Genomic DNA, 115,343 nt, shown 5'->3' with positions numbered 1-115,343 from the left:
GTTAATCACGATTTTTTAGGCACTTGGGTAACTTATTTGGGCTATTTATTAATGGGAATAGGGATGTTTTTTACTTTTTTTGGAAAGGCTTCACGTTTTCAACTTATAAATAAAAAATTAAAGAAATTGAAAACTAAAGCTACAGTTATAGCGCTTCTTTTAATTACATTTAATTCAACATTTGCTATAACTAAACAAGATTCTATTCCTAAAGAAATAGCTATTGAAAGATTAGTTTCTTCCTTAGAAATAGATAAACAGCAGTCAGAAATATTTGGACGTTTGTTAGTTCAAGATTTAGACGGTCGTATTAAACCAATTAATACATTGGCATCTGAATGTATTCGAAAAATTTCTCGAAAATCAAATTTTAAATACCCAATTGCTACTAGAACAATAAAATTGGATGTAAATCAAGTTTTTTTAGGAATGCACATGGTGCCACAATTATGGCAAAGAATTCCAATTATTAAAGCAGATATTGATAAAACAGGAGATTTATTAAAAGATGTAATTCAAGGTAAGAATGGTTTATACTCATTTATTAGTTTTTTAGATAAAGAAGGAAATTACTTATTGTCAAATGAAGTAGAAGAAGCCAATAAAAAGAAACCTGCCGAACGTAATGAGTTTGATAAAGAGGTTTTAAAGATTGATGAGCGTTTTAATATTTTGTATAACTTATTTACTGGAAACTATTTAAAAATATTTCCTAAAAAAGGAGATGAGAATAATACATGGTATAGTTATAATCATCATTTTAATGATTTTACTGAAGAAGATGCACGTTTTACTAAAACAATTTTACCAAGCTATTTTAAAGATTTAGAGCAAGGAAAATATAAAGAAGCTTATCAAAAAATGCTTTATATTAAAAAGTATCAGGAAGTGTTAAGTGCTGATATTATTCCAACAGAAGAAAGAGTAGAAGCAGAGCTATGGTATAACAAAGCGAATATAAATTTTTGGTTGTTCCAAGTATTTTTCACTGTAGGATTTTTACTTCTAATCTTAGCCGTAGTAAAGATGTTTGCTGAAAAGAGATGGATTAATTTTTTATGGAATGGATTAATTTTAATCACATTAGTATCTTTCTTATTCTTTACATTTAATATTATTTTAAGATGGTATATAGCTCAACACGCACCATGGAGTAATGGATATGAAATGCTCATTTTTGTAGCTTGGTGCTTACTTTTAAGTGGTTTGATAACTTTTAGAAAGTCAGATTTTTCATTACCATTAGCTACTTTGTTTACTGGAGCTTTATTATTTGTAAGTTATTTGGATTGGTTAAATCCAGAGATAACTAACTTAATGCCTGTATTAAAATCGTATTGGTTAAAAATACACGTAGCTACAATTGTAAGTAGTTATGCACCATTAGCTTTATCGGCAGTTTTAGGAATTATGGCGTTGTTTTTAATGTTATTCAAAACAAAAAAGAACAAAACTATTATAGAGTTAAAAATTAAAGAACTTAGCTATATAAATGAACTTTCTATGACTATAGGATTGTTTACTTTATCTATAGGAACGTTTTTAGGAGGAGTATGGGCAAATGAAAGTTGGGGACGCTATTGGGCATGGGATCCAAAAGAAACCTGGGCATTAATTAGTATAATAGTTTATGCAATTGTTTTACACTTACGTTTTGTACCAAAGTTGAATAATTTCTTTGTTATCAATACAGCAAGTATGTTTGCTTTTTGGTCAATTATAATGACTTCTTTTGGTGTGAATTATTATTTATCAGGTTTACATAGTTATGCTTCAGGAGATCCTGTACCAATACCAAGTTTTGTGTATGTAATTCTATTTAGTATGATTTTATTAACTGTTTTAGTAGTATACAAACGAAAACAATCGATAAAATAACATTATGAATTTCGAATTTTGTTAGAAAAATATAATAGAAAACTCCATAGTCAATAAAGATTATGGAGTTTTTAATTATAAGGGGAGGGGAAAAATGAAAAGTTTTATAACGAAAATCTTTTGGCAGCTTCTCGTTCTAATTCTTCTCTAAAATTTGGATGAGCAATAGAAATTAAAGCTTTTGCTCGTTGCTTTAAACTTTTACCAAATAAATTAACTACTCCATATTCTGTTGCTACATAATGAACATGGGCTCTTGTTGTAGTAACACCAGCTCCTTCTTTTAAGAAAGGTGTAATTTTTGAAATTCCTTTAGGTGTCATTGATGGCATAGCAATAATAGCTTTTCCTTCTTTAGATAAAGATGCTCCACGGATAAAATCCATTTGACCACCTACACCAGAATACTGGTATTTACCAATAGTATCGGCACAAACTTGCCCTGTTAAATCAATTTCAATAGCACTATTAATAGCTGTTACTTTTGGATTTAATTTAATAAGAGAGGTATCGTTTGTATAACCAGCTTCTTTAAAGTGTACTAAAGGATTATCGTCAATAAAATCATATAGTTTTTGAGAACCTACAGCAAAACAAGTAACAATTTTACCTGTTTTAATTTCTTTCTCTTCACCTGTAATAATACCTTTTTCTACTAAGGGAAGAATACCATCAGAAAACATTTCGGTATGAATTCCTAATCGTTTATGATTGGTTAGGTTATGAAGCACAGCATTTGGAATATTTCCAATACCCATCTGTAAAGTAGCACCATCATCAATTAATCCAGCAACGTGTTTTCCTATTTGAGATTCAATTTCTGAAGGACTTCCAGTAATAGATTCGTGTATTGGTGAATTTACTTCAACAGCATAATCAATGTTTTTAATATGGATTATTCCATCACCATGTGTTCTAGGTACATTTGGATTTATTTGAGCAATAACTACTTTGGCCGTTTGAATAGCTGGTAAGGTAATATCTACAGATACTCCTAAAGAACAATATCCATGCTTATCTGGAGGAGAAACTTGAATAAAAGCTACATCTAAAGGATAAATACCTCTTCTAAATAACCAGTGAATTTCACTCAAGAAAATAGGCACATAATCACCATTATTTGTGTTAACTCCTTTTCTAACATTGTTTCCTACAAAACAACTAATCAACTTAAAAGAATTAGAATATGGTTCTTCTAAGTATTTAGCTTCACCATGTGTATGAATTTGAATAATTTCTACATTAGATAGCTCTTTATAACGCTCACATAAATTATCTATTAATACATTAGGAGTCATTGCTGCTCCTTGAAAAAATATTTTATCGTTAGATTTTACAATTGAAACTGCTTCTTCAGCGGTTACAATTTTCATCATATCTCTACTCATCATTTTGTTTTATTTATTGCAAAGTTCCGCCGAAAGCTGATGGTATAAAATGATAAAAATCATATTAGTTTTAAGATTATTTTTATCTCATATTCCGTATTTTTACAAGTATGCTATCATCAAATAATTTCTTGCAAAAACATAGTAAAATAGCTTTAGGTTATTTTTTTATCATAGCTTTTTTAGGCGTTTTATTGCGTTTGTTTTCTGTTTATGATTTATCGTTTACTTATCGGTTTGTAGTGCATACACACTCACATATTGCCTTATTAGGGTGGGTATATACAGCTATAACAACACTCATTTTTAAGATGTATTTGAGTGAATTAAATATAAAAAGTAAATATCAGAAAATATTTTGGGCAACTCAAGTAACTATCATAGGAATGTTAGTTACATTTCCATTTACTGGATATGCTTTATTTTCTATTATTTTTTCTACACTATTTTTAATTGTTTCATATGTATATGCATACATACTGTTTAAGTATACTCCTGTAGAACAGAAAAAAACACATTCTTATCAATGTGTTCGTATAGCTTTATGGTATATGATTATCTCTAGTATTGGTCCATGGGCTTTGGGAGTAATTATGAAAACAGCAGGAAGTGGTTCCGATTTATATAAGAACGCAATTTATTTTTACCTTCATTTTCAATACAATGGATGGTTTATTTTAGCATTGTTTGGTATTGGATTCTATATTTTAGAAAAACAAAATATTCGAATTTCTAAGAGCGTTTTTAATATATTCTTTTGGTTAATGAATCTTGGAGTTATTTTAACTTTTGGTATTTCATTATTATGGATGAAACCTCATCTTGGAGTTTATTTAGTTTCAGGGTTAGGTGCTGTTTTTCAATTAATATCATTCGTTTATTTAATATATAAACTAAGAGATTTTAAAGAAAGAATTAAAAAGTCATATTCAAGCTTTTTCCTTAAAACATTAAAAGTAGTAGTTCTTTTATTTTTCTTAAAACTAGTGTTTCAATTATTAGGAACAATTCCAGAAATAGCAAATAGAACTGCTTCGAATATAGATTTAGTTATAGGCTATTTGCATTGGATTTTTTTAGGAGTAGTTAGTATTTGTTTACTACTGTTTTTGTATAGTTTTAAGCTTGTAACTTTGTCAAAAAGAAGTATTGCTTTTTATGTAACTGGATTTCTTTTAACCGAAGTGCTAATTTTTTATAAGGCGCTAACTTCTTGGTTTAATCTATTACTAATTAATTTTTATTTCGAAGCTTTAGTTATTGTTAGTTTTATATTTTTTATAGAGATAACTTACATTTTTATGAGTCAGTTTAAACGAAAATAATAAAGACTAAAACATCTTTTTTATTACTTTTATATAAAAAACGTGAATGTTATCAAATGCTTGTAAATATGCTATTCGATCAGTACTTTATTTAGCTATTCATAATGAAGAAAATAGTAGAGTAGGAGTTAAAAAAATTGCTGAAGAGTTAAGTGTACCTCAACCTTTCTTAGCAAAATTATTACAACAGCTTACAAAAAGTAAATTAGTTTCTTCTTCAAAAGGTCCAACAGGAGGTTTTTATTTGAATGAACTCAACTTTAAGAATACTGTTTGGGATATTATAAAAAGTATAGACGGAACCGATAAGTTTGATCAATGCTTTATGGGATTGTCTTCTTGTGACGATAAAAATCCTTGTCCCGTTCATTTTACAGTTGCTCCATTTAAAAAGAAATTAATGGACGATTTTAAAGACAAAACCATTAGAGAGTTTACAAAAGAGATAAAAATTAAAGGGAGACATATTTCTTTAAAACAATTAGATGTAAACTAATTCAAGTTAAAAGTCTTTCTTTTTTGATTTTAAAACAATTTTCCAAGTAGGTAAAACTACCCATAATATTAAAACAATACTTGAGAGTAACATTCCAAAGTTAGTTCCAAAGAACTTTTGAAACACAGCTCCTGTATAGCCTAATAAGGCTGAAATATCTAGTTTTAATAGAATTAATATTCTCGATAGGTCTACAGGATTAAAAAGTGTAGAGAATAGAGAAAATTGATCTAAAGGATACTCTTGAAAAACAATTAAAGAAATTAGAAATAAGCCGTCATAAATAACTGCTAAAAACAACCATAATAAAATGGCATAACCAAATCCTTTTATTTTGTTTTCATTAGCTAAACCAATATTAAATGCTAAAGCCACGAAAATAAAGGTTAAAAAAGCACCAATAGCTAATAAAGAAATAAAGTTAAAAATAGCAGAAGATTGTATTACTCCATAGGCTAAAAAAGGTATGCCTAAACCTAATACTAAACTTAGAGAAAGAGATAGAGAAACTCCAATATATTGTCCTAAAAATATGGTGCTTCTTTTTAAAGGTTGTGCTAATAAAAGTTCTGTAAATTCCCTTGAATTATAATAGTACATAATTCCGAAAATGGTTCCTATTAGAGGTGTTAATACCACTATAATATTCATTAAGGTAATCACAGCTTTAGAGGTGTCATTATTTAGAAATAATAAAACAAAACCAATAACTAAATAAAAGAAGAAATATACATAACTCCATCTACTTCGTAGTAAATCCGAAAAACTATATTTTAATATTTTAAACATGTTCTTTAGTTAAAATGTTAGCAATTGCATGTTCTAAATCAGTTTGATTGGTTTGCTCTTTTAGTTGCTCAATTTTTCCTTTAAAGTGAATTTTTCCATCTAAAAGAAACACAATTTCATCAGACATTTCTTCAACAAAACTCATAATATGAGAAGTAATTAAAATGGTTTTTCCTTTTTCTTTTTCCCATTTAATCAATTCTTTTAAATGCAGTAATGAAATAGGGTCTAAACCAGTTGTAGGTTCATCTAATATTATTAAATCGCTATTAAACATAAAGGTTAACACCAAGTTGACTTTTTGTTTGGTACCTCCAGATAAATTCCCAAGTTTTTGTTTCAAAAAAGGTTGCAACCCAAAGAGTTCTATCAACCCTGAATCTACTGCTTCTTTTGTACGAACATCTTTTATCATTTGAATTAGTTCTGATACGGTAAGGTTCTCAGGGAAATTAGCAATTTGTGGTAGGTAATTTATGTTATTACGATAGGTGTGCTTTTTTAAAATATCCTTGTCGTTTATTTTAATAGTTCCCTTATCAGGAATTACCATTCCTAAAATACTTTTTATAAGCGTAGTTTTTCCAGAACCATTTGGACCTAGTATTGCAAAAATTCCTTTAGACTGAATATCTAAATCCAATTCTTTCAATACAGTAATTTTACCAAAAGTTTTATGTAAGTTTTTAATGTGTATCATTGTATCTTGTTCATTGATGGTTCTTTATCTACTAAATTATCTGGAGTAAATGCTGGTGATATCTTTTCAGAAAAATTGATAATATCTACAAACAAACTTCTTAACAATACTATTGCTTCTGGAGTCTTATTTACTACATAAGAAAAGAGTTTTACAGGTCTGTATGGTACATCTCCAATTCCGTTTTTATCTAAATCATAACCTGTATAAGAGCTCCAGTAATTGTTATTAAAACTATTGTCATTTAGTTTACTATTGTATGATAAATCGAAAGAATTGTTTAAAAAATTGTTTCTATAAAATTTATTAGCATAGCAAGCTCCGGCTATTTTTAAAGCCCATCCGTTACTAGTAAAAGTATTTTTAGAATAGTTAATTCTTGTAGATCCTTCAATATTAATTGCTGTAGTGTTTTCTTGAAAGGTATTGTTATTGATTTCAGCATCATAAATCTCTTTTAATAACAATCCATAGGAAGCTGTTCCCCAATTTTTTAAAAAGGTATTGTTGGTCATTGTTATAAACTTTGAAAACATTACAGCTACACCTGAACCGTTATTTTCAAAAGTATTATGATGATATTCATCGTTGTTAGAGAACATAAAATGTAACCCATATCGTAAGTTTTTAAAACTTGAGTTATTAAGAACCTTACTATGGGTTACAAATTCAAAATAGATACCGTCTCTTAAATTATGAACTTTATTCTCTTCTATAAGGACATTAGAACTATGCCATAAGTGAATACCATTTCCCGATCCTGCTTCATCTTTAGCTTCACTAGAAATATGGTTATTTTTGATAAGTCCATGGTGAGATTTTTCAATTAAAATCCCGAAAAACACAGTTTTTAAACGAACATTTTCAACCTTAAAATGCTTGCTTTTAGAAATATAGATAGCAGCAAAATCTTTGGTGTAACTTTTGCCTACATTTTCTAAAGTAATTCCATTAATAGCAACACTATCTGAAGCTATTTTAAGAATGTATCCTTTTTTATTTCCATTAATAATGGCTTCTTTATTGCCTATAATGGTTAAAGGTTTATTTATAAGTATATCATGTTCGTTATATACACCTTTTCCTAAATAAATGGAATCGTGTTTAGAAGCTATTTTAATCGCTTCTTTTATTGTTTTAATTTTACAATTAGAACAAACACGTAACTGTTGCGCATTCACAAACATTCCAGTAAATAGGAAGATACAAGTGATTATATGATATGTAACTTTTAGTTTCATTTAAAATAGTAAACCAGTTCTAAAACTAACTCCAACCAATACAAATAGAATACTTACAAGAGTAACTAGAATAATATGAGCAGCTAATGGTTTTAGTTTTCTTTTTGGGATTAAAAAAAAACGTGCATGAATGGCTAATGCTAATGTGGTTGCTAATAAGACTAGTTTTAGTATTATATGTTTAGAAAAATAAGACTTTAATGTAAACCAATTAGCTAGCTCAGGTACTCGAATTAAAGCCAATGATATACCACTAATAACCAGTACTAATAAAGCAGGTAAACCTATAGGTTCATAAGCCTTTTCAAAATTTTCAACTATTGAAAAATCATTCTTTTTTAAGGCTTTGGGAGAAAACGAATAGCCAGAATTAAATGGCCTCCAACCCAAATTGAGGCAGCAATAATATGTACTAAAATTAATAGTGAATACATTTTTAATGTGTTAAATAGCGTATTTAATACCTAACTGAAAAGATAAATCTTCGTCCATTTGAATACCATTGTAGTTTTCATAAATAGGAGCACCAGCTTCAATACCAATTCTAAAATTTTTAAGACTCGAGTTTTGATTAAACATAAGATTAAAACCTAGAAATGTTTTTATTTTTTCGCCACCATAGTTATTGGTGTTTGCAGTAGGAACCATCATAGGATTAAGCTCAGTATCTCTTCCTGATATTTTACCTTGAGAAATACCTAAAACTCTTCCGGAAATGCTAATCCAATTGGCAACTTTGTAAGCTCCCCAAATATTAATCTGTTGTGTGTTTCCTAATCTGTAATCTTGACTATTGGTTCCTGTTCTGAAGGTAAATAAAGGTTGTACTCCCCAAGAAATGTATTCGGTATTTCCTTTATAAGTTGCACCCAGGGTAATATCAAAAGTACCAGAACCTAGCTGCATAGCATAAGGAAGTTTGGCATTTTGCATCATAGGAGTATCATCTTTCTGTTTAATGTTACCAATTGGGATGTTTAATGTACCATTTAAGTGGATAGAAGTATTCATTTTATTATAAATGCTATACAATGCACCTAATTTTAAATCCCCAAATCCAGAAGAACTTGTAGAAAAATCTCTAAACATGGTATTACCGCCCATCATCATACGAGCTTTTAAATTCATCTTATTTCTAACAAAATTTTGCATTAGCATAAGAGTTAACTTATCAGAAGGGGCATACATGACTCCTAACATATACATATCCATAGTCATATTTTGTGGAGCAACCATGTATGTATTAAAAATAGAAGTGTTATTTATAGTAGAAGTTCCAGAACGATTCCCGTCCATTTCCATATTCATATAACGAAATGAAACCATAAACCCATTTTTTGAGTGTAAATGATCTCCCATTACACCAATTGGTGCATGTGCATCAGGTCTATTATGGTGCTCATGATGATGTTCTGTATGTCCAATTTTATTAGTATTAAAAGTATTTCTAATTTCTTGCCATGTATATAGTTTTCCTTTCTTAGTTTTTAGGATTAACTCAGCTTCTTTTTTAGTTTTAAAAGCAGATAAGTTAGCGCCCATAGGACTTTTAATAGCATTACTGATTAGATAAGTAGCTGTTATAGCATTAATTTGTTTACCACTGTTATAATCGGCAACTGTTAGGTTAGAAATAGAAGTTGTTTTTTGCTCTTTTAAATAATTAGCAAGGCATTCAATAGCATCAAAGTTTAGAACTTTATTAGTGTTTGTTGTTGCTTGAGCATTATGTAATTTATCTTTAATAAGCATATTACATTGAATACACTGATTATAAGAATCTTGGTTTTGAGAAATAGCTGTTTTATTTAGAAATAGAACAACAATTAGGCAAAACAAATAATATTTTGCTTTCATTTTTTTGATTGATTTTATTGTTGAATTCTAGTTATATTGTATTAATTGAAGTGCTCTTTGATAGCTTCCCAATTAAATGTGTTATCTCCATTAAGTTTAGCCTCGCTTTCAGTAGCGTAAGCTGATAAATATGCGCCCATAGGGCTTTTAATTTGTTTATTTATTAGATAAGTAGCCTCAGTAGCATTAATTAATTTTTCAGGCTTTGTATAGTCTGTTACTAAGATATGTGCTAAAGAGTTTTCTTTCTTGTTTTTAATATCGTTTAGCATACATTCCGTAGCATCGTATTTAGATGCTCTCCCTTTTTTAGTAACAATTTGTGCAGCAAATTTCTTCTCTACAATTGTCATCTTACAAAAGCTACAAGCGTCGGTACCATAATCAATTTTTTGAGGTTCCACTGTACAACTAGTTAATAGGAGTAAGGCAAATAAAAAGATAAAAGGTTTTATATAATTCATACTAATTCTTTTTTGTTTGTTTTTTCCTATGAAATAAGAAGAAAGTGTTAATATCATACCTATAAACATAAAGTAAGCTCCTAATCTAGGATAAGAATGTGCTGTAAAGTTTAAGATTTCTTTAGTTCCCAATAAAGGAGGTTGAAATCCCATAACAGAGCCATCAGGGTTGGTAAACTTCATAATTGCTTTTGGATCTAAATTATGTCCGTAGTCATATTCCCATAAGTAGAAATCGTACATACCCGCAATACCTAAAATAGTCATCACTATAAACCAACCTAAATACCATTTGTAGTTTGCTTTTAATCCTATAAGTACTCCTAAAGCTACCATAATTCCAATTACTACAGGAAAAACTTTAAATTCAGGAATAGTTTTAGGTATGTATTGCATTCCTACATAATGATTCATTAAATTGATATTTTTAATATCAAACTCATTAGTATCAGAAAACTTATTGATATAAATATCCATTCCAAGCGGAGTAGGGTATTGTGGAGCTTCTAAGGTAATATTCCATAAAGGGAATATAAAGAGACCTAATAATAATAAAGCACCAGCTATCATTGTAATTTTAGGCTGTTTCATCTTTTGCTTATTTAATTTTTGATGAAAGGCTGCTTGAAAACATATTCAATCTCAAAACTCAAGCAGCCAGTCAATCAAAAAAAATTAATTACTCACCATCTAAAGACCAGGATAGTTCTATGTTAGAGCTTTTAGGGGATACTCTAACATATCCTTGCATCTCTTGATGCAGCGCCGAACAAAAATCAGTACAATAGAATGGCCAAACACCTACTTGTTTTGGTTCCCATAAAAATGTTTCAGTTTGTCCAGGCATAATTAATAATTCAGAAGTATTTGCACCAATCATGCTTACTCCATGGGGAACATCGTAATCTTGTTCTAAGTTGGTAATATGAAAGTATACTTTATCGCCTACTTTAATTCCTTCAATGTTGTCAGGGGCAAAGTGACTACGAATCATGGTCATGTATACATGTACAGTATTACCATCTCTAACTACTTTTGCATCTGCTTCACTTTTAGTTACAAAAGGATGTTTATTATCTTCTAATTTGAAAAACTTTTTAGAACGAGGTTTTACTAAATCAGCAGGAATACCAGCAGCATAATGAGGCTCTCCAACAGTAGGGAAATCTAGTAATAGCTCCATTTTTTCTCCAGAAATATCATATAACTGTGCCGACTGTGTTACTTCTGGACCTGTAGGTAAATAACGGTCTTTTGTTATTTTATTCATAACCAATACGTATTTACCAAATGGTTTACGAGAGTTTCCTCCAGGAACCATTAAGTGTCCAGGTGAATAATAAGTAGGCTTTCTATCGATTACTTCCCATGAACCTAATTTCCATTTTACAACTTCAGAAGAAATAAAGAACGTAGTATAAGCATTTCCTTCATTATCAAATTCTGTATGTAAAGGTCCTAAACCTGCTTGCTTTACACTACCAGCATTAATAGCTTCAAAATTCAAAATTGGAATTCCGTATGCGTCGCCATCAAAAGATTTATCTTCAATAGCTTTGATCATCTTACTGTAAGAGTGTACCGTTAAATCTGCTGATAATTTTCCACTACCTACAATGTATTCACCATCAGGACTCACATCACAACCGTGAGGAGATTTAGGAGTAGGTAAGAAATAGATTGCTCCAGGCACTTCAGAAGGATCAATAACTAAAACTTCTTTTTTCATGGTAGATGTTGCTGAATGTGTATGCTCATCATATACATTATGGGCATAGTTAGCAGGCATCTTTTTTCCTCCTCCGTTTTTTACATAATCAGCTACTTTTTTCCAGTTAATAGCCGTAATAAAGTCTTTATCATTTTGTGAAGCATTTACTTCTAATAATGTATTTGCTTCTTCAGTATTATAAGTGGTAAAGAAAAACCAATCTTTAGAATCTCCTCGTCCAGGATGTGCTTTGTCATAATCGAATCCAGGCATCAAAATTTGAAACTCTAAATCCATTCCTCCATCTTCTGGATTTACTTTAATGAATGATAAGGCTCCTTTAAAATTTCCTTTGTATTCTTTAATCGGCATATCTCTTTGAGGGACTGGTATAGCAAAACGAGTTCCTGCTACTACATATTCTGTATTTTCTGTTACATATGACGAACTGTGGTTCCCTGCTGTATTAGGAATCTCAATGATTTCAGTAGTTTCAAAAGTAGACAAGTCTATCTTAGCAATACGAGGTGTATTGTTACCATTGATAAATACAAATCGACCATCTAAAACACCATTGGTTTGAGAGATATCAGGGTGATGGGCATCATCCCAAGGAATAAAACCATGAGAAGTATTTAGCATTGGTTTGGTTTCTTCGTTAAATCCCCAAGCTTTTTCAGCATCTACTGAAAATACAGGAATAACTTTAAATAATCTTCCAGATGGTAATCCATATACAGATAATTGTCCGCTGAATCCACCAGATACGAAGGCATAGAATTCATCGTGTTCTCCAGGAGCTACGTATACTTTATCGGCATTATTTCCTGATAATACACCGTTGGTGGTTCCTTTTTTATTATTGTTCCCGCAGCTAATCAAAAACAGTGATGATGAGATTATTGCAAGAAATATTTTAATTGTAGTTTTCATAAATTCTTGTTTTTGGTTGTTATAAGGTTCTGAAATATTCTAATACAGCTCTTGATTCTTTTTCAGTTAAATTCTGATTTGCCATTGGAGAACCATTGAACTTGATTAGTAATTCTTTAGCTATAGGATCTTTTTTTACCATTTCTTCTGGGTTTAAAATCATATTCATAACCCATTCTGGAGAACGTCTTTCTAAGATACCTGTAGGGTTTGGTCCTATAAATTTTCTATTTACTCTATGACATGATGAACACTTATTTTTAAATAATAGTTTACCTTCTTCAGCCATTGCTGTATTAATTGTAGGATCTAATTTTAAAGATTTAACAGGACCTATTCCTTTGTTGTTTAAATCAATTGTTCCGCTTTCAGTAGCTTTTTTTACTACTTTTTTAGCAGGCGTTTTCTTTACTGCTTCTTTAGATACTGTTGAAGAATTATAAGAAGGTCTTTTTTTATCATTACCACCACAGTTTATGAAAATTATGATTAGAAGCGTTGTTAGTAGGTTTTGTAATTTCATATGCTAAATTGATTTAAGGATTAGTTATCTTTAGGTACTAAGACATCTCCAATAACATGGACCCATCCGTTACTTACTTTTACCGATTTTAAAATTTTTGTATTTCCCACATACAAATCGTTACCTTGTTTTGTAACATCTAAATATTTACCAGATGCCATATATAGCTTTCTGTTTTTTCTAACATTTTTCTCCAAAGTTTTTATTGGGTAATTAGCTGGAGCTACATGGTTTTTGAGTACAAAAGCTAACTGTGATTTGTTTTCTGGTTTCAACAATGTTTCTACGGTTCCTTCTGGAAGTTTATCAAAAGCTGTATTGATGGGAGCGAATACAGTTAATGGACCAGCATTTACAAGTGCATCTTCTACACCTGCAGCTTTTACAGCTACGACCAATGTTTTAAAATCATCTAAAGATTTTGCTACTTGTAAAGCATTAGCTTCAGAATCTTTATCAACTACTGCTGCTTGTCCTTTATGTACTGTTGTAGTAGCTTTTGTATCATTATAAGAAGCTTCATTTTTAGTCTCTTTACATGAGATAAAAAAGACCAAAAGTATAAACGATAGTAAGGGAATTTTTATTTTCATCTGTGTAAGATTTATAATTCTTGTACAAATTTATAGAGCAGTTTCAAGTTAAAATATGATTAATATCATATTAAAAGACTTTTTTATCTTTTATTAATTTGTAATTAATCTATTTCGTGTAATTTTTTTAATTGTTTGTCTAAATACTTCCAACAATTCATATTAATTGTATCGAAAATATCAATCATCTTTTTTCCATAGGGGGTAAGTTTAGTTCCACCACCTTTTGAGCCTCCAGTACTTTTTATAACAATAGGTTTGTGGTTTGACTTATTAACAGAGTCAATTAAATTCCAAGCCTTTTTATAAGACATTCCTAGTTCTTTAGCCGATTTTGATATAGAGTTAGTCCTATGAATAGATTTTAATAATTTTATTCTTCCTTCTCCTAAAAACATCTTGTTATCAGCCTCAATCCATATCCTACTTTTTATTTTATATATCATAATCAAATGTTTAATAGCTCAAAACTATTTTAAATAGTAAAAGCTAACTATGATATATATCACTCTTGCTTATTCTTATTTATACTAAAAATAAATTAATAAAATATTAAAGGTTTTACGCTTTACTAAGTGATTGAAATCTAAGATTCTGTAAGGGTTTCGTTATATTTATGGAGATATAACGTTTTGATAAACTGTTAGTTATGATAAATGTCATATGATTCCTATTGAGTATTTCTGTAATTTGTTAAACAATTAAATATCAATTTTCTATGCCTATTAAAAGTTATTTAGCACATCCACACGAAGGAAAAAAAGAAGAGCTTCAACAAGCAATTTCTGTTTTAAATGGCTGTGAAATTATACCTGCTGAAAATCAAAATGTTCTTGTAGTTGTTACAGAGACTAAAGATGATGCAGAAGATAAAAAGTTAAAAGAAGTTATAGAAACCATAAAGAGTTTAAAATTACTAGCCTTGGTTTCAGGATTTAATACACCAATAAAATAGATACCATATGAGCGCCTCATTATCAAGTAGACGAAGTTTTATAAAAAAAATGGCTGCTACTGCAGCAATGACAGCTGCAGCAGCTATGTTCCCTGGAATTATTTTTGCTAACGAGCAATTAGAAGGAGTAGAGGGAAGAAGTTTAGATTGGAAAAAAGGACCATGTCGTTTTTGCGGTGTAGGTTGTGGAATTCTAGTCGGAGTAGAAAATGGAAAAGCAGTTGCCGTTAAAGGTGATCCAAATTCTACAGTAAATAAAGGATTACTATGTGTAAAAGGATACCATCAAATAATGTGTATTCAAGCAAAAGATAGATTAGAGCATGCTTTAGTTAAGAAGAATGGAACCTATGTAAAAACACCACTTAATGAAGCTTTAGATATAGTAGCGAATAAGATGAAAGAAACCATTGAAAAACATGGTAAAGATTCTGTTGCAATGTATACTTCTGGGCAATCTACAATACCCGAAGGCTATGTAGCTTCTAAATTCATGAAAGGAGCTATTGGTACTAATAATTTAGATTGTAATGCTCGTTTATGTATGGCAAGTGCTGTTGCTGGTTTCTTAACCACGTTTGGTGCAGATGAGCCTATGGGATGTTATGAAGATTTCGATTACGCAGATTACTACATAACTTGGGGTAATAATATGGCTGAAATGCATCCAGTTTTATTTTCTAGAATGTTAGAGCAAAAAAATATTAGAGGTGCTAAGATTATCGATTTTGCTACTAGAACAACACGTTCTAGTATGGCAGCGGATAGATCTATATTGTTTCAACCTCAAACAGATTTAGCAGTTGGTAATGCTATTTGTTATGAGATTATAAATAATGGTTGGGTAAATAAATCTTTTGTAGAGAAGTACTGTAATTTTAGTAAAGGACTTACTAAGATGGGGTATGGATTAGAAGATAAATATAAGTTTAAAGACAAACCCACAAAAATAAACTTCGAAGAGTACAAGGCTTTTTTAGAAGACTATTCTCCAGAGAAAGTATCAAAACTAACGAAAGTTTCTGTAAAAGATATTAAGTATTTAGCTTCAATATATGGTGATCCAAACAAAAAAGTAATGTCATTATGGTGTATGGGAGTTAATCAACATACCAGAGGTACATGGATGAATAATATTATTTATAATATTCATTTATTAACTGGTAAAATTTCACAACCAGGTAATGGTCCTTTCTCTTTAACAGGTCAGCCTTCAGCTTGTGGTACTGCACGTGAGGTAGGAACATTTACACACAAGTTGCCTAAAGGAGTTGTAATGAATCCTAAGCATAGAGCTAAAGCAGCTAAAATATGGAAAGTTCCAGTGGAAAAAATCCCTGCTAAACCTACATATCATGCTACAGAGATGTTTAGAGCAGTAGATAGAGGTGACATTAAATTTATATGGACACAAGCAGTAAACCCACTAGTGTCTTTACCAAGAACAAGTAGATTCCGTCCAGGGATGGAGAAAAAGTCTTGTTTCGTAGTTGTATCAGATGTATTTCCAACTCCAACTTCTGATGTTGCAGATGTTATTTTACCAGCATCTTGGCATATAGAAAAATCTGGATTATATGGAAATTCAGAACGAAGAACTCAACACTGGTATAAAATGGTAGAAGGACCTGGAGAAACAACTCCAGATGCTTGGATGTTTATAGAAGTAGCGAAACGTATGGGATATGGTGATTTGTTCCCGTACTCAAGAGAAAACCATGTTGAAGAAATTTATAATGAATATCGCCAATTTCATGCAGGTAAAAAGCATAACATGGCTCCAATTGAAGTTCTTAAAAAAGAATCGGGTGCAATATGGCCTTATGTAAATGGAAAATCGACACAATGGCGTTTTAATTCTAAATATGATCCAGCTTGTAGCAATGGAGAAGAGTTTCATTTTTATGGAAAACCAGATGGTAAAGCTGTAATATGGCAACGTCCTTATGAACCAGCACCAGAAGTGCCAGATAATGAATATCCGTTTTGGTTAAACACAGGTCGTGTAATTGAACATTGGCATACAGGCTCTATGACACGTAGAATCCCTGTTTTACATAAAGCAATGCCAAATGCCTATGTTGAGTTTCATCCAGAAGATGCAAATGCCTTAGGAATTAGAAATGGAGAAAAAGTTAAAGTTTCTTCTCGTAGAGGATCTTGTGTATTACCTGCATCAATAAACGAAAGAGGTTTACCAACTAAAGGACAGGTTTTTGTTCCCTTCTTTGATGAAAACATGTTAATCAACGACGTTACTTTAGATGCTTTTTGTCCTATTTCTAAAGAGCCAGATTACAAAAAGTGTGCAGTTAAAGTAGAAAAAGTATAAGGTTATGAGAAAACGATTAGGTATTATATCTTTATTTGTAATTCTTTTTATTGCTTTTATTGCAATATGGAATTATAGCTATCAGACTGGAAGAGAGGATACATATGTTCTCATAAAAGAAAGCGGACTTGCTCCAATTATTCCATTAGAAAAAGGTGTTTTTAAACGTTCAGAGCATGCTTTAGATTATGTTGAAATGCCTGTAGATGAAACACATCAACGAAGCATGAAAAACTATTATAATAATAGAGCCTTCTATAGTGCGCCACCAAGTATTCCTCATGATGTAAATAGTGAGAGAAACATGGGAGATAATAGTTGTTTAAAGTGTCACGAAAATGGAGGATATGTAGAGAAATTTAAAGCATACACACCTGTTACTCCTCATCCCGAGCTAGTAAATTGTCGTCAATGTCATGTTCCGCAGAAAAGTAATTCATTATTTGTAGCAAATAACTTTAAAAAAGGCACTATTCCTACAGTAGGTAATAATAATGCTTTGTTGGGTAGTCCACCAGCAATTCCACATCAATTACAATTAAGAGAAAATTGTTTAGCATGTCATGCAGGACCTAGTGCACCTAAAGAAATTAGAGTATCGCACCCAGAAAGAATTAATTGTCGTCAGTGTCACGTACCCAATAATAAAGTAACAGAAGATATAGGAAACTTTATCAGAAAAATGGAAAACTAATGAAGAAAAATAAATACATAAAATTAGTTAGTTACTTATTTGTCATTGCTTTTTTAATGATTTCATGTAAACACAAAGAACACGAGTATCATAGTATTACAGATAAGATAGAGGCAGAGAGTAAGCATTATAAAGGAGTGTCGGTTTCATCAGAAAATTTTATTGATGGTTTAAACATGATTGAAGTAACAGAAAACGAAATCACGTTTAAAATACCTACAAGAAAAGATAAAATTAAATCTTTTAAATGCACAGAATGTCATACACAACCTTTGGCTAAGATGAAATCTGGAGATATCAAAAAGGCGCATTGGAATATTAAACTAAATCATGCAAACTCTAATACAATGAATTGCATTACATGTCATAATAGCGATAATATGGATGAGTTAAGAAGTATTACTGGACATGGAATAGATTTTAATAAAAGCTACAAACTATGTAGTCAATGCCATCAAAAGCAATATAAAGATTGGACTGGCGGAGCACATGGAAAAATAATTAATAGTTGGGCACCACCTAGAGCATCAATGACATGTGTAAACTGTCATAATCCGCACTCGCCAAGTTTTCATACTAAGTGGCCTGCACGATTTAATACACAAAAAGTTAAAGAACGTAAATAATTTAGGCATGAGCAATAACAATAAAAAATGGTTTACTCTAAACCTAAATAGCAGACATAAACAAAAATCAAATTCTTGCGGATGTGGTAAGACAGAAGGAGGATGTAATTCTAATTCTTCAAAGAAAGAACTTAGCAAAGAAGAATTCTTTGAAGCTGCTGTAGATGCATCTATTGGTGAAGAACGTCATAGAGATGGTTTTGAACAAGTTTTTGATGTGAAAATGGATAGGCGAAGTGCTTTTAAAAAGCTAACAGCAAGTTTATTAATAGGAGCTGGAGCGGTAACAACTTCTTGTAGTGTAACAACAAGTAGTGATACTAAAGAGAAAGCTCAAATAGACTGGGAAGAGCAATTTAAAGGAAACTATAAATTGATGACGGATGAAGAGAAGGAAGCAACAGTGAATAGATTGGTTCGTTCATATCAATTACGTACAGGAAAAACAATAAACATGTCTTCTAAAAATGCAGAAGAAGATGTGTTATTTGGATATGCATTTAATATATCAAAATGTCAGGGATATATGGATTGTGTTAGCGCCTGTGTTGAAGAAAATAATCAAGATAGAAATTCTCAAATGCAGTACATCCGAATTCATGAAATGAAGGATGGAAAAGGCTTTAATTTTAATGAAGCTGATGATAATTATTATCATGAAGTACCAGCAGAAGGACATTTCTATATGGGAACTCAGTGTTTTCATTGTGATAACCCACCATGTGTTGAGGTTTGTCCAGTACAAGCAACTTGGAGAGAAAAAGATGGTTTGGTAGTGGTCGATTATGATTGGTGTGTAGGATGTAGATACTGTATGGCAGCTTGTCCATATGACGGACGTAGATTCAATTGGAGTAAGCCTGAAGTTCCTGAAGAAGAGATTAATAAAAATCAACATTACTTAGGAAATAGAATGCGTAAAAAAGGAGTCATGGAAAAATGTACTTTCTGTGTACAGCGTTCTAGAGCTGGTAAAAATCCAGCTTGTGTAGAGGCATGTCCTACGGGAGCTAGAATTTTTGGAAACCTATTAGATCCAAATAGTTCTATACGTTGGGTGCTAGAAAATAAAAAAGTATTCAGATTAAAAGAAGATTTAGGTACAGAACCAAAGTTCTGGTACTTCATGGACTAAAATATATAGTATGAGAAGACTTAAAGTTTTTACAAGTTTAGTAAAAGACAGTTTAAATATAATTACACAAGGTTCTAAAAAGTACCATTTATGGATGGCTTTTTTAACTTTAGTAATGCTTGTTGGAATGTATTGTTATTCAATTCAACTAGAACATGGACTTAGTGTAACTGGAATGACAGATAGAGTTAGTTGGGGATTGTATATTTCTAACTTTACATTCTTAGTAGGAGTAGCGGCTGCGGCAGTTATGCTGGTAATGCCAACCTATGTATTAAAGGATATTGATTTTAAACAAGCGGTATTAATAGGTGAGGGGCTTGCAGTAGCAGCTCTTATTATGTGTTTAGCTTTTGTTGTAGCAGACATGGGAGGACCTTCTGTATTATGGCATATGATACCAGGTATTGGGGTTTTTAATTTTCCAAATTCAATGTTAACTTGGGATGTAATTGTTTTAAATGGATACTTATTTTTAAATATTACAATTCCATTTTATATATTATTTAGACACTATCAAGGAAAAGAATCTAAAAAGAGTGTTTATGTACCAGGAGCAATATTATCGGTTTTTTGGGCAGTAGGAATACACTTAGTAACAGCATTTTTATATCAAGGATTACAAGCACGACCATTTTGGAATAATGCCTTGTTAGGACCTCGCTTTTTAGCTTCTGCATTTGCAGCTGGACCAGCTTTAATTATTATAGTGTTAGCTATTATAAGATCGTTTACAGCATTTAAAATAGAAGACAAAACTTTGAAGAAGTTAGCAATGGTAGTTACTGTTGCTGCTCAGATTAATATTATTATGTTAATTTCTGAATTGTTTAAAGAGTTTTATGCACCTACGCATCACAGTGAAAGTGCCTATTATCTGTTTTTTGGTTTGGATGGAAAAACAGCTTTGTTACCTTGGATATGGACAGCTATTTCTTTAAATGTATTAGCAACGGTTATACTAACGTTTCATAAGCTACGTAACAATCTAAAAGTATTATACTTTGCTTGTTTTATTCTTTTTATAGCAATTTGGATAGAAAAAGGTTTTGGCTTAATAGTACCAGGTTTTATTCCAGGACCTTATGGTAAAATAGCAGAGTATACACCAACAGCAATAGAAATAGGTGTTACGCTAGGTATTTGGGCAATGGGAGCTTTAATTTTTACAGTTTTAGCCAAAACTGCAATAGGTATAGAAACTGGAAAGTTGAGGTATAAGAAATAGAAAAAAATAATTGGAAATAATTTATTTGTAGAAGAGTGATTTTTTAAGGGAAATCACTCTTTTTTATACAGTGATTTTTTTGTTCTATTAATTTTGTCTATCGAAATAAACTTGTTATTTTCGTTCTCGAAATGTCAAAATTTAAAGCCGGGGGGCTTTTGTTAAGACTAACTTCGAAAAGGAACTGAAAGTGTTCCTTTTTTTTTGCCTATTTCTAGCAAAATTATATCCAAGTAATTCAGAAAAAAAATGTAGCATAAAACTACCTATTAAGTTTATTGCTACATGTTAGTGTAATTTGCTTTTTTTAAGCCTTTTAAGGATAAGTTTTAATTTAAGAAATAAGTATTAAACAAGTAAAAGTGAATAATAAAAGAAGGAACAATAAAAAGGATTTAATTTTTCTCATAATGGCATTCGTTTTAAATAATAACGGCTTAAAAGAAGAAAACCCTACCTAATTTATTAAGAAATTTTATAAGAAGTCATAAAAAAAACGAACCGAAGTTCGCTTAAATCTTATCCTGGAAGACATCTTCCTCTGTGACAAATAGCATAAGGATCGTTCCAAGCTAAAACACATTGTTTATCTGTACTACATGAAAGACTTCCACCATTAATAAATTTTTGTTCTTTTCTATTTAAAATAGAACCTAAGTTTGATACACTTTTAATCATAGTAATAAATTTTGATTTGTTTCAAATTTAAATATTGAAGGAGAATAAACTTTAAGAAAAACCATAAAATAAGTAAGGGGTTTCCTTGTAATTTTCTGTTATTTAGGTTTTTAAAATATGATTTGAATCGTTGCTTAAAAAAGAAGATAATTTATGAATAATAAAAAAGAAGAAGTTATCACCTCCAGACACTTCTTCTTTTAAAACTAACTAATCTATCAAACTGTAAAATGAAAAAATCAAATTTTTAAATTATATTTCAAAGATAGTTTAGAGAAGTACTTATTTTTTGAAAAATTAGATGAAGAGAAATAAAGTATCGATGAGTGACCTTTTTTTATAAGCTAATTGAATTTTTGTCTATTAGTGATAAAATCAAGAAGAAAGTAAACTGAGAAAAAATTGGTTTTTTAAATTTTTAATGTTATATTGTACTTATCTTATTGAGACGTCAATAAGATTTCTTTTTCATAGCAATTTTCCCACTCAATTTTTTGAGTGGGTTTTTTATTAAATGAAATAATTTTTGCAGTTTGATTCAATATCTTTAAAGAGCATTAACCAAATAGGCAGTTTCATGACCAATTTTTAAGATATCCAACTTTTCCATTCATTTGAATTTTGTCCGTCGTTTCATTACCTAATACACAGTTACCTGTTAACATAGTATACATATATGCTCCTGCAACTTTACCTAAGTTTACATGCATATGCTGGTTATCATTATAAGCAGATTGTGAAGGAATAGTTTGGTTTTAAATTTTTGACAAATTTAAAAGCTATTTTCAAATTTATAAATAAGATAAAATCTTAAATACCTGTAAATATTAAAACAAGAGTTCTTATAATAAAAGTAAATACAAATGTATAATAAAGGTAAGTATTAAAAGATAAAAGAATATTTTTCTTATCGTAATACATTATACGTATACCAGTAGAGATAAACATCAATAAGATTGAAAGATAAAATATAATATTATGAAAATATTTAGCTGTATTAATTAATAGTATTGTATAACCAATGGCAATTGTAATACAAATAAGAATATCTAAAATATTACAAACTTTTTGACTAAAATTAATTTTATTAGTTTTTAATCTTTCAGAATCATTTTTGTTTTTTGATAATGCAAGGAAGGGGGATAAATTAATCATTGAACAAAAAATTGAACTTAACTCATATAATGAGAAGCTTCTATGAAGCTGGATTTAAACTATTAAATATATCCTTAGCACCATTTCCAATAGTAGAAAATATTTTTTGATTTTTAATAGCTACGGCTCTTAATTTTTTGATAGCTTTTAATCCATCAGAATCAATCTCCTTTATTTTATCTAAATTAATTACTGTTTTCTTATTTTTTGAAATATAGTGCTCAAAATAAGTAATGAAAGATTTAACAGTTGTACAGTTAATTTTACCTTTTAAATAAAAAATTCCTTTTTTTTCTGAGATTTGTAAAGCCATGGTTGTAGTTTTTAGTGTTTATACATGTAAATATCAGGTATAGATATCTAATAAGTTTGTTTCTTTCGGTAAAATGCAATTTACTATCGATTAAAAGATGAAAAATAATAGATAAAATAAATACTGTTAATTGTTTGTATATTAAATGGTTAGTTTCTTTTATTAACTAATTTATAATGTTTTGAATAAAATTTAAATAGTTAATTACCTGATAAATAAAAGGGGAAAACACTGGTTTAATAAAAAAGCTCCCGAAGGAGCTAAGAAAAAAGGGAATTAAATTGTATAAATCTAAGATCTCTCTGTTGTAATTTTTTCAAATAAAAATATGAGGCCGCAAAAATATGTGCATGCAAACTATTTTTTAGAAAAAAAACCGGAAAAAAAGTAAGGGAAATCCGTAATATTTATAGAAGCAAAAATTAAAAATGAAATAAGTTTAGAATGTACCTATTAAAATCTTTTAAAAAGAAAAGAAATACTATTATATAAATAACAAGAATAATTATTCTATGAAGTTTTAGGTTATTTTCAATACTAAATACTTTTACATACAAATAAGTAATTATCCTAGGAGGGAAGTACATTAAAGAAAAAAATATTATACAATAAAGAATAGCAAACATTTGATTAACAATTTTTTATTTCAAAAATAATTAAAAATTATAACAAATAATATTGCAAAAAAAAAAAAGAAGCGTCCCCCCGGATAACTTCTTTTTTAACTAATTAAACTATAAAATGAAAAACATAATCTTTAATTATACTCCAAAGATAATAGAGGGTTTTAAGCTATTTTTTGTTTTTTAGATTAAGAGAGGTAAAGTATCGTTAAATAGTAATTATTTACAAGTAAAAGGAAAACAATATAATTCAAGGAATGAAAAAATTAATAAGAATATTAATTGTGAATAATAATCTGTCTACTTTAGCTAAAAAAATAAAAAAGAGATTAATATTCATGGGAATTTTATCATTCTTTGGTTTGGGATCAAAAAGTCTAACACCAAAAGAAACAGAATTAGTTAATAAGCTAGATTTTAATGTCGAGCTAATGAAAGAGTTAAAAAATGAAGTAAAAAGTGAGTTAATTCAATTACCATCAATTGATGAAGAAACTGCTGATATTGTAGATAAACTTTATAACGGAATTTGCACTAGTATTTCAGAAGATAGAATAAATTTTATTGTCAAAAAATTTAAGAAAGTATTTAGAGCAAAAGGGTATTTAATATTTGCTTTTACTGGTGAGAATGATATTAAAAGTATCGGAGTAATAAAAGGGACTAATGATCTTGAAATTTTAAGATATAGAAAAACAAACGGAATAAATCACGATTATAAAAATGAAGATATAATAGCGAAAATATCAGAATGGAATGAAAAATATGGATTGATAATAATTGGCTGTGGGCAAGATTGGGTTGAATTGGAGTTTAAAAAATTACCTTCTGATTTAAGTTCATTTTCAGAAGAAGTTTATGAGTTTTGTCCAGATTCCGTAGACCAAGGAGTTGGTGAAGTAGAAAATTTGAAAGAGTTAATAAAAGAAATGAATGGAATATGGTTGTGGTGGGATTAAAAAATTTTGTAATAAAATAAAAAAGAAGCGTCCCCCGGATAACTTCTTTTTTAATTAAACTATAAAATGAAAAAACAAAATCTTAATTTATACTTCAAAGATAGAGTAGTGGTTGGGTTGAATTTTGTCTTTTTAGATTAAGCGATATAAAGTATCGTTGAATTGTATTTTTCTATAAGTAAATAGAATATTGAGTGTGATTTATAAAAGGAACTAGTTAAAGGAATTAAAGCTTTCGGAAATAAAAAATCTGTGTTAAAAATAATTGATATTAAAACTTTTGTAATGATGGGTATTAGAAAAGCACAATCTTTTAAATGGTTGCCAATGTAATTATAATTATTAAATAAATTAAGAAGAAGTATAGACGAGATAGATATCCTGTTCATTTAAACAAAATATTAATAAACTGTAGGTTTTCATATCCTAAAAACTGAAAAGTTCATTGACATACTAGTGGGAAATAAAATAGTGTTATACGGAAAGATTAACTTGATAAATAATATATTTGTTTGAATATAACCAATTGTACAACACCAGTTATAGTAAAAAGGGCAGTTAGATTTTATTCAATAGTTTTGGTTAGCTTGTTTTTTAGCTCGAAAGTAAGAGTATAGAAGTACCTTTCTTACCATAATCCAACCCATAGCATAAATTGCAAAATGAAAAAACTATTTATACTATTAATTTTTATAATATTCTTTTCTTGTATTAGAGTTGAACAAAAAACATCTAACAATGATCTAGAAGAGGTTTTTCAAGTTTCTCACCTATTTTCAGAAAAGAAAATAAAAACTTATTTATCAGAACCTGAAACAGATTTAAAAAAATTCAAAGATGATAATGGAATAATTTCATTTAAATACCAGCAAGAATTTTTATCTGATAAAAGTATGAAACGAGGAGGGTTTTATTCTACAACTCATATATTCCCCAATAATGTTGAAGAAAACCAATTTATAGAGTTTATTTCAAACCAGACAATAAACTTTTTAAATTCTAAAGAATTGAGTTTTAGAAAAACAGACAAAGTAAAATTAAACTTAATAAATTTTCAAGTTTATGAAGTGTTTACAGAGAATGAACTATTGTTTGGATACTTTATTCTAATTCATAAGAATAATAAAATGTTTTCAATAAACTTCTATTTTTATCCGTTTCTGAAACCGGACTTTGAGATATTAAATAAAAAAATTGAAAAGATGTAAAACATCTTATGCTAAGATAGGCTTTAATTAATTCGTATTTTAGTATTAAATCCAAAGTTTAGTATAGTTTTATAAGGTTGAAAAATCATTTTTAATTGAACTTTTGAATAAGAAAAATTAAAAGCAAACAAACTAATTCTTCTAATCACTTTATAAGGAACTATATATGTACTAATTAGTTGGGCATTGTACACAAACACCTAAAAATAACTTAGGTAATTACGTTAAAATTACAATATTACTTACTGCAGATCAGCACCTAACAAGTGTTGATTTTTTTTATGTCAAAATTAAAGTAAATGAATATTAATAAAACAGTAGATTTTTCAGTTCCTTTAAACTGAAAAGTTCTTTGATATAATTGTAGTAAATAATAATTTTTCTAATTTAGCTAGAAAAATAATGAAATATAAATACGTCAATTTTTGTGCTAAATACAGAGTAAAACGTCTTGTTTTATTCATATGCAAACGGAGTTGGCAATAATTTAAACCAAATTTTACGCAATGAAAAAACTGAATTTTATTTTAATCCTATCATTAGTATTAATCTTATCTGGATGCAGTTCTGATGATGACAAAGGAGATGAAAATAATCAAAGAAATGGAACACTTATTTTTGGTTGGTTTGCAGATTCAACCTGTTCAGGTGCTTGTTCAACAATATACAAAATAGACACTAAAAATATTTATAGAGACGTAAATTTTAATTATCCTGAAAACACATTTTTTGAAGGTGATTTTCAGCTTATGAGTACCGCAAATTTCCAAGATTTTGAATCATTGATAACTGAATTGCCAAATGAAATATTTGATGAACCAAATGGATATTTAGACTGCATCGATTGTACAAACGAAAAAGGAGGTTTCTATTTAGAATATCAAGATGACGATGGTTTTCATAAATCTTGGCGTTTTAGAAATGTTAAATATCCAGATTACATAGAAAGTTATAGAAGTTTATTACTCGATAAGTTAGCGGAATTAAATAGTCTTTAGAAACTTTAAACTGAATAAAAAACTATTATTTGGGGAACAGCGGATAACCAAACGATTAATATTATTTACTACAAACACCTTAGTTAAGGTGTTTTTTTATGTCAAAATTTAAGTAAACAAATAATAAGAGTAATTTTTTTAAACTAACTATGTAGTAGCTAAAGTGATTTAAGTTGTAAGTTTTCAAAAGTCAAACTAGCAATACAAGTGTGTTTTTTAGAATTGGTGTAGAAACATATTATAAGAGAGTATAGAAGTTTGAAAATTGTAGGAACTTTTTTATCAAAAATTTAAGTAAAAAGGGCTTGTTGTGTGTTTGTGTTTATTTATCTAATTGACATAAGAATAAGTGTTTTTGGGTAAGAATATAGTTTCTTTTTATACTTTTTCTCAGTAAGGCTAGGAGTGAGGTATAAAAAAACACTTATAAACATGTTTATAAGTGTTTGATAATTAGATTCTTTTATTTCTGTGCACATAGCGGGAGTCGAACCCGCACGTCCTTACGAACACAAGCCCCTCAAGCCTGCGCGTCTACCAATTCCGCCATACGTGCATAAACTAAAAAAGTTAAGCAAATGCTTAACTTTTTGGTGACCGGGCTGGGGCTCGAACCCAGGACCCTCTCCTTAAAAGGGAGATGCTCTACCAACTGAGCTACCCGGTCATTGCTTCCTTGCAAAAGCGGTTGCAAATATACAACTGTTCTTTAACCTAAAAAAGCTTTTTTGTAATAATTTTTACTCATATTTGTAACTGCTTAATTATTAGTTTATGAAAATTGTTTTATTAGGGTACATGGCAAGTGGAAAATCTACAATTGGTAGGTTATATGCTAAAAAAATGGGAGTTTCTTTTATTGATTTGGACGATTATATTGAAGAAAAAGAACAAAAATCTATTTCAGAAATTTTTGAAACTAAAGGAGAAATATATTTTAGAAAACAAGAACACTTCTATTTAAAAGAACTATTAGCTCTTGATGCAAGTTTTATTTTGGCTTTAGGTGGTGGAACTCCTTGTTATGCTGGTAATATGGATTTGTTATTAGCTGATGCAGCTGTAAAAACCATATATATGCAAACAAGCATTAATACAATAGTAGAAAGGCTAAAAAATGAAAGAAACAAGCGTCCTTTAGTGGCAAGACTTAGTGAAGAAGAATTACCAGAATATATAGCTAAGCATTTATTTGAAAGAAGTTATTTTTATAACAAAGCAACTATTAAACTTAAAATAGATAATAAAAAAGACGAAACACTTCTTACTGAATTAGAGGAATACGTTAATCCAAATAAGCAATAGTTTCGTTTTCTTTAAACTCAACAGTTACATGTTCTTTAATAGAAGTAGAAAGAGAAATTCCTTTAAAATCAGCTTTTACAGGATATTTTTTATGATTTCTATTTACTAATACAGCTGTTTTAAAACGTTTTAAAGGTACGTCTAAAAAATGCTTTACACCATATATAAGAGTCGTACCTGAGTTTAAAACATCGTCTACTAAAACTAATGATTTGTTTTCATACTCATTTACTTTTAAAGAAGTTGTAATAGGAGAAATCGGATTCTTCTTATCAATAGAAACTTTACACAACACAGGCTTCAAAGTAGAAATATTAGATAATACTTCCACGATTTTTTCAGCAAATAAATAACCATTATTAGCAATGCCAGCTATAATAATCTCAGTTTCATTACTATTACTCTCATAAATTTGAAAAGCAATTCTACGAATTTTTTGTTCTATTTGAGTATTGGTTAAAATAATAGTCTCAGCTGATGTCATGTTTGTTGTAATTTTTTGTAAAGTTATTATAAATTAAACTCTTTTTCACTAGAATCTTCATAATAATCGTCAATGTCACGTCGATCTTTTTTAGTTGGTCTTCCTGTACCTTTTTTTCTATAATAATCTTTAGAATATTTTAATAGCTCAGTCTTATCAAACTCTTCTTTAGGAGTTAAGTCTTTTCTGTATAAATCAACCAACTTTGCACCAACCCTATTAGGAGGGATATCTAAAACTTTAATTTTATAATTAATTTGATTTTTTCTGATAGTTATTTCTTCGTTTCCAAAGATATCTTTAGATGGTTTTAAATTAGTTCCATCTATCTTTACATGCCCTTTTTTACAAGCTTCTGTAGCTATACTACGTGTTTTAAATAAGCGAATACACCACAAATATTTATCAATTCTCATATAAAAAGGTTAAAATTTAAAATACATTTTTTACAAAGGTATAAAAATGGTAAATTGCGCGTTAAAATTTCAAAACTAAATGATAAAATTTAAACATTTATTTTACACCGCTATAGTTAGTATTGTATTATATTCTTGTGGAGGATCTAATTCTGTTGTTAATTTTGACCATGAAGCTCAAGCTGTAATAGATAAAGATTCATTAATTACTTTTTTAAAGAATAACTATTATAATGCAACTTTAGATTCAGTTAAAGTAATTGATAATGGGCAAACTTCATTATTTGATGATCCTAACTTAAAAACAAAAGATGTAAAAGAAAATGATATAGATTATAAATTATATTACTACGTAAATAGAGTTGGTACTCCTGTACCTACAAAAGGTTTTCCTACTGTAATGGATTCTGTTTATTCTAAATATAGAGGTCAAAGAATTATTAGAAAAGATAGTTTAAGTCCTGATTTTGATAAAAATACAAGTTGGTTTTCACTTAACCAAGTAATAAGAGGTTGGACTTACAGTTTTGTTCATTTTAAAGGAGGTGAAAATGTTACTAATAATGGGCCTATAACATATATAAACGGGGGGAAAGGTATTTTATTTATTCCTTCTGGATTAGCTTATAGAAATGTTGGTCAAGGTGCTATTCGTCCAAATGAAAATTTAGTTTTTTACATAGAATTATGGGATATAGTAGAAAATACTGATGATGATTTAGATGGTGTACCATCTATAGCGGAGGATGTTGATGGAAATGGAGATCCAAGGAATGATGATACTGATGGTGATAATGTTCCAAACTATGCAGATAGAGATGATGACGGTGATGGTAAATTAACTAAAGATGAAGACGCTAATGGAGATGGAGATCCAAGAAATGATTTTAGTGATCCAAATAAACCAACAGTTCCAGATTATTTAAATAGAGATATTTAATAGATATAAAAAAAACCGAAGTTTCAACTTCGGTTTTTTTATGTGTTATATTTAAATTCTTTTTAGAATCTATATGATAAACCTACAATAATTTGATTTACTCTTGTGTCAAAATTAACAGTATTCGTGTTTAATAAACTACTTTCTGTATCAGAAAAAGCTCTTTCCCAACGTACATCTAAACCTAATTTACCTAAGTCAATTCCAGCTCCTAGTTGCATTCCAACAGAAAAACCATCAGCTTTTACATTCGTTATATCACTTATACTGAAATCTCCATCAAGAACATATTGAAAAGAAGGTCCAGCAAAAATACGTCCAATACCAAAAACCTTTTTTCCTAATAATACAGGGATATCAATTTTTCTAAACTCGTAGCTAGTAGTACTTGGATTTGCAGATTTAGGTAAATAAACCACTTCATTACTTAATTGTGTGTACACTAATTCTGGTTGAATAAATAAACCTAAAATAGGAATTTTTCCACGTAACCAAATACCAGCGTGAAATCCTGTTTTACTTTTTGCTCCACTAAGAATATCACTACTTACATTTGAAATAGATTTAGAATTGTAGTTAACTCCACCTTTAATTCCAAAATGTATTTGACTTTGTGCAAACTGAATACTTCCTATAAAAAGAAGCGCGATTAAAATTACTTTTTTCATCTTTTTTTGATTTGAATGTATGTATAAAACTTATTTTTAATTAATATATTGGATATGTATAAATAAAGAAGCATCATTTTAACACTAAAATGATGCTTCTAATTTTATGTTTTAAAAGTTTATTTTCTAGAAATTACTTTTTCAACAGCCTTAATGATTGCTTTATCGTTTATTTCGTATTTCTCCATTAATTCAGCAGGAGTAGCAGATTCACCAAAAGTATCATTTACAGCAACAAACTCTTGTGGAGTAGGGGCGTTAGTAGCTAAACAACGAGCAACGCTTTCTCCTAGACCTCCATATTTATTATGTTCTTCAGCAGTAACAATACAACCCGTTTTAGCAACAGATTTTAAAATAATCTCTTCATCTAAAGGCTTAATTGTATGTATGTTGATTACTTCAGCAGAGATTCCTTTTTCTTCTAATTGCTCAGCTGCTTGTAAAGCTTCCCAAACTAAGTGTCCAGTAGCTACAATAGTAACATCATTTCCTTCAGTTAATTTAATTCCTTTACCAATTTCAAAAGGTTCGTCAGTCATAAATACTGGTACTTTTGGTCTACCGAAACGTAAGTAAACTGGTCCGTCAAAATCAGCAATAGCAATAGTAGCTGCTTTTGTTTGACTGTAATCACAAGTATTAATAACTGTCATACCAGGTAACATTTTCATCAAACCTATGTCTTCTAAAATTTGGTGTGTTGCTCCATCTTCACCTAAAGTTAATCCGGCATGAGAAGCACAAATTTTTACATTTTTATCTGAATAAGCAATTGATTGACGGATTTGATCGTAAACACGACCAGTAGAAAAGTTTGCGAAAGTTCCTGTAAAAGGAATTTTACCTCCTATAGTTAATCCAGCTGCAATTCCCATCATGTTTGCTTCTGCAATACCAATTTGGAAAAAACGTTCAGGATGATTTTTTTGAAAATCTCCCATTTTTAACGATCCAGTTAAGTCTGCACATAATGCAACAACATTTTCGTTTGTTTTTCCTAATTCAGTTAAACCATCACCAAATCCAGATCTGGTATCTTTTTTTTCAGTATAAGTATATTTTTTCATCAGTTATGTTGTGTGAAATACGGGTCAAAAATAATCTTTTATAAAAATGTATGCTACAAATTTATCAATTCTTTGTAAAGTTTATGAACTGGAAAGCCCATAACATTAAAATAACTACCTTCTAACTTTGTAATTCCTATTTTACCAATCCATTCTTGAATACCATAAGCACCAGCTTTATCAAAGGGTTTGTAGGTATTTATATAATAGTTAATTTCATCATCGGTAAGTTCTTTAAACGTTACTATTGTTGTATCGTTTAGTATATGTTTACGCGTTTTTCCTGATAAACAGATAGAAGTTATTACCTGATGTGTATTGTTTGATAACTCTTTAAGCATATGAAAGGCCTCATCATAATTTTTAGGCTTACCAAGCGCCTTGTTATTAAACCAAACAATAGTGTCTGATGTAATTAATAAATCATTTTCATTTAGTTCATCTATAAAAGGTTTCGATTTTAAGTTTGCTAAAAAATCAGTTATTTCAGTACCTAATAATTCAGAAGGATAAATTTCTTCAATCTCTTTTGTTCTTATTTCAAAATCGATATCTAAATCTTTAAGAAGTTGTTGTCTTCTAGGTGAATTAGAAGCTAGAATAATATTGTAATTGGATAGTTTATTTGATAACATATTTAAAATAATAAGTAACAACAGGAATACTAAAAATACCTAATAAATAGGCTATATTAATAGCTTTGGAAGCGAGTTTATATCCTTTTGGACCATTTGCATTAATTAAAAAATACATAATAATTAATTCAGGAATAGTGCAAAGTAGAAAAACTGCTAATAAAAAGGTTCTGTCTTTAATATAGGTTACAGAAAAATATAATACAATAATACATATTACTATAACTAAAATTAAAGCTATGTTTTTAGTTCTTTTTCTTCCTAAAATTACGGGTAATGTTGTGTTTTTTTGAGAATAATCATAATCTATTCTATTAATATCAATTACAGTATCTCTAAGGAGGTTACTTAAAAAAGAAAGTATGGCAAATAGAATAGCAATAGACTGTAATTTAAAGAATAAATCCCATTGATCTGGGGTTAAATTGATTGGAGCATCAAACCATAAAACAATCAGAATTATAAAAGGTTTTAAAAACGATCTACCAATACTATTAATAAACGTTTTATTCATGGTGTTAGCTGCATATATTATAGTAGCAATTAAGCAGCAGATGAAAATAAAACTATAATAAGGTTTGCTTATTTTAAAAGACAATAAAGTTCCTAGGGAAATACCTAAAAATGAAAAAAGAATAACAAACTTCTTTATCTTATAAAGAGGGAAAACATTTTTTTTACCTTTTTTTCGTCTGTAGTAGCTAGATAAATAACCTGTAACTATTATAAAAGAAGTAGCTAATGCTAAAATGCTTAAATCTAAAAATGACAGTGTTGTTTTAAAACCACAACCATATAAGAAGCAGTATTTAAAGAGAAAGAGGATAAAGGTAAAATAGAGAAGTTCTTTCCAACGAATTATATTAAAAAAAACAGAAAGCATTAATTAAATGCTTTTTTAATTCTTGCCAAATTCTTTTTGTTGTCCCTATCTTTTATAGTTTGGCGTTTATCGTGAGTCTTTTTTCCTTTAGCTAATGCTATTTCAAGTTTTGCCCAACCGTTTTCATTAATGAAAAGTTTTAAAGGAACTATAGTATTTCCCTTAGCTTCAACTTCTCTTTCAAGTTTTTTTAATTCACGTTTGTTTAATAATAAACGACGTTCACTTTTAGGTTTATGATTATAGCTATTTCCAAAAGCGTATTCTTCAATATACATATTAATAACAAAAAGCTCTCCTCGATCATTAAATTCACAAAAACTTTCGGTAATACGAGCCTTACTAAGTCTTATTGATTTTATCTCAGTACCTGTAAGTTGAATTCCAGCTGTATATTTATCAAGTATCTCGTATTCAAAACGAGCTTTTTTATTCTGTATGTTGATGTTTTTTTGCATAAGTAAAAGCAAATATAAATATAATTGTTAAGCTTATTTATAAAAATAATAAACTATGATTTTAGTCATGATTTTAGATAAAGCTTCAAAGTAATTTTGTCTTAGAAATAAGTGAATAATTAAATTTAAAAATTATGAAAAAATTAGTGTTAGGCTTAATTTTCGGAGCATTATTAGTAGGGAATATCAATGCTCAAGAAAAAACAAAAGATGAGAAAAAATGGCAAGCTAGATTTAGATGGGTGTCTGTAATGCCTAATGAATCTGCTACAATAGGAACTATTGGAGGAGATGTTGAAATTAGTAACAGTTTTATCCCTGAACTTGATTTTACCTACTTTTTTACTGAAAACATTGCAGCTGAATTAATTTTAGGAACAGCGAAACATAATGTAAACGCTGTAGGAACGGCATTAGGTAATGTAGATTTAGGGCATGTATGGTTGTTACCTCCAACTTTAACAGTACAATACCATTTTAATTTAAATAATTTTAGACCTTATGTAGGTGCCGGTGGTAACTATACTATTTTTTATAGTGCTAATCCAGGTGCTGTTGTTGATGTGTCTTACAAAAACTCTTTTGGTTATGCATTTCAAGCAGGGTTTGATTATGATTTAGATGATACATGGTTTTTAAATGTAGATGCTAAATACATAGGCTTAAGTACAGATGTTACGGTAAATGCTGGAGTCGCAACCGTTCCTGCTGACGTAGATATTAATCCTTTATTAATTGGTTTTGGTATTGGTATGAAGTTTTAATGATTACTGATATATGAATATAGAGAGCAACCTTTTTGGGTTGCTTTTTTTATTAACATAACTTTAAATTTTATCGTATAATATTCTTGTAGTTTTGTTAAAACAAACAGTAAAATAAAACTTATGCGTTATATGTATGCAATTTGCATACTATTTCTAGTTTCTTGTAAGCCTCAGTTTACAGCACAAGAGATAGTAGACAAATCAATAGAAAACTCTAATTTGAGCGCGTTGAAAAATGCTACAATTTCTTTTAATTTTAGAAAGAAATTTTATCAAGCTAACAGAAATAATGGTCTTTTTGAATTTATAAAAGAAGAAAAAAAAGATTCTTTAACTATTAAAGATATATTATCAAATGATAGTTTTAAACGATATGTAAATGATAGTTTGGTTGAATTATCAGAGAAAAAGAAAAAGGGTTATGGAAATTCGGTAAACTCAGTACATTACTTCTCAATTTTACCTTTAGGATTAAATGATAAAGCTGTTTTTAAGAAAATATTAGAGGAAACTGCCATAAAAGGAAAAGACTATTACAAAATAGAAGTAACTTTTAGTGAAGAAGGTGGCGGAACCGATTTTGATGATGTATTTATTTATTGGTTTTCTAAAGATAACTTTCAGTTAGACTATTTAGCTTATAAATACCACACAAATGGAGGAGGAGTACGTTTTAGAGATGTAAAAAAAGAAACTTTGGTCGATGGAATTCGTATTGTAGATTATAATAATTACAAACCTTTAAATAAAGACATCGATTTTTATAACATCGATAAATTATATGATGAAGGAAAGCTTAAAAAAGTTTCTGAAATTATTCTAGAAAATGTTCAAATTAAATTAAACAAATAGAAGTTAATCTACTTTTAATAAAGTAGGAAACTTCACATTATCAATGGTTGTAATGATGTACAAATTTGCATTATTACGATCATTGATAAATTCATATTTTTCTTCATCTAAAATTTTATTAGCTAAAGTCGGAGTTGTATTGCTATGACCAACCACTAAAACTGTTTTTCCTTTAGTTGCTTTTTCAAATTCTGAATCAAATAAATTCTTTGGATTGTATGAAAGTACTTCTAAATTTTGATTTTTTGCCGTCGGAGCAGCAGTCTGTTGTGTTCTTTTGTAGTTAGTAGCATAAACCATATCGAAATCAACATCTTTAAGAACTTCAGCCCATTTTTTTGCTCGAGCTAATCCTTTTTCATTCAGATTAGGATCTTTATTAGTAGCATCAGTTCTGTCTTTTTCGGCATGACGAATTAAATAGTAAGTTGTTGTAACAGTTTCTTTTTTAGTACAAGAACTTATGATGAATAATAAGATAAAAAGTTTAAAGTATTTCATTTCCTAATCGTTAAAGTATCTAGCTTGTTTAATGTATAAATTTCTATTATTGCCATCAATTTTAAACTCGATGTCTAAGCCAAAATTAAGAAAGGTTTTTCGTCTTTTATAAACTTTTTTATAAAAGTATTTTTTTATAGTATAAAGTTGTTTTGATAAATTTAAAATTTCATCTTCAGAAAGTATCAATTTGTTTTTACTTAAGCTTGAATAGGTAATAACTTCAATAACTTCTTTATTAGAGTATAATTCAACATCAGCTCCTTCGTAACATAAAATTTGCTCGCTTACAATATCTTTATTTGGATTTACAACTGGTTCTTCACCTAGTTGGATATTGATGATATTTCCATAAAAATCTTTTCGATATAAGTTTTTTGTAATTGCTACACCATTTGCTATTTCATTAGGAAAAGAGCGATGTGCTAAAATTCCCATTGCTACTGTTTTTTGATTGATATTAAATAATTCTCGTTCTAAAAATGCTGATTTGTTCCATAAGCTAGCCCAAACTTTTTTTATAGCCTTAGCAAATGTTTTTTTTGAATCATTTAAGACACCTGTTTTAGATGTGTATAAACCAGCGCCGCTAAAACCAATAATATCTTCTGCGTTGGTAGAGCTTCTAAAGCGAATTCTATTATAATTACAATTATTGCTAATTCTTTTATTGATGTTAGCGATTAATACAGAATCAATAGGAGCTTTTTTTATTTCTTTTTTTATTTTTTTTAGATTAATAAAGAGCAAACTATCATTTTTAAATGTACTATAATCATCAATAGTTTTAAGGATGAGTTTATCTATATTATGCTTTTTAATGTGCTGTAAATAATAATAAAAAGGAATTGCAAAAGAACATTCTGGAACTTTAAAATTAGAATTTAAAGATAACTTGTACAATTCTCCAAAATTAGCAGCTTTTCCACCTACAGCATTAATCATTTTATGATGTAAGTCTTTTCCAGAAATTAACTGATCAATTTTACTATTAATGTCTAAATCTTTTAATTTTCTTTTTCTCTCTTTAGTTTTTCTGTCAAACTTCTTTTTTGAAATAGTTTTAATTAAAAAAGTGTCTGGTTTGACTTCAAAAGAAACATAATGTCCATTTTTTCCTTTTAGCAAAGGGTTGGTATAAGCATTTTTATAGGTTGCAACAGGTATTTTTCTATTAATCCCTAAAACTGAGATATGACTTAAAGGTGTTTGCATTCTAGTAGTAATTACTCCATTTACAATGGGTAATCTTAAAACAGGCTTGTTTACCACAACAATATCAGTCTTATTAATTTTTTCGTTTTCTAAGTTGTCAATGTCAATAAAACGTAGTTTTCCATAAGATTTATTTAATGAAATAGGTTGATAAATTTGGTTGCCATAAATTTCGTTTGCTGAAATTGTAGGAATTGACAACTGTTTTTTTTCTTTAACTAATCTAGAAGTGTTTAAGAAGAACTTAAAATTTTTAAAATAAGAAGTATTTTTAATCTTATTGTATAGAAAAACAATGTCTTGAACACTCATTTTATCAGCAGGAGATAGCTCTAAAGTATAAGTGTTTAGGTTTTGATAGAAGTTAATATTGGCGAGCAAGAATCGCTTGTTTTTGTGCTGTTCTTTGTAATTATACTTGTTAAAAATGTCTAAAGGAATATCGTATTCTAGGTAGTTTAGAACAAACTCATAGTGATATTTATAAGTTTTACTGTTAGTATAATACAGTTTTTTGTTTTTTAAGTTGTAAACTATTTTTAGCGATTTTACAAAACCATATTTATTAGATAATGGTTTGTGAGATAGTTTATTAAAATCTTCAATTGTTTTTAAACTGCCTTTATAATTTTGCGCATGTAGGTTAAACGCAAGAAATAAAAAAGTTACTATTGTAATTAAAGGCTTCATCAAATTGTAGAATAATGGATAACAATATCCGTGGTGTTGTTAAGATAATCAATCTTTTTTACATCAATTTTTTGAATTGTAATGTTCAATTGTTTTTCAATAGATTTTATTAATTCTTGTTCATTTTGAAGATTAAAATTTTCAGTGTTAGCATAAGTAATTGTAGTGGTTTTTAATTTCTTATGCATGAAGATTTTTTCTAATACTCCAATAAAAATAATAACAATGATGTTTGAAAGTATAAGCTCTTTATAGTAATGCCATTCGGTTAAAGAATTTATAATAGATAAACCTATAATGGAGAATAGGTAAGTCATTTCTTTAATGCTTATAGCCGAAGTTCTGTAGCGGATAATTCCAAAAATAGCAAAGAGACCTAAAGCAAAACCTAGTTGTAATTCAATACTTTTAAGGAGATAACAAAGTAAAAAAACGATTAATCCGATAATGAAATAGGTAAAAACATAATCGCTGTTCTTGTTCGATTTATAGTAAATAAAACGAATTATTATGATTGAAATAACAATGTTTATGAGTAGTTTAAGTAGGAATTCATTCATTGATAGCTGTATTGTTTCTACTAAAATAGGAAATTATTAGATTCCTATAAATAAGAAAAGCCAAAACAGAGGTTTTGACTTTTCGAAATAACTATATATAAACAAACTATTAATTTTCTACTAAATTGGATTGGTTTCTAAAAACTAACTTATCGTCAAAAGCATCCAATAAAATAATGCTATCAGTTGTTATTTTACCTGATAATATTTCTTTAGATAATTGGTTTAATACCTGTTTTTGTATGACACGTTTTACTGGACGTGCTCCAAATTCAGGTTGAAACCCTTTTTCGGCTAAATAACCAATAGCTTCATCCGTAGCATCTAGAGTAATTCCTTGCTCTGATACCATTTTCTTTATGCTGTTTAGCTGTAACTTCACTATTTGCTTAATATTATCTTGCGATAAAGGTGTAAACATAATAATGTCGTCAATTCTATTTAAAAACTCAGGACGAACTGTTTGTTTTAATAATCCTAAAACTTCAGTTTTAGCGGTTTCCATGGTAGAGTAAACATCTCCTTTAAAGTTTTCAAACTTTTCTTGAATTATATGACTTCCCATATTTGAAGTCATAATAATGATTGTATTTTTAAAATCAGCTACACGACCTTTATTATCAGTTAATCTACCTTCATCTAAAACTTGTAAAAGAATATTAAAAGTATCAGGATGAGCTTTTTCAATTTCATCCAATAAAACTACCGAATATGGCTTTCTTCTAACAGCTTCGGTTAATTGTCCACCTTCATCATAACCAACATATCCTGGAGGTGCTCCAACTAAACGACTTACTGAATGACGTTCTTGATATTCACTCATATCAATACGAGTCATTGCATTTTCATCATCAAATAAATAATCAGCTAAAGCCTTTGCTAATTCTGTTTTACCAACTCCAGTAGTTCCTAGGAATAAGAAACTTCCAATAGGTTTATTAGGATTTTGTAACCCTGCTCTTGATCTACGTACAGCATCAGAAACAGCTTCAATAGCTTCTTCTTGTCCAACAACACGTTTATGTAATTCGTCTTCTAATTTTAGAAGCTTTTCTCTTTCAGACTGTAACATTTTAGTTACAGGTACACCAGTCCATTTTGCAACAACTTCTGCAATGTCATCGTAAGTAACTTCTTCTTTAATTAAAGCGTTCTCACTTTGATTTGCTAAAATTTCTTGCTGTGTTTCTAATGCTTCCTGAGCCTCTTTTATTTTACCATAACGTATTTCAGCAACCTTTCCGTAATCTCCTTGACGTTCAGCTTTTTCTGCTTCTACTTTATAGTTTTCAATATCTGTTTTTAATTGTTGAACAGCATCTACAACACTTTTTTCAGATTGCCATTTAGCATTTATTTCATTGCGTTCTTCTTTTAAGTTAGCAATATCTGCATTTAACGATTTTAATTTTATTTCATCATTTTCTCGTTTAATAGCTTCAATTTCTATCTCTAACTGCATTATTTTACGATCTAAGACATCTAATTCTTCTGGTTTAGAGTTAATCTCCATTCGTAATTTAGAAGCAGCTTCATCCATTAAATCAATGGCTTTGTCTGGTAAAAAACGATTGGTAATATAACGTTGCGATAATTCTACAGCTCCAATAATGGCCTCATCTTTAATACGAACTTTATGATGCGTTTCGTATTTATCCTTAATACCACGTAAGATTGAAATAGCACTTTCTGTATCTGGTTCATCTACCATTACTTTTTGAAAACGACGTTCTAAAGCTTTATCCTTTTCAAAATACTTTTGATATTCATCTAGAGTAGTAGCACCAATAGCTCTCAGTTCACCACGAGCTAAGGCTGGTTTTAAAATATTAGCAGCATCCATAGCTCCTTGACCACCTCCAGCACCAACTAAAGTGTGGATTTCGTCTATAAATAAAACAATATCACCTTCTGAAGTAGTAACTTCTTTTACAACCGACTTTAAGCGCTCTTCAAATTCACCTTTGTATTTTGCTCCTGCGATTAAAGCTCCCATGTCCAAAGAAAAAATTTGTTTTTCTTTTAAGTTTTCAGGAACATCACCACGGATAATCCTATGAGCTAAACCTTCTGCAATAGCAGTTTTACCAGTACCTGGTTCACCTACTAAAATTGGATTGTTTTTTGTTCTTCTTGATAAAATTTGAAGTAAACGACGAATTTCTTCATCACGTCCAATAACAGGATCTAATTTTCCATCTTGTGCTAATTGATTTAAGTTTTTAGCATATTTATTTAATGAATTATACGTTTCTTCTGCACTTTGAGATGTAACACGATCTCCTTTACGTAATTCATTAATAGCAGCCATAACTAACTTTTCAGTAGCTCCTTGATCTTTTAAAGCTTGTCCAATTCCGCTTTTAGATTTTATAATGGCAAGTATTAAATGCTCGATAGATACGTATTCATCGTTCATTTTTTTTGCAATAATACTTGCTTCATTTAAGGTTTTACTTGCTTCTCTAGAAAGCATTATATCGACACCAGAAACTTTAGAGTAACTTTCTAGTTGTTTGTCTAAAATTTGCTGTACAACATCTAAATTGATGTTGAGTTTTTTTAATATAAATGGTAACACATTTTCATCAACTAAAGAAATAGCCTTAAAAATATGCTCATTTTCTATTTGATTATGACCATAACTTTGCGCTAATTGCTGCGCTTGTTGAATGGTTTCTTGTGATTTTATTGTATAATTGTTAAAATTCATGTTTTGTAGATTTCAAATTCAATACCATTCAAAAAAAAGTAAATAAAACGGTCAAAATGTCTTTGTTTTTATTGTTTTTGCTGACTTTTTGACTTATTGAAAGGAATTATAATTTGAGGCGACAGAATCAAAAAAATAGTAATGGGTATATTAAATTCAATATTTGGTAGTAAAAAAGCTAAAAAAGAGGAAGAACAATCATTTGTAAATTGGATTCCTTTAACATCAATAAATCAATTAGAAGAAATAAAAAAGCAATCTAAAAATGAAGCTGTAGCTATTTTTAAGCATTCGACAAGATGTGGTATTAGTAGTATGGCTATAAAGCGTTTTGTAAACAGTTTTGATGAGTCGATGAAAGACTTTAAAGTGTACTATTTAGATTTACTTTCTTATAGAGATTTATCAAATGAGGTAGGGTATGAATTCCAAGTTTTACACCAATCACCTCAGTTATTGGTAATTAAAAATGGAATAGCTGTAGCACATGCTTCACACTATAGTATTGCTCAAATTGATTTAAAAAGTTTTTAAAAAACCTAGTGTTTATAGTTGTATTTATCTAAATACATCGTAATTTTGCGTCTCCCAAAAAAGTTTTAAAATTGAGTAACGAAACAACGACGACTTCACAAGCTCCTAAAGGAAAAAGCTTATATAGCTACCAAAAGGATGCGCTTAATAGAATTTTTAAAAGTTTTGAAAATGCTCCCCCAAATTATCATCTGTTATATCAGTTACCAACAGGAGGAGGGAAGACAGTAATTTTCTCAGAAATTACGCGTCAATTTTTAAAACATTATCAAAAGAAAGTTTTGATAATGACACACCGTATAGAGCTTTGTAAGCAAACAGCTAGAATGCTAAGCGAGTTCGGTGTTGAAAATAAAATTATAGATAGTAAAGCTAGCTTAGACGATCAAGGTCAATATGATTGTTTTGTAGCAATGGTTGAAACACTTAACAATCGTTTGAACGACGATATGTTAGATATTTCAGATGTTGGATTAGTAATTATTGATGAGGCTCACTATAATTCGTTTACTAAATTATTTAAGTTTTTTGATAAGTCGTTTGTTCTTGGTGTTACAGCAACTCCATTAAGTTCGAATATCAAATTACCAATGCGAGATAATTATGATGAGCTGATTGCTGGTGAAAGTATTGGTAACTTAATTCAGAATGAATATTTAGCAAAAGCAAATGTATATTCATATAACGTAGGTTTAACTTCGTTAGAAGTTGGTGCCAATGGTGATTATACTGTAAAGTCTTCTGAGGATTTATATACGAATACAGACATGTTATCTAAGCTTTTACAAGCTTATGAAGAACGTGCTAAAGGAACTAAAACACTTATCTTTAATAATGGTATTAATACTTCCTTGCATGTATTTGATACTTTTAAGAAAGCAGGATATCCAATTGCTCATTTAGATAATACAAATACTAAAAAAGAGAGAGATTTTATATTACAGTGGTTTCACAAAACACCAAATGCTATTATTACTTCTGTAAGTATTTTAACAACTGGATTTGATGAACCATCAGTACAATCTATTATTTTAAATAGAGCTACAAAATCATTAACGTTATACTACCAAATGATTGGTAGAGGTTCTCGTATTTTACCAGGGAAATCTGAATTCAATGTGATTGATTTAGGTAATAATTTCCACCGTTTTGGACCTTGGGGAGCTGATTTAGATTGGCAAAAAATGTTTAGATCACCTAATTTCTATTTAGATAATTTATTATCAGATGAAGAAATTGAAAGTGATTTTAGATATGAATTACCTGCAGATGTAAAAGAAGAATTTTCAAATTCTACCGATTTATATTTTGATGTAAAACGAGTGTATGTAGATACAATTCAGGCAGGTCAATCTTCTAAAAAGGTACTTGAAAAATCAATAGAACACCACGCAAAACTTTGTATTGAAAATAGTGAAGACGTTTTTGATGCTTTAATTTTAGCTAAAAAATTAGGCGGTGATATTGATGATAGAATTTTTAGATATTCTAAGTGTATTTGTAAGAGTACACACAATTTTATAGATTGGTTACAAGATGATTATAGAAAGAAATTAAATACGTATTTGCGTAATAATTTTGATGAAGTTTACGAACAAATTCACGGTCATCCACCTCCAGAAGAAGAATAAAAAATAGATTCTTAGTTCAAATTATTTAGAGTCCTATTTAAACTACGAACCGTAATTCCTAAATAGTTAGCAATATCTTTTTTAGAAAATACTTTATCGAAGTTTGGATAGGATTTTTTTAGTTTTAAAATATTTTCTTCAATAGAATACGATTGTTGAAAAGAGTGTCTTGGTGCTTTGTAAGCAATTTTAGCAGCAAGTGATTTCATCACAAGTCTATTAAAAACAGGATCGTTTTCAAGTAATTGGGTATAGTTTTGGTGAGAAATTTTATATAATTCAACTTCAGAAATGGCTTCAATGGTACAAAAGCTTAATTTTCCGCTAAAAACTTCTAATTCACCAAATTCCATTCCTTCTCCTAAGAATTCTTGAATGAAATCTTTTCCATTTTCATCAGATAAATAGCATTTAGTAATACCACTTTTGATAATGAATAATGAATGATAGCGCTTATCTTGTTTTAAAATAACCTCTTTTGAAGTATACTTTTCTAGTGTAAAATAATCTAAATGTTTTTCAACTAGAACTTCAACATAGGATAGAAAATCAGGATTTATTCGAATCATTTTTATAGTTGGGACATTTGTCCTTTTATAAGAATTATAATAGCTAGTTTTTTGCAGTGTAAAATTATAAATAATGAATTACATGAAGGGTTTTTTAGAGCAAATAAATTTTATAAAAGAAATAGATAAGCTAAAGTATATACAACGAAAAACAAAGTTGTTTAATAGCGATAGATGTGAGAATGATGCAGAGCATAGTTGGCATTTAGCAATGATGACGATTATTTTAGCAGAACACTCTGATGTTAAGATAGATATTTTAAAAGTTTTAAAAATGGTTTTGATTCATGACATTGTTGAAATTGATTCGGGAGATGTTTTTATTTTTGATAATGATAAGAACCATAAAAATACTTTTGAAGAATTAAAAGCTGCCAAAAGAATATTTGGGTTATTACCAGAGAAGCAGGCTAAGGAATTTATTGATATCTGGTTAGAATTTGAAGAAGGAGAAACCAATGAAGCCAAATTTGCCAAAGCAATGGACCGTTTTGAACCTATTTTACAAAATATTTCTAATAAAGGAGGAACTTGGAAAGAATACAATGTTCCGTTAGATAAAGTATTAAAAAAGACAAGTCCAATTGAAAATGGATCGAAATTGATATGGGATTATTCAAAAAAAGAAATAGAAGAAGTATTTACATCATTCTAAATGGAAACAACAAACACTAAATTATATTCTACAAGTTTTATTCTTGTTTGTATTAGCTCGTTATTTTTTTCAGCAAGTTACAATATGTTAATTCCTGAATTACCAAATTATATAAGTGGCTTAGGAGGAGCTGAATACAAAGGATTAATTATTGCATTGTTTACGTTAACAGCAGGATTGTCAAGACCTTTTAGTGGTAAACTTACAGATACTGTTGGACGTAAACCAATTATGATTTTTGGTGCGTTAGTTTGTATTATTTGTGGGGTTTTATATCCAATTTTAACAACTGTATCAGGATTTTTATTTTTACGTTTATTGCATGGGTTCTCTACAGGTTTTAGTCCAACAGCCATTGCAGCCTATGTATCAGACATTATACCTAAAAATAGACTAGGAGAAGCCATGGGAATTCAAGGGCTTTGTTTTAGTTCTGGTTTAGCCTTAGGGCCAGCTTTGGGAAGTTATATTAAACTTTATACAAGTTATACAATTCTTTTTTATAGTTCATCATTACTAGCATTGCTATCTATTGTATTAATTTTTAGAGTAAAAGAAACTTTAATCAATACTCAAAAAATACAATATGCTACATTTAAAATAGCTAAAGGAGATATAATTGCTAAAGAAGCATTACCATCAGCAGTTATAACATTTGTAACTTATTTAGGTTTTGGAGTTATTTTAACCTTAATACCAGATTGGAGCGAACATTTAACAATTATAAATAAGGGAACATTTTTTATTGTATTTACATTTTCGTCTTTATTTATAAGAATGATAGCAGGAAAAGTTTCTGATAAATACGGAAGAATAATAGTGATTCAAATAGGACTTATAGTTTTAGCTATCTCACTAGTTTTATTGGGCTATTTAAATTTTAAAAATGGCTTATTAATTAGTGCAGCAATTTATGGTTTAGCTATGGGAATTTTATCGCCAACAATTAACGCATGGACAATAGATTTAAGTAATCCATTAACCAAGGGAAAATCTATAGCAACAATGTATATTGCTTTAGAGGCAGGAATAGGGCTTGGTGCGTTTTTTTCTGGTTGGTACTATAGAGATGATATTTTAAAAATTCCTATAACTTTTTATATCTGTGCTTTCTTTGCTGTTGCTGGCTTGTATTATATAACTAGGTTAAAAAGAAATAAAGATTATAAATAAAAAAAGATGCTCATTTTGAGCATCTTTTTATTATAAATTATATGGTTTTACTATTCTATAGCAGGTAAAATTTTACCAACACACTCACCAAAACCAATACGTACTTTATCGTTTTTAGAATATCCACGCATAATAACTGTATCATGATCGTTGATAAACTTACGTTCTGTACCATCATTCATCTTGATAGGGTTTTGACCTCTCCAAGTTAATTCTAGCATAGAACCAAAACTATCTTTAGTAGGACCAGAAATAGTTCCACTTCCCATCATGTCTCCAGCGTTTACAGGACATCCATTTACAGTATGATGCGCTAATTGCTGAGCCATAGTCCAGTACATGTACTTAAAGTTTGAATTACAAACTACAGTTTCTTCTGCATTTTCTGGTTGAATAGCCATTTGTAAGTTAATATCATAACTTCCTTTTCCTTCCTTTCTTAAGTATGGTAAAGGTTCGTGAACTTGTTTTGGGTTTTCAACTCTAAAAGGTTCTAAAGCATCTAAAGTAACAATCCAAGGTGAAATAGTAGAAGCAAAGTTCTTTCCTAAGAAAGGACCTAACGGTACATATTCCCAAGCTTGAATATCACGAGCAGACCAATCGTTAAATAATACCAATCCGAATATATAATCTTCAGTTTCTTCGATTGGAATACGTTCTCCTAAGTGGTTAGAAGCCGTAGTTATGAATGCCATTTCTAATTCAAAATCTAATAATTTTGAAGGACCAAAGTTAGGAGTAGTTTCTCCTTCACTAGGTCTTTGTTGTCCTAAAGGACGACGAATAGGTGTTCCAGATGGAATAATAGAAGAACTTCTTCCATGGTATCCGATAGGTATGTGCAACCAGTTTGGTAATAAAGCATTTTCAGGATCACGGAATAAAGAACCTACGTTTGTAGCATGTTCTTTACTAGCATAGAAATCTGTATAATCACCTACAGCAACAGGTAATTGCATTTCTACATCTTCCATTCTAAAAATTACCTTGTCTTTATGATCTGCATTGTCACGTAATTTACCATTAGTAACATCAAAAATATCGGCAATTCTATTTCTAACTAAACGCCAAGTTTTTCTACCATCGGCAATAAAGTCATTTAAAGTATCTTGTAAGAAAATATCATCAGTAAGAGGTATACCTTCAAAATATCCAAGTTGGTGTAAGGCCCCTAAATCAATAGCAAAATCACCAATTCTAGTACCAATAGTAATAATATCGTCTTTAGTAATAAATACTCCAAAAGGAATATTTTGGATAGGGAAATCAGAGTCTTCTTTAACAGTTAACCATGATTTTCTATTAGGATTATTCGCAGTAATTTCCATTGAATTTGTTGTGTTTTATTTTACATCAAACCTACATATTTTTTTCAATTTTACCCAATTTCAAGGTTAAAAAATTAGAAAAGAAAAGTCTTTTTATACTAGATCTTTTCTCGTACGGCATATGTAAAAAATGAGTACATAAAAGTTGTTAAATCTACTTTTTAAGTATATTCGTTACTAATAATCAAAGGGAAAATAAGAAAAGTAATGAGATTTAAGGAAATAAATGATTTATTTGAGAAAACAGGTTTTCCGAAGCGTACAAATTTACCTGGTTTTTTTATTCTTAAATTTTCTGAAATTCCAGAAAATACTCTTACTAAAATGCTACCTTATCAAAAGGATTATTATCAAATATCTTTAATAAAACAAGCAGACAAAGCTAAAATAAAAATTCATTTAGAAACATCTAAAACTCCTGAAAACATGTTGTTTTTTCTATCACCAGAGCATGTGTATTCTTGGGTTAGAGGTAGTAAAACAGAAGGTTATATAATTTACTTCAAAGCAAGTTTTTTGAATTTATACAGAGGCGATTTTAAACAAACTTTCCAATATTTTGATTTAACACAAGCCAATTCACTTATTTTAGAAGAAAAAGAAATTCAAGATTTAGAAATTGATTTTGAAAAAATGTATGCAGAATATTACAGTAAAACATTGTATAGAAAACAAATTTTGCAATCGTTTTTATTGTCCTTTTTGTTCAAAATAAAGGGAATAAAGGAAAATAAAGAGATAGATATCAAAGAGCTTAGTCAAAAGGAACAACTTTTTCAAAAGTTTACTAATCTAATTAATAACTGTTTTTTACAAGAGAAAAATGTAGTTTTTTATGCAGATCAACTCAATGTATCTGCAAATTATTTAAATCAAATTATTAAGAAGCAAACAGGGAAAACAGCAAAATCGTTTATTCAGCAAAAAGTGCTTTCTGAAGCACAAAAAATGCTAGTTTATACTACGTTAGATATTTCTGAAATAGCTTATCAGTTAGGGTTTGATGAACCCACTCATTTCTCACGCTTCTTTAAATCAAAAACAAAAATTACTCCTAAGTCTTATAGAGATGGTGTACTGTAATTTTGGTCATTATCACTAAGAATCTGGTTATTTTATCTTCAGGTACAGGCATAATTTTGCAGTATAAATTTTAATAAAATTAAACTCAAAATGGAAAATATAATTGTACTTGGAGCTACTGGAAATGTAGGCTTGACATTATTAAAACATTTAAAAGGAAAAAATGTAAATGTCTATGCTGGTGTTCGTAATGAGTCTCAATTTAAACAAGTTGAAAAATATGGAGCAAAACCAGTAAAAGTAGATTTTACAAATCAGCAAGAATTAAATGAAGCTCTTAAAGGAAAAAATAGAGTTTTTTTAGTAACACCACTTATGCAGAATCCAGATTTTGTTACACAGTTAGTGATTGATGCTGCTTTAAAAAATAATATAAAACATATTGTAAGAAGTACAGCTTTAGGAGCAGATAGTAATGGTAAAATTCAAATGGCTCGATGGGCAGGAAAAAGTGAAGATTTAATTAAAAAATCTGGGTTAAAATACACTTTTATTAGACCAAATAATTTTTTACAAAACTTCATTAACTTTCATAGTCAAACAATAAAAGAGCACAATGGTTTCTTTTTACCAAATGGTGATGCAAAGTTGGGAATGGTTGATACCAATGATATTGCAGAAATAGCAACTATAGCATTGACTAGCGATAAACATTATAACAAGGAATATAATTTAAGTGGTTTGTCTTTGACCAATTTCGAATATGCTGAATTGTTAAGTGATGTTCTTGGAAGAAAAATTAGTTATATAGATGTCTCAGAAGAAAAAGCAAAAGAAAGTATGTTAAGTAATGGAATGCCTGAATGGTTAGTAAATGCTATGATGGAGCTTAATTATATAATGAAACAAGGATGGACAGCTTCATATTCTGAAGATTATAAAGATATAACTGGAAAAGAGTACAGTTCAGCCAAGGACTTTTTTGAGGAAAATAAACAGTTCTTTAACTAATTAATTTACTAGATATGAATAAGTATATCAATTTAGGAAAAACGGGTTTAAAAGTATCAAGAATAGCTTTTGGAGCTGGAACTTTTGGAAATGTTTGGGGAGATGGTTGGAGTATTTCTAAAGATGAAGCTAGATGTATTTTCAATACCTATTTAGATTCTGGAATGAATTTTATTGATACTGCAAATGTTTATCAGGCAGGAGAAAGTGAAAAGTGGGTAGGTGAATTACTCAAAGAAAGAGGAGGTAGAGAAAAAGTTGTAATTTCTACTAAATACACAATGAGTATGGATGCTAACAATCCTCTAAGTGGGGGTAACGGTAAAGGACAGATGATTCGTGAAGTAGAAGAATCTTTAAAGCGACTTCAGACTGATTATATAGACATATTATATTTACATCATTGGGATACCAATACACCTGTTGAAGAGGTGATGAAAGCATTAGATACTATTGTTCAATCAGGAAAGGTAAGATATGTTGGGTTTAGTAATTTTCCAGCTTGGTATCTAGGAAAAGCAGAAGTACTAGCTAGATGGCATGGTTGGGAACAACCAGCAGCAATACAAATGGAGTATAATATGCTAGAGAGAACAATAGAGCGTGAATTTACTACTTATGCAAAAGAATCAGGCATAGGAATTTTTGCATGGAGTCCTTTAGCAAATGGTTTGTTAACTGGACGCTATGAATTTGACTTGAAAAAAAGAGAAATCATGGGTTCTGGTAGAGTAACGAAGAATTTTGTAACTGATCCCTTTATAGATCCATTTTCAGAACAATCACAACATACCATTAACACACTTAAACAAGTAGCGGAAGAGTTAAATTACACTCCAGCACAAATAGCTACTGCTTGGATTTTACATCAGCCTAATATTTCAGGTTTAGTTGCTGGTGCATCCAAAGTAAATCAGATTAAACAAAGTATTGAAGCTTTAGAAATTAATATTCCAAAAGAACAATTAATCAGATTGAACGAAGTATCGAAACCAGCATTATCAAATCCATATAGTTTTCATTCTGGAGCTATTCAAAATGCAATTCATGGAAATGTAGTAATTGGTAAATAAAAAAATATTAATTATTTAGTCATAAAAACAGTTTGGATAATAATTCAAACTGTTTTTTTTGATGTTTATTAATATAGTTTATAAAAATTAACAATCTACTTTTTAAGTATATTCGCTCTATACTAAATAGTAGATTGAAGTAGTTTAAATAAATTGTTACATGAATATAAGACAAGAAAGAATAACCGATTTTAAAGAAGTTTTCAGTTTAATAAAAGAAGCCTTTAAAGACGAACAGTTTAGTGATCATAAAGAACAGTTTTTAGTAGAAAGATTAAGAAAATCAGAAGCTTTTATACCTGAATTATCTTTAGTTGCAGAAGTAGATGGAAAAATTGTTGGGCATATTTTAATTACCAAGTTAAAAATTAAAAATGCTCTGAATGAATTTGAATCTTTAGCATTAGCACCAGTTTCAGTATTACCAACATATCAAAAGAGAGGAATAGGTGGGAAACTAATTATTGAAGCACATCAAAAAGCAACAGGTTTAGGATATAAATCAATTGTTTTATTAGGACACGAAAATTATTATCCACGATTCGGATACAAGCAGGCGAGTGAATATGGTATTGAGTTACCATTTGAAGTTCCAAAAGAAAATTGTATGGTAATTGAGTTAGTAGAAGATGGATTGAAAGGTGTTAGTGGAACTGTTGAATATCCAAAAGAATTTAATGAATAATGAAATTTATTACCCGTCCTACATTGTCAACAACAGAAAAGCTTGAGATTTTTGAATTATGGAATAATGAATATCCAGAAAAACTGTCCTATGCTACTATAGATGAGTTTGACCAATATCTTCAAAATTTGTTAGACCAATCTCACATACTTTTGGTTGATCAAAATGAAAAAATTAGAGGTTGGTATTTTGATTTTGAACGTGATAATGAAAGATGGTTTGCTATAATTTTAGATTCAAGTGTTCATGGACATGGTTTCGGAACTAAAATATTAGATTTAGCCAAACAAAAGGAGAAAGAGTTAAACGGATGGGTAATAGATCATAATTTGGATAAAAAGAAGAATGGTGATTTGTATAATTCACCTTTAAATTTTTACCTTAAAAATGGATTTAAAAAATTAGCTGAAAATAGACTGGAACTGGAAAAGATTTCTGCTGTACAAATAAAATGGTCAAGGATAAATTAACATACTTTTTGAATGAAAAATTTTGAAGAACGATTAAAAGGAGGGCATTCAAATTCTTTGGGGAATACGGTTGAAATTGTAGAGGAAGTTTTAGCTGAAAACGAACTTTTTAATGAATTATTCAATTGTTATCACAGTAATGATGAAGTTGTTCGATTGCGTACTTCAAATGCAATGAAAAGGATTTGTAAGGTAAAAAAGATACTCTTAATTCCTTACATCGATTTGTTTTTAACCGAGATAGCTCAAATAGATCAAGCGTCAACTCAATGGACTTTAGCGCAATTGTTTGAAGTATTAGAAGCGGATATGAATGATAAACAAATTGAACAGGCAAAGAGTATTATGAAAAGAAATCTTGCTAGTCATAACGATTGGATAGTTCTTAATCAAACAATGGTTACATTAACAAAATGGTCAATAATTGATAGAGAGTTAAAAGAATGGTTATTTCCGCACTTGCTAAGGTTAACATCAGATAAAAGAAAGTCTGTTGCTGGAAGAGCAGAAAAGATGATTGATAAATTAAAAGGATAAAAGATAACAATGATAAGAAAAGCCACAGAAAAAGATGTTGATCAAATTTGGGAGATTTTTCAAGCTGTCATAAAAACAGAAGACACCTATGTTTTTTCACCAAAAACGCCTAAAACCGATTTACAAAAGCACTGGTTTGCAAGTTATATGCATACATACGTATTTGAAGAAGAAGGCCAAATTCTAGGAACTTATATTGTAAAACCTAATCAGATTGATTTAGGAAGTCATATTTCCAATGCAAGTTATATGGTTTCTCCAAAAGCTCAAGGAAAAGGTATTGGTAAAAAATTGTGTGAGCATTCTCTAAAATTAGCCAAAGACCTAGGTTTTATTGGAATGCAGTTTAATATTGTAGTGAGTACCAATAAAGGAGCAGTTGCTCTTTGGAAGAAGTTTGGTTTTGAAGTTATAGGTACAACTCCCAAAGCATTCAAGCATAAAACACTAGGGCTTGTAGATGCTTATATTATGTATAAAGAATTATAAAATAAATTCAACATTAATAAACTTATTTAAGAGGCAAATTAAATAAGTATGATAACAATTAGTTTTTAATATGTCAGAAGAAGAAAAAAACGAATTTAATAAAGTATTAAATAGAGGGCAAATATTTGTCAATTTTCCAGTAATGTTTGTAATGATTGGGTTAATGTGGTTGACAAATTACTCCTATGAATCTAAATTAATATCAGGTCAATTAGCAATTATTGGATTCATAATACCTATTATTTTGGGTTGGTTAATGTGGTCATTTTTAATTGTAAAATGGAGAATATGGGCATTTGAAAGAGTAGATGAAAAGTATTATGAAGATTTGAAAGATGAAGCGATAAAATTAAAATTAATTTGGGCTGATGGACATATATTTGAGAAAACTGAAATACGTAATGCAAAAGAAAGAGCAAGAATTAAAGAAATAAATGATAAAATAGAAGAGTTAAATAACACAAAAAAATAAGCAAATAGAATTGGCTTAAAAGAGGTAAAATAAGATTAAAATAAAGCTAAAATTGCATAAATCTTAATTAATAAAATTAGTACATTTGACTACTTATTTAACAACATAGCAAGATGCGAAAAGATCATCAAATATTTGATTTAATTCAAGAAGAAAAAGAACGTCAACTACATGGTTTAGAGTTGATAGCTTCTGAAAATTTTGTAAGTGAGCAAGTAATGGAAGCTCAAGGTTCTATTTTAACCAATAAATATGCTGAAGGATACCCTGGTAAACGTTACTATGGAGGATGTGAAGTTGTAGATGTTGTAGAGCAAATAGCGATTGATAGAGCTAAACAGTTATTTGGAGCTGAATATGTAAACGTTCAACCACATTCTGGTTCTCAGGCAAATACAGCTGTTTTTGCTGCTTGTTTAAAGCCAGGTGATACTATTTTAGGTTTCGATTTATCTCATGGAGGACACTTAACACACGGTTCGCCAGTAAACTTCTCTGGAAAATTATACAATCCAGTGTTTTATGGAGTAGATAAAGCTACAGGTATTATTGATTATGATCATTTAGAGCAACAGGCTAAAGAGCACAAGCCAAAGTTAATTATTGCTGGAGCTTCTGCTTATTCTCGTGATATCGATTTTAAAAAGTTTAGAGAAGTAGCTGATAGTGTTGGTGCTATTTTAATGGCAGATATTTCACACCCAGCTGGATTAATTGCTAAAGGTATTTTATCGGATCCATTACCTCATTGTCATATTGTAACAACAACTACGCATAAAACATTACGTGGACCTCGTGGAGGAATGATTATGATTGGAAAAGACTTTGAAAATCCATTTGGATTAAAATTAAAGTCAGGGAAATTAAAGAAGATGTCAACATTGATAAATTCAGCAGTTTTCCCAGGAAACCAAGGTGGACCATTAGAGCACGTTATTGCTGCTAAAGCAGTTGCTTTTGGTGAAGCTTTAACTGATGAGTTCTTAGAATATCAATTACAAGTAAAAGAAAATGCACAAGCAATGGCTAAGGCATTTGTAGCTAAAGGGTACGATATTATTTCTGGAGGAACTGATAACCACTGTATGTTAATTGATTTACGTAACAAAGACATTACAGGAAAAGAAGCTGAAGAAGCTTTAGGTAAGGCTGAAATTACAGTAAATAAAAACATGGTGCCATTTGATACTCAAAGCCCATTTGTAACTTCAGGAATCCGTGTTGGTACTGCTGCTGTAACTACAAGAGGATTAGTTGAGTCTGATATGGAAACTGTAGTAGACTTAATTGATGAAGCATTAATGAACGCTGGAAACGACGAAGCTTTAGAGCAAATAGGAGAGAAGGTATACGATTTAATGCACGACAAGAGATTATTTGTAATGTAGAAATATATTCTTATAGATATAAAAAAAAGCGACCATTTGGTCGCTTTTTTTATTCATTATCTTCAGCTCTTTCTATAATAGTTTGTGGTAAAGCCTTTTTAGCTTTAGCTCCCATTTTCTTTAGCTTTTCTACACTAGTTATTAGATTTCCTCTTCCATCTACTAATTTATTCATGGCAGCGGTATAATCTGCTTTGGTACCATCTATTTTCTTACCAATACTGATTAAATCTTTTAATAATCCTTCAAACTTATCGTATAAAGCACCAGCTTGCCTGGCAATTTCAATAGCATTACGTTGTTGCTTTTCGTTATTCCACATAGTATCAATAGTACGTAAAGTGGCTAATAAGGTTGTTGGAGTTACAATTACAATATTTCTTTCAAATGCTTTATTATATAAAGTATTGTCAAGGTTTAAAGCTACTGCAAACGCTGGTTCTATAGGAACAAAAAGCAATACAAAATCAGGAGAAGCTATTTTATAAATATCTTCATATTTCTTGTCAGATAATTGTTCTACGTGACGTTTTAAAGAGTTTAAATGTTCTTTTAAAAAGCGTTCTTTCTCTGCTTCATCTTCAGCATTTACATATTGTTCATACGCAGTAAGCGATACTTTTGAATCGACAATCATTTTTTTATTGTCTGGTAAATGAATTACAACATCAGGTAAAATTCTTTTTCCTTCTTCATTGGTAAAACTTTGCTGAACAAAATACTCTCTATCTTTTTCTAAACCAGATTTTTCTAAAACTCTTTCTAAAACCAATTCTCCCCAGTTTCCTTGAGTTTTACTATCACCTTTCAATGCCTTAGTTAAGTTTATAGCTTCTTTACTCATTTGAGCATTGAGTTCTTTTAAACCTAATAATTGCTCTTTTAAGGCAGAATGCATAGAAATACTTTCTTTTTGAGTATCGTCTACTTTCTTTTCAAAAGTTTTAATTTTTTCCTGTAACGGATTTAAAATATTTTGAATATTTTCTTTGTTCTGAGCTGTAAATTTAGTCGACTTTTCATCTAGAATTTTGTTCGCTAAATTTTCAAATTCTTTGGTGAATTTATCTTGAAGCTTTTCAACTTCTTCTTTATTTTCGTTTAATTTTAATTGAAGGTTTTTCAGCTCTTCATTTTTTCTAGCCAATTCAATACTAGAAAACTCTTTTTCACGTCTAATTTCTTCAATTTCCTTAACTTTTTCTTCAAGGCGATTCTGAATTTCTCTTTTTTGAACCTCCATATTAGATTGGTTAATTTCTATAGCAGACATTTCTTTTTCCAAATCAGAAACCACTTGTTTTGTCTTTAATTTAGAAATTAACGTACCAATTATAAAACCTAAAATAAGGGTAAATAAAGCTACTAATATGATTATAAGAGTTGTATTCATTGAGTTTTTATAAATTTAAAAGAAAACAAATATAGCACAAGATAGGTTAAAAATGTTTGATTTTTATAAGGAAAACCGTATCATTGGCTTTTCCTTTTTAATCGATGATATCAAAATTTATATATACCAAAGTTTTAGGTTGGAAATTAGAAGGTAGTTTCCCTGAAAACCTAAAAAAATATGTAGTTATAGGAGCTCCACATACGAGTTGGAAAGATTTTCCTATTGCTATTTTGGCTAGAAATTCATGGGGTGTTCCTATTAATTTTATAGCTAAAAAATCCTTGTTTAAACCACCATTTGGATTTATTTTCAGATGGTTAGGAGGGAGGCCTGTTGATAGAACTAAAACCTCCAATAAAGTAGATGCGATTGTAGCTGTATTTAATAAACACGATGAGTTTAGATTAGCTCTTTCACCAGAAGGAACTCGCCAGAAAGTAAAAAGTTGGAAAACGGGGTTTTATTATATAGCCAAAGGAGCTAATGTACCTATTGTAATGTTCACTTTCGATTTTGAAAACAAAACTGTGAAAGTTTCTGAACCTTATTATACTACTGACGATATGGACAAAGACTTTAAACATTTTTACAATTATTACAGAAATGTTAAAGGTGCAATACCTGAGTTATTTGTGGTTCCAGACGAGGTTGAATAACAAAATACTTTACAACATAAAAAAGGTTCTGATTAATACATCAGAACCTTTTTATTTTAAGTCATTATTTTAATTTCTAATCTCTGTTAATTTTGCCGATAATTCATCTTTCATAGCGCTATTTGCAGCACTCAAAGGCAGCTGATTAGCATTCATAAAATTTGTATTTTCAAAAGGATCGCTTGCTAAATTGAATAAGGCTTCGCTACCATCGTTGTATAAAATATATTTATGAGTAGCATTTCTAATAGTGTAGTCTACAGTACCATCGTCGTTTCCATCTTCTATAAACGTATAATCTCTACTATTATCATTGGTATTTTGAGTAAGTAAACTTTTAAAACTTCTACTATCGTGTATAGAAGAAACACTAACACCAGCAATATCGGCAATGGTTGCAAATAAATCGGTAAGATTAATCAATGCATCTTCGGTTTGATTAAATCGAGTAACACCTTTCCCGCCAATAATCATTGGTATATTGATTCCTCCTTGAAATAAGGTTCCTTTTCCTTTTTTGTATCCCTGTAATACTTGATTTGGAGTACCATTATCACCAATAAATATAATAATGGTATTATCTCTTACTTCTTGACTCATAGAGCTTAATAAACGCCCATATTCGCTATCCATAGCTTCAATCATAGCTAAATAGTACGGTAATGGATTAGCATCTATACTAGCTTGGTCTGAAGGTAAAGCTCCTTGGCTATGTAAATCATTTGGAGGTAAGTGAAAAGGTGTATGTGGCGCATTGTATGCTAACCATAAAAACCATGGTTTTGTTTGGTCTTTAACCCAGTCTATAGCTAAGTCGGTAACCTTCGTAGTTGCATATTCTGTAGATGTTTGAGTTTGCCCGTTAATGGTTAAATTCCAATTAGTATACGATTGTAAACCACCGCTTAATGGTCCTGCATAATAATCGATTCCCATATTATTAGGATGGTTGGCGTTTTTAGATAAATGCCATTTCCCAATTACGGCACTGCTATACGAATTGCTTGCATTTGATTTGATATAATCTTGTAAAGCTACTTCTGAAGTTGATAAAGGATCATCAACCTTTAAAACACCGTTTCTAATTCCGTATTTCCCAGTTATAATAGAAGCTCTGGTTGGAGAACAAGTAGGATTAGACCACGCATTATTAAATCGTACACCAGAATTAATTAAGTTTTGCAGATTCGGCATTGTTGGTTTTTGATTTCCAATACTGTATCCTGGAGTTGCATCTAAGCCCATATCATCGGCAATAACAAACAGTATATTAGGAGCGCTTCCATTTTGTGTAGGGTTTCCATCTGGATTTTCATTAACAATGGAATCAGAAGAACTACATGAAATAATAAAGAAATAAACAACAGCAAAAAATAGCATACGTTTTATGTGAGTAGTCATATCAAGGGTTTTTAATGTGTTATGTTGATTTAGACAGCTAAAAAGCTAAAAAGTTTAATTTATGGATAGTTTTTTTTTGAAATACTATCATTAGACCTTAGTTTTTTGTACCTTTTAATAAAAATAATGAAAAAATATTGGCTTTTAATTAAACTATTTTAATTTTTCTGTATCTAAAGTTAAACCAACACCCCCAAATTATGAAAGTATATTTTTCTAAACGTTTAGCTCAGTTTTTAAGCATTTCTTTATGTACATTGTTGTTTTCATGTTCTAGTAGTAGCGGTATTCATTCGGATGATCCTGACATTGGAGAAGAACCTACAATACCTTGTAATGTTTCCGAAATTTTTGGAAACGAAACAAGCAACGCTGTTTGTTTTGAAATAGATAATAATGTTAGAAAAGTATATACCAATAACTTTCCAGCGCATAGTTATGGCCCTTGGGCTGGACCTAATACTTTAGCAGCACAAGATTTTGAATACTCTATGTGTTTATATCCAGAATTAACTTCAACAATTACAGAAATTAAAGAAGATCCTAGTTCGCAAGCTTGTGGAGGAGGAATTATTTTTGGGGTGTCAAATCAAGGGATAAATTACTCTCCTTTTGCTAGATTATACTGGGTTAATCCGAACACACAAGAAGAAAATTTAAATTGGCATGTTGAAGCTGATTTTACATTGGCAATGGATTCAAATGGGGGACATGTAAATAATGTAAGTAGGTATCATTATCATAATATACCCAAAGATTATTTTACCAATGATTTAAAAATTGATGGAACTCAACATTCTCCTATTTTAGGTTATGCTGCAGATGGTTTTCCTATTTATTATAAGTATTTGTATACAGATGCCACTACAACGGCTTCTAATCCAACTGTTTCAGCATTTACTAGCGGATACTCATTAAAGCAAGGAAATCGTCCTGGAGATGGTATTACGGCTCCTGATGGCGCTTACGATGGAACTTATATTGAAGATTACGAGTATACTGGTGCCGATTTAGATGAATGTGGAGGACGTTTTGCCGTAACTCCTGAATATCCAAATGGAACTTATTATTATGTGCTAACCGATAACTGGCCGTATATTCCAAGATGTTTTAAAGGAAAATACGTAGATAATTCATTTCAAATTAGTCCTGGTTGTCCTGATTCAACGGCGGCACAAGATTGTAGCACTGTTGCTGTTACTTCAATTAATGCCAATGTTTTTGAAGATTTGAAAAACAAACTGGATTCAAAATTATATGAAAAGTTAAATGATTTAGATTTTGGAAGTAGATATGCCGACGCAAAGATCAATCAGATTAAAATTTATACGACTGATGGAAGCTTAGCCTATACATCAAATTCAACAAATGAATTGAATAGCAACACAATGCACGATTTAAAGTCTTTTTATATTCAAGTTGATTTTTCAAATGGAAGTATCACCAAAAAAATTTCAGCATAATTTATGAAAGCGTTTATTCTTTTAATTAGCACTTATTTTCTTACATTTTTTCATGCTGCTGGTATAGCAGAGTACCATTATTTTATGGAGAATGACTATGTAGTTTTAAAGTTTGAAATGGACAAACACGAACTAGAACATTATCGAATTAATAAAAACTGTCAGCAAAGTAAACTGTTTGATATTTGTATTCAAGAATATTTATTATCAAAGACTGATTTACAGTTGAATAATCAAAAAGTTGATTTCGACTTTGTAGAATCGTCAACTTATAACGATCATATTATTTTTAATTTTAAATCAAAGAAAACCTATAAGAATATCACCGATTTACAAATTGATAATACCTGTTTTTACGAAGTAAATAAAAAGTTTAAAAATAGAATTCGAATTGATATAAAACAGTTCCAAAAATCATTTTTATTGACTAAAGGCAAAGGGAGTATTCAGTTATAAAACTTAAGTTTTTAAAAGCTTGTTTACGTTTATTTTATACAGTTTCCCAATTGGAATGCTATATTCTTCTATAGTTATTTTATTGCCTTCAATACTCTTAATGTGCTTTAAACCAATGGCAAAAGACTTATGTACTTGTAAAAAGTTTTCTGGAGGTAAAACTTCTAACATTTCAGAAATTTTCTCTCTTACAGTAACTGTTTGTTTTGTTGTAATTACTTTGGTATAATTTCCAGCAGCTTCAATAAATAAAATATCATCGGTTTCTACTTTGATATGACTTTTATTTTGTCGCAAAAACAACTGTTTGTTCGTTTTAGAGGTCTCATTATTAATCGTTGAAGACTGTTTAGGGCTACTTTGTGGTGTGTCAATTACCTTATTTACCGCTTTTAAAAAACGTTCAAAACTGAATGGTTTTAAGAGATAATCAACAACGTTTAGTTCGTAGCTTTCCAAAGCAAATTCACTATAAGCCGTAGTAACTATAACTTTAGGAGGATTTGACAATGTTTTTAAAAAATCGAAACCTTTTAATTTAGGCATATTCAAGTCTAAGAAAATCAAATCAACTGTATGTTCACTTAAATAGCTTAAAGCTTCAATAGCGTCGTAACAATGCTTTTTAAATTCTAAATTAGGAAGCAAATCACAATAATCTTTAATAATATCGTGTGCTATAGGTTCGTCATCAACAATAATATAGGTAATCATAATTTAGAAATATTCAATTGAGATTTGTATATATCATTGGTTTTATAAAAGGACAATGTATGTGTTTTTGGGTATACCAATGCAAGTCTACGTTTTAAATTTTGCAAACCAATGCCTCCTTTTTCTTCATTAACAACAGTTTCATCAAAATTATTTTCAATATCAAAATAAACGTTGTTTTTTTCGGCTTTCATATTGATATAAACATAAGCATTATCTCTTAAATTTTCTACTCCATGTTTAAAAGCATTCTCTAAAAGTATGATAAATAACAAGGGCATTACTTCATAATCGTTTCCTTCAATATCGTAATTAAATTGAATATCAATGTTTTTGCGGTATCGCATTTTATGAAGCTCAATATAGGTTTGTAAATAACTTATTTCTTCCGATAAAAGCACGGTTTCTTTTTGTCCGTCGTAAATACTATAACGCATCATATCAGAAAGCTTTAAAATCAGTTCTTTTGCCTTTTTAGAATCTTTATCAACTAAGCCATATAAGTTATTCAGCATGTTAAAGAAAAAATGAGGACTTACCTGACTTTTTAAATGTAACAATTCAGCATTTTTCTTCTCCTTTTTAAGACTCAAAATAGATTTTATCTGTTTAAAAATCCATCTAATCAATAAAAAGAAGAGGAGTAAGAAATAAAAAAAACTAAAAGTTACAAAAGGCTCACTGCTTCCAAAAGCATCATTAAATATCAGAATAATGACTGCTATAAAGATTAATATAAACCAAGAAAGTTTTTTAGGAATTCGTTTAAACATATGGGTATTTGCGTGTAATTCAAGTTCAATATTAGACAAATTAATTGCTACCAACAAATTAGTTGACAAACAAACTTTAGGAAGTGATAAACGTTCATTTTTAAGTGATAAAGAGCCTTTATAACGCCATGAAACCTTTGTAACACCGTTTATATTCCATACATCACAAATACTTTTTTAGCGCATGGTTAGCGGTTAGGTTTGCTGTAAACAATTAAAAATTAACTACATGGAACTTATCATAGAAAACCTATCAAAAACCTATTCAAATGGCGTGCAAGCCTTGCAAAATATATCCTTAGAAATTCCAAATGGAATGTTTGGTTTGTTAGGACCAAATGGAGCGGGTAAATCTACTTTAATGCGTACGATTGCTACACTGCAAGAAGCAGACAAAGGTTCTATTAAACTAGGAAATTTAGATGTTTTAAAGCAAAAAAATGACATCCGAAAAATATTAGGTTATTTGCCCCAACAGTTTGGATTGTATCCAAAAATATCGGCAGAAGTGTTGTTAAATCATTTTGCTGTACTTAAGGGAATTACTAACAAAGGAGAACGAAAAGAAATAGTAGAAAGTCTTTTACACAAAACAAATTTATACAAGGTTAGAAAACAAAATCTTCATGGATTTTCTGGCGGAATGAAACAGCGTTTTGGTATAGCACAAGCCTTATTAAACAGCCCAAAATTATTAATAGTAGACGAGCCTACAGCGGGATTAGACCCTTTAGAACGCAATCGTTTTTATAATATTCTCAGTGAAATAGGGGAGAACACGGTGGTTATTTTATCAACTCATATTGTAGAGGATGTAAAAGAACTGTGTACCAACATGGCAATTATAAACCAAGGACAAGTATTGCTTAAAGGAAATCCAGTGCAAATTATAGATAGTTTGAAAGGAAGGGTATATGAGAAAACAATTCAGAAGGAAGAATTAAAAAGTTATAAGCAAGCTTATCATGTAATTAGCGAAAAGTTGTTTCTGGGAAAACCAATTATAAATATTCTAAGTGAAAGCAATCCGAATAACGGTTTTACACCAGTTAAGGCAAGTTTAGAGGATGTGTATTTCTCTCAAATATTTGGAGCAAATAATCAATTAAAACAAGTTGTATAATATGTGGTATGAGATATTTAAATTCGAATTAAAGTACAGAGCAAAACGTGCAGATACTTATGTGTTTTTTCTAGTACTCTTCTTGTTTTCAATGGTTGGTGTCGACTTTATTTTTCAAGGAATGGAGTTTACCACAGTTAAAAAGAACGCTCCATTGGTTATTGCCAAAACTATGGGCGCTATTACCGGAATTTTTATGATACTTGCTTCTATGATTATGGGAGTAGCTGTATTGCGCGATTTTGAATACAATATAGAATCGCTAATGTATGTAAATCCCATAAAGAAAAAAGAGTATTTGTTAGGACGCTTTTTAGGTTCATTTACCGTATTGTTTTTTGTGTTTACAGGGATTTTATTCGGAATGATTTTAGGCGAATTTATGCCATGGCATAATCCAAATGACCTGAATCCTTTTAGTGTGTCAGTTTATTTAAAACCATTTATAATTATTACGTTACCAATACTTTTATTTGGAGCCTGTTTGTTTTTTGTAACAGGAGCTTTAAGTAGAAAATTGGTGGTAGTTTATACGCAAGGAGTGGTGTTTTTTGTAGCGTTTATGCTAACAAAAGCGATAAAGAATGAGTATTTACAGGCTATTATGGATCCATTTTCCTTAACTACTTTAACCTTGCTTACCGATTCTTGGAGCATTGTAGATCGTAATGTATTTAATATTCCTTTTAGTGGAGTTTTATTGTACAACAAGCTGTTTTGGATGCTATTAGGTGCTGTTATTTTATGGTTTGGATATCGAAAATTCAGTTTTAATTTAATTCGAAATAAACGCTTAAAAAAGAAAAGTTTAGTAACAACAATTACAGAAGAGAATTCAAACTATGCGACTAAAATTCCGCAGTTTACATTTCAAAAAGAATTGCAAACAAAATGGACACAGTTTTTACATTTATCGTGGTTTTATTTTGTCAATATCTGTAAGCAGCCATCTTTTTGGGCAATTATGATTTGTGGAATGATTATCATTCTTATCAATTCGGTAAGCTTAGGAACCATTTATGGAGTTGATAGTTACCCAAAAACATATTTTATAGTAGAAGAACTTCAAGAAACCTCTTCGTACTTTTTTATCATTTTATTAGTGTTCTATTCAGGAGAAATAATTTGGAAAGAGAGAGGCGCAAATGTAAACCTGATATACGATGCAACACCAATTTCAAACTTTATTAGTTTATTGAGTAAATATGTGGGGTTATTACTGATTTATATGGTGTTAATAGCTACGTTGATATTCACAGGAATCATTTTTCAAACCCTAAATGGTTATTATGATTATGAGTTGGAAGTTTACTTTTATGGATTCTTTTTAGAAGTATTGCCATTTTTAGCCTTGTACACTTGTATAGCCATCTTTGCGCAGGTAGTAACCAACCGTAAGTTTGTAGGAATCTTAGCAGTACTGTTATTTTTTATGTTCAATATAGCCTTGGCAGTTATGGGCTACGACCATGATTTGTATTGGTTTGGAGGAAGTTCTTTAGGAAAATATTCCGATATGAATGGCTATGGACACCTTTTAAAACCTTATTTATACATTAAAACCTATTGGTTTTTAGTTGGATTCTTGCTACTTATTTTAGGAGCTATACTTTCGGTAAGAGGAACAGAAAACAGTCTTAAAAAACGATGGAGTAGTGGTAAGTACAGTATGAGTAAGCGCTTAAAAACCTTTACAATTGTAGTATTTTGTTCGTTTTTAGGGCTAGGAACCTATATTTTTTATAATACAAATGTTTTAAACAAGTACTGGACAAATACAGAAGAAATAGCCTTTAAAGCTTCTTATGAAAAGGAATTAAAGAAGTTTGAATATATCAAACAGCCCAAAATTACTAGCGTTAATTTACAGGTTGAATTGTATCCTGAAAAGCAAAATTATACAGCAAAAGGAAGTTATATACTGAAGAATACCAGTGAGACACCAATTGACAAAATTCATGTTCAAAAGAAGATTGAAGACTATGTTTCGCTTAAAAATGTCATTTTTGAAGGAGGCGCTAGGGTAGACAAACGTTATCAAAAATACGATTATAGTATTTACCAATTAAACAAGACGTTACAGCCTGGTGACTCTATTAAAATGAGTTTTGTACAAGAATATACGAGTCAAGGTTTTGAGATGAAAAGCAGCAATCAAAGCATTGTGCACAATGGTACATTTTTTAACAATAATAGCTTTCCAACCTTAGGATATAATAGAAAGTATGAGCTTAGAAATACAAACGATAGAGCAGAATTCGACTTGCCAAAGCGATTGAATAAAGCTAGGAGGGAAGATGCCAACGAATTGGAAAATGCACGTTCTGGAAGCGATTCTGATGGAATACAGCTTGAAATTGTTATTGGAACTAACAAAAATCAAACAGCGGTAGCTCCAGGAAATTTGGTAAAGCAATGGAAATCAAACAATCGAAATTATTTTCATTATAAAACTGCCATTCCAATTATTAATTTTTATTCAATAGTATCGGCAGAATATGAATTAGCAAAAGATACTTGGGTAGCACCAAAAACTAAAAACTTAGTTGAATTAGAAGTGTATTATCATAAAGGACACGAATACAACGTACAACGTATGATGGATGCTATGAAAAAGTCTTTTGATTATTATAGCACACATTTTAGTCCATATCAATACAATCATATGCGTATTACAGAGTTTCCACGTTATGCACAGTTTGCACAGTCGTTTCCTGGAACGGTGCCATTTTCTGAAGCGATGGGATTTGTATTAAATATTGATGATGGAAAAGATGTAGACATGGCGTTTTTTATAACAGCTCACGAGTTGGCACATCAATGGTTTGGTATGCAAGTAGAGGCTGCGAATGTACAAGGACAGCATTTTATTTTAGAAACTTTATCGCAATATGCAGCTTTAATGGTGCTTAAAAAACATTTTTCTAAAGAGAAAGTAGCACAGTTTTTAGAATTACAACAAACAGATTATAAAGAGGGATTACGTAAAGAATCAAAGCAAGAACCTTCGTTAGCATTGGTTGAAAATCAGTCGTATGTATACTATGCAAAAGGAGCAATTAACATGTATAAATTGCAAGAAGCAATAGGAGAAGACCGTGTAAATAGGGCGTTAAAAGCGTTTATAGCAGACTGGCATAGTCAGCATGGAAAGCTAAAAACAGCCACCAAACGATATGCAACAAGCAAAGATTTGCTAACATACCTTAAAAATGTAACACCAGAAAGCAAGCAAGAGCTTATAAATGAGTTATTTAAATAGTGAAATATTATTATAAAAAGGAGTTTTTACAAATTCCTTTTTATAGTTTTATCTATAATTAATTGATATTCAACGAGTAAAACTGACCATTGAACGATTAATTTCCCAAATAGCTGATAATTTTCATAATATAAAGTATAAAATTTAGATATATGAAAACGCAGCCAACACCAATCAAATTTATCAAAGCTTACGGAAATCAGTACGAAATAAAGTTTCCGAATTTAAAAAAGCCTCTAACAGTAACACGTTATTATTACGAACGTTTGGTTAACAGTCCTGAAGAGTTTACGTTCATTTAATCTTCAGGACTAGAGGTGTTTATTTATATGATTGATTTCTATGAGAAAATATGAATAGGGCTGTTTTACAAATATTCTATTTAACATAATATAAATTATAGTACACTTTTAATATTGGATTATCCAGTGGATGATTCAATATTAAAACCATATTTAGTTATATGTTAGCCTTATTTTCAAATAAAGGATTCTCAGCGATTGAAAATTGTCGGTGCTAATCAATTACTGTATAAAAATTTGGAAACAATTAACGGTTCGTTACGCTATATTATTGGATAAAGTATTGAGAGCTTTCTAAATCTAAGTCTAAATCTAAAGTAATTTCTGTAACAGTATTTTCGTAGAAACCGACATTGTTTTTGTCTTTTCTAATAAGCAATCAATAAACTCCTTGGTAGTTTTATCAGTTTCTTTTTTAAGTAAATCACTAAAATATTTTGGTTACAAATTCAATTGTTTTGTATAATATGTCACTGTTAGTATACCCGTTAATTCAAAAAAGCAATATACTTGCCTGTTTCATTTATCTTCTATTTGACATAATAATGTAATAAAGTACTGTAAAATATGAAAACTTAATAATAACTTTGGCTTCAAATAGTCCAAAAAACCTCGAGTTTTATTATAGCGTTTTAATAAAAATATGGGTTTCTTCATGGTTACAATAATTCAGAGGGTTTATGAGAGCATACTCCCCTACTGTAGAGTTTTAATGGCTATTAATTTATTATTAATCAATAGTTTTAAATTTATATTCCTCATGTATTTCATAAAATACATTTTGATAATCATTTGGTTTTAAAATATAAAGAAAAGGTATACTTGCAGTTTCATTATTCATTATTTTATATATAGTATCACTTTTCCTTTCATATGAAACGATTCTTTCTATATTTTTATCTAATTTTTCTAGAGCTTTATTTATTTCTGTATGATAATCCATATCATTATCAATAGAGTAAATACGATACTCTAAATTTGTTGTTTTATTTGACGTGAAAAATGTTAGACGTTTAAATAAATTATAAATAGCTCCTATCGAACTAAATTTATCATTAAGACTTGAATAAATAAATAATACTTGATTTTTAAAATTTTGGTTATCTTTTTCAATATATTCACTCTTAAGTTTATGAAAATATTTATTATAATTAAGGTCTATATTTAAATATTGAATATTTTGGAAAGTTTTTGATAATTGAACATATCCAATTTGGCTAATTTAGAGAATAAACAAAATGTAGAATATTTATTTAATCAATTTGGGAAAGAAGTTGCTTTAAATTATCTTGATAAGTTTGAAAAAGCTATAAGCAGCTTATTAGAAAAAAGATTATATGCTGGTACATATGATGAAAAATTAAAACTTAGAAGGTTTATAATTGCTGAGGAAATAAAACCCCAAAAAAGACAGTTAAAATGCTGTCTCTTTTCTATTTGATAGTTATTTCATAATCTAAAAATCCCCCACTCTCCTACTCACTTAACTATAATTTATTGGTTTGATAATTTTTGCTTTTTAAATATCCCTTTAAAATAGTCTACCATAGGTTTAAATACAATGACAAACGGATTATGGCCCATAAACCCAGTAGTAACTCCATAGGTTACTTTATCTGTTTCGGGAACATAAGTTCCAAAAACTCTGTCCCAAAAAATAAGCATTCCACCATAGTTTTTATCTAAGTATTTTTCGTTAGAGCCATGGTGTACTCTATGAGCAGACGGTGTATTGAAAAACTTTCCCTCCAACAGTCCTAACTTTCCTATGGCTTCTGTGTGTAATAGAAATTGATACAATAAACTGATGGCTAATGATAAAGAAATTAAGGTGGGATCAAAGCCTAAAATAACCAACGGCACATAAAATAGGATGCTTGTAAATTTACCTACCCAATTTAAACGACCCGCTGCGGTTAAATTAAACCACATACTTGAATGATGTGTATGATGGATTGACCATAAAAATGGAATTTCATGACTCCATCTATGATACCAGTAATACACCATTTCTACCACCATAAAAGTTATAAGAAATGTGTAAATGTTAACTGGTATTGTAAATAATTTGAAGGACTCAACAGCTTCAAATAAAAATAATCCCCAAGCCAATGAAATAGGTTTTATGAATCTACCAATAATGATAATTGCCAAATTAGAAAGTGAATCTTTAGTGCTATAACTTCCCTTTTTAGTAATTAAAGACCAAATAATCTCAGCGAATATTAAACCTATAAAAATCAAGAAGAATACTTTTGCGTATGTTGTTTCCATAATATTTGTGTGTTAATTATGGTTCAAAAGTATTGAGGTAAAGAGTGTTTATTTAAAAAATGAAAGTGAAACAGCTAAAATAGAAAGTGAAACGACCTTAATGTTATTTTAACTATTGATGGTGCATCCAATTTTTTAATTGTGGCGCTTTAGCCTTGCTAACAACTATTTGTTCCTGTGATTTTGGATTGACATTTAAAATCAATTTTCCATTAAAATAAAGCTGAAGATTTTCGATAGCGTTTCTATTGACTATAAACTGTCTATTAGCTCTAAAAAATAGCGCTGGATTTAATTCTGTTTCAATGTCTTCAAGCTTTTTATCGATAATAAAACTTTTATTGTCTTTAACAACCGCTTTTACAATACTATCATCAATAGTAAAATAAGCCACATCGTCTACATTTAAAGGGATTAAGGTATCTCGTTGTTGTACCAAATAAGTGTTTTTAAACGACTTTTGTTCTGATTTTATTAACTGCAACATTTGCTGAAATTGCTCATTAATTGGCGAAGCTTGTCTTGTGGATTTGTATTTATCAATAGCATCTTTTAATTCCTCTTCATCAATTGGTTTTAATAGGTAATCTACACTATTAACCTTGAAAGCTTTAATAGCGTATTCGTCAAAGGCTGTTGTAAAAATGATAGGAACATTAACTTGGACTTTTTCAAATATTTCAAAGGATATACCATCGGCTAAATGAATGTCAAAAAAAGCTAAAGCTATTGAATGTTCTTTATTAAAAAAATCTACAGCATCAACCACAGTATCTATAACAGTTTCTACAGTAATAGAAGGATCAATTTCCTTTAAAAGATATTTTAAATTTTCTGCTGCTGCTTGTTCGTCTTCTATAATGAGTACGTTCATATTATTGGTAATTTTACTATGAAATAATCACTGTTGTTTTCAATAGTTATTTCCTTATTTAAAAGTAGCTTAAATCTGGTGTTTAAATTGCTTAATCCGGTGTTGGTACTTTCTACATTGCCTGTTCGTTTTTGCAATTTATTCTTTACAATTAAAAAATTATCTTGACTATAAATAGTAACCGTCAAAGGTTTGTTTACAGAAATTTCATTGTGTTTTACTGAGTTTTCAACCAATAATTGCAATGCTAATGACGGAATTTTCTTCTGAAGTAACGCATCATCAATATTGATAATGGCTTTAAAATTTTCTCGATAGCGCTGTTTGATCAAATAAAGATAACTATCTAAAAACTTTAATTCTTCTTTTAAGCTAACTAAATCCTGGTCTTTACTTTGAAGAATATAGCGATATAAAAAAGAGAGTTTCTTTATAAATTTTCCTGCTGAATTTTGGTCTTCTCTAACCAACAAGCTCAATGAATTTAATGAGTTAAATAAAAAATGAGGATTGACTTGATTTTTTAAGGCAGCCAATTCATTTTGTAAGCTCTGTTGCTTGAGTTGCTCTTTTTCTACAGCGTCAATTTTCGCTTGATTATTAAGTGTAATAGTTCTGCTAATAACTATAAGCATCAGCATAACAAAGAAGTAAACAAAACTATTAAAACGAGGGTTTAATGTTGTTGAATTATTTCCATTGATAACAACATCGAAAATTCTAAATATGAAAATCCAAACAACAAGAATTGAAAAACTTAAAAGAACAGCTTTCAAAAAAGTGTTCTTTTGAAACCATTGAATACTCCAGTCTATATTGAGCTTTAGAATAAAAAAACAAAATCCAAATAAGGATATAATACGAAGCAATGTATCTTTTGTAGATACTTCCCAAAGACCACTACCATCTGCACTACCGAATAAAAATACAAGACGTGGAATATTTACCAGCAATGAAAAGCTAATAGCTACTATAAGTATGAGTTTGTTATTATTCATAGATAGAAAGGCTTGCATTGCAAGCCTTTTATAATTAAAGAGTTATTATTTTTTTTCTTTTCGTTTTTCCTTCATCTTCTTTTGAACTTCTTTTTGTATCTCTAAATATACTTTATATTGTTTAGATGACAATAAGGACTTCATTTCCTTGTTTTTACCTTTTTGAATAGATTTATATGCCCTGTATTTACTAAAACGAGATTTGCTACTATTTTTTAAGTCCTTTAATTGATTACCATATCTTTTTGAGATTTCGATATATTGTGGCTTTTGATCTTCTGTTAGATTTAATCGATTGATATATTCTGAAAACTCACCTGAAAAATTTTCAATTAATGATTTACGTTGATCTGTCTTGAAATCTTGATACACTAAATATTGTTCTTCTGACAATAATTCTTTTAATTCTGAATCCTTTTCAGACTGAATACGCTGTACTTCTTTTATTTTTTCTTGTTTAGAAAGACTAGCTTCTTTTACAAATTTTAACTCCTCGCCATATTTTTTAGCAATAGTTTCATAAGATGTTTTTTGAGTTTCAGATAAGTTCAGTTTTTCAAAATACTGTGCTAGTTTTTCTTTTGCTTGCTCTTTTTGTTTTTCACTAAGTTTTTTGTCTTGTGCAAACGTTATTGAACTGGCTACTAATAATGTAACTATTAAGATATTTTTTATTGCTTTCATTTTTATTTTTTAATAATTATGAGACAAATGTATTTTAGTAATTGAAGCATAATTTAATTTTTAAAGTGAAACGTCTAAAATGATATGTGAAGTGACTTTGATTTATATTTAAATATTTCATTGATGCTTCACTCCTATCGTTGTTTCAGGTAGAGAGTATTAGTCTTGAGAAGAAAAAAATCAACAAAAATATATTAAAGAGTGTGATTTATAGTGTGATATTTTAATCTAGTTGTACTTATTAAAATCGACCATTTGTATTATGTAAACTCCATATTTTTCCAGTTAAATTAAACTCAGTAAATAATTCTTGGGCTTCTTTCATAGTCCATTTTTTCCAATCTGGATTAAGATGATTTCCATACCAAACCTTGGAGAATTCCCATATTTTAGTGATTGGTTGAATATCTCCCTTAGGTATATTATGTTGCTTTACCCAATGATCTATTTGTTTTTCGTTTTTAAAAACAAGCATTGTACTACAAGTGTAAATTACATTATCCCAAGCATTTTTCATTGGAATTGGAAAATGTATATATAAATCTTCCTCTTGAATCTTACCATTTATAATGTTTATTTCTACCTTTTCTCCATGTGCTCCATAGTTAGTAATAATCTTTAAATCTTCATTTAATAAAGCAGCTAAACCTAAGGAACACCATGCACAGTTTCCCCACCATTCCCCTCGCTTTGATTTCACCAAGAAATTTGTAGGTGCTAAAGAGAACGGATGAATTACCCATATTTTCGGTTCATTAGGGTGAAGTACTACTCCATGATATTCTTGTAGTTCGTATAGTCCTTTTTCTACAATTTCTTTTTTACTCTTTAAAATAGTAGCTAATGTTTGGCTATCTGGAGCAAAGCCATTATCTATTATATATCTGATTATTGAATAATGTAAACTAGATTTTGTTACCATGTAATTAGTTTAATAAAATTGAGTTTTCCTCATAATACCTACTGAAATTAATCATGAAACTTTAAACCATTTAAGGCCTTACTTACCTTTCTGTTTTCTCCATACATAATAATCCCTACCAAATCTTGTTGCTCATCTGTACATTTAGCGATTTCTATATGATTTCCAGCTTCATTCTTTGTGCTAAATAAAGGTTGAGTATAAATACCAATGTGTAAATCTCTCTCTTTTGCTCTATTGAAAGCTCTAGTAATTTGTTGTTTATCAATTGCTTTGTAAATTAATATAGGATGTTTAATAAATGGTAAATACTCTTCTTTAGAAGCATTTACGAATGGTTTTCCATGAGTTTCAGGAAACTTTATAGCTATTGAGCTGCCTAAAAATGAAACTACATTTAATTTTTGCCAGTTAGCTAAATCATCTTTTACTACAATGGCTATCTTAGAATCTATCGTCATGTTTTAAAGCTTTAATATCATTTGTATATTGCATCTTTCATAAGGTGTTGCATAACCAGAAACCTTTTCAAATCCTAGTTTTTCATATAGTTTTATTGCAGGTTCTAGAATAGTATTACTTTCTAGGTATATTTCTTTGGCTCCATCTAATTTTGCTTTTTCAATTAAAGTACTAGCAATTTTATAACCAATTCCCAATCCTTGACTTTTTGGTGATACAGCCATTTTAGCTAGTTCAAAATCACTTTGAATAGTATCGTTTTTTAGCAAAGCGCAAACACCTATAGGTTCATCATTATATAAAGCCACTAAAATATGTCCTCCTTTATCTATAATATATTCTTTAGGATTATCAAGTGCTTTTCTATCAGCTTCTTCTATTTTGAAATAAGTATTAATCCATTCTTCATTAAGGTGCTTAAATGCACTTTGATATTTTTTTTCGTAACTAACAATTTTTACATTTTTAGATTCTCTCTTTTTCTTTTCGTCTACGACTCTTTTGTATAGAGATTTTTGTTTTAATAGATATTCAAATTCTTCCATTGCTTTCCAAATGTTGTGCTGGGTTTGACTTAATGCCAATTCAATTGCTTTATCAACATCTTTATATTGATTTTCAATTTTATCTGAAATATCTAACCCTTTGTTTGTTAGAGAAATAAGGTTTCTTCGTTTATCCTTTTTATCTTTTTGTTCTACTACAATTCCTTCTTTACGCATTTCGCTTACAATTTTACTTACTGAAGGATGTGAATGTCCTATTTCTTCAGCTATAGTTGTTATAGATTCTTCTTGCTTTTTTGAAAGAATATAAAATACAGGGAACCATTTTGGTTTAAGTTCAGTTCCATATAGTTGATATAAGCTTTTAGCATCTTCTGTTATAGATTCGCTTAACATTCTCATTCTACTCCCTAATGCTATTTTTCCTACTCTGTTATAAAACATATTTGTATAGTTAATTACGTAATTAGTTACGTAAATATAGTAATACAATAATAATCAAACAAATAACATGTTATTTTAATATTTATCGTTGACTAAAATTTTATCTATAAGCAATCAAATTTTAACCTCTCTGAGAATTGAGTATTCAGTACTATGATACAGAAATTTTAAAATACGCGATTCTCAGAAAGGTCAAAAAAAGTAACAGATTTTAATGTTTTTCATCCTCAATTTATAAATTCTAAACAGGATGTTTAAAATTAATAGATTTGTTATGAAATTAAAGAATGTCTTAATAGTATTAGTTAAGTTTATTTTATGCCTTGATTAAATAAGAAATAGTTATAGTCAACAATTATTAATTACCCTTAATTCTTTGCCAAAGTGTTTTCATTAAAAATTTGGCATCACGACCAGTTTTAGGAAGTTCTGTTGCTTGGATACTTCCCTCCTCTTCTTTTAAAAGATAAGAAAAAGTAAAAAATGAAGTACCATCTTTTTTGGGGATTAATCCAAAACGTAAATCGTTAAAATACCACTGATTATCTTTTTGTTCTATAATATACCAACCTTCTGAAATATTTATAAGTCGTTGTACATTAGTGTATTTAGTTAATACATCAGATTTTTCACGATGCTTAGGATATGTAGTAAATTTTAAGGGTTGAGTATCAAAAAAAGAATAATCGGTAATAAGATAATTGTCTTTTGTATCGATATTAATATTCCATAAAATAGTATTCAAAGCTGCTGGACGTGTACTAATGGCAGTATATTGTATACCTTGATTTTTTAATTCGTTTTCTACTTTATTATAAACGATTAACTTTAAAATCAAGGCGATAAAAAGATAGTTTGTAGATATTATAAGACCAAACTTATTAATTTGTGCCCTTCGTTTTGATTCAGGTTTATAAAAAAGAACCGCAATACAACAAAATAGAAATGGTAAAGTATATAAAGGATCTATAACAAAAATAGAATTGAAAGCTACTTTGATATCTAATGGCCAAAATATTTGTGTCCCCCATGTAGTGAAGGCATCTAACAATGGATGTGTAATCAAGCTCCAAAAAAATAGCTTCGCCCAAGGCTGCCAACCAAGATTTTTCTTTTTTTCTAACTTATTGGCCAACCAGCCTAAAAGTGGCGCCATAATAATGGAAAATAGAATGGAATGACTAAAACCACGGTGTAATTCTATAGCAGTAATGGTATCTGTAAAAGAACCCAGAAACACATCAAGATCAGGAATAGTACCTCCAATAGCTCCATAAAGTAAAGCTTTGTTGCCAATTTTTTTTCCTAAAACAGCCTCGCCAACTGCTGCTCCTAATACAATCTGAGTAAGTGAATCCAATTTTAACTACTTTACTTTAACAATAATACAATTATAATGTGTGAATTAAATAAGCTTTAGTAATTTAATAATACAATCTAAAATCGAGAAGTTTACAAAGTTTATAGTGTTTTTTGTAAAGTTCTTCTACTGCATTTAACATGTCATCATCTTTTTTAAACAGGTTAAAAAACACTTTATCAAGATCAGAACTAGCTATTCCATTAAATTGATTACCGTATCCAGAAATACCTTTTGCTCCTGTAATATCTAAAAAATACTGTGCTTCATCTTCATCTAAATCAAGCACCTTTGCATTAGAAAAATGCAATAGTTTATCATTTAATCGACCTTCAAAAATCTCTGCAATTTCTTGTAAACTATAGTAATAATCATTTAAACAAATGCTATTGGCTTCGCCTGTTATAACAAAGTAGATAATTTCATAGTTTTTAAAATTGTGATCATCTAAAACCAAAGTATTTAAACTTGCTTCTAAGCCTTCAATAGAATCGCATGTTTGATAAATACTAGCGATTCCATATTGCATAGTTAACTCCTCTAATTTCTTTTGAGTAAGTGTATCCTCATTCATTTCAACATCATCAACAGCTTCCAAACAGAATATAAAATAGTCTGTTTCTCTATAATTTTCTTGGGGTAAATGCTCTATGTTTTTTAACAAGTTTCTGGATTTATAAAAATGAAAGACAAAAATACTACAACTCTTTCTATTATTTAACTCTAAATTAAGCGTAAAAAGTTAAGAGAATGTTGGTAATTTAAACAATACTTCCCTGCTCTTGTTTAATGTATTCAATTAAAAAATAGACTCTTTTTAATTATATTCGTTTTTCCAATATTTTAAAGATGAATAAAGGTGCTTTTTTGAATGTATTCAGGATTCTATTTGTAATCGTTTTAGTTTTTACTTCTTGTAGTAAGAGCAATACTATAAATCCTGAAAATGAAGATGAAGTACAAGAGTTTATTTCTGCTGTAGACATTTCTAGGTTTCCTGAAATATCAAGTTCAAACACAAAGTTTTATGACTCAAACGGAAATTCGAGAAATTTTTTAGATATCCTGAAACAAAGTGGTATCAATACTATTCGGTTACGACTATGGGTAAATCCTTCGAATGTACATTCGGGTTTTGATGAAGTTCAAAAATTTTCTAAAGAGTTAAAAGCCAAAGGTTTTAAAATATGGTTAACGCTTCATTATTCAGATACTTGGGCAGACCCTAGTCAGCAAAAAATACCAGCGAATTGGATGGGACTCAATTTTTCTGAAATGAAAGACAAAGTTTATGATTATACTAAACAAGTAATAGAAAATTTACAGCCAGAATACATTCAAATTGGTAATGAAATTAACACCGGGTTTTTGCATCCAATGGGACATATAACTGATAATTATAATCAGTTTAGTGCACTAATGAGTTCAGGAATTAAAGCTGTTAGAGACCACTCTAAGAGTACTAAAATTATAATACATTTTGCAGGTGTAGAAAATGCTCTATGGTTTTATAATCAAGTAAAAACACTTAATTATGATATAATTGGACTTTCATATTACCCAATTTGGCACGGGAAATCTTTGGATAAGTTGACATCTACAATGAATCAGTTGGCTAATAATGAGCATGATAAAAAAATACTCATAGCTGAAACAGCGTATCCTTTTACATTAGGTTGGAATGATTGGACTAATAATATTGTTGGTTTAGATAGTCACTTGATTTTACCTGATTATCGAGCATCACCAGAGGGACAACAGTTATTTATACGAAAAATTAAAAAACTTACGAGTGAAGTTAAAAATGGAATAGGTTTTTGTTATTGGGGAGCTGAATTAGTAGCATGGAAAGGAAATCAAGCTACCGATGCTTCTCCATGGGAAAATCAAGCTTTATTTGACTTTAGTAACAAAGCTTTGCCTGTTTTAGAAGAGTTTTAAAATTGCTTCGAATTTAATAAAACTTTAATTCTATATAACTTTATATTTATCAATAAAAAAGCACCCAAGAAGGGTGCTTTTAACCATAAAACTATCTATTAATTTAGCTATTCCCAACAGCTAAATACTCAACAGCGAAACAAATATAAATACAGTCTCCCCTCCTTTTCTTATTTGTAGAACTACAAAACCACTACAAAGGACACTACATATTTACTACATCATATGACCATTTTTTCTTAAAAACTTTAAGACCAGTAAACTGTATTTTTTCTGTTCATTTCGAATTAAGCTTATATTTTAAAAAGAATCATTGTTATTTTATTTTTTCTAGCGATGTTGATCTATCAAAATGATATTACCATCTGGATCGTTTAATGTAAAACTAGCAGGACCTTTTGTTGTATCATCTGCTTCATTTGTTAAACTGATTCCATTAGTTTTTAAATGTTGTTGAATTTTACGAACGTCATCAAATTCATCAATATTTTTCCCATTTTCATCCCATCCAGGATTAAATGTTAAAATATTACCTTCAAATATTCCTTGGAATAACCCTATAAGTGCTTTACCATTTTTCATTATTAAATAATGTTTATCTATATCTCCTCCTAAAACACTAAAACCTAATGTTTCATAAAATTTCTTAGACTCCTTTATATCTTTTACACTAAGACTTATTGAAAAAGCTCCTAATTTCATATGATTTTGTTTTTATAGTATTAATTTTCTGTACAAAAAGCTCTATGAAATTACACTTTTTCTGCTTAATATGAGTTGGTTAGTTTAATTTTATAGTCTTTCTAATTTATTGAACAAATGCAGGTATAACGATTTCAGAAATTGGAGTCATTATTTTATCATCTCTATCATGTCCAGTAATAACAATAACTAAATCAAGTTTTTCTACTACAATAATACGTTGTCCACCGCCTCCCCAGGCAAAAGAAGCATTATAACTTTTGTTACCAACTACAATAGGTGTTTGGTACCAGAAATACCCATAACGATAAGTTTTTGGCATCCAATCTTCAGTAGGCTTTACTATTCCACTGGTAGCTTTTTTAAGATATGATACAGGGATAAGTTGTTCTCCATTCCATTTTCCTTTATCAAGTACTAATTTCCCTAATTTAAGCATATCACGAGAGGTCATTTTTACCTTCCATCCAGATTCTGGTAAACCACTAACTTCGTTTTTCCAATTATAATTAGTAATTCCTAATTTATCTAGAAGTTCTCTTTTGATGAAATCTTGTGCTGTACCAGGAACCACAGCATCAATAACCTGCATAACTAATCTAGGATTAAAATTACCATATAAATAAGTTTGAGAAGCTTTTGTAATTGGTTTGCTATGTTTAAGAAGTGTTTGAACCAAACCTTGACCTTTTAATAAAGCAGTGTCTTTTTCAATTTCTTTCCACTTATCACGATCAATTGTAAGTCCACCATGCATGGTTAAAGCTTTATGAAGAGTAATTCTTTCTGCTCCTTTTACAAATTTTGTTGGGTCTAAATCCTTTAAAAAATGAACAAGAGGTTTATTTAAATCATTCATAGACAAATACCCCATTTGTATTGCACGCCCTAATATTAAACTTGTATGACCTTTAGTAGCAGAAGCTTGACCATGTGCAAGGTTAATACGTCCCTTTTTATAATAGGATTCAAAAACCAATTTATTTTTATGAGATATGAGTAAGCCATCATATTTACCGTGTTTTCCTTCTGCAATTTCTTTTGCTAATTGAACAATTTTGTCTTTTCCATTCTTATTTGTCAATTTACCAACAGAAATGCCATCATTTCTTTTATCAGGAGAAGTGTCGATAAAAGCTTTTTTAATATCTGGAATATTCCAAAATGTAAGTTTAGTTTCAGCTTCTGTTGCTTCGGCTTCCGAACTATGTATTTGTTGAGAAAAGCCGCTATGTGTTAGTATAAAACATAGTAAAATCAGTAGGTTATTTTTCATAATATTGAATATTTATAAAAGTTGAATAATATTTTATTGATTGGAATTATCAAGTTTCATTAGCTCTTTTTTAAGTTGAATGAAATCCACCCAGTGTTTACTAGATATCCAATAAGTAGTTCCATCTTCTTTTTGTTTTTCAATGGCTCTCCAAAAGCATAAATATTTTTTGTCTTTAGTTAGCCTTGCAGTATTTTCATCAATAGCAGTGTTTACCTTATTGCCTAAATTAATTGCTGTTCCCCAAGAACCATTTTTTTGTTTAAAACTGATATAAATGTCTGAACCTCCATAACCTTCTTCTCTTTCAGAATCCCACATTAAAAAAGATTCATCAGCTGCTATAAAAGGATGAGCTGTCCATTTACCAGTATTGATATTTTTACCTAATAGCTTCGGCTCTTCACGCTTTCCATTTTTTATAGTTGATATACGAATGACATCATTATTTTTATAATCATCAAAAACATAAGTTCCTTTTGCAGATGCTGTTAAACGCATTATTCCCCAGTTATCTTTTTCAATCATAGAGCCTAGACTTTTAATTTTTGACCAGCCAGTATCGGTACGTTCTATATATTTGGTTTTAGCATATAAAATGTTATCATCACCACTATCCATTGCATGGAAATCGTATTTTTTCCAAGAGTTGTACTTGTTTTCTTCTTTTTTAAATACAATAACGCTAGGTAAAAAAGGTAAATAATGAGAAGTAGTAAAAGAAAACTCTTTCATATCGGGAGAAAAGCTTCCTTTTAATTCTCTATCTCTTGATGAATGAAAATTTACAGGAAACAACTCAGCTATTTTATCAGGTCTCTTCAGGCCTTTATAAGGAGCTTCTATTGTAGTTGCAGCATTTTGAATAGAAGTTGGCTTTTTAGTATCACAAGAGATATAAAAGAGTGTCAATACAAGTGTTGACAATAAAATTGTGTAGTTTTTCATACTTATTTTGTTAATGATTATTGAAAACTCTTCGATAAAAGTAGTGGATGAAAACCGTGAATTTATTTTTACAGGATAAAGGGCAAGATTAAATGATAAAATCATTTCATCATTGATATATCGCTTTTGTAAAGAAATTATGAAACTTGTATTGATAGATAGTATCTTTATTTTTTTTTAATAGAAACTATTCATGAAAAAAAAGTCTTGGAAAAATATACTACTTATTAATATAGGTGCTTTTTTATTGGTGCTATTACTTGAAATAATGAGTGGATGGTTAACCAGAGATCAATTTGAATCTGATCTTTCTTTTTACTTATGGGAATTAGAATATACAATTATTATCATGACTTTGATATGGATAAATCATTTCATTCTTATTCCTTTTTTGTTAGATAAAAAACGATATTTCTTATTTATAACATTACTTATAGGGAGTATATTTTTGGTGTCTTACATAAAGACTTACGGAAAAGATTGGGCTATTGTCTCTAAAATTTTTTTCTTTTTTTTATATACCACAGGAACAGGAATGGCAGCTTTCTTTTTAAGAAGAAATATGATAGTTCAAAAAGAAAATGCGGAAAAAGAAAAATTACAAAAAGAAATGGAATTAAATTATTTGAAAGAACAAGTAAACCCCCATTTTTTATTCAATTCATTAAATAGTATTTATGCTCTTTCTAGACAACAATCTCTCGAAACCCCTGATGTTGTAATGCAACTCTCTGAATTGATGAGATATCAATTAGAAAGTGCTAAAAAAGATAGAGTACTATTAAAAGAAGAGCTTGAGTTTGTAGAAAATTATTTATTGTTAGAAGAAAAAAGATTAAGTAAACGTTGTACTATAGAGCTCTTAATTGGAGGCGACTTATCAGGTTTTGAATTAGCTCCAATGCTTTTAATACCTTTTGTTGAAAATGCTATTAAGCACGGCGCACAAGCTACAAATGAACCGAGTAATATTGATGTAACAGCTTCTATAAAAAATAGTGCATTTTATTTTACTGTTGTAAATTCTATCCCAACCATAGTAAAGGAGTCTAAGAGAAATGGAATTGGACTTGAAAATGTGAAGAGACGTCTAAATTTATTATATCCAAATGCTTATGTATTAGAAATAGAGCATAAAAAAAATGAATTTTGTACTAGTTTAACAATTAATTTACCTAAAAGAAAAAGAGATAAATGATTAAAATAGGAATCATAGATGACGAAATATTAGCACGCAAAGTTTTGGAAGAGTACTGTTCAAAAATTAACAATTTTGAACTGGTGTTAAGTACTGGAAATCCAATTGAATTTGTCAATTTCATACAGCAAAATACTGTAGATTTAATTTTTCTAGATATTGAAATGCCTGAATTAAATGGTATGGAAATTTTGCGTTCCTTGATTAATCCACCAAAGGTTATTTTAACAACAGCTTACTCAGAATACGCTTTAGAAAGTTATAATTATGGCGTAGTTGATTATTTATTGAAACCTATAAAATTAGCCCGTTTTTTAAAAGCGATTAATAAAGTTTCTTCATCAAAATTAATTGAACCTAAAAAAGAAAAAGAGAATGAAGAGTTACAAATCAAACACGATGGAATACCTCTTAATATATCATTCAAATCAATTCAATACATTCAGAGTTTTGGAAATTATTTAAAAATATTTACCGATGCAAGAATGTATCTTATCACAGAAACTTTAATTAACATTGCTACTCTAATACCAGACAATTTTCAGCGAACGCACAAGTCTTATATTGCCAATTTAGATAGAGTTTCTAAAGCAACGCGTACAGATTTAGTAATTGAAGATAAAAAGATACCTGTAAGTGCTACTTATAAGGTTATGGTTTTTGAAAAAATAAAACTTCTAGCAGAAAACAAGAGCTAAAACAATAAAAGCCTGTAATTTATATACAGACTTTTATAATTAATTTTCAAGATTAATTTTTCAATTTAAGTAGCGTAGATAGTTTATAGATTCCGTAAGCAGGTAAAACAAATCTAAACACATTTAAAATCCCCCATAGTTTTAGTTTGCCTGGAATTAACTCTGTAGGAACACTATTTTCATTAAAAACAGGAACATTAATTCCTGTGATAATATATACAGAAATAGCATAGGTTATTAAAAAAGCAATAAAGGCTATCCAAATAGCATTCTTTTCAACAGCATTTTTCATAAAACTAGATTTTTTCCTAATCAACATAATAAAACCAACAAGTACAGTAGTTGAAACAGGGAAATGAAAAACACCAGCATCTACAGCATGATGAAATTTTCTAAAACTATCAGCATTTACAACTGGATCACCTACAAGCCAATTAATAACATATGTTATTTGTTCAAAAAGTTCTACTGCACCTAATGCTGTTAATGAGATAAAAGTAAGCATTAACCAAAAAAAATCTTTTCTTGATTTTGTATTTGTTATTTCTGACATAATTTAATTTTAATAATCATTTGCAAATTTACAGTCGTAATACATGAATATTGGTATTAAAAACTAGGTAATGATTATTAAAAATTATGTTATTTATGGATTTTTCTATAAATAGACGGAGTCATTCCCGTATGTTTTTTAAAGAAGTTGCCAAAATTTGATGTATTTGAGTATCCTATGTTATATGCTATTTCATCTATAGTTTTTGTTGATTGCAGTAACATAGAACTGGCTTGAAGAATAACATATTCTGTAATAATCTGTTTAGCAGTTTTGCCAGTGGCTTTTTTAACGCATTCAGATAAATAAACACTACTGATATTTAGTTTATTGGCATAATGTTCTATAGGTTTTCTTTTATTAACCGTTTCTTTAATTTGGTTTTCAAATGCAAAAGCTACTTCATTATGTCGAGATGCAACAGTGTTTTGGATTTCACCATTAAAAAACGATTTTCGACCTTCGTAAAGTAAAATTGTTAAATATGATCGGATAATTTCAAGATTTTCAGAACTAAACTCTTGGAAGAGTTTATAAATTTTTTCCATTAAATGAAAAAAATCAGCAGTATTCTCTTTTAAAAAATAGACAGGTGAATAATTAACGTTAAAAAAAGGGAATTTTTGGATTAAATCAAATTCAGAAATACCCAAACGCAAAAAATTAGAACTAAAGACTAGCATATATCCCAAACCTAAATTTTCAATACTTTTTACATTAGTAGATAATGTTTGATGTGGAGCCATAAAAGTAATACTATCTTCCATTGCTGAAAAAGATACATTATCAACAATTACATCAACATTATGATTTTTAGTAATAACAATTTGAAAAAAATCACATTTACGAAAATCAGTTTTCATTGGAATTTCGTCTAAATGATCTTTAAACTTAAGAATGTGAAAGTTTTGATGTTTTTGGAACTTAGAAATATTCATTTCTTCCAATAACTCTTCAATAGTGCTAAATGTCATATTGATATAATTTGAAAACTAAGATACAAAACATAATTATTTATATTTATTTGGGTTTTAATAATTTAAAAATTATGTTTTTAGTGTAGTGCTTCAAGTAAACTGAGTTTATAAAGTTTATCAAAATAACAAAAAAAGAACCCTACAAGTAGAGTTCTTTCTTAGCAAAAATAAGTCCCCCGACCTATACAATTGCTAGGTAACCTATTGATTACCAGTTGCAATATAACTATAAAAATTCGTGTTTAAAAATTTTTCTTTACAAAAAATGCTAAAATTTGATATTACTTATTAGTTAAAAGAACAAAAAGTGTCGATGAAATATCAAAAAGCTTCGATTAATTAAAATTACACTTCTATTGCTGATTTAGAGACTGTTAACCATATTGATTAGTCTTTATCTGTTCATTTTATTCTTTTCTCCTATCCTGTTTTTATATCTATTAGATAAAATAACAAATCAACTTAACGCATCTTTGTTGCATTAAAATAAAAAAGATCTATATATTTGCAACTAAGTTGCGTTTAATTATAAAAACAAATAATGAAAATAACTTTAGCTAAACCAGATACTTTTGGTGCATTTGCAAGTGGTTTGTGCATGATACACTGTATTGCCACTCCTTTTTTATTTATAGTCCAAACTTGTGCAACTGGAGGTTGTGAAAATGCTCCTACGTGGTGGAAAAGTATAGATTATGTTTTCTTAGCTATTTCATTTTTGGCTATTTATCGTTCAGCAGAAACAACAACAAATAAGTATATAAAACCAGCTTTTTGGGTAACATGGGCTTTATTACTTGTTGTTATTCTTAATGAAAAATTAAACTGGATTTCTATTCCAGAATATGCTGTACATATACCAGCTAGTATATTGATAGTATTACATGTTTACAATTTAAAATACTGTCAGTGTAAATCAGATAAATACGTCGTTAATCATGAATAAAGAACAGATAGAAATTATTGGTGACAATCATTTTTCATCAAATGTTGAAACTCCTTTACGTCCAGATGCTTTTGAAAAATCAGATGATGAAAAGATAAAAGGAATTCAGTATCATTTTGGGAAAATAATGGAGGAATTAGGTCTTGATTTAACAGATGATAGTTTATCTGGTACTCCTTACAGATTTGCAAAGATGTATGTAAAAGAGCTTTTCTATGGTTTGAATCCAAAGAATAAGCCAAAGCTTTCAATTTTTGAAAATAAATATGGATATAAAAAAATGTTGGTTGAACAGAATATAACCATTGATTCTGCTTGTGAACATCATTTTTTACCTATTACAGGTCATGCACACATAGCTTATATGCCAAAAGATAAAGTTGTAGGCTTATCTAAAATTAATCGTTTGGTAGATTACTATGCACATAGACCTCAGGTTCAAGAAAGATTATCTCTCCAAATTCTTAAAGATTTACAAAATGCTTTAGATACTGAAGATGTAATTGTAATGATTGCCGCTAAACACCTATGTGTTTCATCAAGAGGTATTAAAGATAAGAACAGTTATACAACTACAATTGAATATAGTGGAGCATTTAAAGATGAAGGCTTAAGGAAAGAATTTCTAAATATTATCAATAATTCAAACATAGACTAATGAATAAAAAACTTCCTGTAACTGTACTTAGTGGTTTTTTGGGTGCTGGGAAAACAACTTTACTCAACCATATTTTGCATAACAAAGAGGGGCTAAAAGTAGCTGTTATTGTGAATGATATGAGTGAGGTAAATGTAGATGCTAACTTAGTTAAAAGTGAAAATACGTTGTCTCGTACAGAAGAAAAGCTTGTAGAAATGAGTAATGGCTGTATTTGCTGTACACTACGGGAAGATTTAATGATTGAAGTTGAACGATTGGCAAGAGAAGACAGATTTGATTATTTACTTATTGAAAGTACTGGTATTAGTGAGCCTATTCCAGTAGCTCAAACATTTTCTTTTGTAGATGAAGAAAAAGGTATCGACTTATCTAGTTTTAGTTATGTAGATACGATGGTTACTGTGGTAGACGCTTTTAATTTCTTTAAGGATTTTGGAAGCTCTGAAACTTTAATAGATAGGGATTTAACAGATATTGAAGGAGATTATCGTACTATAGTTAACTTACTAACTGATCAAGTTGAATTTGCTAATGTTATCATTTTAAACAAAATAGATTTAGTTAAAAAAGAAGATCTAGCACTTTTGCGAGCTACGATTCATAAACTAAATCCGTCAGCAAAGATTATTGAATCAGCATTTAGTAAAATTAATTCTAAAGAAATACTTCATACGGGTCTATTCAACTTTGAAGAAGCTGAGCAAAGTGCAGGATGGATAGAAGAGTTAAACAAAGAAAATCATACTCCAGAAACTGAAGAATACGGTATTAATTCATTTGTTTATAGAAGCAAAAAACCGTTCGACCCTATTCGCTTTTGGAACTATGTAGCGCAAGAGTTTCCTCATACAATCATACGTAGTAAAGGTTTATTTTGGATTGCTTCACGTCCAGAACAAGCACTTATTTGGGGACAAGCAGGTGGCTCTTTAAGAGCAGACAGTGCAGGTGTTTGGTGGGCAAGTATGCCTTTTGAAAAGCGTTCGCAACATGCTTCATTTTTAAATAACCAAAGAACTATTGAAAGTGAATGGGATATCACTTTTGGTGATCGAAAAAATGAGATTGTTTTCATCGGTCAAAATATGAATGAAGCAGAGATAACATCCAAATTGGATGCATGTTTAGCAACAAACAAAGAATTATCAACTCACGAATGGGCAATTGGTTATGAAGATAATTGGCCTGTACAGAGAACTTATGCAAATTAAAATATTAAACTTCAAATTATATTAAAATGATAACAAAAGAACAAGTATTAGATGTACAAACCAAATGGGGAAATGGAGTAGTTAAAATAGGTTCATTGAAAGATAAAAGGTCTGAATGTGAGAACTATGCAAAAGAGTTTTTAGATGAGCGTTATGCTTTTAAAACTGCTGCTGTTTTATTCAAACCAACAAAATGTGAGATAGAACAATTTAGACCAACAAAAGCAGAAGCTTTGTCATATTTTATTGCAGGTGAAGATAGAGCTTGTAAGGAAGATAAAGGTTTTGCTATTCAACCATGGACTAAAGTTAGATTTGAAAATGCAGGATTTATTTTTGAAGACAATCGTGCCATTGCTATGGGGAACTATTTCTTTACAGATTTAGAAGGAAATGAAGCTAAAGTAGAATACACATTTGGTTATCAGTTAGTCGATGGAGAATTAAAAATAGACTTACACCATTCATCATTCCCTTATACAAATCCAGATAATGTAGCCTAATGAATAAAGTTCTTTTTCTTTTATGTCCAACAGATTGTTTAGAAACAGTTGTTAATGATACTTTTAAGTATCAAAACTATTTTTATACATCACTAGGAAATTCTTTTTCACCAAACCATAAAACTTTAGACAGTTTAAAAGAATTAATCATAAAAAATCATATAAAGAACATTTGTTTTGTCCTTTCTAATGATAATAAAATCATTTTAGATGCATTAGGAGGACAATCTTTTTCAAATATAAGTGGTTTACATACATTTTATAATAAAATAACCAAAGAGAAAAGGCATTCAGAATTAGTTTGGTTGGGTGACCATAGACAAGATGCTATTTTTTCATATTTCCTTAATAATAAGATAAAAGAGTTACAGCTTAGTTTGGGTAATTTTTCCAGACAATCAGTAAAAATAAGTGGTAAAGTATATAACAGGTATGAAAATAATTTTAAGAGTATTTATTCAAATTTGACCTGTTTAAAAAAGCATTCTCTGAATTAAAGCATGGAATACAATCGAAGAAAATTTATATCCTTTTTAGGAAAAGCTAGCTTGGGAGTTTTAACAATACCTCCTTTTATAACTAGTTGTGGGAATACAACAACTCCCCTATCTAAGCAAAAAATATCTGAAGAGTTTTTAAGGAAGTTAAAAGAGATAACCTTAAAAGACTTAGCTCCTTCTGATAAAGATGATTTGTTACTTACAGATGAATTAAATTATCAAGTACTTATAAAATGGGGCGACAAGATCAACGATAAAGATACTTTTGGGTTTAATAACGATTTTACCTGTTTCATTCCATTAGATGAAAATAACCCCAAAGATGGTTTACTGTGGGTAAATCATGAGTATATAAATCCGATGTTTGTTTCAGGTTTTAATTACTGGGATTATGAAAATCCAGAAGAACATAGAACCATTGAACAAGTAAATAAAGAAATGTACAATGTTGGTGGTAGTATTGTTAGAATAAGAGAAAATAAAGGAGTATGGGAAATTGTAAAAAATGATCCATTAAACAGACGTATTACAGCACAAACACCCATAGAACTAAATTGGGACAGTCCTATAAAAGGAAAAACAAAGGTTATAGGAACAAATAGTAATTGTTCTGGTGGAATTACACCTTGGAAGACTTTCATTACTTGTGAAGAAAATTATGACGGTTTTTGGGGTGAAACAGTTTATGATGAAAACAATCAACCAACACATCAATCTAGCGATTATGGATGGGAAAAATTTTACAAATATCCTCCAGAACATTATGGATGGGTAGTTGAAGTTGATCCTTTAAAAGGAACAGCACAAAAACACATTGCTTTAGGAAGGTTTGCACATGAATGTTGTACTCTTTATGAGTTAGAAGACAAACGTGTAGTTGCTTATACAGGAGATGATAGAAACAGTGAACATTTATATAAATTTATATCATCTAAACCTCACTCTCTTAAAGAAGGAACTCTGTATGTTGCCGATACAGTTAATGGTAAATGGTTAGCTTTAGATTGGGAAAATCAACCTGTTTTAAAAAATAAGTTTAAAAACCAAACAGAGGTACTTATAAGAGCAAGAGAAGCTTCAAAACTTTTAGGAGCTACTGAATTAAATAGACCTGAAGACATTGAAATAGATCCCATAACAGGAAATATTTTTGTTACGCTCACAAATAACAAAGAGAAAAACGACTATCACGGTTCAATTCTTAAAATTGAAGAAACTAAAGGTGAATTTGATGCGCTAACATTTAAAGCTTCTACTTATTTAGCTGGAGGCGAAGAAAATGGATTCTCTTGTCCAGATAATTTAGCCTTTGATTTATCAGGGAATTTATGGATGACATCAGATATGTCTGGTAGTTCAATGAATAGAGAGGATAAACCTTATATGCCTTTTAAAAATAACAGCCTTTTTGTAATACCTAGATATGGAAAAGAAGCTGGGAAGATAATCAGAGTAGCCTCAGCTCCAAAAGATGCAGAGCTTACTGGACCTTGGTTTTCTCCAGATGGAGAGACTTTGTTTTTAAGTGTTCAACATCCAGGAGAACAAACAAAAGATATTAAAAACCCAACAAGTACATGGCCCTTTGATGCCGATAATATACCTAAATCAGCAGTAGTAGCAATTAAAGGAAATTTGATTGCAAAAATGAACAACCTAAATAAAATAGAAGAGTTATAAGATGATTCAAACTGAAAATCTTGTTTTTCAATATAAAGATCTGGGGTCTTTATTAAGTTTTCCCAATATCTCAGTAACTGAGAATGAGAGCTTGCTTATTCTTGGTAAATCTGGGATAGGGAAAACTACACTTCTTCATTTATTGGCAGGTTTGCTAAAACCATCAAAAGGAAAAGTAATAGTAGAAAATATAGATATAAGTTTACTTTCTAATAGCGAATTAGATGAATTTAGAGGGAAACATATTGGATTGGTTTTTCAAAAAAAATATACTATTCAATCATTAAGTGTTTTAAAAAATTTACAAACACGTCTTTTTTTTAGTAAGAAAAAAGTCGACAATAACAAGATTAACGAGTTATTAGAAGAACTAGGAATTAACCATTGTATAAACAGCAAAGTAAAAGAACTTAGTGAGGGACAATTACAGAGGCTAAATATTGCAATGGCTGTAGTTCATAATCCAAAGATCATTTTAGCGGATGAGCCAACATCTAGTTTAGATGATGAAAATTGTAAGATAGTTATTGAATTACTTAAAAAACAAGCTAAAGAACACAAAGCAAAATTAATTGTAATCACTCACGATCAAAGGATTAAACCATTCTTTCAAAATAAAATCACTTTAGAATGAATATTTGGAAGATTAGCATAGAAAATATAAAGTCTAAACCACTGTATACTATTCTAAGTGTTTTCTCATTAGCGCTTAGTATAGTGCTTCTTTTAGGTACTCAGCAATTAAAATCATCTTTTGAATTTCAGAGAAAGAATAATTTAGGAAAAATTGATTTGGTTATCGGAGCTAAAGGGAGTCCTCTACAGTTGGTTTTAGCATCTGTTTTACATGTTGATAACCCTACTGGGAATATTCTTTTTAGAGAAGTTAAACAAATTACTAATAGTCCTTTAATCAAAAAAGCTGTGCCTATCTCCTACGGAGATAATTATAAAGGTTACAGAATTGTGGGAACTACGAATGAGTTTACGACCTTATACAATGCAGGCTTAGCAAAGGGAGCTCAAATAAAAAACACTTTTGAAGTAATTTTAGGTGCTACAGTAGCTGAAAAATTAGATTTAGATATTGGAGATACTTTTTTAAGCTCACATGGTTTAATAGAAAATGATATAGAATCACATGATGAAAAATATACTATTGTAGGAGTTTTAGAACAAACAGATAAAGTAATTGATAGATTATTACTAACAAGTTTAGAAAGTATTTGGGATGCACATGACCATGGTAATGAACATCATGAACATGAAGAAATAGAAGAGGATAAAGAAATCACTTCGTTATTAGTTTCATTTAAGAATCCTACTGCGTTTTTAACATTTCCTAGAAAAATAAATAAGCAAACAAATTTGCAAGCAGCATTACCTGTATATGAATTAGATAGATTATATGAGTATACAGGAATTGGTTTAAAAACCATTACATGGATAGCCTATTTAATTTTAATATTATCTGGTATTACAATCTTTATAAGTTTATATAAAATAATAAAAGAACGAGCATTTGATTTAGCTCTTTTTAGATCTTTTGGAGCCACTATATATCAACTAATAAAAATAGTTGCTTATGAAGGCTTTATAATTCTATTACTAGCCTTTGTATTGGCTTTAATTATTTTAAAAATAGGTTTAGAGTATGTTTTTAAATCAATTTTTCATCAAGATATTATTAAAGAATTATCATTTCAAGAAATATCCAATATCGGTTTATTGGTGTTTTTATTCATAATTATGGCAATTACCTTAGCTATCTACCCTATTGTGAAAATGAATATTTCAACCATTTTAAGTAATGAAAAATAAAGTTTTATTCATATTGTTTCTAAGTGTAACTAGTTTCTGCTTTAGTCAGCAGAAGGTTACGTGGGATGATTTATCTAAAGTAAAGTTTAGAGATAAATACTTTCCAGAACACGATGAAACTTTTTTACATCCAACATTTTCAGAATCGGTTAAAAGCTTAAATGGTAAATCGATAGCTATTACTGGATACTTTCTAAATGTAGATCCAAAAGGAAGGATTTTTGTTTTATCTAAAGGACCTATGTCTTCTTGTTTTTTTTGTGGAGTTGGAGGTCCAGAAACAGCCATAGAATTACATGTAGTAGGAAAACGTAATTTTAGAACAGATGCTACGGTTAAAGCAAAAGGAATTTTAAAATTAAATAGTAACGATGTTGAACATTTTAATTATATTCTCACAGAATGTAGAATAGAATTATATAATAAAAAGTAAAGAAATTTTATGATGAGAACACTTCGTTTACTCCTTTTATTACTGGTTCTAGTTTCTTGTAAGAGAGAATCTAAGAGTCTTAATAAAATAACAGCCAAAAATATAGCTGTAACTACTACAATTGCATCTTCAGAAAAAATAGATAGTGTAATTGCTCCATATAAGGAGAAGTTAACAGCAGAAATGCAAGAGGTACTTACCTATGCACCTAAAGATTTTCTTAAAAATAATGAAGGGATGCAAACTTCCATAGGGAATTTGATGGCCGATTTATGTTATAGAATGGCCAATCCTATTTATAAAAAGAAAACAAATGAGTCTATCGATTTTGTAATGCTTAATAATGGAGGAATTAGAGCAACAATTCCACAAGGAAAAGTAACTGTAGAACGTGCTTTTAAACTAATGCCTTTTGAAAATGAACTTGTAGCGGTAACTCTTACAGGTGAGAAAATTACAGAATTAGTAGATTATTTTATTAAAAATAAAACAGCGCATCCTTTTTGTAGAAATGTAAATTTAAAATTAACTAATAACGATTACTTGCTTAAAATCAGAGGAAAAGATTTTGATAAAAACAAATCATATACAGTACTTACATCAGATTTTTTACAAAGCGGAGGAGATAAAATGACCTTTTTCAAGAATCCTGAAAAGTTAACGAAGTTAGATTGCAAAATGAGAGATGTGATTATAGACTATTTTAAAAAGGTTGACACTTTACAAGCTTCAATTGATAACCGTGTAATTATAGAATAATGAAAAGAAGAGATTTTATAAAGCAAGTTGGAAGTGCATCTGTTTTAGCAGCTAGTGGATTAACATTACCATCATTTGTAGGTAAGCAACAACGTCATATAACCATTTTGCATACCAATGATACACATAGTCATATTGAGCCTTTTAATGCAAATCATAATAGATATGCTAATAAAGGAGGGGTATCTAGAAGAGCAACTTTAATAGAACAAGTAAGGAGAGAAAACCCAAATACACTTTTATTAGATGCAGGAGATATTTTTCAAGGTACTCCCTATTTCAATTTCTTTGGAGGAGCACTTGAATTTAAGCTAATGAGCATGTTAAAATACGATGTAGCAACTTTAGGAAATCATGATTTTGACAATTCAATTGATGGTTTATACAAACAACTTCCTAATGCTAAATTCGATTTTGTATCTGCAAATTACGATTTCAAAAACACAGTATTAGACACACATGTAAAACCTTATAAGATTATTGTAAAGGATGGAATCAAAATAGGGGTTTTTGGCTTAGGGGTTGAACTCGATGGCTTAGTAAATAAAAAGATGTATAAAGAAACTCGTTATTTAGATCCTATAACAGTAACTCAAGATATAACCGCAGAGTTGAAAAATGAGAAGAAATGTGATTTAATCATCTGTTTATCACATTTAGGGTACTATTATAAAAATAATCCAGAGAAAATTTCCGATTTAAATTTAGCTAAAGTCACAAAGGATATTGATTTAATAATTGGTGGCCATACACATACTTTTTTACCTAAACCTACTATTGTAAAAAATATTGAAGGCAAAAATATGTTGGTAAATCAAGTTGGAGCTTATGGAGTAAATCTTGGTCGAATTGATTTTTATTTTGATGAATCAAAAAATAAATCGTCATCAGGAACAACAATTTTGGTTTAAGAAATAATCTAAAAATAAAGTTTGCTATTAATTATAGTAAGTTAAATGGGGGCTACAGTGGGAACTTAATATTGTTTTAAGTTTCCACTTGCCAATTTATACCCTTTTTGTTTTAATACTTTAAAGTAAAAAAGTATACAACTCATGTAAAAAAGTATACGTTTTAGTTCTTTGTTGTTCAGAATTTTGTTTTAAGATTTAATATTAATTTTTAAACAATGAATTCAACAAATAAAACAGTATTAATAACAGGAAGTTCAACAGGAATAGGTAAATCAGCAGTAAAGATTTTTCAATCAAAAGGATGGAATGTGATTGCGACTATGAGAACTCCAGAAAAAGAAACTGAGTTAAATAAACTTGATAATGTATTAGTTACGGAGTTAGATGTTACTAAACAAAATACTATTGATTTGGCTATAGAAAAAGGTTTAACAACCTTTGGTAAAATAGACGTTTTAATTAACAATGCTGGTTTTGGTATGATGGGAATTGCTGAAGCTTCAGACGAGGCTTTAATGCAACGTATTTTTGATGTAAATGTATTTGGAGTAATTAGAACAACCAAAGCTATTTTACCTCATATGCGCGCCAATAAAAATGGACTTATTCTTAATGTTTCATCCATTGTAGGTTTATTTACATTACCGTATCAAGGTTTATATCATGCAACAAAACACGCTGTGGAAGGTTTTACGGGCTCTATTCAATATGAATTAAAATCATTAGGGATTGATGTGAAATTGGTTGAACCAGGAGGTGTCAATACAGAGTTTATCAATAATATATCGTTAACTGGTAATAAGGAAATTAGCGATTATAAAGAGGGATTAGAAAAATATATGGCAGCAGTTCAAGAATATATGGGACATCTTAGTACTTCTGATAGTATTGCTGAAATCGTATACAATGCGGTAACTGACAATAAAGAACAATTAAGGTATTTAGCAGGTCCAGATGCAGAACAATTCATGGCAGCACGTAAATCGATGGATGATAAAGGATTTTTCGAAATGGTATCAAATCAATTTGGATTATTAAATTAAGAATAAAAGTTTTTACTTATCTTTTGTCAAAAGCATTTTAAGGTGAAGAGTTATGTTACATTTTAAAAGTTTTTCAAGCTATTTGGAATATATAAATGCTCCTAAATCAGAGCATCCATTATTGAGTGTAGTTTCAATAAATGAAAGTTTTATAAAGTCATTGCGAAAGAGCTCCCCTCCTATGATGAATAATTGTTATTCCATTTCATTTAAGAGAGTAATTTCAGGAAGTTTAAACTATGGGCGTACAAAATATGATTTTTCTAATGGTGCTATGGTTTTTATGGCTCCAAGGCAAATAATGCAATGGGATGAAACCACTGAAATGGAGCAAAATGGGTTTATAATTACTTTTCATGAAGATTTTATAAGAGGTACAGAATTATCAAAAAAAATCAATGATTATGGATATTTTTCATATTCAACAAATGAAGCTTTACATGTATCTCCCAAAGAAGAGAAGTTAATACAGTCGATTTTTGAAACTATTGAAACTGAGTACCACAATAATCATGATGAGTTTAGCAAGGATATTATTGTTTCTCAACTAGAGACATTGTTGAAATACTCAGATAGGTTTTATAAACGTCAGTTTTTAAATAGAAAAGAAGTTTCAAGTATTTTATTAGATAAATTTAAAGTTGAACTGAGATGTTTTTATAATGAAAATCAGTTAAGTGGTATTCCAAATATTGAAGATATAGCTTTAAGGTTGAATGTTTCGCAACGTTATTTAAGTGATACCTTGAAAACAGAAACAGGAAAAAGTGCAAAAGAACATATAACTCTTTTTATTGTTGAAAAAGCGAAAGACAAACTTATAGGAACTTCTGAAAGTATTAGTCAAATAGCATATGATTTAGGATTTGAATATCCTCAACATTTTAGTAAATTATTTAAAAAACAAACAGGAAAGTCGCCCAAAGAATATAGACATACTCTTAACTAGAGAATTAATAGAATTGTAGAAAATTCACTTTTTTAAGTGGATTTTTTTATTTACACCAAAAAGTATAACTCTCATACCAAAATGTTTAAGTTTCAAGCTTGGATGCCCATTTAAATTTGCACTGTAATCATTAAACATTATAAAAAATGAAACAAGTTTTAATATTAGCAAGTGTAGTAATACTAACTATAAGTTGTAAAAAAGAACAAAAAACAACGGTTTCAGAACAAATAACAACTAAAAAAGAGAATACAATGAAAAATTTAAAAGCAGGAAAAAACAGTGTAACATTTACATCATTTGGAGTAGAATTAGCAGGCGATTTATACTTGCCTGAAGGTTTTGATCCAAACAAAAAATACAAGGCCATTGTAAGTGCTAGTCCATTTCCACAAGTTAAAGGACAGGTTATGGCAACCTATGGACCAGAAATGGCAAAAAGAGGCTTTGTTTTCTTAGGCTTTGATTATTTAGGAATGGGAGATTCTCCAGCATTACCAGGAGAGCATAAAAAATCTAGATATATGTTTAGATTAATAGAAAATACATGGGATGCGGTTTCTTATTTAGGAACATTACCTTTTGTAGAAGAGATTGAAGGATTAGGAGTTTGTCAAGGTGGTTCTATCATTGCATCGGCAGCAGTTACCGACCATAGAATTAAGAAAATTGCAATGGTTTCTGGTATGATGGCAGCAGATGGTTTTCAATGGGCCGATAAAAATGCTGCTAATCAAATGATTGCTGCAGCTAATGCATCAAAGCAGAAAATGTATGAAACTGGAGAAGCAGATATTGTAGTTCCTTTTGGGCTTACTGATGATATGTCAAGAGAAGAAGCTATGGAGGCCGCAGCATATCCAGAAATGGCTGCTGAATCCTATGATTATTACGGAAGAGATGGTTTTAGAGGACCTAAAGCTATTAAAACCTTTTCAAATTTACATATTGGCGACCAAGCAATGCAGTCATTAATTTCTATTGGAGAAGCATATGCAGATAAAATTGTGCAACCTACTTTAGTTGTATATGGTAAAAATGCAATGACTGCCCCTTGTTCAACACAATTTATTGACAAATTAACAAATGAACACGAGGTTATGGCTTTAGAAGAATTTGGACATGTAGATTTCTACTACAAGCCAGAAGCAGTAAAGGTATCAACAGATGCAGTAGCAGAATTCTTCAATAAATAATAATTTCCTTATACATTTTTATAAGATAAGAGCCTTTTGATTTATCTAATGATAATAACAAAAGGTTCTTTTTAAAATGACTTTATATGACAATTCAAGAATTAGAAAAATTAATACAAAGTAAAAAAGTACATCAAATTAGATGCGGAGACCATCGTTTTATCGACATTACCATTGTTGCTACTGAAGGACGCTTTTTTGTCCGTCAGTATAAATTTGGAAAAAGAAGTTGGTACGATGCTTTTTTAGTTAATTCTAAGGGAGCCATGAAAATTGGAGGTCTAGAAGTAGAAATTAATGGTGTAATCCCTCATGATTTAGATGAAGTAAATCCTAAAGTAAATAAAGCGTATAGAAAATTATTAGGTCTCTTATATCCAGCAATGCGATTAACCTACAATACTAAAAAGCATGAAGCTTCTACTTTAGAATTGATTCCAATACTTGATTAAGAGTATCAAAATTAAATAGTAAATTTATAACACAAAATAACAATAATGCCAGTATTTAGCTTCAATAATATATCAGAAATGCATAAATATTATGATTTTCCAGAGCCAGAAAATCCATTGTTTAGCATACTGCATTCAGATTTAAAAGAGAATGAAAAAGCAAGTTGCGAAACCTATGCTTTTAATGAACCAGTGATACTTTCATGCGATTTTTATAGCATTAGTTTTAAAAACATTATTTCTGGTGAATTGTCTTATGGACGTACCAAATATGATTGTACCAATGGAACTATGTTATTTACAGCTCCCAACCAAACTTTAACCTTTAATGATATGGTTTTTAGTTCGGAAAGCTATCATATTTCTTTTCATAAAGATTATATCAGGAACTTGGACATTTATGAAAGTATTAAAAAATATAATTTCTTTAATTATAATGTAAATGAAGCACTTCATTTATCGCCTAAAGAAGAACAGATTATAAAAGATATTTTTAAAAATATTAAAACTGAATATCATAATAACCAAGATGAGTTTAGTAAAGAAATCATCATTTCTCAGTTAGATACTTTATTAAAGTATGCCGATCGATTTTATAAACGACAATTTTTGAACAGAACGGATGAGAATAAAATTCTAATTACAAGATTTAAGGAAATTCTAAATAGTTATTTTGAACAAAATTTATTAACAGAGGAAGGTATTCCTACAGTAAATTGGATGGCTGCTCAGTTAAATGTAAGTCACCGTTACATGAGTGATACTATCAAAGCAGAAACAGGGAAAACTGCTGTAGATCAAATTAACTTATTTTTAGTTGAAGAAGCAAAAAGCATGTTGTTAAATCCAAATTTATCCATATCAGAAACGGCATATAAACTTGGTTTTGAGTATCCACAGTATTTTACAAGAGTATTTAAAAAGAAAGTAGGAATGAGTCCTAAAGAGTATATTAAAAATCATTCATTGAATTAAAAGGCGGATAGTTTTTTACCCGCCTTTTTTAAATAAGACTTCTCTCCTATTTATTAATTAAAGTAACTAATTCCCCTAACTGTGTGTCTTTACCTGTAAAAATTTGAGTTGCATCAACAGGAATATAAATATCAGGTTCAGTTCCATTGCCATCTAGTGTTTTTCCGTTTCTTTGAAAAGATAGCATGGTAGATACTTTTACTCTTATTTTAGAATTGTTTAAATACACTTTTCTTGAATTTCCACTAGAGCCATCGGTAGTAACTCCAACAATTTTTACGTTTGGTAACCCTTTAAAAGCTGTAGTTAATACGGTAGCAGCGCTAAAACTGTTTTCATTCACAAGAATATATACTGGCTTTTGATATGGAGTTTTTCCACTTCGTAAAACCATATAAAAAGGATTACTAAATTTAGATTTATCAAATTGTTGAGTAGTTTTATAAGTTTTATTGAAAGTATTTATTGCTGCTTTATCTGACTCTGAAAACTCATTTGAATTATAGCTATTTAAATAACGACTACTCATTGAACTTTCATCAGTGGTTAATTTTTTATTAGTACGTAAATACGCGACATTGGCTATCCAAGGAGATTGTGCTGGTTGTACTATATATTTCGCAAAAGTTTGTAAAATAACTCTTCTTCCACCTGGATTATCTCGTACATCAATAATTAGAGCTTTGGTATTTGAAAATTCCTTCATAGTATTTTCTAAAAAGTCTTCATATCCTTCAATTCTTTTATAATTAAACATTCTTGGAATTTTAATGTAACCAATATTGTCAGTTAACAGCTTCTTTGTATCATTAAAACGTCCTGCTTGAATGTTCATCATAGAAATAAAACTATGAACGCTTAAATTTGAGACATATCCCTTTTTATCTAATGTTAATTCAACAGTTTCCCTTTTAGTTTTTTTACTGTTTGAAAACTCTACTTCTACTGTTTTAGAACAGTTTTTGTTGTTTTTAAATAAAAGTGCACCTAGCTTTTGAATAGCATTGGCTCCTCGTGTAAGTTTTGCTTCTTTAGGAGCTTTTTTATTTCTATAATTATAGTCATTCATTAAGGTTTCTATAGCAATACCATCAATACTTTTAATGTAAGGATATTCATTATTGTAGTAACTATATTCTTTTTTATTATTAAGTTTTTGTTGAACAGCAATAACTTTTCCGTTTAAAATTGTAATACCAAAAGGCAACCTTAAATTATACGTATTATGTGCTTTTCTATTAAAAGCTTCATTTTTTATAGATGAGTGCCTATCTCCTATTTCAGCCATTATTTTACCTATTTCATGCGTCAGTTTATCAATACTTATAGTTTCTTTATTACTACTTAATATAGTTGCAGCTAGTTTTTTTATAGCAGTATTGTAATCGTAGTTAGAAAGTTGAGCATAGGATGATTTATTATTAAGAATATCACTAAACTGTTTTAAATCATCAATGGCTTGCATTTTACTTACCTCTTTCAGTGCTTTTTTAACAGGTTTAGAGTTTTTTTGAGCTCTATTGTAGAGTAAACATTTTTTTCTGTTTTCAGCAGTAAACACTCCAGTATATTCCTTAGAAATACCTTTTTTAGATAAAGTTAGTTGTACTTTTTGATTCGGTGTATAATTTAACCCTTGTAAAACTTCTACAAGGTCTTCTGAAAAACGTTTTTTCCATTTATGTCCAAATTCCTTTTTGCAAAAGTTTAATATCTTATCTCTAGTAAAATTGTCTAGTTTTTCAAAAGAATACCATTCATTTTCAAATTGTACAATTGGTTGATTATTTTCCCATTTAACAGCCGTAAAAGGGGACGCTTTTTCTAGTGTAAGTTTTTGTCCAAAAGTACTAAGGGAGCATAAAGCAATTATAATCCCTATAATTTTTGCCTTCATTTTATATGTTTTTATAATTAAAATCTATTCAAACATATTTCTATTCTTACCTCAAGAAAAATGAAATCGACAAACGTAAACTCTGGATAGATAACCTTACTAAGAGCATCGATTTAACTGAAATGCATTTTAATATCTTTACAAAAGAGTTTTAAGGTTTAGCTATGTTTCAATTGTCAGATAAACAAATACAAGTTTTTAAAGTAACTTTTCATATAATTTTTATCAGCATTATTATGGTAATGTTATTAGATAAAACAATGTCGTTATTACCAGATTATTGGTTGCTTTTTTTAACATGCGATGCTGTAGAATATTTTGTGTTTACTATCCTTGCTTATTTACTTTATTATTATGTGTTAAAGCACCATAAGTTTTGGCTTAAAACAAGTTTTATTATACTATTTATAAGCATAATTGCAGTATTGGCCGCAACAAAATCATATAGAATTCATGATGAGATATTAAATAATAGAACTTTTGATTTTTTTACAGAATTCATAGGAAAAACCTTTTTATTCTATGCTTTAATACAAATAGTGAATCGACTAGATTTTTTTAATAAGTATGAAAAATTAAAAAATGAACTAGAATTGGCTAAAGGTCAACTATTAAGAAATCAATTACACCCTCATTTCTTATTTAATGCTTTTAATTCATTGTATAGTATGTCTTTAAGTAACAATCCGAAAACTTCAGATACTATTTTAAAACTATCAGGAATGATGCGTTATTTAACCGACGATTCGGTTCATAAACAAGTAAAATTAGAACATGAATTGAAATTTATTAACGAATATATTGCTATTGAGAAAATACGCTTTGGAGAGCAAGCTAATATAAGTTTACAAATAGAAGGAACTCCTCAAGGAATAAGCATAGAACCTTTACTATTAATTACTTTGGTAGAAAATGCTTTTAAGCATGGGTTTTATACAAATGATTCAAGTTCATTTGTAAATATAACTATAGATGTAGACGATAAATCATTGCTATTTAAAGTGAAAAACAGTATTCAAGATCAGCAACACTTTAATCAAAATTTAAGACAAGGAAAAGGATTAGAAAACTTAAAAAATAGATTACAATTATCTTACCCAAAGAAGCATGAATTATTACTAGAAAGTGAAAACAATGTATATTTAGCACAACTTAAAATTAACTTTTAAGCATGAAAAAGTATAAAGTTATTATTATTGATGATGAATCTTTGGCTATCGATGTTTTGGTTCATTATTTAAAAAGATTTCCTGAGTTTGAAATTGCTAAAACTTTTATAAACTCAGTAGAAGCCTTTAAATACTTGAATGAAAATAGAATAGATTTAGTTTTTACGGATATCGCTATGCCTCAAATATCAGGTATAGAAATGGTGAAACTGAGCCAGAATAAAACACAATTTGTGATGGTTACCTCCTACTCTGAATATGCGATAGAAAGTTTTGAATTGAATGTGATTGATTATCTCTTAAAACCGTTATCGTTTGAACGGTTTACTAAGACAATAGAACGATTCAAATTCAATACACAGGAAGTAAACACAAAAGAAAACGATCAAGAAAAGTCTTTTTTTATTAAAGAAGGAGATGAATTTGTAAAAGTATTTGTACAAGATATAGACTATATCGAAGGAATGAAAGATTATGCAAAAATTGTATGTGGTAAAAATTATTATTTAGCTTTAAAAACACTAAAATCAATAGAAGAAAAGTTAAGTAGTTCAGACTTTATTAGAGTACATAAATCTTTTATAATTCCACTAAAAAAGATATCTCAATACAATAGTAAGTGTGTGTTGATCAATTCTCATGAAATACCAGTTGGTAATAGCTATAGAAACCAATTAAAAGAGTATTTAGAGAATAATAAGTTGTAATTATTTTATATAAATAAAGTGAGAACTTAATAATAGATATTAAATTCTCACAGACATATAAACTAAGGGGAATTAAAGTTTATTCTTAAAAAAAGCGCTTGTTTTTTCTACAGCTAAAGACACTTCTTTTTCTTGATCGTAAAACATGAACTGGTGCATTGGTGATTGAATTTCAGTATCAACCCAAAACAGTTCTTTATCTTCTGAGCTAATTTCTTCAAAATACTTTTTAGTGTAATCTGGTAATACAGAACCATCACTATGTAACATAAAAACAGGTTTGTTTAAATTTTTTGCTGATGGAAATGGATCTAAGGTTAACCAATCTTCCCAAGTTGCAACTGCAAACTTATCAGCACTCCATTGTGGAATTGCTCCTCTATCTGGATTTAAATAATAATCAAATTCACCAAACATAGCAGCTGTATCATCAGTAGTTGAAATCGTTTTGATGTAAGTAAACTCACCTGTTTCAGCAAATTTCTTTTTTGCCTCTTGAGCTGCTTTAATACGTTTTTGTACGCCCTCTTCTCCACCGTAAAATAATTTTACAGCTTCTCCATCATGTAACCATGAAGCTACGGTTGCCACAGCTTTAATATCGTTGTCTTCTGAAGCAGCTATTAAAGTATACATTGATCCCGCACATACTCCAAAAGCACCAATTGCATCTCCTTTTACTTCAGGTCTGGTTTTTAAGTAAGCAACTGCATTTTCAATATCCTGAATTTTCATTGTTGGATTTTCCCAAGCTCTAGGTTCTCCTTCACTTTCTCCATAATTTCTAAAATCGAATGATAAGGTAATAAAACCTTGTTCAGCCAAACGTTTAGCATATAAACCTCCCATTTGCTCTTTTACAGTAGTCCAGCTTCCAGAACATACAATAGCTGGATATTGTTTTCCTATTTGAAAATTAGGTGGATAATAAATATTTCCAACTAAATTTAATCCTTCACTTTTAAAATTTACTTTTTTCATTTCTACCTGTTTTTTTATTGCTATTTTGTTTGTTGAAGTTTTTACTTCTTCTGTTTTTTTCTCTGTTTTACAGCTCCATAAGCATAAAACACTTAGTAAGCTTAAAATGTATGTTTTCATTTGTTAGTTTTATTTAATGTTTTCTAGTAATCCAAAGCCACGAGCTGCAACAATTGGATTAAAAATTTCTACATATTCAGTTATTTTACCCTCAGTATTAAATTTAAATGTGGAATAATAATTATTGGTATACACTCCAGCATTGTTCTTTAATTTGATATTCCCTGAATATTTTACAAAAACCATTGTAGGGTCTTCCATTGCATATATTTCTTCGATAGGAAAAGTCATACCGTCAAAATTTGGAAATACAGGAGTCCAATAGGTTCTAATTCCATCTTTTCCTGAAGTACCTTCTGGAAAAATACCTGAATGATATGGGTTTATATGCTTTGCATCGTCAGCAAATAAATCAACCAGTTTATCAATATTTTCATCTTCTAAAGCCTTAAAAAAAGCTTTTACAGATGTTTTATTTTTAGTTGCTATATCCATAATCTTAGTTTGTTGTTCTTTTAACTTATGTAATTCGATTTCTAATTTTTTTATTTTTTCAGAATTGCTACATGATGTAAAAACCCCGATTAATAATAGTATTAATAATCTTTTCATCTTAGTTAGATTTAGCATTATCAATAGCTTTTTGTATTAGTATATTATTTCCATCTTGGTACTTGTAGTTGAACTTCATAGAAGTAATTTCCCAGTTATTTTCAATGTTTTTAAGGATAAAATCATAACTACCAACAACAGTCCATATATTTCCATTATCATCTTTTAAATAATGTGTTGCGGTACCATAACAAAAAGAATGTGCCTTATTTCCATCTATTTTTGTAATAAAATTTCCAATTTGATGATGTGTGTATTCAAATCCTGGTAATACTGTTTTCCAACCAGTTGTAATTTCATTAGGTGTGATTTCTGAGGCTGGATTACCAGTCATAGATGAATAATCAAGAGTTACTTTAGAAGCAAACAATTCTTCTACTTCTTTCCAGTTTTTATTATCTGTATTTACAAATAAGTTACTTATAGTCTGTTGAATTTTGTTAGTATCATTCATAATATTTGTTTGTTTTTCAGTGTTTTGGCATCCAATGAAGAAAACCATTGTAATTAAAATTATTGCTGCTCTCATACCTCTTTGTTTTTGATAGTACAAAGATGCGACAGGCTTTTTCTGAAAAGTTTATGAAATCAAACTAAGAAGTATAAAAATCAAAGATTAGTGATTTTTTCTATAGGAATTTGGTGTTTGTGAGGTATTTTTTTTGAAAAAACTATTGAAATTGTTAGGAGCATCAAAATGTAATGAATAAGCTATTTCTTTAACGCTCATTTGAGTTTGTAGCAATCGTGATTTTGCCAAACGTAAAATATGATTTTGTATGTGTTTCTTTGCGGTATGCCCTGTAATTTGTTTTACTGTAGCATTTAAATGATTTGGGTGTACGGCAAGTTTCTCAGCATAAAAACTTGGAGAATGTGCTTTTTTATTAGTTATGCTGCTTTCGTAGAAATTAGTTTCTATTAATGTTTGAAAACGTGATAAGAGATTTACATCCGCTTTTCTAAATTCTTCCAAAGCTTCTTCTTTATTTACTTGTGCATTGAAAAAACGCTTTACATAATTAAGTAATACTAATAACTGAGCTTCCATTATTAATAAAGAATCATCCTTTAAATTTTGCAGCTCTTCATGTATTGTTTCATAAATAGCCAGTAATTTAGATACCTCTTTAGGTTGTACTTCAAAAGGTATTGACTTATCTATTTTTAGAAAAGGAAACTCTTTTAAAAGCTGTTGCAAATGCTTAGATTGTGTAATAAATTCTTTTGAAAACATTAAATAATAGCCTTCCCAATCTGGAAGTATATCCCAAGAGATTAGTTGAAAAGGTGAATTGAAAAAAACGGTAGCTCCTTTAGGGAAATTAGTATGATGTCCAGAAATGGCCTTCCCAGTTCCTTCTACTTTTATAGCAATGGCATAAAATTCGTGTTTAAAAGATTCCATTTTAGAAACAACTGTAGGCATATTCTCTTCAAAGCTCCTAATATCAAAATAAGGATGCTTTGAAGGTGGAATATTAATTGCCTTACAATAATCTTGTATGTTTTTAAAATGCTTCACAAATCAAATCTACATTTTCTTTTTCAAAAAAGCATTGTTTATCTTCATTGCTACATTACCTTCTATTTTTGAAAGGATTTAAATATAGCTAGTACTGAGGTAATTAAAGCTCCAAGAGCAAAAAATGTTCTTTGCCAATGATATTTTAACCAGTTATTAAGTTCTGGACCTACCTTGTTTATTGCTATTGCTTGTTCTTCAAAAGATGTATTAGTCGGTAAGAAATATAGTGGAAAATACAAAACATTTATAAGTGTTAGTATTACAGTTAAAGTCCATAACATTTTATTTTCTTTATTGAGTACTAAAGCTAGGATTGCCAAAATAAGTACTCCAGGTCCAAGAGGAATCATAAAACTTCCTATATTACCACTATAAACAGAAAACCAGTTTAAAAATGTTTGTGGTTCTGATGCTTTCCAAAATGGAACTAGTATAAAGGCTATAAATAACATAGCTGCTATAAATGCTGTATTGAGTATTACGGTAGATAACTGTACAATTTTGTTTGTTGTTTTCATGTTTATGATATTCTTTTTAAAGTATTTTCTCTAGTTAATATATAGTGTTTAACAACACCAATTACATGCATTAATAATAGAATCATCATTATGGTAGCCAATAGTCCGTGAGCTTTTAATGGTTTTAAGTCATTTGTTTTTATTATATCAAAAGTACCTGCTAGTAAGGCATTTGAATAACCTCCAATAAACATTGTAGTAATTCCAGATATCGAAATTCCCATTAATAAAAAGTAAAAGGCGTTATGTATCCATTCTGCCAATTTATCGTTCCATTTTGAACCAGTTTTCAAGCTTTCTGGTCTTTTCGAAGTAAAGAATAAATAGCTTCTTATTAGCGTAAGTATGAACACAATTATTCCTAATATAACATGTAATTTTATCATTAATATTTTTTCAGATACTGGAATCCCTTCCATAAATTTTCCTAGAGGAAATAAGGTTAATATGAGTATTGATGTAAACCAATGTATAACAATTGTTGACTTGCTATACTTACTGTCTAAATCGTTTATAATATTTGTTTTGTCCATAATATGTTAGATTTTGTTTTGTTGTAACAATATTTGTCATGACAAATATATGTAAAAAAAATTATTTCATAAGATTTTTAAGAATAACGTTAGAAGTTCTATTGAAATCATCTACTTGCTTATTTGTTAAACCATTAGTGGCTTTTTTAAGTACTTCAATAGCCAAAGGTTCAATTTGATTGCGTATATTTTTACCCTCTTTAGTAATTGAAATTTTCCAAGCTCTTCTATCATTAGGGTCAGCTAATCTTTCAATTAATCCTTTTTTTTCAAGTTTATCAACAATTCTAGTAATGTTAGCATTATCTTTAAAAGTAATCTTTGCAACTTCTTTTTGAGTAAGTGCTGAATTTTCATTCAAACGATTAAGAATTGCCCATTGTTCTGTAGTTAAATCGATTTTTTTAGACTTAATAGCACTATTTAGTTCTCTTTTTAATAAAAGAGCTGTCATATTAATTAAATATCCTGCAGAGTTGTCTAAAAACGATTTCATTTATTTGTTGTGTTATTAGTTAACATGACAAATATATAATCAAATTTTAAAAATACAGTATGTATTTATTGAAACTTATTAGTTTAAATAGTTCTCAATCGTTCTGCAGCAGCAATTAAAGTTTCATCTGTTTTTGCAAAACAAAATCGAAGCATTTGTTTATCGGTTGCGTCTTTATAAAAAACAGATATAGGAATAGCAGCAACTCCATGATTGGTTATTAAATCTGTAGCAAAATCCATATCATTTTTAGTACTGATTTCTTTATAATTGACTATTTGAAAATAAGTTCCTTCTGAAGGTAAAACCTCAAAACGACTATCTTTTAATAAGTTTTGAAATAAAGCTCTTTTTTTAGCATACATATCCGCTACTTCATTAAAATTGACAATATCCAAGTATTCAGAAATAACATGCTGTGAAATACTATTTACACTAAAAACTAAGAATTGATGAATCTTTTTAATTTCTTTCATTAAAAATTCTGGAGCAATTAAATATCCAACTTTCCAACCTGTAACATGTAGCGATTTTCCAAAGGATGATGCTATTATCGCTTTATTTGCTAGCTTAGGACGAGTATTTACGGATATATGTGAATGTTTAAATGAAATGTACTCATATACTTCATCACTCAGTAATAAAATATGAGTATGTTTTTCTAAAATAGTTTCTAAAGCTTCAAACTCTTCTTCTTTCCAAATTTTTCCTGTTGGATTGTGTGGATTATTTACAATAATTAACTTTGTTTTTGAAGTAATTGCCGATTCTATTCGATTGAAGTTTGGCGAATAATCGTCATTCAAAGAAATTCTTACTGGCTTCCCTCCTGCTACTAAAACTGAAGGCTCATAGCTATCATAACTAGGGTCTAAAATGATTACTTCATCTCCTTGGTTTACCAAAGCATTGATTGCTGTGTAAATTCCTTGTGTAGCTCCTGATGTAATTAATAATTCTGTAGAAGTGTTTATACTTCTTTGATAGTTTTCTTGCGTTAATAAAGCTATTTTCTGAAGTAAAGAAGGTAGCCCAGCCATAGGTGTATACTGATGAATATTCTCAGTTAATAAACGCTGAGATATTTGTAATAATCTTTCATCAACTGGGAAATTTGGAAATCCTTGTGATAAATTAATCGCATTATGCTGTTGTGCTAATTGCGACATTACAGAAAATATACTAGCTGTAGTACCAGGTAACTTTGACATAGAAATAAAACTTATTGCTACGAAAATACTATAATTTTAAGAGTACTGATAAAAAAATACTTTCCAAAAATTGAAAAGTATTTTTAATTAAAGCGGGGGACTTTTACTACTTTGATGAAAAGTATTAAATACAAGAAACCTAAAAAAGTGTAGAAAATAAAATGTATTGAAGGCTAAGTTTGCCTAAGGATAAAATCAGATAAGAGAATGAGTAAATAGTATCTATTGATGATAATAAAAAACGAGGATTGAATGTTAATTCAACCCTCGTTTATACTTTTGCTTTAGAAGCTTAAATAGTCTAATCGATACTTATTTTTCTAATTGAGCTAACGATTTTAATTCTACACCTAATTGCGTAAGCATCGTAGCGATACTGCTTATTTTTAAATCTCTTTCGTCGTATTCTTGAGTATTGATACTACAAGTAAATTCCCATAGTTCTACAACTTCTGAAATTGGAACATTGTAGCTTTGATAATTTCTATTGTCTGGAACTAACAATAATGTTTTATTCTCTTCAATTTTATCATACACTCTCTTATAGGTAATTCCGTCGTTTTTAGTAACAATTATATAGGAAACACCATCTTTAACTTCGTTTATGTTTTCAATAAATCGAGCTACAACAAAAGATCCGTCTTTCATCGGATGCATAGAATCTCCTTTAATTGGAAAAGCTCTATGCTTACCAACCGGTAAAAAAGGTAGTTTTATTCTTTGTAATTGTTCAATATACTCAGGATCGTCATAACCTAATAAATAACCAGCAGATGCTTCTGTAGGTATTATTTCTATTAAGTTATCATCTTCGCTATCTACCATTATTGGGAAAAGCACTCTTTGACTCCCAATTTCTATGAATGATGATTCTTTTGAAAACGTTAAATCGTTTTTCACTAAAACATCAATAGGTAGCTTAAAATAATCTGATATAGTGATTAAAAACTCTATAGAAGGCTCTGATCTTCCTTCTTCATATGAAGAAACCCTAGACCTTGTTATATCTAGTTTTTCTGCAAATTGTTCTTGAGTTAATCCTCTTAATTTTCTTAAATGGCGTATATTTGTTGATATTTTTCTCATTTGCTACAAATATAAACAAGTACTGCTACAATTTGTAGTTTTAAGGAAAAATATTCGTAATTCTTTACATCAAATAATCATTCAAAAACTGATTATTTTAACTGTTTTTAAGCACTAAACATACGCTTCGACTTGAAAATCAAAGTAGTTATTACGAATAAAAAGAATGGATTTATTTAAGATTCTGTAAGTTCAAGAATCGTATTTTTTTCTTTTAAACGTTCTCGTTGATGTTTTAACCAACCTCCGTTTTTAAGTATTTTTTTACCTTTGGCGGTAAGGTTTAGAATCATTGCTCTCTTACGTTTTATTAAAGATTTGGCTTCCATTTCATCACCAAGTCTGTTACATTCGTAAACATCACTTAATTCTTTGTTGTCTAATCCTACGAGTCTCCAGATACTCGTGCTTGCTTTTTTTGACCTTGTAAGCTTCTCTATTAAAGGAAGATTTTTGTCAATTAAATTATTAATGTTGAGGGACATAATCTTATTTTTCTCTAATATAAGAAAAAAAAGAGTTTTGTCAAAAACTCCTTTTTTTTACATATATACCTCTATTTACATTTATAAACTTATTAATTATTAACCGTAAAAATTTCTTTCAACTGCTTTACAACATTGCCATTACCAGAAACTGTAATTTCACCAATTTTATCGGCAATTTTTTCTACATATTCCATTTCTTTTAATTTGAACAACATTTCATTGTCTTCCATTAATTTGGCTGTGTTTAATAAACTTCTGGTCGAAGCAGTTTCCTCTCTCCTAGTTATAATATTAGCTTGCGCTCTTTTTTGAGCTATTAAAACCTGATTCATGATGTCTTTCATATCACCAGTTAAAATAACATCTCTAATTCCGCAATTCACTATTTTTACACCTAATTGATTAGTATTTTTAGAAACCTCTTCAAATACAGCATTAGCAATGTTTTCTTTTTTCTCTAACAATTCATCCAAGGTATAACCTCCAACATAAGTTCTTAAAGCCAATTGCATTAAAATGTACAATTGTTTTTCATACTCTTTATTATCTAACAAAGCTTTTTCAATATTAACTACTTTATACTGTGTATAAAAGTTAATTCTTACATTGGCTTTGTCTTTTGTTAACAATTCTTGTCCAGCTATTTCTAATTGCAATTGTCTCATATCTGCTTTGGCAATTTTAATAGATGTATCATTTCTCCAAAATCGATAAGTTCCACCTGTTAATGTTTTTGTGTATACATCATTTACTAACAATAAGGCTTTTTCATAGACTGCTACTTCAAAAGCTCTAATATGTTTATTTAATTGATAATTACTAAACAACGCTTTATCTATATTTTCTGTAATGTAAATTTTGCTTTTGTCTATTTTTTGAAAAGTTCTATTAATTAAACCTTTCCAAAAAAAATACCTACCAGCTTCTAATACTCTTTTAAAATTATGGTTTTCATAAACTAATACGAATTCATTATCCTTAACTTCTACAATATCTAACATGTCTGCTAAAACTGTATCTTTTAATAAGATTTCTATAGCAATAGTTCCAATAAACTCACTTGTTAAATCATAAATAATGACGTTTTGATTTAAATACAACCAATATGTACCCTCTGTAATTACTTTTTGATATTCTCCTTTTTTAAATACCAATCCTACTTTTCCTGTGTTAATTTTTATTCTTTTCATTTTTCTATTTTTTTAATGATTTTATAAAAACGATATATTTTAAATGCTTAAGAAAGCACGGAAATTGATCTTTTTAAAAAGGCTATAATTCGTTTTTTAAAATGGATTGAAATCATATATGAAATCAACTGATTTATAAAAAGGAACTACTTTCTTATTTAAAAATTAAAAATTTCAAAGTTCTTTTTTAAGTGTTCTCGAAAGAACTCATAAAAAACATATCGTTTTTGTTAATGGTCATCAGTTTTACAAGTTGATGAGCTTCCTTAAATAATAGGCACTTTACTGCCCGAATTCTCTAGAACCCAAATCTAGTGTCCTACCAATTAGACGATATCCTAACGGATAGTGGGACTCGAACCCACACGGAATTCTCTATTGCATAACCGCTTTGCTACATAACTTTCGTTATGGAAGGATTCGAACCTCCGTACATAGAATGCTGATTATTTTTGGTAAATAATCAAAACCTCCAAGACTAGTTGCATATAATAACCGAATACAAATACTGTACGGAATTATACAATGGTGCTATACTGAAACACTCAACAAGACTTGCTTGATATTTTTAAAATCTTATTTCTAAATCTAACCTCACTTCAGTCTTTTATAAAGTGAGGTGTTTTTGCAATTTTCCCACTTAGGCGTGATCTTTTTCATAATTACACTGCAAATATTATGCACTATTGCGCAATCTTTTTGCGTAGTTAAAAATATTTTACTTTTTCTTCTTCTTTTTATTATTTTTAGTTGTCTTTTTCTTCTTTGTATTAGGCATTTTTTCTTTTATACGGTCTTTAGTGGTATCAATAGTATACATGAAATCAGAATTATAGCTATGCTCTTTTACTAACTTGATAAACTTTAAAGCTGATTTATATTTTTTTTGATGTTCTTTTACAACAGCTTTCTTTAAATACAACATTGCTTTATCTGATCCTTTTACTGTTAATGCAAAGTCAATAAAATCTTCCGCCTCTTTTAAATCTTCATTCCATAACAACACATTGATATAAGGTGAGTACACTTCAAAAGCATTGATATTGATAGCTAAAACCTCTTTATAATACTCAATAGCTTCTGAATATTTATACAACTTTTCAGCATATACTCTGCCCATTAATGTTAATGCCATTGTATTTTTATCGTCATAAGACAAAGCATAATTCAAAGACTCCATTGTTTCCTCTAAATCGTAATAAAATGAGTCTAATGCTTTAAAAACATAGTTGTTTATATAGTTTTCCATGATTTTATTCTAATTGTTTGCGTAAATCTGTTTTCAACTGATTACGTGTTGTTTTAAAAGATTTCTCTTTCCTTTTTTGTTTAAAATCGGAACCTGTAAATATTTTAATGGGGTTTCCTCTTTCTAAATTCAAATGGTTTTCCCATTCTTGTTTTACAGCTTCTTTTAATTGATTTGTATTATGTTCCGAAACTTTTTCTTTTAATCGTTCTACTGCTATTTTTTTGTTTTGATGTTGTGACCGGCTATCCATAACTAAAACCTGAATTCCAGTAGGTAAATGTTTTGCTCTTATTGCTGAACTTACCTTGTTTACATGCTGTCCTCCTGCCCCAGAACTTCGAATAGCTTGAAATTGAATTTCTTTTTCATGAATTGTATTTTGCTGAACCTGATTCAATTCATAACATCCTATATACCAATTTTTACGTTTATGATATTTTCTAAATGTAGATACTCCTATCCACTGAATTGTCCCTTGCCAATTCTTTAAGAAATTCGAAATTTCTTTACCATTTAATTTTATACTTACCGATTGTATCGTGCCATTTTCTATTCCGTTTTCTTTATGAAGTATTTGATATTCAACCTTATTAATTATCAATTCTTTTAAGAATATTTTTAGCACTTTGGCTACAACCCATGCACATTCTGCAGGTCCTTTAGCAGCTGTTAATTGTATTATTTTTGTTTCCATTTTAAGTATCCATTCTTACAATCTTTGGAGTAAATGTTCCTATTACTTCCACCAATTCTTGTTGATTTGCCATTACTTTTTTAATATTTTTATAGGCCATTGGAGCTTCATCAATTCCTCCTCCTATAAGAGTTACATCGTTCATTTTTAACTGATGTTTGATATCACTTTTAGTAAACTTTTCTTTACATTTTCTACGTGAATATAAACGACCAGCTCCATGTGAAGCCGAATTAAGACTCTCTTCATTACCTAAACCACGTACAATAAAACCTGGCGCTGTCATAGAACCTGGAATAATACCTAATTGCCCTTTATTAGCTGGTGTAGCTCCTTTTCTATGCACAATTAATTCTTGATTATTTACTTGTTCTTTCCAAGCGAAATTGTGATGATTTTCAATTTTAGCAATGGCTTTAGCTCCTAACAATTTTCCTATTCGTTTATGAATATTATCATGACACGCCTTAGCATAATCTCCAGCTAAATTCATTGCTAACCAATATTCTTGTCCGTCATGTGTATTCAAATCTAACCATGCTAAATGTTGAACATTTTTGGGTAAAGGACATTGTTTTGCTGCCAAATAGGTATAGTGCTTTGCTATATTTGCTCCTAAACCACGACTTCCACTATGCGTTAATAAGCCAATATATTCGCCTGCAGGTAATTTAAATTCATTGTTCTCATCTGTAATATTTACAATTCCAAATTCAACAAAATGATTTCCACTTCCAGAGGTTCCTAATTGTTGATATGCCTTTGTTTTTAATCGCTTAACTAAAGGAATGTCCTTAAATTCTGAACGCTCAAATATTTCATGATCATGTTTTACCTTGTGTGTTTCTCGCATACCGAACTTTGTGTGTTCTGAAAGGATGCTTTCTAATTGATGTCTTTTTCCTTTTAAATAAGATGCTTTTATCGGATAGACAGTTAAACACATTCTACAACCAATATCTACTCCTACTCCATAGGGGATTACAGTGTTTTCAGTAGCTAGTACACCTCCAATTGGTAAACCATAACCTGAGTGTGCATCGGGCATTAAAGCGCCTTGTACAGCAATTGGTAACTTTAAAGCGTTATATAATTGATATTTTGCTTGATCATCTATTTCATTTTCTCCGTAAATTGTAAAAGGAGCTCTTGTATTTTTTAATTCGTGAAAACGAACTTCTACAGGCTTTAGTAATCCTTCTACTACTTTACCCCAAATAGCATTTCCTTGAAATCTATCAGGCTCAAGTAATACTTCTTTAGCCTCTTCTAAAATACGTTCCTTCTTTTCTCTTTTCCGGTATCTGTTAATTTGCCCTAAAGCAATATTGATACTATTATTCTTTGGAAACCCTAATTTTATTAGGTCTTTTCCTTTTAATTTATTTCCCATGATTTAATTTTGAGATGTTTGATTTTAGGGACTCAACTTTGGTTGACTCCTATTTAACCTCGAATGTACTCGAGCTAACACTTCGGAAAATCTTTAGAAAAAAACCATAAAAAAATCCGAAGTTTTTGCTTCGGACTTTTTCATATATAGTATAATTAATTATCTATTTGTGAAGAAAGTCGCGAAGTAAATACTGTACACTAGAACCTGGTTCTATTACTGTACATATGTTGATTTGAAATTTAAACATGTTACTTCGTTTTAAAATTGTTTTGTGCTTTATTGCGATGCAAACATAAAAGGACTTTTTCAATTATGCAAGCCTAAAGTTAATTTAATTTACTGAAAATCAATTATTTATAGTTGTGTTTAAGCAAGAGAATACCTGTCCGCTTTTGTGCAGATATAATGAGTTTAGATAACTCTTTGATTTATTGTTATGTAGCTAAAACTTACACGATGTATTGGCATCTATTAGTTTTTGAAAAAAAATATAAAAAAAACGTCCAAAAAATCAATTTTGGACGCCTTTAATATGCTTTTTAAAGTTTTTAACCTAGAACACCGACCTAAAAAGTCGCAGTTTAGCGCCCATTTTATGTAATTTAATTATGCTCATAAGCTTTTTACTTTATTTTTATAAAATATAATTAATAATTTCTTTTTTAATAATGCCTATGGTATTGGAAGTATTTCTACTACTTTTCCATAAACATTTTTTGTCCATCCGTTAATTCTACCATGATTGTTACCAATCAATAGTCCTCTTTTATCATTTTTACCTTTTACAAGATGTGTAAAACAATTTCCACGAACCTTGCAATAAACAATATCTCCAGCTTTACAATCTTTCCAATTAATAGGAGCTAATTTTACTGGTTGTTTAGATTTTAAAAGAGGTAACATAGAATTACCTGGTTCTTTTGATATAATGGTTTCTCCATTAGTCAATTTTTGAATTTTCCAATTCATAATACTATATTTTATAAATTATGTAACGCATTATTGTGTTACATATCTTACAAAAATTAGATAAGAACCTGTGAATGAACTAAGGCAAAGATGAATAAAATACTTTTAAACTTCCAAATTTAGCTTGTAAAATTTTGTTCTGATAGTAACTAACAGGTTGTTTACCTCTTTCATATCAGGCTTTTCTTTTAATTGTGCTTTTTCGTATAAAATATCTAATTTCATTCTCAATTCTTCAGCTTTTTCAACTAAACCGTCATATTCGAAATCAGCATTTTTAATTGAAAGTAAATAATCTCTATCCTCTCTTTTAACTTTTATTTTGGCTTCCTCTGCTATTTCCTTTGCCATATGTAGCAAACGAAATGTATGCATCATGTTTTTAGCGTCATAATTCTTATTATGAGAAATATTGTTTTTATAACGTTCATCATTTCTTTGTTCTACCCATAACCAGTACTCTCTATATTTTTTACAATATGATGAATATCCATCTAAATTAAAGTATAACATAGCTATTGGCTCCTCCTCCCTTGGTATTGAACTTAAACATACTTCGTTTGCTTTTTCTTTTGAAATACCTTTATAAAATAAATTTTCATTGTAAAATAAATTATAACAGTTTTTCATGTGAGCAATTTTTGCTAATCCACAATGTTTACTTTTTAAATTGCGCTCTTCTAAAAATAGCTTTAAAGGAATAGATTTTTTATCTTTTCTTATAAAACAAAAATCATCAACAGACTTTCTTTGCTTTTCAACAGGGTTGACTATTTTTTTATTCAATCCCCTAGCCTTTTTTATCTGTGTAAATGCATAATTTGCAAATGTGTTTTTACATAATTTTGAAAGGAATATTTCTTTTTTTATTTCATCAAACAAAGGATTTTTTTGTAAAATAAATTCATCAGATACGTTTAACATTTCAAGAATGTTTGGATTATTTTTTAAACATAATTCAATGAATTTTTTTAGTTCATAATACACTATGTCATTTGTTTCATTATTAATTTGGTCTGTATAATTTAGAGAATAGAATTGTTCTTTAGGCAATATAAATACACCTCTAATGTCAGTATCTGAATTAGGTGTAGCAAGGCCATATGCTCTACTACCACTTGTACATTCAAAAATTATACTACCAGATTTTTTTAGTTCTTCAACTGTTTTCATAAGTTAATGTTTTATATAAAAAACAATTTATTCTCTCAATATTGGGCTTACCAGATGAAAGTGTTTTAGCATATTTACTATTTTCAGTTATTAAGTCTGAAATAAGATTTATAACTTCTATATTTTTAGAATGTAAATAGGCTTCGTTTTCATTACTTTTAATAGCTATTAAATCTTTAATCTCCCTTTCTAAATTAGCATTTATTAAACTAAGCATTTTTTCAAAAACAACAGGAGGTAATGAATTATTCTCTAATATCCACTTTCCAGCTAATGCTGTTCTTAAAGCGTAAAATAAGTCCTTTAATTTAATTTTTTCGTCCATTAATTTTCCTTCGTATTTTTTACTCATACTTAAATAATGAAACATAGAAGCTATTGGTGAAAAACATTCTGTTCCAATTTCTCTTAATTCAGTAATTAAATTACTATTTCCTTTATAAATAATGGGAGAAAATAAATGTTCTAACGCTGGAACGTTAGATTTCATTATCAATTTTAATTGCTTTTTGAGTTCCCAACCTACAGAATCAAAATCTCCATCCATTATATCAATAGTATCCTTTTTGTCTGATACTGATAAATACCAATCTAATGGTTTTGAATAAATAAAACGTACATCATAATCTGAATCTGGAGAAGCAAAGCCCCAAGCTCTACTTCCAGATTCACAAGCAAAAAGTATTCTCGCTTTTCTATTTTTTTCTATCTCTAATAACTTATTTTTTATTTCTTTTTTCATTTTCTTTTTTTATATTTTTCTACTAATACTTAATTTAATCCTAAAAAATTAAGAAGAGAATCATAAAACTTATTTGTTTTTCTTTTTTTCGGAATATAAGATTCTATATCCTCGTTATCTTTTTTAGCATAATTAAAATTGTTATAATTTTTATCTGTCAAAAAGTTATCCCAGTCTTCATTTTCTTTATAAAAATTAAACATGTCAATGACAATTTTTGAATATTCCTTTGTGT

The 115,343-nt window shown here is 29.4% G+C and carries 122 protein-coding genes and 2 tRNA genes (2 of these 124 running past the window's edge); 57 read left to right on the top strand and 67 right to left on the bottom strand.

Annotation, left to right across the window (positions count from 1 at the left end; genetic code table 11):
* Positions 1-1,878, top strand: the 3' portion of a protein-coding gene (gene ccsA / locus MHN29_RS15555; protein ID WP_235275457.1) for a cytochrome c biogenesis protein CcsA. It extends 1,269 nt beyond the left edge of the window; the window shows 1,878 of its 3,147 coding nt (coding positions 1,270-3,147); its start codon lies off the left edge, out of view; the stop codon is at positions 1,876-1,878.
* 104 nt (positions 1,879-1,982) lie between these two features.
* Here the strand turns inward: ccsA and MHN29_RS15550 are convergent, their stop codons facing one another.
* Entirely contained in the window at positions 1,983-3,251 is a 1,269-nt protein-coding gene (locus MHN29_RS15550; protein ID WP_370630572.1) for an acetyl-CoA hydrolase/transferase family protein, read from the bottom strand.
* A gap of 125 nt (positions 3,252-3,376) precedes the next feature.
* Here MHN29_RS15550 and MHN29_RS15545 point away from each other — a divergent pair, with 125 nt between their 5' ends.
* Positions 3,377-4,591, top strand: a complete 1,215-nt coding sequence (locus tag MHN29_RS15545) for a hypothetical protein (protein WP_235275456.1) — start codon at positions 3,377-3,379, stop codon at positions 4,589-4,591.
* A 46-nt stretch (positions 4,592-4,637) separates the two neighbouring features.
* On the top strand, positions 4,638-5,087 hold the full coding sequence (locus MHN29_RS15540) for an Rrf2 family transcriptional regulator (protein ID WP_150898756.1): 450 nt from the start codon (positions 4,638-4,640) through the stop codon (positions 5,085-5,087).
* A 6-nt stretch (positions 5,088-5,093) separates the two neighbouring features.
* Here MHN29_RS15540 and MHN29_RS15535 read toward each other — a convergent pair whose 3' ends face one another.
* The 10 genes from MHN29_RS15535 to MHN29_RS15485 all read right to left on the bottom strand — a co-directional run bounded on the left by MHN29_RS15535 (position 5,094) and on the right by MHN29_RS15485 (position 14,344).
* Entirely contained in the window at positions 5,094-5,876 is a 783-nt protein-coding gene (locus MHN29_RS15535) for an ABC transporter permease (RefSeq protein ID WP_235275455.1), read from the bottom strand.
* Entirely contained in the window at positions 5,869-6,576 is a 708-nt protein-coding gene (locus MHN29_RS15530; RefSeq protein WP_235275454.1) for an ABC transporter ATP-binding protein, read from the bottom strand. Before MHN29_RS15530 ends, MHN29_RS15535 begins: the two co-directional genes overlap by 8 nt.
* Positions 6,573-7,817 (bottom strand): nitrous oxide reductase family maturation protein NosD, encoded by a 1,245-nt coding sequence (locus tag MHN29_RS15525; RefSeq protein ID WP_235275453.1) that lies wholly within the window; start codon positions 7,815-7,817, stop codon positions 6,573-6,575. Before MHN29_RS15525 ends, MHN29_RS15530 begins: the two co-directional genes overlap by 4 nt.
* A complete protein-coding gene (locus MHN29_RS15520; protein WP_235275452.1) occupies positions 7,818-8,207 on the bottom strand; it encodes a CopD family protein in 390 nt (129 codons plus the stop codon). It abuts the gene before it with no gap.
* A gap of 54 nt (positions 8,208-8,261) precedes the next feature.
* Entirely contained in the window at positions 8,262-9,674 is a 1,413-nt protein-coding gene (locus MHN29_RS15515) for a nitrous oxide reductase accessory protein NosL (protein WP_235275451.1), read from the bottom strand.
* Between the two features lie 41 nt (positions 9,675-9,715).
* Entirely contained in the window at positions 9,716-10,729 is a 1,014-nt protein-coding gene (locus MHN29_RS18385; RefSeq protein WP_317208036.1) for a nitrous oxide reductase accessory protein NosL, read from the bottom strand.
* Positions 10,730-10,817: 88 nt separating this feature from the next.
* Positions 10,818-12,782, bottom strand: coding sequence for a Sec-dependent nitrous-oxide reductase (gene nosZ / locus MHN29_RS15500; RefSeq protein WP_235275450.1), 1,965 nt, complete (start codon positions 12,780-12,782; stop codon positions 10,818-10,820).
* Between the two features lie 19 nt (positions 12,783-12,801).
* Positions 12,802-13,305 (bottom strand): cytochrome c, encoded by a 504-nt coding sequence (locus tag MHN29_RS15495; protein WP_235275449.1) that lies wholly within the window; start codon positions 13,303-13,305, stop codon positions 12,802-12,804.
* Positions 13,306-13,325: 20 nt separating this feature from the next.
* Complete coding sequence (locus MHN29_RS15490) at positions 13,326-13,898, bottom strand: fasciclin domain-containing protein (RefSeq protein WP_235275448.1); 573 nt, start codon at positions 13,896-13,898, stop codon at positions 13,326-13,328.
* A 104-nt stretch (positions 13,899-14,002) separates the two neighbouring features.
* Entirely contained in the window at positions 14,003-14,344 is a 342-nt protein-coding gene (locus MHN29_RS15485; protein ID WP_235275447.1) for a winged helix-turn-helix domain-containing protein, read from the bottom strand.
* Between the two features lie 272 nt (positions 14,345-14,616).
* On the opposite strand from MHN29_RS15485, the gene MHN29_RS15480 reads away from it, so the two are divergent.
* Genes MHN29_RS15480 through dsrP form a run of 6 tightly spaced genes read left to right on the top strand, consistent with a single transcriptional unit; the run spans position 14,617 to position 20,868 of the window.
* Entirely contained in the window at positions 14,617-14,853 is a 237-nt protein-coding gene (locus tag MHN29_RS15480; RefSeq protein WP_150898740.1) for a hypothetical protein, read from the top strand.
* Positions 14,854-14,860: 7 nt separating this feature from the next.
* Positions 14,861-17,185, top strand: coding sequence for a molybdopterin-dependent oxidoreductase (locus MHN29_RS15475; protein WP_235275446.1), 2,325 nt, complete (start codon positions 14,861-14,863; stop codon positions 17,183-17,185).
* A gap of 4 nt (positions 17,186-17,189) precedes the next feature.
* Complete coding sequence (locus tag MHN29_RS15470) at positions 17,190-17,879, top strand: nitrate reductase cytochrome c-type subunit (RefSeq protein WP_235275445.1); 690 nt, start codon at positions 17,190-17,192, stop codon at positions 17,877-17,879.
* Entirely contained in the window at positions 17,879-18,505 is a 627-nt protein-coding gene (locus MHN29_RS15465) for a cytochrome c3 family protein (RefSeq protein WP_150898735.1), read from the top strand. The genes MHN29_RS15470 and MHN29_RS15465 overlap by 1 nt, the downstream gene beginning before the upstream one ends.
* Before the next feature lie 7 nt (positions 18,506-18,512).
* The gene (locus MHN29_RS15460; RefSeq protein WP_150898733.1) at positions 18,513-19,640 is read left to right on the top strand and encodes a 4Fe-4S dicluster domain-containing protein; all 1,128 of its coding nucleotides are present in this window, start codon (positions 18,513-18,515) and stop codon (positions 19,638-19,640) included.
* Between the two features lie 10 nt (positions 19,641-19,650).
* Entirely contained in the window at positions 19,651-20,868 is a 1,218-nt protein-coding gene (gene dsrP, locus MHN29_RS15455) for a sulfate reduction electron transfer complex DsrMKJOP subunit DsrP (RefSeq protein WP_150898732.1), read from the top strand.
* Between the two features lie 519 nt (positions 20,869-21,387).
* Here the strand turns inward: dsrP and MHN29_RS15450 are convergent.
* The 3 genes from MHN29_RS15450 to MHN29_RS15445 form a co-directional block, all read right to left on the bottom strand.
* Entirely contained in the window at positions 21,388-21,546 is a 159-nt protein-coding gene (locus MHN29_RS15450; RefSeq protein WP_235275444.1) for a hypothetical protein, read from the bottom strand.
* Between the two features lie 575 nt (positions 21,547-22,121).
* On the bottom strand, positions 22,122-22,256 hold the full coding sequence (locus MHN29_RS18315) for a hypothetical protein (protein WP_255689503.1): 135 nt from the start codon (positions 22,254-22,256) through the stop codon (positions 22,122-22,124).
* Between the two features lie 485 nt (positions 22,257-22,741).
* Positions 22,742-23,014, bottom strand: a complete 273-nt coding sequence (locus MHN29_RS15445) for an STAS domain-containing protein (protein ID WP_235275443.1) — start codon at positions 23,012-23,014, stop codon at positions 22,742-22,744.
* A gap of 880 nt (positions 23,015-23,894) precedes the next feature.
* Between MHN29_RS15445 and MHN29_RS15440 the strand changes: the two genes are divergently transcribed.
* The 3 genes from MHN29_RS15440 to MHN29_RS15430 all read left to right on the top strand — a co-directional run bounded on the left by MHN29_RS15440 (position 23,895) and on the right by MHN29_RS15430 (position 26,802).
* A complete protein-coding gene (locus MHN29_RS15440) occupies positions 23,895-24,596 on the top strand; it encodes a DUF4253 domain-containing protein (protein ID WP_235275442.1) in 702 nt (233 codons plus the stop codon).
* A 662-nt stretch (positions 24,597-25,258) separates the two neighbouring features.
* Positions 25,259-25,804: a hypothetical protein gene (locus tag MHN29_RS15435; RefSeq protein WP_235275441.1), complete on the top strand. Its 546-nt coding sequence runs from the start codon at positions 25,259-25,261 to the stop codon at positions 25,802-25,804.
* Between the two features lie 506 nt (positions 25,805-26,310).
* Positions 26,311-26,802 (top strand): lipoprotein, encoded by a 492-nt coding sequence (locus MHN29_RS15430; protein ID WP_235275440.1) that lies wholly within the window; start codon positions 26,311-26,313, stop codon positions 26,800-26,802.
* Positions 26,803-27,274: 472 nt separating this feature from the next.
* On the opposite strand, the gene MHN29_RS15425 is transcribed toward MHN29_RS15430, so the two are convergent.
* Positions 27,275-27,358: transfer RNA gene (locus MHN29_RS15425), tRNA-Leu, on the bottom strand.
* A 35-nt stretch (positions 27,359-27,393) separates the two neighbouring features.
* Positions 27,394-27,469: transfer RNA gene (locus MHN29_RS15420), tRNA-Lys, on the bottom strand.
* A gap of 107 nt (positions 27,470-27,576) precedes the next feature.
* Between MHN29_RS15420 and MHN29_RS15415 the strand changes: the two genes are divergently transcribed.
* The gene (locus tag MHN29_RS15415; protein WP_235275439.1) at positions 27,577-28,107 is read left to right on the top strand and encodes a shikimate kinase; all 531 of its coding nucleotides are present in this window, start codon (positions 27,577-27,579) and stop codon (positions 28,105-28,107) included.
* Here MHN29_RS15415 and MHN29_RS15410 read toward each other — a convergent pair.
* Complete coding sequence (locus MHN29_RS15410; RefSeq protein ID WP_235275438.1) at positions 28,088-28,591, bottom strand: phosphoribosyltransferase domain-containing protein; 504 nt, start codon at positions 28,589-28,591, stop codon at positions 28,088-28,090. The two genes, MHN29_RS15415 and MHN29_RS15410, sit on opposite strands and share 20 nt — an antisense overlap.
* A gap of 26 nt (positions 28,592-28,617) precedes the next feature.
* Positions 28,618-29,007, bottom strand: a complete 390-nt coding sequence (locus MHN29_RS15405; RefSeq protein ID WP_235275437.1) for an RNA-binding S4 domain-containing protein — start codon at positions 29,005-29,007, stop codon at positions 28,618-28,620.
* Positions 29,008-29,086: 79 nt separating this feature from the next.
* Between MHN29_RS15405 and MHN29_RS15400 the strand changes: the two genes are divergently transcribed.
* On the top strand, positions 29,087-29,947 hold the full coding sequence (locus MHN29_RS15400; protein WP_235275436.1) for an FKBP-type peptidyl-prolyl cis-trans isomerase: 861 nt from the start codon (positions 29,087-29,089) through the stop codon (positions 29,945-29,947).
* Positions 29,948-30,009: 62 nt separating this feature from the next.
* Here the strand turns inward: MHN29_RS15400 and MHN29_RS15395 are convergent, their stop codons facing one another.
* The 5 genes from MHN29_RS15395 to smpB all read right to left on the bottom strand — a co-directional run bounded on the left by MHN29_RS15395 (position 30,010) and on the right by smpB (position 33,661).
* A complete protein-coding gene (locus MHN29_RS15395) occupies positions 30,010-30,615 on the bottom strand; it encodes a porin family protein (protein ID WP_235275435.1) in 606 nt (201 codons plus the stop codon).
* Positions 30,616-30,734: 119 nt separating this feature from the next.
* Positions 30,735-31,685: a transketolase family protein gene (locus MHN29_RS15390; RefSeq protein WP_235275434.1), complete on the bottom strand. Its 951-nt coding sequence runs from the start codon at positions 31,683-31,685 to the stop codon at positions 30,735-30,737.
* Between the two features lie 53 nt (positions 31,686-31,738).
* Entirely contained in the window at positions 31,739-32,320 is a 582-nt protein-coding gene (locus MHN29_RS15385) for a Maf-like protein (protein ID WP_235275433.1), read from the bottom strand.
* Positions 32,307-32,834, bottom strand: a complete 528-nt coding sequence (locus tag MHN29_RS15380; RefSeq protein ID WP_235275432.1) for a hypothetical protein — start codon at positions 32,832-32,834, stop codon at positions 32,307-32,309. Before MHN29_RS15380 ends, MHN29_RS15385 begins: the two co-directional genes overlap by 14 nt.
* A 368-nt stretch (positions 32,835-33,202) precedes the next feature.
* The gene (smpB, locus tag MHN29_RS15375) at positions 33,203-33,661 is read right to left on the bottom strand and encodes an SsrA-binding protein SmpB (protein ID WP_150898721.1); all 459 of its coding nucleotides are present in this window, start codon (positions 33,659-33,661) and stop codon (positions 33,203-33,205) included.
* Positions 33,662-33,795: 134 nt separating this feature from the next.
* Between smpB and MHN29_RS15370 the strand changes: the two genes are divergently transcribed.
* Together MHN29_RS15370 and MHN29_RS15365 are read left to right on the top strand one after the other, a co-directional pair.
* A complete protein-coding gene (locus MHN29_RS15370) occupies positions 33,796-34,425 on the top strand; it encodes an OmpW family protein (protein ID WP_235275431.1) in 630 nt (209 codons plus the stop codon).
* Positions 34,426-34,557: 132 nt separating this feature from the next.
* Positions 34,558-35,280, top strand: a complete 723-nt coding sequence (locus tag MHN29_RS15365; protein WP_235276262.1) for a DUF6503 family protein — start codon at positions 34,558-34,560, stop codon at positions 35,278-35,280.
* Between the two features lie 3 nt (positions 35,281-35,283).
* On the opposite strand, the gene MHN29_RS15360 is transcribed toward MHN29_RS15365, so the two are convergent.
* From MHN29_RS15360 to clpB, 4 genes are all read right to left on the bottom strand, one after another.
* Positions 35,284-35,781 carry a histidine phosphatase family protein gene (locus tag MHN29_RS15360; protein ID WP_235275429.1) on the bottom strand — a complete coding sequence of 166 codons (498 nt, stop codon included), beginning with the start codon at positions 35,779-35,781 and terminating at the stop codon, positions 35,284-35,286.
* 3 nt (positions 35,782-35,784) lie between these two features.
* Positions 35,785-37,686: a PEP/pyruvate-binding domain-containing protein gene (locus MHN29_RS15355; RefSeq protein WP_235275428.1), complete on the bottom strand. Its 1,902-nt coding sequence runs from the start codon at positions 37,684-37,686 to the stop codon at positions 35,785-35,787.
* Positions 37,686-38,246 (bottom strand): DUF4956 domain-containing protein, encoded by a 561-nt coding sequence (locus MHN29_RS15350; protein ID WP_235275427.1) that lies wholly within the window; start codon positions 38,244-38,246, stop codon positions 37,686-37,688. The genes MHN29_RS15355 and MHN29_RS15350 overlap by 1 nt, the downstream gene beginning before the upstream one ends.
* Positions 38,247-38,355: 109 nt before the next feature.
* Positions 38,356-40,959 (bottom strand): ATP-dependent chaperone ClpB, encoded by a 2,604-nt coding sequence (gene clpB / locus MHN29_RS15345; RefSeq protein ID WP_235275426.1) that lies wholly within the window; start codon positions 40,957-40,959, stop codon positions 38,356-38,358.
* Positions 40,960-41,100: 141 nt separating this feature from the next.
* On the opposite strand from clpB, the gene ytxJ reads away from it, so the two are divergent.
* Both ytxJ and MHN29_RS15335 read left to right on the top strand, forming a co-directional pair.
* Complete coding sequence (gene ytxJ / locus MHN29_RS15340; RefSeq protein WP_235275425.1) at positions 41,101-41,493, top strand: bacillithiol system redox-active protein YtxJ; 393 nt, start codon at positions 41,101-41,103, stop codon at positions 41,491-41,493.
* Positions 41,494-41,564: 71 nt separating this feature from the next.
* Complete coding sequence (locus tag MHN29_RS15335; RefSeq protein ID WP_150898713.1) at positions 41,565-43,124, top strand: DEAD/DEAH box helicase; 1,560 nt, start codon at positions 41,565-41,567, stop codon at positions 43,122-43,124.
* A gap of 11 nt (positions 43,125-43,135) precedes the next feature.
* Here the strand turns inward: MHN29_RS15335 and MHN29_RS15330 are convergent, their stop codons facing one another.
* Positions 43,136-43,693 carry a Crp/Fnr family transcriptional regulator gene (locus MHN29_RS15330; protein ID WP_235275424.1) on the bottom strand — a complete coding sequence of 186 codons (558 nt, stop codon included), beginning with the start codon at positions 43,691-43,693 and terminating at the stop codon, positions 43,136-43,138.
* 73 nt (positions 43,694-43,766) lie between these two features.
* Here MHN29_RS15330 and MHN29_RS15325 point away from each other — a divergent pair, with 73 nt between their 5' ends.
* Entirely contained in the window at positions 43,767-44,348 is a 582-nt protein-coding gene (locus MHN29_RS15325; RefSeq protein WP_235275423.1) for an HD family hydrolase, read from the top strand.
* Complete coding sequence (locus MHN29_RS15320; protein ID WP_235275422.1) at positions 44,349-45,521, top strand: MFS transporter; 1,173 nt, start codon at positions 44,349-44,351, stop codon at positions 45,519-45,521.
* A gap of 50 nt (positions 45,522-45,571) precedes the next feature.
* On the opposite strand, the gene fahA is transcribed toward MHN29_RS15320, so the two are convergent.
* Positions 45,572-46,852 carry a fumarylacetoacetase gene (fahA, locus tag MHN29_RS15315; protein ID WP_235275421.1) on the bottom strand — a complete coding sequence of 427 codons (1,281 nt, stop codon included), beginning with the start codon at positions 46,850-46,852 and terminating at the stop codon, positions 45,572-45,574.
* A 207-nt stretch (positions 46,853-47,059) separates the two neighbouring features.
* Between fahA and MHN29_RS15310 the strand changes: the two genes are divergently transcribed.
* The 9 genes from MHN29_RS15310 to glyA all read left to right on the top strand — a co-directional run bounded on the left by MHN29_RS15310 (position 47,060) and on the right by glyA (position 54,000).
* A complete protein-coding gene (locus MHN29_RS15310; protein ID WP_235275420.1) occupies positions 47,060-47,935 on the top strand; it encodes an AraC family transcriptional regulator in 876 nt (291 codons plus the stop codon).
* Positions 47,936-48,025: 90 nt separating this feature from the next.
* On the top strand, positions 48,026-48,886 hold the full coding sequence (locus MHN29_RS15305; protein WP_235275419.1) for an SDR family oxidoreductase: 861 nt from the start codon (positions 48,026-48,028) through the stop codon (positions 48,884-48,886).
* A gap of 14 nt (positions 48,887-48,900) precedes the next feature.
* Positions 48,901-49,959 (top strand): aldo/keto reductase, encoded by a 1,059-nt coding sequence (locus tag MHN29_RS15300; protein ID WP_235275418.1) that lies wholly within the window; start codon positions 48,901-48,903, stop codon positions 49,957-49,959.
* 160 nt (positions 49,960-50,119) lie between these two features.
* Positions 50,120-50,644, top strand: coding sequence for a GNAT family N-acetyltransferase (locus tag MHN29_RS15295; RefSeq protein WP_235275417.1), 525 nt, complete (start codon positions 50,120-50,122; stop codon positions 50,642-50,644).
* Entirely contained in the window at positions 50,644-51,114 is a 471-nt protein-coding gene (locus MHN29_RS15290; RefSeq protein WP_235275416.1) for a GNAT family N-acetyltransferase, read from the top strand. The genes MHN29_RS15295 and MHN29_RS15290 overlap by 1 nt, the downstream gene beginning before the upstream one ends.
* Before the next feature lie 12 nt (positions 51,115-51,126).
* Complete coding sequence (locus MHN29_RS15285; RefSeq protein WP_235275415.1) at positions 51,127-51,651, top strand: hypothetical protein; 525 nt, start codon at positions 51,127-51,129, stop codon at positions 51,649-51,651.
* 9 nt (positions 51,652-51,660) lie between these two features.
* The gene (locus MHN29_RS15280; protein ID WP_235275414.1) at positions 51,661-52,140 is read left to right on the top strand and encodes a GNAT family N-acetyltransferase; all 480 of its coding nucleotides are present in this window, start codon (positions 51,661-51,663) and stop codon (positions 52,138-52,140) included.
* Positions 52,141-52,210: 70 nt separating this feature from the next.
* Complete coding sequence (locus tag MHN29_RS15275) at positions 52,211-52,612, top strand: hypothetical protein (protein ID WP_235275413.1); 402 nt, start codon at positions 52,211-52,213, stop codon at positions 52,610-52,612.
* A 113-nt stretch (positions 52,613-52,725) separates the two neighbouring features.
* Positions 52,726-54,000: a serine hydroxymethyltransferase gene (gene glyA, locus MHN29_RS15270; RefSeq protein WP_150898701.1), complete on the top strand. Its 1,275-nt coding sequence runs from the start codon at positions 52,726-52,728 to the stop codon at positions 53,998-54,000.
* Positions 54,001-54,049: 49 nt separating this feature from the next.
* Here glyA and rmuC read toward each other — a convergent pair whose 3' ends face one another.
* Positions 54,050-55,393, bottom strand: coding sequence for a DNA recombination protein RmuC (rmuC, locus tag MHN29_RS15265; RefSeq protein ID WP_150898700.1), 1,344 nt, complete (start codon positions 55,391-55,393; stop codon positions 54,050-54,052).
* Between the two features lie 104 nt (positions 55,394-55,497).
* Between rmuC and MHN29_RS15260 the strand changes: the two genes are divergently transcribed.
* The gene (locus MHN29_RS15260; protein WP_235275412.1) at positions 55,498-56,052 is read left to right on the top strand and encodes a 1-acyl-sn-glycerol-3-phosphate acyltransferase; all 555 of its coding nucleotides are present in this window, start codon (positions 55,498-55,500) and stop codon (positions 56,050-56,052) included.
* A gap of 69 nt (positions 56,053-56,121) precedes the next feature.
* Here the strand turns inward: MHN29_RS15260 and MHN29_RS15255 are convergent, their stop codons facing one another.
* The gene (locus tag MHN29_RS15255; RefSeq protein ID WP_235275411.1) at positions 56,122-57,453 is read right to left on the bottom strand and encodes a sulfatase-like hydrolase/transferase; all 1,332 of its coding nucleotides are present in this window, start codon (positions 57,451-57,453) and stop codon (positions 56,122-56,124) included.
* A gap of 200 nt (positions 57,454-57,653) precedes the next feature.
* Between MHN29_RS15255 and MHN29_RS15250 the strand changes: the two genes are divergently transcribed.
* The gene (locus tag MHN29_RS15250) at positions 57,654-58,916 is read left to right on the top strand and encodes a YHYH protein (protein ID WP_235275410.1); all 1,263 of its coding nucleotides are present in this window, start codon (positions 57,654-57,656) and stop codon (positions 58,914-58,916) included.
* A 3-nt stretch (positions 58,917-58,919) separates the two neighbouring features.
* Positions 58,920-59,372 (top strand): DUF6702 family protein, encoded by a 453-nt coding sequence (locus MHN29_RS15245; RefSeq protein ID WP_235275409.1) that lies wholly within the window; start codon positions 58,920-58,922, stop codon positions 59,370-59,372.
* Between the two features lie 3 nt (positions 59,373-59,375).
* On the opposite strand, the gene MHN29_RS15240 is transcribed toward MHN29_RS15245, so the two are convergent.
* Together MHN29_RS15240 and MHN29_RS15235 are read right to left on the bottom strand one after the other, a co-directional pair.
* Positions 59,376-60,086, bottom strand: a complete 711-nt coding sequence (locus MHN29_RS15240; protein WP_235275408.1) for a LytTR family DNA-binding domain-containing protein — start codon at positions 60,084-60,086, stop codon at positions 59,376-59,378.
* Positions 60,083-60,679 (bottom strand): sensor histidine kinase, encoded by a 597-nt coding sequence (locus tag MHN29_RS15235; RefSeq protein ID WP_235275407.1) that lies wholly within the window; start codon positions 60,677-60,679, stop codon positions 60,083-60,085. The genes MHN29_RS15240 and MHN29_RS15235 overlap by 4 nt, the downstream gene beginning before the upstream one ends.
* Positions 60,680-60,800: 121 nt before the next feature.
* Here MHN29_RS15235 and MHN29_RS15230 point away from each other — a divergent pair, with 121 nt between their 5' ends.
* From MHN29_RS15230 to MHN29_RS15215, 4 genes are all read left to right on the top strand, one after another.
* Positions 60,801-60,983: a hypothetical protein gene (locus MHN29_RS15230; RefSeq protein WP_235275406.1), complete on the top strand. Its 183-nt coding sequence runs from the start codon at positions 60,801-60,803 to the stop codon at positions 60,981-60,983.
* Between the two features lie 105 nt (positions 60,984-61,088).
* Positions 61,089-61,982, top strand: coding sequence for an ABC transporter ATP-binding protein (locus tag MHN29_RS15225; RefSeq protein ID WP_235275405.1), 894 nt, complete (start codon positions 61,089-61,091; stop codon positions 61,980-61,982).
* Position 61,983: 1 nt separating this feature from the next.
* Positions 61,984-65,244, top strand: coding sequence for a M1 family aminopeptidase (locus MHN29_RS15220; RefSeq protein WP_235275404.1), 3,261 nt, complete (start codon positions 61,984-61,986; stop codon positions 65,242-65,244).
* Positions 65,245-65,396: 152 nt separating this feature from the next.
* Positions 65,397-65,546 (top strand): hypothetical protein, encoded by a 150-nt coding sequence (locus tag MHN29_RS15215; protein WP_235275403.1) that lies wholly within the window; start codon positions 65,397-65,399, stop codon positions 65,544-65,546.
* Positions 65,547-66,276: 730 nt separating this feature from the next.
* Here the strand turns inward: MHN29_RS15215 and MHN29_RS15210 are convergent.
* The 10 genes from MHN29_RS15210 to MHN29_RS15165 all read right to left on the bottom strand — a co-directional run bounded on the left by MHN29_RS15210 (position 66,277) and on the right by MHN29_RS15165 (position 74,734).
* On the bottom strand, positions 66,277-66,489 hold the full coding sequence (locus MHN29_RS15210; protein WP_235275402.1) for a hypothetical protein: 213 nt from the start codon (positions 66,487-66,489) through the stop codon (positions 66,277-66,279).
* Positions 66,490-67,040: 551 nt separating this feature from the next.
* The gene (locus MHN29_RS15205) at positions 67,041-67,820 is read right to left on the bottom strand and encodes a sterol desaturase family protein (RefSeq protein ID WP_235275400.1); all 780 of its coding nucleotides are present in this window, start codon (positions 67,818-67,820) and stop codon (positions 67,041-67,043) included.
* Between the two features lie 112 nt (positions 67,821-67,932).
* On the bottom strand, positions 67,933-68,694 hold the full coding sequence (locus MHN29_RS15200; RefSeq protein ID WP_235275399.1) for a LytTR family DNA-binding domain-containing protein: 762 nt from the start codon (positions 68,692-68,694) through the stop codon (positions 67,933-67,935).
* Positions 68,691-69,692, bottom strand: a complete 1,002-nt coding sequence (locus MHN29_RS15195) for a sensor histidine kinase (protein ID WP_235275398.1) — start codon at positions 69,690-69,692, stop codon at positions 68,691-68,693. Before MHN29_RS15195 ends, MHN29_RS15200 begins: the two co-directional genes overlap by 4 nt.
* 45 nt (positions 69,693-69,737) lie before the next feature.
* The gene (locus MHN29_RS15190; RefSeq protein ID WP_235275397.1) at positions 69,738-70,376 is read right to left on the bottom strand and encodes a hypothetical protein; all 639 of its coding nucleotides are present in this window, start codon (positions 70,374-70,376) and stop codon (positions 69,738-69,740) included.
* A 241-nt stretch (positions 70,377-70,617) separates the two neighbouring features.
* Positions 70,618-71,298 carry an alkylmercury lyase family protein gene (locus MHN29_RS15185; protein WP_235275396.1) on the bottom strand — a complete coding sequence of 227 codons (681 nt, stop codon included), beginning with the start codon at positions 71,296-71,298 and terminating at the stop codon, positions 70,618-70,620.
* Positions 71,299-71,345: 47 nt separating this feature from the next.
* Positions 71,346-71,759 carry a DUF2000 domain-containing protein gene (locus MHN29_RS15180; RefSeq protein ID WP_235275395.1) on the bottom strand — a complete coding sequence of 138 codons (414 nt, stop codon included), beginning with the start codon at positions 71,757-71,759 and terminating at the stop codon, positions 71,346-71,348.
* Between the two features lie 3 nt (positions 71,760-71,762).
* Entirely contained in the window at positions 71,763-72,710 is a 948-nt protein-coding gene (locus tag MHN29_RS15175; protein ID WP_235275394.1) for a bifunctional helix-turn-helix transcriptional regulator/GNAT family N-acetyltransferase, read from the bottom strand.
* A gap of 358 nt (positions 72,711-73,068) precedes the next feature.
* Positions 73,069-74,070, bottom strand: coding sequence for a metal-dependent hydrolase (locus MHN29_RS15170; RefSeq protein WP_235275393.1), 1,002 nt, complete (start codon positions 74,068-74,070; stop codon positions 73,069-73,071).
* A gap of 64 nt (positions 74,071-74,134) precedes the next feature.
* The gene (locus MHN29_RS15165; RefSeq protein WP_235275392.1) at positions 74,135-74,734 is read right to left on the bottom strand and encodes a DUF6642 family protein; all 600 of its coding nucleotides are present in this window, start codon (positions 74,732-74,734) and stop codon (positions 74,135-74,137) included.
* Positions 74,735-74,919: 185 nt separating this feature from the next.
* Here MHN29_RS15165 and MHN29_RS15160 point away from each other — a divergent pair, with 185 nt between their 5' ends.
* Positions 74,920-76,011, top strand: coding sequence for a glycosyl hydrolase 53 family protein (locus MHN29_RS15160; protein ID WP_235275391.1), 1,092 nt, complete (start codon positions 74,920-74,922; stop codon positions 76,009-76,011).
* A gap of 330 nt (positions 76,012-76,341) precedes the next feature.
* Here the strand turns inward: MHN29_RS15160 and MHN29_RS15155 are convergent, their stop codons facing one another.
* From MHN29_RS15155 to MHN29_RS15145, 3 genes are all read right to left on the bottom strand, one after another.
* Positions 76,342-76,713, bottom strand: coding sequence for a VOC family protein (locus MHN29_RS15155; RefSeq protein ID WP_235275390.1), 372 nt, complete (start codon positions 76,711-76,713; stop codon positions 76,342-76,344).
* Positions 76,714-76,819: 106 nt separating this feature from the next.
* Positions 76,820-77,989: a serine hydrolase gene (locus MHN29_RS15150; protein WP_235275389.1), complete on the bottom strand. Its 1,170-nt coding sequence runs from the start codon at positions 77,987-77,989 to the stop codon at positions 76,820-76,822.
* A 33-nt stretch (positions 77,990-78,022) separates the two neighbouring features.
* Positions 78,023-78,937 (bottom strand): hypothetical protein, encoded by a 915-nt coding sequence (locus MHN29_RS15145; protein WP_235275388.1) that lies wholly within the window; start codon positions 78,935-78,937, stop codon positions 78,023-78,025.
* Between the two features lie 193 nt (positions 78,938-79,130).
* Between MHN29_RS15145 and MHN29_RS15140 the strand changes: the two genes are divergently transcribed.
* The gene (locus MHN29_RS15140; RefSeq protein WP_235275387.1) at positions 79,131-80,135 is read left to right on the top strand and encodes a sensor histidine kinase; all 1,005 of its coding nucleotides are present in this window, start codon (positions 79,131-79,133) and stop codon (positions 80,133-80,135) included.
* The gene (locus MHN29_RS15135; RefSeq protein ID WP_235275386.1) at positions 80,132-80,833 is read left to right on the top strand and encodes a LytTR family DNA-binding domain-containing protein; all 702 of its coding nucleotides are present in this window, start codon (positions 80,132-80,134) and stop codon (positions 80,831-80,833) included. The genes MHN29_RS15140 and MHN29_RS15135 overlap by 4 nt, the downstream gene beginning before the upstream one ends.
* A 52-nt stretch (positions 80,834-80,885) precedes the next feature.
* Here MHN29_RS15135 and MHN29_RS15130 read toward each other — a convergent pair whose 3' ends face one another.
* Positions 80,886-81,386 (bottom strand): hypothetical protein, encoded by a 501-nt coding sequence (locus tag MHN29_RS15130; RefSeq protein ID WP_235275385.1) that lies wholly within the window; start codon positions 81,384-81,386, stop codon positions 80,886-80,888.
* An 89-nt stretch (positions 81,387-81,475) separates the two neighbouring features.
* A complete protein-coding gene (locus MHN29_RS15125) occupies positions 81,476-82,360 on the bottom strand; it encodes an AraC family transcriptional regulator (protein WP_235275384.1) in 885 nt (294 codons plus the stop codon).
* A gap of 544 nt (positions 82,361-82,904) precedes the next feature.
* Between MHN29_RS15125 and MHN29_RS15120 the strand changes: the two genes are divergently transcribed.
* From MHN29_RS15120 to MHN29_RS15045, 16 genes are all read left to right on the top strand, one after another.
* On the top strand, positions 82,905-83,309 hold the full coding sequence (locus tag MHN29_RS15120) for a MerC domain-containing protein (RefSeq protein WP_235275383.1): 405 nt from the start codon (positions 82,905-82,907) through the stop codon (positions 83,307-83,309).
* Entirely contained in the window at positions 83,302-83,967 is a 666-nt protein-coding gene (gene folE / locus MHN29_RS15115; RefSeq protein WP_235275382.1) for a GTP cyclohydrolase I FolE, read from the top strand. Before MHN29_RS15120 ends, folE begins: the two co-directional genes overlap by 8 nt.
* Positions 83,967-85,181, top strand: a complete 1,215-nt coding sequence (locus MHN29_RS15110; RefSeq protein ID WP_235275381.1) for a GTP-binding protein — start codon at positions 83,967-83,969, stop codon at positions 85,179-85,181. The genes folE and MHN29_RS15110 overlap by 1 nt, the downstream gene beginning before the upstream one ends.
* A gap of 26 nt (positions 85,182-85,207) precedes the next feature.
* Entirely contained in the window at positions 85,208-85,684 is a 477-nt protein-coding gene (locus MHN29_RS15105) for a hypothetical protein (protein ID WP_235275380.1), read from the top strand.
* The gene (locus MHN29_RS15100) at positions 85,684-86,181 is read left to right on the top strand and encodes a hypothetical protein (RefSeq protein ID WP_235275379.1); all 498 of its coding nucleotides are present in this window, start codon (positions 85,684-85,686) and stop codon (positions 86,179-86,181) included. The genes MHN29_RS15105 and MHN29_RS15100 overlap by 1 nt, the downstream gene beginning before the upstream one ends.
* Before the next feature lie 3 nt (positions 86,182-86,184).
* Positions 86,185-87,864 carry a PhoX family phosphatase gene (locus tag MHN29_RS15095; protein WP_235275378.1) on the top strand — a complete coding sequence of 560 codons (1,680 nt, stop codon included), beginning with the start codon at positions 86,185-86,187 and terminating at the stop codon, positions 87,862-87,864.
* Position 87,865: 1 nt separating this feature from the next.
* Positions 87,866-88,498: an ABC transporter ATP-binding protein gene (locus tag MHN29_RS15090; protein WP_235275377.1), complete on the top strand. Its 633-nt coding sequence runs from the start codon at positions 87,866-87,868 to the stop codon at positions 88,496-88,498.
* Entirely contained in the window at positions 88,495-89,685 is a 1,191-nt protein-coding gene (locus MHN29_RS15085; RefSeq protein ID WP_235275376.1) for an ABC transporter permease, read from the top strand. Before MHN29_RS15090 ends, MHN29_RS15085 begins: the two co-directional genes overlap by 4 nt.
* Positions 89,675-90,118: a hypothetical protein gene (locus MHN29_RS15080; protein ID WP_235275375.1), complete on the top strand. Its 444-nt coding sequence runs from the start codon at positions 89,675-89,677 to the stop codon at positions 90,116-90,118. Before MHN29_RS15085 ends, MHN29_RS15080 begins: the two co-directional genes overlap by 11 nt.
* A 9-nt stretch (positions 90,119-90,127) precedes the next feature.
* Entirely contained in the window at positions 90,128-90,877 is a 750-nt protein-coding gene (locus tag MHN29_RS15075; protein ID WP_235275374.1) for a 5'-nucleotidase C-terminal domain-containing protein, read from the top strand.
* A complete protein-coding gene (locus tag MHN29_RS15070; protein WP_235275373.1) occupies positions 90,877-91,788 on the top strand; it encodes a bifunctional UDP-sugar hydrolase/5'-nucleotidase in 912 nt (303 codons plus the stop codon). The genes MHN29_RS15075 and MHN29_RS15070 overlap by 1 nt, the downstream gene beginning before the upstream one ends.
* 218 nt (positions 91,789-92,006) lie before the next feature.
* Positions 92,007-92,834 (top strand): SDR family oxidoreductase, encoded by an 828-nt coding sequence (locus MHN29_RS15065; protein ID WP_235275372.1) that lies wholly within the window; start codon positions 92,007-92,009, stop codon positions 92,832-92,834.
* A 52-nt stretch (positions 92,835-92,886) separates the two neighbouring features.
* Positions 92,887-93,783 (top strand): AraC family transcriptional regulator, encoded by an 897-nt coding sequence (locus MHN29_RS15060; protein ID WP_235275371.1) that lies wholly within the window; start codon positions 92,887-92,889, stop codon positions 93,781-93,783.
* Between the two features lie 146 nt (positions 93,784-93,929).
* Entirely contained in the window at positions 93,930-94,979 is a 1,050-nt protein-coding gene (locus MHN29_RS15055) for an alpha/beta hydrolase (protein ID WP_235275370.1), read from the top strand.
* A gap of 86 nt (positions 94,980-95,065) precedes the next feature.
* Complete coding sequence (locus MHN29_RS15050) at positions 95,066-95,431, top strand: DUF2255 family protein (protein WP_235275369.1); 366 nt, start codon at positions 95,066-95,068, stop codon at positions 95,429-95,431.
* Positions 95,432-95,476: 45 nt separating this feature from the next.
* Positions 95,477-96,406 (top strand): AraC family transcriptional regulator, encoded by a 930-nt coding sequence (locus MHN29_RS15045; protein ID WP_235275368.1) that lies wholly within the window; start codon positions 95,477-95,479, stop codon positions 96,404-96,406.
* Positions 96,407-96,452: 46 nt separating this feature from the next.
* Here MHN29_RS15045 and MHN29_RS15040 read toward each other — a convergent pair whose 3' ends face one another.
* Positions 96,453-98,303 carry a S41 family peptidase gene (locus MHN29_RS15040; protein ID WP_235275367.1) on the bottom strand — a complete coding sequence of 617 codons (1,851 nt, stop codon included), beginning with the start codon at positions 98,301-98,303 and terminating at the stop codon, positions 96,453-96,455.
* Between the two features lie 164 nt (positions 98,304-98,467).
* Between MHN29_RS15040 and MHN29_RS15035 the strand changes: the two genes are divergently transcribed.
* Both MHN29_RS15035 and MHN29_RS15030 read left to right on the top strand, forming a co-directional pair.
* Positions 98,468-99,472, top strand: a complete 1,005-nt coding sequence (locus MHN29_RS15035) for a sensor histidine kinase (protein WP_235275366.1) — start codon at positions 98,468-98,470, stop codon at positions 99,470-99,472.
* 2 nt (positions 99,473-99,474) lie between these two features.
* Complete coding sequence (locus MHN29_RS15030) at positions 99,475-100,179, top strand: LytTR family DNA-binding domain-containing protein (RefSeq protein WP_235275365.1); 705 nt, start codon at positions 99,475-99,477, stop codon at positions 100,177-100,179.
* A gap of 72 nt (positions 100,180-100,251) precedes the next feature.
* Here the strand turns inward: MHN29_RS15030 and MHN29_RS15025 are convergent, their stop codons facing one another.
* From MHN29_RS15025 to MHN29_RS14940, 18 genes are all read right to left on the bottom strand, one after another.
* Positions 100,252-101,280, bottom strand: a complete 1,029-nt coding sequence (locus tag MHN29_RS15025) for an alpha/beta hydrolase (protein ID WP_235275364.1) — start codon at positions 101,278-101,280, stop codon at positions 100,252-100,254.
* 9 nt (positions 101,281-101,289) lie between these two features.
* Complete coding sequence (locus MHN29_RS15020) at positions 101,290-101,832, bottom strand: nuclear transport factor 2 family protein (protein ID WP_235275363.1); 543 nt, start codon at positions 101,830-101,832, stop codon at positions 101,290-101,292.
* 1 nt (position 101,833) lies between these two features.
* Positions 101,834-102,361: a nuclear transport factor 2 family protein gene (locus MHN29_RS15015; protein ID WP_235275362.1), complete on the bottom strand. Its 528-nt coding sequence runs from the start codon at positions 102,359-102,361 to the stop codon at positions 101,834-101,836.
* A gap of 87 nt (positions 102,362-102,448) precedes the next feature.
* Complete coding sequence (locus tag MHN29_RS18380) at positions 102,449-103,357, bottom strand: AraC family transcriptional regulator (protein ID WP_235275361.1); 909 nt, start codon at positions 103,355-103,357, stop codon at positions 102,449-102,451.
* Positions 103,358-103,419: 62 nt separating this feature from the next.
* Positions 103,420-103,878, bottom strand: coding sequence for a DUF1772 domain-containing protein (locus tag MHN29_RS15005; protein ID WP_235275360.1), 459 nt, complete (start codon positions 103,876-103,878; stop codon positions 103,420-103,422).
* 2 nt (positions 103,879-103,880) lie between these two features.
* Positions 103,881-104,411 (bottom strand): cytochrome b, encoded by a 531-nt coding sequence (locus MHN29_RS15000; RefSeq protein WP_235275359.1) that lies wholly within the window; start codon positions 104,409-104,411, stop codon positions 103,881-103,883.
* A 61-nt stretch (positions 104,412-104,472) separates the two neighbouring features.
* Positions 104,473-104,907, bottom strand: coding sequence for a MarR family winged helix-turn-helix transcriptional regulator (locus MHN29_RS14995; RefSeq protein ID WP_235275358.1), 435 nt, complete (start codon positions 104,905-104,907; stop codon positions 104,473-104,475).
* Positions 104,908-104,990: 83 nt separating this feature from the next.
* Complete coding sequence (locus MHN29_RS14990) at positions 104,991-106,118, bottom strand: methionine aminotransferase (protein ID WP_235275357.1); 1,128 nt, start codon at positions 106,116-106,118, stop codon at positions 104,991-104,993.
* A gap of 312 nt (positions 106,119-106,430) precedes the next feature.
* On the bottom strand, positions 106,431-107,204 hold the full coding sequence (locus MHN29_RS14985) for a LexA family transcriptional regulator (protein ID WP_150898633.1): 774 nt from the start codon (positions 107,202-107,204) through the stop codon (positions 106,431-106,433).
* Positions 107,205-107,380: 176 nt separating this feature from the next.
* Positions 107,381-107,689: a hypothetical protein gene (locus tag MHN29_RS14980; protein ID WP_235275356.1), complete on the bottom strand. Its 309-nt coding sequence runs from the start codon at positions 107,687-107,689 to the stop codon at positions 107,381-107,383.
* A gap of 92 nt (positions 107,690-107,781) precedes the next feature.
* Positions 107,782-108,882, bottom strand: a complete 1,101-nt coding sequence (locus MHN29_RS14975) for a slipin family protein (RefSeq protein ID WP_235275355.1) — start codon at positions 108,880-108,882, stop codon at positions 107,782-107,784.
* A gap of 718 nt (positions 108,883-109,600) precedes the next feature.
* Positions 109,601-110,131: a lipopolysaccharide assembly protein LapB gene (locus MHN29_RS14970; RefSeq protein ID WP_235275354.1), complete on the bottom strand. Its 531-nt coding sequence runs from the start codon at positions 110,129-110,131 to the stop codon at positions 109,601-109,603.
* 4 nt (positions 110,132-110,135) lie between these two features.
* Positions 110,136-110,828 (bottom strand): peptide chain release factor H, encoded by a 693-nt coding sequence (gene prfH / locus MHN29_RS14965; protein WP_235275353.1) that lies wholly within the window; start codon positions 110,826-110,828, stop codon positions 110,136-110,138.
* A 1-nt stretch (position 110,829) separates the two neighbouring features.
* Positions 110,830-112,221 carry an RtcB family protein gene (locus MHN29_RS14960; RefSeq protein WP_235275352.1) on the bottom strand — a complete coding sequence of 464 codons (1,392 nt, stop codon included), beginning with the start codon at positions 112,219-112,221 and terminating at the stop codon, positions 110,830-110,832.
* Between the two features lie 675 nt (positions 112,222-112,896).
* Entirely contained in the window at positions 112,897-113,193 is a 297-nt protein-coding gene (locus MHN29_RS14955) for a S26 family signal peptidase (protein WP_235275351.1), read from the bottom strand.
* Positions 113,194-113,298: 105 nt separating this feature from the next.
* Complete coding sequence (locus tag MHN29_RS14950; protein WP_235275350.1) at positions 113,299-114,366, bottom strand: DNA polymerase beta superfamily protein; 1,068 nt, start codon at positions 114,364-114,366, stop codon at positions 113,299-113,301.
* Entirely contained in the window at positions 114,353-115,108 is a 756-nt protein-coding gene (locus MHN29_RS14945) for a nucleotidyltransferase domain-containing protein (protein WP_235275349.1), read from the bottom strand. The genes MHN29_RS14950 and MHN29_RS14945 overlap by 14 nt, the downstream gene beginning before the upstream one ends.
* Positions 115,109-115,137: 29 nt before the next feature.
* A protein-coding gene (locus MHN29_RS14940) for a hypothetical protein (RefSeq protein ID WP_235275348.1) crosses the window boundary here: on the bottom strand, positions 115,138-115,343 show its end. 613 nt of this gene lie beyond the right edge of the window; 206 of the gene's 819 nt are visible here — the last part of the coding sequence; its start codon lies beyond the right edge, outside the window; it ends in the stop codon at positions 115,138-115,140.

It is taken from the genome of Tenacibaculum sp. Cn5-46, from assembly GCF_022347705.1.
Lineage (GTDB): Bacteria > Bacteroidota > Bacteroidia > Flavobacteriales > Flavobacteriaceae > Polaribacter > Polaribacter aiptasiae.
The sequence above is the reverse complement of the archived record's forward strand: the minus strand, read 5'-3'. Positions and strand labels throughout refer to the sequence as shown.

What these genes read in the sequence shown, in the direction of transcription:
- MHN29_RS15475 (WP_235275446.1), top strand. Translation starts at nt 14,861, where the DNA reads ATGAGCGCCTCATTATCAAGTAGACGAAGTTTTATAAAAAAAATGGCT.
- MHN29_RS15360 (WP_235275429.1), bottom strand. Translation starts at nt 35,781, where the DNA reads ATGAAATACTTTAAACTTTTTATCTTATTATTCATCATAAGTTCTTGT.
- MHN29_RS15405 (WP_235275437.1), bottom strand. Translation starts at nt 29,007, where the DNA reads ATGAGAATTGATAAATATTTGTGGTGTATTCGCTTATTTAAAACACGT.
- MHN29_RS15055 (WP_235275370.1), top strand. Translation starts at nt 93,930, where the DNA reads ATGAAACAAGTTTTAATATTAGCAAGTGTAGTAATACTAACTATAAGT.
- MHN29_RS15460 (WP_150898733.1), top strand. Translation starts at nt 18,513, where the DNA reads ATGAGCAATAACAATAAAAAATGGTTTACTCTAAACCTAAATAGCAGA.
- MHN29_RS15050 (WP_235275369.1), top strand. Translation starts at nt 95,066, where the DNA reads ATGACAATTCAAGAATTAGAAAAATTAATACAAAGTAAAAAAGTACAT.
- MHN29_RS15150 (WP_235275389.1), bottom strand. Translation starts at nt 77,989, where the DNA reads ATGAAAAATAACCTACTGATTTTACTATGTTTTATACTAACACATAGC.
- MHN29_RS15300 (WP_235275418.1), top strand. Translation starts at nt 48,901, where the DNA reads ATGAATAAGTATATCAATTTAGGAAAAACGGGTTTAAAAGTATCAAGA.
- MHN29_RS15380 (WP_235275432.1), bottom strand. Translation starts at nt 32,834, where the DNA reads ATGAATAAAACGTTTATTAATAGTATTGGTAGATCGTTTTTAAAACCT.
- MHN29_RS15070 (WP_235275373.1), top strand. Translation starts at nt 90,877, where the DNA reads ATGAAAAGAAGAGATTTTATAAAGCAAGTTGGAAGTGCATCTGTTTTA.
- MHN29_RS15305 (WP_235275419.1), top strand. Translation starts at nt 48,026, where the DNA reads ATGGAAAATATAATTGTACTTGGAGCTACTGGAAATGTAGGCTTGACA.
- smpB (WP_150898721.1), bottom strand. Translation starts at nt 33,661, where the DNA reads ATGCAAAAAAACATCAACATACAGAATAAAAAAGCTCGTTTTGAATAC.
- glyA (WP_150898701.1), top strand. Translation starts at nt 52,726, where the DNA reads ATGCGAAAAGATCATCAAATATTTGATTTAATTCAAGAAGAAAAAGAA.
- MHN29_RS15195 (WP_235275398.1), bottom strand. Translation starts at nt 69,692, where the DNA reads ATGAATAATAACAAACTCATACTTATAGTAGCTATTAGCTTTTCATTG.
- MHN29_RS14955 (WP_235275351.1), bottom strand. Translation starts at nt 113,193, where the DNA reads ATGAATTGGAAAATTCAAAAATTGACTAATGGAGAAACCATTATATCA.
- prfH (WP_235275353.1), bottom strand. Translation starts at nt 110,828, where the DNA reads ATGGAAACAAAAATAATACAATTAACAGCTGCTAAAGGACCTGCAGAA.
- MHN29_RS18385 (WP_317208036.1), bottom strand. Translation starts at nt 10,729, where the DNA reads ATGAAACAGCCTAAAATTACAATGATAGCTGGTGCTTTATTATTATTA.
- MHN29_RS15135 (WP_235275386.1), top strand. Translation starts at nt 80,132, where the DNA reads ATGATTAAAATAGGAATCATAGATGACGAAATATTAGCACGCAAAGTT.
- MHN29_RS15495 (WP_235275449.1), bottom strand. Translation starts at nt 13,305, where the DNA reads ATGAAATTACAAAACCTACTAACAACGCTTCTAATCATAATTTTCATA.
- MHN29_RS15030 (WP_235275365.1), top strand. Translation starts at nt 99,475, where the DNA reads ATGAAAAAGTATAAAGTTATTATTATTGATGATGAATCTTTGGCTATC.
- MHN29_RS15355 (WP_235275428.1), bottom strand. Translation starts at nt 37,686, where the DNA reads ATGAAGCCTTTAATTACAATAGTAACTTTTTTATTTCTTGCGTTTAAC.
- MHN29_RS15465 (WP_150898735.1), top strand. Translation starts at nt 17,879, where the DNA reads ATGAAGAAAAATAAATACATAAAATTAGTTAGTTACTTATTTGTCATT.
- MHN29_RS15415 (WP_235275439.1), top strand. Translation starts at nt 27,577, where the DNA reads ATGAAAATTGTTTTATTAGGGTACATGGCAAGTGGAAAATCTACAATT.
- MHN29_RS15045 (WP_235275368.1), top strand. Translation starts at nt 95,477, where the DNA reads ATGCCAGTATTTAGCTTCAATAATATATCAGAAATGCATAAATATTAT.
- MHN29_RS15290 (WP_235275416.1), top strand. Translation starts at nt 50,644, where the DNA reads ATGAAATTTATTACCCGTCCTACATTGTCAACAACAGAAAAGCTTGAG.
- MHN29_RS15385 (WP_235275433.1), bottom strand. Translation starts at nt 32,320, where the DNA reads ATGTTATCAAATAAACTATCCAATTACAATATTATTCTAGCTTCTAAT.
- MHN29_RS15160 (WP_235275391.1), top strand. Translation starts at nt 74,920, where the DNA reads ATGAATAAAGGTGCTTTTTTGAATGTATTCAGGATTCTATTTGTAATC.
- ytxJ (WP_235275425.1), top strand. Translation starts at nt 41,101, where the DNA reads ATGGGTATATTAAATTCAATATTTGGTAGTAAAAAAGCTAAAAAAGAG.
- dsrP (WP_150898732.1), top strand. Translation starts at nt 19,651, where the DNA reads ATGAGAAGACTTAAAGTTTTTACAAGTTTAGTAAAAGACAGTTTAAAT.
- MHN29_RS15080 (WP_235275375.1), top strand. Translation starts at nt 89,675, where the DNA reads ATGAAAAATAAAGTTTTATTCATATTGTTTCTAAGTGTAACTAGTTTC.
- MHN29_RS15525 (WP_235275453.1), bottom strand. Translation starts at nt 7,817, where the DNA reads ATGAAACTAAAAGTTACATATCATATAATCACTTGTATCTTCCTATTT.
- MHN29_RS15320 (WP_235275422.1), top strand. Translation starts at nt 44,349, where the DNA reads ATGGAAACAACAAACACTAAATTATATTCTACAAGTTTTATTCTTGTT.
- MHN29_RS15215 (WP_235275403.1), top strand. Translation starts at nt 65,397, where the DNA reads ATGAAAACGCAGCCAACACCAATCAAATTTATCAAAGCTTACGGAAAT.
- MHN29_RS15285 (WP_235275415.1), top strand. Translation starts at nt 51,127, where the DNA reads ATGAAAAATTTTGAAGAACGATTAAAAGGAGGGCATTCAAATTCTTTG.
- MHN29_RS15105 (WP_235275380.1), top strand. Translation starts at nt 85,208, where the DNA reads ATGATAACAAAAGAACAAGTATTAGATGTACAAACCAAATGGGGAAAT.
- MHN29_RS15280 (WP_235275414.1), top strand. Translation starts at nt 51,661, where the DNA reads ATGATAAGAAAAGCCACAGAAAAAGATGTTGATCAAATTTGGGAGATT.
- MHN29_RS15200 (WP_235275399.1), bottom strand. Translation starts at nt 68,694, where the DNA reads ATGAACGTACTCATTATAGAAGACGAACAAGCAGCAGCAGAAAATTTA.
- folE (WP_235275382.1), top strand. Translation starts at nt 83,302, where the DNA reads ATGAATAAAGAACAGATAGAAATTATTGGTGACAATCATTTTTCATCA.
- MHN29_RS15015 (WP_235275362.1), bottom strand. Translation starts at nt 102,361, where the DNA reads ATGAGAGCAGCAATAATTTTAATTACAATGGTTTTCTTCATTGGATGC.
- MHN29_RS14945 (WP_235275349.1), bottom strand. Translation starts at nt 115,108, where the DNA reads ATGAAAAAAGAAATAAAAAATAAGTTATTAGAGATAGAAAAAAATAGA.
- MHN29_RS15480 (WP_150898740.1), top strand. Translation starts at nt 14,617, where the DNA reads ATGCCTATTAAAAGTTATTTAGCACATCCACACGAAGGAAAAAAAGAA.
- MHN29_RS15295 (WP_235275417.1), top strand. Translation starts at nt 50,120, where the DNA reads ATGAATATAAGACAAGAAAGAATAACCGATTTTAAAGAAGTTTTCAGT.
- clpB (WP_235275426.1), bottom strand. Translation starts at nt 40,959, where the DNA reads ATGAATTTTAACAATTATACAATAAAATCACAAGAAACCATTCAACAA.
- fahA (WP_235275421.1), bottom strand. Translation starts at nt 46,852, where the DNA reads ATGGAAATTACTGCGAATAATCCTAATAGAAAATCATGGTTAACTGTT.
- MHN29_RS14980 (WP_235275356.1), bottom strand. Translation starts at nt 107,689, where the DNA reads ATGTCCCTCAACATTAATAATTTAATTGACAAAAATCTTCCTTTAATA.
- rmuC (WP_150898700.1), bottom strand. Translation starts at nt 55,393, where the DNA reads ATGAATACAACTCTTATAATCATATTAGTAGCTTTATTTACCCTTATT.
- MHN29_RS15155 (WP_235275390.1), bottom strand. Translation starts at nt 76,713, where the DNA reads ATGAAATTAGGAGCTTTTTCAATAAGTCTTAGTGTAAAAGATATAAAG.
- MHN29_RS15035 (WP_235275366.1), top strand. Translation starts at nt 98,468, where the DNA reads ATGTTTCAATTGTCAGATAAACAAATACAAGTTTTTAAAGTAACTTTT.
- MHN29_RS15440 (WP_235275442.1), top strand. Translation starts at nt 23,895, where the DNA reads ATGAAAAAATTAATAAGAATATTAATTGTGAATAATAATCTGTCTACT.
- MHN29_RS14960 (WP_235275352.1), bottom strand. Translation starts at nt 112,221, where the DNA reads ATGGGAAATAAATTAAAAGGAAAAGACCTAATAAAATTAGGGTTTCCA.
- MHN29_RS15000 (WP_235275359.1), bottom strand. Translation starts at nt 104,411, where the DNA reads ATGGACAAAACAAATATTATAAACGATTTAGACAGTAAGTATAGCAAG.
- MHN29_RS15245 (WP_235275409.1), top strand. Translation starts at nt 58,920, where the DNA reads ATGAAAGCGTTTATTCTTTTAATTAGCACTTATTTTCTTACATTTTTT.
- MHN29_RS15550 (WP_370630572.1), bottom strand. Translation starts at nt 3,251, where the DNA reads ATGAAAATTGTAACCGCTGAAGAAGCAGTTTCAATTGTAAAATCTAAC.
- MHN29_RS15400 (WP_235275436.1), top strand. Translation starts at nt 29,087, where the DNA reads ATGATAAAATTTAAACATTTATTTTACACCGCTATAGTTAGTATTGTA.
- MHN29_RS15530 (WP_235275454.1), bottom strand. Translation starts at nt 6,576, where the DNA reads ATGATACACATTAAAAACTTACATAAAACTTTTGGTAAAATTACTGTA.
- MHN29_RS15350 (WP_235275427.1), bottom strand. Translation starts at nt 38,246, where the DNA reads ATGAATGAATTCCTACTTAAACTACTCATAAACATTGTTATTTCAATC.
- MHN29_RS15085 (WP_235275376.1), top strand. Translation starts at nt 88,495, where the DNA reads ATGAATATTTGGAAGATTAGCATAGAAAATATAAAGTCTAAACCACTG.
- MHN29_RS15220 (WP_235275404.1), top strand. Translation starts at nt 61,984, where the DNA reads ATGTGGTATGAGATATTTAAATTCGAATTAAAGTACAGAGCAAAACGT.
- MHN29_RS15515 (WP_235275451.1), bottom strand. Translation starts at nt 9,674, where the DNA reads ATGAAAGCAAAATATTATTTGTTTTGCCTAATTGTTGTTCTATTTCTA.
- MHN29_RS15175 (WP_235275394.1), bottom strand. Translation starts at nt 72,710, where the DNA reads ATGTTTTATAACAGAGTAGGAAAAATAGCATTAGGGAGTAGAATGAGA.
- MHN29_RS15325 (WP_235275423.1), top strand. Translation starts at nt 43,767, where the DNA reads ATGAATTACATGAAGGGTTTTTTAGAGCAAATAAATTTTATAAAAGAA.
- MHN29_RS15190 (WP_235275397.1), bottom strand. Translation starts at nt 70,376, where the DNA reads ATGAAAGCAATAAAAAATATCTTAATAGTTACATTATTAGTAGCCAGT.
- MHN29_RS15255 (WP_235275411.1), bottom strand. Translation starts at nt 57,453, where the DNA reads ATGACTACTCACATAAAACGTATGCTATTTTTTGCTGTTGTTTATTTC.
- MHN29_RS15090 (WP_235275377.1), top strand. Translation starts at nt 87,866, where the DNA reads ATGATTCAAACTGAAAATCTTGTTTTTCAATATAAAGATCTGGGGTCT.
- MHN29_RS15140 (WP_235275387.1), top strand. Translation starts at nt 79,131, where the DNA reads ATGAAAAAAAAGTCTTGGAAAAATATACTACTTATTAATATAGGTGCT.
- MHN29_RS15370 (WP_235275431.1), top strand. Translation starts at nt 33,796, where the DNA reads ATGAAAAAATTAGTGTTAGGCTTAATTTTCGGAGCATTATTAGTAGGG.
- MHN29_RS15020 (WP_235275363.1), bottom strand. Translation starts at nt 101,832, where the DNA reads ATGAAAAGATTATTAATACTATTATTAATCGGGGTTTTTACATCATGT.
- MHN29_RS15450 (WP_235275444.1), bottom strand. Translation starts at nt 21,546, where the DNA reads ATGATTAAAAGTGTATCAAACTTAGGTTCTATTTTAAATAGAAAAGAA.
- nosZ (WP_235275450.1), bottom strand. Translation starts at nt 12,782, where the DNA reads ATGAAAACTACAATTAAAATATTTCTTGCAATAATCTCATCATCACTG.
- MHN29_RS15100 (WP_235275379.1), top strand. Translation starts at nt 85,684, where the DNA reads ATGAATAAAGTTCTTTTTCTTTTATGTCCAACAGATTGTTTAGAAACA.
- MHN29_RS15180 (WP_235275395.1), bottom strand. Translation starts at nt 71,759, where the DNA reads ATGACGATAGATTCTAAGATAGCCATTGTAGTAAAAGATGATTTAGCT.
- MHN29_RS15490 (WP_235275448.1), bottom strand. Translation starts at nt 13,898, where the DNA reads ATGAAAATAAAAATTCCCTTACTATCGTTTATACTTTTGGTCTTTTTT.
- MHN29_RS15395 (WP_235275435.1), bottom strand. Translation starts at nt 30,615, where the DNA reads ATGAAAAAAGTAATTTTAATCGCGCTTCTTTTTATAGGAAGTATTCAG.
- MHN29_RS15225 (WP_235275405.1), top strand. Translation starts at nt 61,089, where the DNA reads ATGGAACTTATCATAGAAAACCTATCAAAAACCTATTCAAATGGCGTG.
- MHN29_RS14975 (WP_235275355.1), bottom strand. Translation starts at nt 108,882, where the DNA reads ATGAAAAGAATAAAAATTAACACAGGAAAAGTAGGATTGGTATTTAAA.
- MHN29_RS15060 (WP_235275371.1), top strand. Translation starts at nt 92,887, where the DNA reads ATGTTACATTTTAAAAGTTTTTCAAGCTATTTGGAATATATAAATGCT.
- MHN29_RS15535 (WP_235275455.1), bottom strand. Translation starts at nt 5,876, where the DNA reads ATGTTTAAAATATTAAAATATAGTTTTTCGGATTTACTACGAAGTAGA.
- MHN29_RS15540 (WP_150898756.1), top strand. Translation starts at nt 4,638, where the DNA reads ATGTTATCAAATGCTTGTAAATATGCTATTCGATCAGTACTTTATTTA.
- MHN29_RS15025 (WP_235275364.1), bottom strand. Translation starts at nt 101,280, where the DNA reads ATGAAAACATACATTTTAAGCTTACTAAGTGTTTTATGCTTATGGAGC.
- MHN29_RS15435 (WP_235275441.1), top strand. Translation starts at nt 25,259, where the DNA reads ATGAAAAAACTATTTATACTATTAATTTTTATAATATTCTTTTCTTGT.
- MHN29_RS15240 (WP_235275408.1), bottom strand. Translation starts at nt 60,086, where the DNA reads ATGATTACCTATATTATTGTTGATGACGAACCTATAGCACACGATATT.
- MHN29_RS15230 (WP_235275406.1), top strand. Translation starts at nt 60,801, where the DNA reads ATGACTGCTATAAAGATTAATATAAACCAAGAAAGTTTTTTAGGAATT.
- MHN29_RS15330 (WP_235275424.1), bottom strand. Translation starts at nt 43,693, where the DNA reads ATGATTCGAATAAATCCTGATTTTCTATCCTATGTTGAAGTTCTAGTT.
- MHN29_RS15210 (WP_235275402.1), bottom strand. Translation starts at nt 66,489, where the DNA reads ATGGATTATCATACAGAAATAAATAAAGCTCTAGAAAAATTAGATAAA.
- MHN29_RS15120 (WP_235275383.1), top strand. Translation starts at nt 82,905, where the DNA reads ATGAAAATAACTTTAGCTAAACCAGATACTTTTGGTGCATTTGCAAGT.
- MHN29_RS15065 (WP_235275372.1), top strand. Translation starts at nt 92,007, where the DNA reads ATGAATTCAACAAATAAAACAGTATTAATAACAGGAAGTTCAACAGGA.
- MHN29_RS14970 (WP_235275354.1), bottom strand. Translation starts at nt 110,131, where the DNA reads ATGGAAAACTATATAAACAACTATGTTTTTAAAGCATTAGACTCATTT.
- MHN29_RS14950 (WP_235275350.1), bottom strand. Translation starts at nt 114,366, where the DNA reads ATGAAAACAGTTGAAGAACTAAAAAAATCTGGTAGTATAATTTTTGAA.
- MHN29_RS15205 (WP_235275400.1), bottom strand. Translation starts at nt 67,820, where the DNA reads ATGGAAACAACATACGCAAAAGTATTCTTCTTGATTTTTATAGGTTTA.
- MHN29_RS15130 (WP_235275385.1), bottom strand. Translation starts at nt 81,386, where the DNA reads ATGTCAGAAATAACAAATACAAAATCAAGAAAAGATTTTTTTTGGTTA.
- MHN29_RS15430 (WP_235275440.1), top strand. Translation starts at nt 26,311, where the DNA reads ATGAAAAAACTGAATTTTATTTTAATCCTATCATTAGTATTAATCTTA.
- MHN29_RS15545 (WP_235275456.1), top strand. Translation starts at nt 3,377, where the DNA reads ATGCTATCATCAAATAATTTCTTGCAAAAACATAGTAAAATAGCTTTA.
- MHN29_RS15145 (WP_235275388.1), bottom strand. Translation starts at nt 78,937, where the DNA reads ATGAAAAACTACACAATTTTATTGTCAACACTTGTATTGACACTCTTT.
- MHN29_RS15125 (WP_235275384.1), bottom strand. Translation starts at nt 82,360, where the DNA reads ATGACATTTAGCACTATTGAAGAGTTATTGGAAGAAATGAATATTTCT.
- MHN29_RS15485 (WP_235275447.1), bottom strand. Translation starts at nt 14,344, where the DNA reads ATGATATATAAAATAAAAAGTAGGATATGGATTGAGGCTGATAACAAG.
- MHN29_RS15040 (WP_235275367.1), bottom strand. Translation starts at nt 98,303, where the DNA reads ATGAAGGCAAAAATTATAGGGATTATAATTGCTTTATGCTCCCTTAGT.
- MHN29_RS15310 (WP_235275420.1), top strand. Translation starts at nt 47,060, where the DNA reads ATGAGATTTAAGGAAATAAATGATTTATTTGAGAAAACAGGTTTTCCG.
- MHN29_RS15365 (WP_235276262.1), top strand. Translation starts at nt 34,558, where the DNA reads ATGTATGCAATTTGCATACTATTTCTAGTTTCTTGTAAGCCTCAGTTT.
- MHN29_RS15075 (WP_235275374.1), top strand. Translation starts at nt 90,128, where the DNA reads ATGATGAGAACACTTCGTTTACTCCTTTTATTACTGGTTCTAGTTTCT.
- MHN29_RS15470 (WP_235275445.1), top strand. Translation starts at nt 17,190, where the DNA reads ATGAGAAAACGATTAGGTATTATATCTTTATTTGTAATTCTTTTTATT.
- MHN29_RS18315 (WP_255689503.1), bottom strand. Translation starts at nt 22,256, where the DNA reads ATGCATGTAAACTTAGGTAAAGTTGCAGGAGCATATATGTATACTATG.
- MHN29_RS14995 (WP_235275358.1), bottom strand. Translation starts at nt 104,907, where the DNA reads ATGAAATCGTTTTTAGACAACTCTGCAGGATATTTAATTAATATGACA.
- MHN29_RS15445 (WP_235275443.1), bottom strand. Translation starts at nt 23,014, where the DNA reads ATGGCTTTACAAATCTCAGAAAAAAAAGGAATTTTTTATTTAAAAGGT.
- MHN29_RS15260 (WP_235275412.1), top strand. Translation starts at nt 55,498, where the DNA reads ATGATATCAAAATTTATATATACCAAAGTTTTAGGTTGGAAATTAGAA.
- MHN29_RS15275 (WP_235275413.1), top strand. Translation starts at nt 52,211, where the DNA reads ATGTCAGAAGAAGAAAAAAACGAATTTAATAAAGTATTAAATAGAGGG.
- MHN29_RS15110 (WP_235275381.1), top strand. Translation starts at nt 83,967, where the DNA reads ATGAATAAAAAACTTCCTGTAACTGTACTTAGTGGTTTTTTGGGTGCT.
- MHN29_RS14985 (WP_150898633.1), bottom strand. Translation starts at nt 107,204, where the DNA reads ATGAGAAAAATATCAACAAATATACGCCATTTAAGAAAATTAAGAGGA.
- MHN29_RS15095 (WP_235275378.1), top strand. Translation starts at nt 86,185, where the DNA reads ATGGAATACAATCGAAGAAAATTTATATCCTTTTTAGGAAAAGCTAGC.
- MHN29_RS14990 (WP_235275357.1), bottom strand. Translation starts at nt 106,118, where the DNA reads ATGTCAAAGTTACCTGGTACTACAGCTAGTATATTTTCTGTAATGTCG.
- MHN29_RS15410 (WP_235275438.1), bottom strand. Translation starts at nt 28,591, where the DNA reads ATGACATCAGCTGAGACTATTATTTTAACCAATACTCAAATAGAACAA.
- MHN29_RS15185 (WP_235275396.1), bottom strand. Translation starts at nt 71,298, where the DNA reads ATGGTAACAAAATCTAGTTTACATTATTCAATAATCAGATATATAATA.
- MHN29_RS15390 (WP_235275434.1), bottom strand. Translation starts at nt 31,685, where the DNA reads ATGAAAAAATATACTTATACTGAAAAAAAAGATACCAGATCTGGATTT.
- MHN29_RS15005 (WP_235275360.1), bottom strand. Translation starts at nt 103,878, where the DNA reads ATGAAAACAACAAACAAAATTGTACAGTTATCTACCGTAATACTCAAT.
- MHN29_RS15250 (WP_235275410.1), top strand. Translation starts at nt 57,654, where the DNA reads ATGAAAGTATATTTTTCTAAACGTTTAGCTCAGTTTTTAAGCATTTCT.